Raw genomic sequence first — 108019 nt, 5'->3', positions numbered from 1 at the left:
ATGCCCGGTGCATGATGGTGGACAGCGCATAGGTCAGATAGCGTTCGCCAATCGCGCGGCGCAGCGGTTCAGCTATCTCGCCCCCATTGTCGGGGGCCTCCATATTGGGGTCGTCTATCGTATCGTTCATATATGATGTGATACGCCGCAAGCGCGCGCTGGTAAAGCAATCAGCTTAGATTTTGCTGAGGACAAGTCGCGCTTTTTGCAACAGGGGGAGACAAGTCCCGGAATTCCCCCGGTTTTCGACTCGGACCGCGAAATATGGTAGGCTGTCTTCATTAGACTGCTGCCAATTTCTTGTACCTAACGATTGACCTGGGGGATGCGCCATGACGCGCCTTATTATTTTGACTTTCACCGCACTTGGCTGGTGTTTTTACGTTATGAGCGGCGGACCAGATTTCGAACCGCGCGGCTTGCGGAGCGATCAACCCGTGCGCGTTGCTTCTGTACCCCAACCTGCGGAGGTAGCACCCACCCGGGTAGAAGAACTTGTGACCAGTGTGGCCGTACGGGCTCCGACCGTGCGTGCTCAACCCCAACCTGAACCCGAAGAGATCGTGCAAATCGTGGCCGAACCAGCCAGCCTTCAGTCTCTGTCCGGCATCTCGGTGTTCGATGATCAGAGCGCAAACATCACGCTTGCTTCGCTGGAAGATGGCGTGGCGGGATTGCGTCAGACCGATAATGCGCCCCTGCCGGAAACATCAGAGGCCGCGGCGATTCCCGAACCTGAAAAAGACATCCGCGAAATCTCGGGAACGCGGGTGAACATGCGCGATGGGCCTGGCACCATATACCCAATTGTCGGCAAAGCGGCCATCGGACAAAAGGTCGAAGTACTGAGCGATTCCGGAACCGGCTGGCTGCGCCTGCGCGTGTTGCCCGCGCAACAGGTCGGTTGGATTTCCGCCTCACTGGTTCGAAAAATTCAAAACTGACGCTGCACCGTCATTGTCCTGACCCACACCTCGCAATAGCTTTGGCCTGAATTGAAGGTCAGGAAGATCATGCAGAAAACCATTCTTATCACCGGCTGCTCATCCGGCATCGGTCTGGACGCGGCACACGGTATGCGTGCGCGCGGCTGGCGTGTCTTTGCGTCCTGCCGCCAGCAGCGTGATTGCGACCGGCTGCGCGCGCAAGGCTTTGAAAGCCCGCGCATCGACTATACCGACGCCGCAAGTATCGCCTCGGGCCTGACCGAAGTGCTTGAGGCCACCGGAGGCACGCTGGATGCGCTGTTCAACAACGGAGCGCACGGCTTGCCCGGCGCAGTTGAAGATCTGCCGACCGAAGGACTCCGCGTGATATTCGAGGCCAACTTCTTTGGTTGGCATGAACTCACCCGACTGGTGATTCCGGTCATGCGCGCGCAGGGGCACGGGCGAATCGTTCAGAATTCGTCGGTTCTGGGCCTGGTGGCCTTCCCATGGCGCGGCGCATATGTCGCCACAAAGTATGCCATTGAAGGCCTTACCGACACGCTGCGTCTGGAACTTGCCGGAACGAATATCAAGGCCATCCTGATCGAACCCGGCCCAATCACGTCGAAAATCCGCGAGAATTCGATCCCCTTCTTCGAGCGTTTCATCAACTGGGAGAACTCCGCCCTGCGCGAAAAGTACGAGGCTTCGCTGTTGAAAAGACTGTACGAATCCTCAGGCCCGGACCGTTTCGAACTGCCCGCATCAGCGGTGACCGACAAGCTAGCCCATGCGGTTGAATCAAAGAGACCGCGCGCGCGCTACTATGTCACCACGCCAACCTATATCGCCGGTTATCTGCGCCGCCTTTTGCCCACCCGCACCATCGACCGCATTCTGTCGGACGTCTGAGGCGAAATTACCCGTTCGCTTTTCATGTACATGAGGCTAGATGATAGCCAAACGAAACAAGAAACGCGGACGGTGTGCTTATGGACCTTTTGATGGTCATTTTGCTGTTGGCCATGGCGGCGGTTGTCGTCGTGCTGGCGATCGGCATCTCCAATTTCGGCAAAAGCGGCAAAGCTGCTGCGATGAAAAGCAACAAGATGATGCGTCTTCGCATCCTGTTCCAGTTCATTGCTGTGGTGCTGATCGTGCTCTACGTCTACCTGCGCGGACAAGGAGCTCAATAAATGGTCGTTCTGAACAAGATTTACACCCGCACCGGCGATGATGGAAAAACTGCCCTGGGCAACGGCGAACGTGTCGCCAAGTATTCTGGTCGCGTAGCCGCGTATGGGACCGTTGACGAACTGAACGCATTTGTTGGCGTTGCTCGGATCGAGGCGGAAGGCGACGTCGATGCCGCCCTGGCGCGTATTCAAAACGACCTATTCGATCTGGGCGCAGATTTCTGTCGCCCCGACATGGAAAAAGACGCCGAGGCGGACTACCCGCCCCTACGCATCGTTGCATCTCAGATTGATCGGTTGGAAGCCGAGATTGACGTGATGAACGAAACGCTAGAGCCGCTGCGCAGCTTCATCTTGCCCGGCGGGTCGCGTTTGGCAGCGAATCTGCATGTTTGCAGAACCGTATCCCGCCGCGCCGAGCGTCTGGCGGTCGAGCTGACCAACATGGAGCCCGTGAACGCATTCGCGGTAAAATACCTCAATCGTCTGAGTGACTGGTTTTTTGTTGCCGCCCGCTGCGCCAACGAAAACGGCACTGCGGACGTTTTGTGGGTTCCGGGCGCAAACCGCTGAAGGCGGCGCGGGATCCGGCGGATCCTGCAGCGACCAACAAAGCAAAACCCCAGCCAAACGGGTGGGGCCTAAAGCTCTGGCACCGGCCACCAAAGCAATAAAATTTCACGCCGTTGCGTCAAAATACATGAAACGCGACGTCTCAAGTTCATGACGTGACGATTTTGCCCTGTTGCAGCGTGAACTGAGACGCTATTCAGTCCCCCGAGAGCATTGGTGGAGTCGCTTCGCGGCTTACCGTTTTTTGTGAGGAGCAAGCGCAAAATGAAGGTACTCGTGCCTGTCAAACGCGTGATTGACTATAATGTGAAAGTTCGCGTGAAAGCGGACGGTAGCGGTGTTGATCTCGCCAATGTCAAAATGTCGATGAACCCGTTCGACGAAATCGCTGTGGAAGAAGCGATTCGCCTGAAAGAAGCAGGCAAGGCTGACGAAATCGTTGCGGTTTCGATTGGCGTCAAGCAATCGCAGGAAACCCTGCGCACCGCACTGGCCATGGGCGCTGACCGCGCCATTCTGGTTGTTGCCGCCGATGACGTCCATCAAGACATCGAACCGCTGGCCGTTGCCAAGATCCTGGCCAAAGTGGTCGAGGAAGAGCAACCCGGCATCGTTTTGGCTGGTAAGCAAGCGATCGACAACGACATGAACGCTACCGGTCAGATGCTGTCGGCCCTGCTGGGCTGGTCGCAAGGCACCTTCGCGTCCGAGCTGGACATCGAAGGCGACAGCGCCAAGATCACCCGTGAAGTTGACGGCGGCCTGCAGACCATCAGCGTCAAGATGCCGACCATCGTCACTGTTGACCTGCGCTTGAACGAGCCGCGCTATGCGTCTCTGCCGAACATCATGAAGGCGAAGAAAAAGCCGCTGGACGAGAAAACCGCCGCCGATTACGGCGTCGACGTCACCCCTCGTCTGGAAGTCGTCAAAACCGAAGAGCCGCCGGCACGTGCTGCTGGTATCGTCGTCGGCTCGGTTGATGAGCTGGTTGAGAAACTCAAAGAAGCGGGGGCTGTGTAATGGCTGTTCTTCTTCTCGCAGAAGTCAACAATGGCGAACTGGCGATGGACGCCACCGCCAAGGCTGTCACTGCCGCAAAGGCACTGGGTGACATCACCGTTTTGGCCGCGGGCGGTTCTGCCGCTGCTGCCGGTGAAGCCGCCGCCAAGATCGACGGTGTGTCCAAGGTACTGGTCGCTGAAGACGCATCGCTGGGCCACCGCCTGGCTGAATCGACCGCGGCCCTGATCGTCGGTCTGGCTGATGGTTATGAGCACATCGTTGCTCCTGCCACCACTGACGCCAAGAACGTGATGCCGCGCGTTGCAGCCCTGCTGGACGCGATGGTGATCTCGGATGCATCTGGCGTGGTTGACGGCTCGACTTTTGAGCGTCCGATCTATGCGGGCAACGCGATCCAGACCGTGAAGTCACGCGATGCCAAAAAAGTCGTCACCTTCCGTACGGCGTCCTTTGACGCGGCTGGCGAAGGCGGCTCGGCTGCGGTTGAGACCATCTCGGTCGGTGACAACCCAGGTCTATCGTCATGGGTCGAGGACAAAGTTGCCGCGAGCGATCGTCCGGAACTAACCTCGGCTGGCGTTGTTGTCTCGGGCGGCCGTGGTGTCGGCTCGGAAGAGGACTTCAAACTGATCGAAGGTCTTGCTGACAAGCTGGGTGCCGCAGTTGGCGCATCGCGCGCCGCCGTGGACTCGGGCTATGCACCGAACGACTGGCAGGTCGGTCAGACCGGTAAGGTTGTTGCACCCGACCTGTATGTCGCGATCGGCATCTCGGGCGCGATTCAGCACTTGGCTGGTATGAAAGACTCGAAAGTCATCGTTGCGATCAACAAGGACGAAGAAGCGCCGATCTTCCAGGTTGCGGATTTCGGACTGGTTGCAGATCTGTTCCAGGCCGTACCCGAACTGACCGAGAAACTCGGCTAACCGCTGGCTTAGCTTTTTCATCGCGAAATTTGGAAAGGCCCGCTAATTGGCGGGCCTTTTTTTATTAATGCAGATTGCGTATTGGTCCCATCAAAGCTGCCGCAATCGCCCGATGGGCAGCTGGGCCAATCATGTGCTCTGCCATTGGCTGTTGCAGTGTACCGAACAACATGTCCTCAATCTCGTCAGACTGGCCGCACACATGGGTTTTGACGTCGGCGATATCCGTGCAGGATTTGCCAACGACCTGGATCATCTGATCCGTTACGTCGACATCGGCGAAGTCAATGTGATGCGCGCCCTGCTCTCCTCGAAGGACCTGCAGCCGCAAGAGGATCACCGGGGTTTCGAGGCCTTGCAAAAATTCACCAATCTTCCGAACCCAGTTTCGGCGCAGTTCGTCCAGAACAACTTCGATGCGCGCGTCGCGAACCTTTTGCAGGCAGGTCATCAGGTGGCGCACGAAATGAATCTCGGTGAAGTCGATTTCGGGATACAGGTTGATCAAGTCCTTCGTTGGCGCCAAAAACCGGTCGTTGCGCCTGGAATGAACGCGATAAAAACGATTGGACTGCCCAAGAAGCCCTGGCGCCTGCATGACGCACAGATCTGCGCCCCTTAGCAAATTGCACAACCCCATGTCATCGCACAACGCGTCAACGCCGCTGAACAGGCATCCAAAGTTCAGAACGCGTCTTTCAAGCCGGTCTTCGAGAATAGCTGAGAATGGTCGGTCGACGAATCGCCCAAATGTCTCATCCCCGCCAACGCAAGCTGCGTAGGGTTGATCCAGAACACGCCGAGCACCGCGAAACCACAGCCGCGATCCTTCATATTGGCAAACCTCATGCCCGGGTCCCCCCGAGCCTGTTTGATGATAGCTCATATCACTCACCCATTTTTCACCCGGTTGCCATCTTGCAGCCGCAAGTCTTGAGAAAATCCTAATGTGCGCATTTGAAGCAAAATCGAACGGTCGGATCCCCTTGCCGCCCGCCCCGATCTGTCGATACTGTCGCCGTATCCCGAGACACAAAGGCACCTGAACATGGATGTAAAATCGGTCGGAGTGATTGGCGCAGGTCAGATGGGCAATGGCATTGCTCATGTTCTGGCGCTGGCAGAGTATGACGTTCTGCTGAACGATGTCTCGCAGGACGCGCTGGACAGCGCCGTGGCGACGATTGAAGGCAATCTGGCCCGACAAGCATCAAAAGGCAAAATCTCGGACGAAATGATGCAAGCCACACTGAGCCGGATCAACACGACGTTGGAGCTGCCCCAGTTAGGTCAGACCGATCTGGTGATCGAAGCCGCGACCGAGCGGGAAGCAATCAAACAGGCGATTTTCGAAGACCTGCAGCCGCATCTTCTGCCCCATACGATTCTGACATCCAACACGTCCTCAATCTCGATTACCCGCCTGGCCAGCCGAACGGATCGGCCGGAACGCTTCATGGGGTTCCACTTTATGAACCCGGTGCCCGTGATGCAGCTGGTCGAGCTGATCCGGGGGATTGCCACGGATGAAGAGACGTTCAAATCGTGTAAAGCGGTTGTGGACCGGCTTGGTAAAACCGCAGCAAGCGCGGAAGACTTCCCGGCCTTCATCGTGAATCGCATCCTGATGCCGATGATCAATGAGGCCGTATATACTCTCTACGAAGGGGTCGGCAGCGTGCAGTCGATTGATCAATCGATGCGGCTAGGCGCAAACCATCCAATGGGTCCGCTGGAACTGGCTGATTTCATTGGGCTGGACACATGTCTGGCGATTATGAACGTGTTGCACGACGGGTTGGCAGACACCAAGTATCGGCCCTGCCCACTGCTGACAAAATACGTCGAAGCCGGCTGGCTTGGCCGTAAGACCGAACGCGGGTTTTATGATTACAGAGGTGAAACACCGGTCCCAACGCGCTAACGGGGCCCAGCCCCCTCGCCCGGGATATTATGAGCCAAATGAAGAGCGGATCAGGAATCGCGTGATTTACCAAGCGCCATTGTGCGTTTTCTGAGCCACGCCATGAAACCGCGCGGATCACTTTCCAGCAGCTTCATATCCTCGTCCGAAATCGGCTCGCCAATCACCGGAGATTGCGGTTTGTTGCAAGAGCGAACGATCTCATGCAGCAGCAGCCCCTGTCGTAGGATCGGCGACAGCTTGTTGGCAATCTGATAGGCGCGTGAATTGCTGCCGGGGAAGAAAATCGGAACCACCTGCGCGCCGGATCGGCGGATCATCTTGGCGGTAAACACATTCCATTCCTGCTCTTGCGCAGGACCGAACCAGTCGTCCGAGGACATCACCACACCCGACGGGAACAGCGCAACCACGCCACCTTCCTTCAGGTGTTCCATCGCCTTGCCACGCATCTCAAGCATTTTGGCTTGCGCTTCGGGGTCGTGTGGAAAAGGAACCGGGATCATGAACGAGGTCGCGGCCTCATCCAGTCCGGTCAGGACCGAGCGGGTCAGGATGCGGTAGTCATTCCGAACCTGCCCGATCAATTCGGCCAGTATCATGCCGTCGACCATGCCATGCGGGTGATTGGCCACGACGATCACAGGCCCTTCTTTCGGGATATTTGCATATTGGTCCTGCGGCGTGGTCAAGTTGATTCCCATGACCTCAAGCGCACCGCCCCAGAACCTTTGACCACGATAGTATTCGTTCTTTTTTTCGAACTTATTGACCATCCGCAGAATGGTTAGCTTACCCGTACACCATTCGATGGCGCGGATAGCTGTAGACGTCCAGGCATCGTCGAAGGAATTCGCATAGGTCAGGGTTCTACGATCATAGATTTCGCCCTGATCTTCCGTCCCGTCCACCACCGGGCCTGTCTTGGTCTCGTGCGTCGTTTGCGCCAATTCCTGGTTTTCCCGTTCTTCGTATCGCGACTGGCAGGATTAGAACCCTTCCCCGAACTTTCCGTTCACAAGGGTTTCCAATGCATCCGCCAACGCCTCAGCATCCGGTCCGGACGTCTCGACGTCAATAGTCGTTCCGCGAGACGCTGCCAACATCAAAAGACCCATGATGCTGTCCCCTGATGCAGAAAGTCCGTCTTTGGACACCTCTGCCTGCGCGTCAAACCCCTCAACTACTTCGACCAGCTTAGCCGAGGCGCGGGCGTGCAGGCCTTTTTCATTGATTATTTTCAAGCTTCGGTTGGTCATTCTTAATCAATCCGGTCTTAATCTAACGTCACGTTTTGGGCATTGATATATTTGCGTCCAGCCTCCATCGCCCGCCGAACCGCATCCCCGATCGGCAGGTGGCGACTTTTGGCCAATTTAATCAGCATAGGCAGATTTGCACCGTAAAGAATACGCCGATCCTGCGGCGCACAGGCCTTCAGACTTAGATTCGACGGGCTGCCGCCGAATAGATCCGTGACGACAACCACACCGTCGCCGACATCGACACCGTCAGCGGCGGTGCAGATTTCTGACTGCTTGGCTTCCCGGTCGTGGTCAGCCTCAATCGAGATTGCGGCCAGGCCCGGTTGCTTTCCGACAACATGCTGCATTGCGGCCAGATATTCCTGAGCCAGCCCGCCATGTGCTACGAGTACGATCCCGATCAATCCGGCCTCTCATTCAACGATCGTCGTTCCATTTCGCGGTGCCTAATTGCCACTTGCTGCCCCCCCTGTGCAAGGGCCTTTGCGACCGCTTCTGCAGTTGCGACCGATCTGTGTTGCCCTCCAGTACACCCGAAGGCCACCGAGAGATGCGCTTTGCCTTCGGCGCGGTAGGCCGGAAGCAACAATTTCAGCAGATCGACAACACGGTCAAAAAACGGCGCGTAATTCGCGTCAGACTGTACATAGCGCGCCACGTCCTGGTTTCGACCATCTTCGGCTCGCAATTCCGGACGCCAGTAGGGATTCGCCAGAAACCTGCAATCAAAAACCATGTCCAATCCGTGCGGCAAGCCGCGTTTGTACGAAAAAGATTCGATGGATACCGCCAGATGTCGACCGCCTTCCGGAGCGAACCAATGCTCGACCTCCTTGCGTAGCTGGTGAACGTTAATCTGGCTGGTGTCGATCAGAATGTCCGCAATTTCTCTGATCGGGGCCAACAACTCTTTTTCCTGCAATACACCGGCTTCAGGGCCTGCATTGGCCGCAACCGGATGGCGCCTTCGGGTTTCCGAAAACCGCCGCAACAGCACTTCGTTTCGGCAATCCAAATAGAGAACTGTCAGCTCGACCTGCTCGGTCCGCCGCAGCCGCATAACAAGATCAATGAACCCGATGGTCGAGAAATCGCGATTTCGGGCATCGATGCCCAACGCCATTGGCCGATCGTTTTCCGAACCGTCCAACAAACGCATCAAAAGCCCCATCGGCAAATTGTCGATGGCTTCGAACCCCAAGTCTTCAAGCACACGGATCGCCGTTGTCCGCCCAGCGCCCGAAGGGCCGGTGATCAGAACGATCCGCCGCTGTTGTTTCATTTGCTGGGCCATTCCGGGTTCACGCGCCCCATTTTCATCAGTTGCATCAATGCCGAAGCCAAGTTGGGAACGCCGCGCCCGCGAAGCAAGGGCACAGTTTGCCTAAGGGCTCGAATCGAGATCGGATCTGGCAAACGTGCTTCTTCCCGCTGGTCCAGATCCACCACATAGCGCAAGCCCACTGGTCCTACGGGTGGCGCGCGCAACAATCCGATACCGCGGGCCTCAATAACGCCGCGGATATTTGGGGCCGCATCAGCAGTCACTTCACCGCCGTTATTGCGTAAAGCCACGCGGTCATCGCCGACAAGTTCAGCACCCAGCGCCATCATCTGCAAGACCAGCTCTGATTTTCCCGCTCCTGACGCGCCAACAATCAGCAGACCGCGCCCGCCTACAGCCACGCAGCTGGCGTGGAGTATGGCACTGTCCTGTTTTTCCAGATCATAGATTGACGGGGCGCTCATGATTTACACGGGCAAGCCAACTACAAAGCGCGCGCCTAGTGGGTCCGAGGTGATATCGGCATCGGTTGGCCGGATGTTTTCGGCCCAGATCACACCACCATGTGCTTCGACAATCTGCTTGGAGATTGCCAACCCCAGGCCCGAGTTATTTCCGAAGTGCTCGGCGGGACGCTCGGAATAGAATCTTTTGAAGACCTTGGTCAGGGCCTGCTCCGGAATACCGGGACCGGTGTCTTCGACCACGACCAGCACCCTGTTTTCGCGCCGCCGGACCCAGACACGGATCGCATCGCCTTCCTCGCAAAACGAGGTGGCATTGGTGATCAAGTTGACAAAGACCTGCGCCAGTCGCGCCTCCAGCCCGTTGATTGTGATCGGATTGGACGGCAGATCGGTTATATAGTCGATCCCCTTGGCCCGTGCATCTTCACCCAGATGCTGGCTGATATTTCCAACCAGCTTCACCAGATCAAACGGCTGTTCTTCTTCCTTGACTAGTTCGGCATCCAGACGGGACGCGTTCGAGATATCGCTGACCAGACGGTCCAGGCGGCGAACGTCATGTTCGATCACACCCATCAGTTTTTCACGTTGGTCATCGCGTTTGACCATTCGTAACGTTCCCACAGCAGATTGAAGGCTGGCCAGAGGGTTCTTGATTTCATGCGCGACATCAGCGGCGAACTGTTCGTTCGCGTCAATTCTGTTGTACAGCGCGGTCACCATGCCCCGCAGCGCGCGGCTTAGCAGACCGATTTCATCCGGACGCGCGGTCAGGTCGGGGATGCGGATACGGCCGGGGTTCACTCCGGCGCCCCGATCCTTACCCAGTTCGGCGGCTGCCGCAAGATCCGCCAACGGGTTTGCGATGGTTGAGGCGAGAACAAGGCTAAGTCCGATCGACACAAGAAGCGCGACAACAAACATCTGAAGGATGCGCTCCTGCTCGCGACGGGCGAGGGCGTCAATCTCTCCGGATGGACCGGCCATGGCAACGGCCCCCACGGCGACGCCATCCTGCAGGATCGGAGCGGCTGCAACGATGACCGTTTCGCCAAAGTCATCCTTGACGGCCTGCACCTGCATCTGCCCCTGCAGCGCGCCGGGTACTATGGTCTGAACCCGTTGCGCCAGCGTAGGCGCTTCGCTGGGTTCTGTGGCGGTAAACACTCGCGACAAACCCGTCCACACGGCGTTCAAGGCGTCGCTGATCAAAGTACTGCCGGTCTGAACCTCGGACTCGGACGCCAACAGCGCCTGCTCGGATGCTGCGCCACGCGCCCATCCAATCAGAGTTCCCCGCTCGTCATAGACAAAGACTTCGCCCCCTTGGGGTAGGGCAAGGCCCTCCAGCGTGTCCTTTACATCCAGTGCGCCGGCATCTTGCGACAGGCCGGACGCTGTTTGGCGCAGTTGTGCTTCGAACACGTTGCTGACCAGTTGCGCATCCCCGATCAGGTTACGCGCGGTCTGCTGAACCTGCTCATCGCGGGAATCGTCCAGATACAGCAACCCGGTGACCAGCGTCACCAAGGCGATCAGGTTGAGCGTGATGATCTTGCGCGCAAGCGGCGACCCGCGCATTGCAAACAGGCCGCGGCGGCGGCGCGCGTGCCGAAGTTCGGCTGACTCGGGATCCTGTGGGATGACCCAATCATCCCCCAGAACGACATCACCGTCCCGCAATTCGCTGGCTTGTTCTGTATCGCGCACGAGACCCGGTTACCCCTAGTATATGGCCACGCCTATTCTTCGTTGTACCTGTACCCAATTCCGTACAGTGTTTCGATCGCCGAAAACTCGGGATCTGCGGCGCGCATTTTCTTGCGCAGTCGCTTAATGTGACTGTCGATCGTACGATCGTCCACATAGACCTGATCGTCATAAGCCACATCCATCAGCTGATCGCGGCTTTTGACAAAGCCCGGTCGCTGGGCCAGCGCTTGCAACAGCAGGAACTCGGTCACGGTCAAAGAAACGTCCGAGCCCTTCCAGCTGACCGCGTGGCGCAGTGGATCCATCCGAAGATCGCCGCGCTCCATAACCTTGGCATCACCTGTGTTGGCGGTTGTCACATCGCCAGTCGTCGCCTCTTGCCGGCGCAGCAGTGCGCGGATGCGTTCAACCAATAGACGCTGAGAAAAAGGTTTCTTGACGTAGTCGTCCGCGCCCATCCGCAGGCCGAGAACCTCGTCAATTTCGTCATCCTTGGATGTAAGGAAAATCACCGGCATCTGGGTTTTCTGCCGAAGCCGCTGCAACAGGTCCATCCCGTCCATCCGCGGCATCTTTATGTCCAGAACAGCCATATCGGGCAGTTTCTTGTTGAAAGCGTCCAGCGCTGCCTGCCCATCATTATAAGTCTCAACCTCGAACCCTTCGGCTTCGAGCGTCATGGATACGGACGTCAGAATATTTCTGTCGTCGTCCACCAATGCAATCTTCGACATCGGGTTAACCCCTATTCCTGCTCACTCACGCAATAATTCGCTTATTAGTAGGGCATCTTTGTCGTTTTTATGGCTGCGAATCAATCCGTATCTGCGAATCGTGCGATTGTTGTCACACAGATGCGGCAAAAAAGCCGTTAATACGCGCGTAAAAGCGCCTTGTTTTCTGGCGGGAAATTAGTGGTGGCGCTAAACTTTGACTTGGTTGCGCTAACTGCGCCAAACCGTCCTGTTCATGCCCCAAACGACCATGTTAAGACCCGCGCATCCGCCGGTTTTTCCCGGTATACTGCCCCAAGAGCGCCCCCGGCCCAACTGCCGGCGCGCCGCCACAGGAGAAGAAACGCATGACATCTGGACGGGTTAACCCGCAATTCCGCCTCGAAGATCAGGGCATCGAGGGTCTGGGCAATGTCTATTACAACTTCATGGAACCGGCGCTGATCGAAGAGGCGCTGAAGCGCGGCGAAGGCACTCTTGGCAATGGCGGAGCCTTTCTGGTTACCACCGGCAAATTCACCGGCCGTTCGCCCAAGGACAAACACGTCGTCAAAACCGACAGTGTTGCCGATACCATCTGGTGGGAAAACAACGCCGCGATGACCCCCGAGGGTTTTGACGCGCTGTATACCGATATGCTCGAGCATATGAAGGGCCGTGATTATTTCGTGCAGGATCTCGTCGGCGGCGCTGATCCTGCCTATTCGATCAATGTGCGCATGGTCACCGAACTGGCATGGCACAACCTGTTTATCCGCCACTTGCTGCGCCGTCCGGATCGCGAAGATCTGGAAGAGTTCATTGCAGATTTCACCGTCATCAACTGCCCCAGCTTCCAGGCCGACCCGGCCAAGCATGGCTGCCACAGTGAGACCGTGATTGCGCTGAACTTCGACCGCAAGATGATCCTGATCGGCGGTACGGAATACGCGGGCGAGAACAAGAAATCGGTTTTCACCCTGTTGAACTACATGCTGCCTGAAAAAGGCGTGATGCCGATGCATTGCTCGGCCAATCACGCCGTTGGCAACCCGGTCGACACCGCCGTGTTCTTTGGCCTGTCTGGCACCGGCAAGACCACCCTGTCTGCAGACCCTGCCCGCACGTTGATCGGCGATGACGAACATGGCTGGTCGGATCGCGGCACCTTCAACTTCGAAGGCGGTTGCTATGCCAAGACCATCAATCTGAACGCTGAAGCCGAGCCGGAAATCTATGCGACAACCAGCAAATTCGGCACTGTGATCGAGAACATGGTCTTTGACCCCGAAACCAAGGAGCTGGATTTCGAGGATGACTCGCTGACCGCGAACATGCGCTGCGCCTATCCGCTTGAGTATATCTCGAACGCCTCGAGCAGCGCGCTGGGTGGGCACCCCAAGAACATCATCATGCTGACCTGTGATGCATTTGGTGTTCTGCCTCCGATCGCGCGATTGACACCGGCACAAGCGATGTATCACTTCCTGTCTGGCTTCACGTCGAAAGTTGCAGGAACCGAGCGTGGCGTCACCGAGCCTCAGCCCACCTTCTCAACCTGCTTTGGCGCGCCCTTCATGCCGCGTCGCCCGGAAGAGTATGGCAACCTGTTGCGCGACAAGATCGCCCAGCATGGGGCGACCTGCTGGCTGGTAAACACCGGCTGGACCGGCGGCGCCTATGGCGTTGGCAGCCGGATGCCGATCCGCGCAACCCGCGCGTTACTGACAGCTGCCTTGGAAGGATCGCTGCGCGACGCCGAGTTCCGTAAGGATGCTAATTTCGGCTTTGACGTCCCGGTCTCGGTTCCCGGCGTTGCCGAAGTTCTGCTGGATCCGCGCCGCACTTGGGATGATCAGGCAGCATTTGACAAGCAGGCTGAAAAACTGGTGCAGATGTTTGCCGAGAACTTCGAGCAGTATCTGCCCTTTATTGACGATGACATCAAAGCCGTCGCAATCGGTTGATATCAAAGGGGGCGGTTTTCGCCCCCTTCCTCTTCCCACAGACGAGTAACTTCGCGGTAATCTTCTTGTGGTTGTATAATGCACCTTGCATATACAAATTCATTGCCCGCTGCAGCAGATTGCAGTACTCCACTGTGTCATTATGACGTAAAAGCCCGGCGCTTTCGCACCGGGCAGGAAGTAAAAAGACCTTGGGGACACTCAATGAGCGCGCACTCACATTCGCGATTTGAGCAACCTAATCAGATATCTAGTGTAATCCATCGGGGATGGGTGTCAACATGAGACGTGCTGAAAAAATTCAGTTTCGGCGAGTTTCTAACTTTCGCTTTAGCGCGAAAGGCGACAGGGAAAACGACAGGTAAACAAATGACGGAAATCTCGAAACTGACCGAACTTCGCAAATTGATGCAGAGTATGGAACGGACGCTTGGGCTGGAACAACTCTCTCCGGTTGAGCGTGACATTTACTACGCGGCTGAAGAATTGTCGAAAGCCGATCAGGAAGTCCGTACGTTCGGTTTGATCGAGCATACCCTTGTTCAAAGCGTCTCGCGCCCGACATTTTTCCGTGCGCTGAAGTCGCTGGTCCAAAAAGGCTATCTGTCTCAAAGCGGCAACGCCAACCGGGGGCGGTATATCGTACATGCGCCCAGGTGACACCGCCAACCTGCGTGTTGATGGCTAATCATCGTGCGCAGATGGGCCTCTGACACTTTCTTCGCCTCATTGGCTTACATAGTTGCATCATTCCTCACCTTTGAGGTCTTGATGCCGCTGCAAAACGTGTTCTTTCCGGAATATCCAAGCCGGGCCAGCCTGCTGTTCCTACCTCACGGGGTTCGGGTCCTGGCGGCGTGGCTATTAGGGTGGCGTGCGATTTTCGCATTGTTGCCGGGCGTCTTTGCAGTCTTTGCATTCCTGGGGGGTGCAGATGTCTTTTTGCCCAGCCGCTTGTTGGCAATTGTCATCGCGGTCACAACGGTTCCCACCGTGTTCTACTTGCTCAAGTGGGCAGGTTGGGACTTGTTCCCCAGACCCGATCGCAAACCCTGCTGGTTGTGCGTCATGGGTGTCGGCGTGATCACGTCGTTCCTGGCATCCGCTATGACAAACATGAGTTTTGGCAGCGCAGGGGTAGAGTACATCGCCTTTCTGATCGGCGATATCTCGGGGCTGTTTTTCTTGATGCTGGGGCTTTACTTCGCGTTTCGGTTTATGGACCGCAGAACTTAACCTATCAGACCGCGGCGCAGCAAGTTCAACCCAGCGGCCAACAACACAACCAAAGTCACTTTTCGAAACAGCGCCTGATCGATTCTCGATTGCAACTGCATGCCCACCCACATCCCGATCACCGCCGGAACGATCAGGGCAGCCGAAAACGGCGCGGTGTCGGCCCGCAGGATACCTGATCCCATATGGGCGACCATCAAGGCAATTGCGCCCAGCCCATAAATGACCCCCTGCACCCGCATTTGCACGGCTTTCGGCGTGTTCAGAGCCGTCAGGTACGCCACTGTTGGTGGCCCCCAAATACCAGACATACCACCGACAAATCCTGCGACGGCCCCTATGAGAACCTCAACACGGGCCGATGGTTCTTTCAGCGCCAACTTCACACCCAGGACCTGGATCAAGGCAAAGAACGTGACCGGAACGCCAATCATCAACAGGAAGGTCGATGTCGGTACCAAAGTGACCAGCTTGGCTCCGGCCAGAAGGAACACCAAACCCACGATTAAAAAGATGCGAAACTCCCTGACCGACGACACGGCCGCGGAAACACCCTGTCCCAAAGCCTGAAAGACATTAGTTACCAGTGTCGGAAGGATCAGACCCGCGATGGCCAGCTCGGGCGGTAGAAAGACACTCAACCCTGAAACCATAACCATCGGCATGGCAAAACCGACGATACCTTTGACCCACCCAGCCAGAAACGCAACGCTCAGAGCCAGCAGAAGATCCTGTGGAGGTAGTAAAGAAAACAATGTCATGGCCCCCTGATATCATTCCTGACGGGCGCTGCACTGCAAAAACGCTCGAGAAATATTAGAACTTTTTCGCAACGTAATACGTATTTTTGTTGCGCTGCACGTGCAGCATGATATGACCAGACGACACGAGAAAAGGACACGATTCATGGCCCATGACGGACAGGATATGACCCAGATGACGACACCTGCGATTTTGCCCGATCTTCTGACGCTGACCCGTGCGGCCGCACCCGCCGTTGAAACAGTGTTTGAGCGTGCGCGTGAGTCGGTGCGCGGTATGGTTTCCGCTGATGGCCGTGTATCCGGTGCCTTGATCGAAGCCAATCAAACTGCCGCCCATGGCTTGTCATGGCTGGCCACATATTCTCAGTCCCTAAAACAGATGCAACGCTGGGCCGAGGCGCTGGAGGCCGATGGCAAGTTCGGCGAGATCGAACAATTGCTGCACCAAATCGCCTTTGGCGAATACCTGCACCAGGTTGCGGGCGGCATTCCGATGAACCAGGGCGAAGTCGTGCGCCTGCAGGACATGGGTCTTGGCTGGGACGCGCTTTCCGGATTTCAGATCCCCGAAATTCAAACGCTGATGGCACAGGCCAATTCTCAGGCCGCCCGCACACGGCTGGTGGCTCTGATGGAAGATCAGGCCGGTGCCACTATGTTCGGCGCCTCAGGCCTGGATGAAGAACTCGAGATGATCCGCGACCAGTTCCGCCGCTATGCGGTCGAAAAGGTCGAGCCCCACGCTCATGATTGGCACCTCAAAGACGAACTGATCCCGATGGAAGTCATCGAGGAACTGGCGGAAATGGGTGTTTTTGGCCTGACCATCCCCGAAGAATTTGGCGGCTTCGGCTTGTCCAAAGCCTCGATGTGCGTCGTGTCCGAGGAATTGTCGCGCGGTTATATCGGCGTGGGCTCTCTTGGTACACGCTCCGAGATCGCGGCCGAGCTGATCATCGCGGGCGGCACCGATGAACAAAAAGCCAACTGGCTGCCAAAACTGGCCAGCGCCGAAATTCTGCCGACCGCAGTTTTCACCGAACCAAACACCGGCTCGGATCTGGGCAGCCTGCGTGCACGTGCGGTCAAGAACGCGGACGGTGACTATGAGATCACCGGCAACAAGACCTGGATCACTCACGCGGCACGGACCCATGTGATGACGCTGCTGGCGCGGACCAACCCGGACACCACCGATCACCGCGGTCTGTCCATGTTCCTTGCGGAAAAGACCCCGGGCACGGATGAGAACCCCTTCCCCACACCCGGCATGACCGGCGGTGAGATCGAAGTTCTGGGCTATCGCGGGATGAAGGAATACGAGCTGGGCTTTGACGGCTTCAAGGTCAAGGGCGAGAACCTTTTGGGCGGTGAAGAAGGCAAAGGCTTTAAACAGCTGATGGAAACCTTCGAAAGCGCACGCATTCAAACCGCTGCCCGCGCCATTGGTGTGGCCCAAAGCGCGCTGGATATCGCGATGCAATACGCGCTGGACCGCAAACAGTTTGGCAAGTCGCTGATCAACTTCCCCCGCGTGTCCGGCAAACTGGCCATGATGGCGGTCGAAATCATGATCGCACGTCAGCTGACATATTTCTCAGCCTGGGAAAAAGACCACGGTCATCGCTGCGACCTTGAGGCCGGCATGGCCAAGCTGCTTGGTGCCCGTGTGGCCTGGGCTGCGGCGGATAACGGTCTGCAGATCCATGGCGGAAACGGTTTTGCGCTGGAATACAAGATCAGCCGCGTTCTGTGTGACGCGCGCATTCTAAATATTTTTGAAGGGGCTGCCGAAATTCAGGCACAGGTTATTGCACGGCGTTTGCTGGGCTAACCGGAATTAGGCATCCCGTTTCCCCAACTAGACCCGGTCTTGTGCCGGGTCATTTTCTTTGTTCCGAACCCCAGTTTGAAATTCACGCCGTCTGTTCTGTGACAGGATAGAGACCTTTTCTGATCCTCGAGCGAAAAAACTTCCCCCTTTGCTTTTTGTTGAAACCCCTTTAGGGCACGCTGCGACCCAAACCGGGCCCAAGGATGGTGATGACAGAATGACCCGACTATTTTTTGCGCTTTGGGCGACCGTTGCAGCCCTGATACTGGGCGGATGCGCCACAACCCAGCCTGTGGCGGGCTACACCGAGGTAGACGAGCTGGCACTGGCGATCGAAAACCTTGGACCCCAAGTCGATCCCGCCGAGGCACAAAAGGCCGCCACCATCGCCTACACCTATTCGCAGCAACTGAAGCGGGATTGGAACGTCACAGACCCGGCGATTATCCATAACGCCAAGGTCATCAACGGGTTCCGGGAAAAGGGATTGTGCAACGACTGGGCGCAGGCCATGACCCGCCGCCTGCAGCAGGAAAACTTCCGAACTTTGGACGTGCACTGGGCTACGTCGCCCCCAACCGCCTTTCGGATCATCCACCATTCTGCCGCTATCAGCGCCAAAGGAGACACGATGAAAGATGGCATCATCCTTGATCCATGGCGCAACAGCGGTGCACTGTTTTGGGATCTGGTAACTGACGACACCAGATACAATTGGCGGCCGCGCCTGGACGTTCGCGAAGAACTTATCAGCGGTGAGATCCCCTACTAAGCTGGCTTCGCCGGTTCCCTCGGCACCGGTAAGAAAGTAAGACACCCGTATGATACGCCTGATCCTGACACTGCCCCTGATTGCTCTGTTTCAATGCGACAGGGACGAATCTGTTGCCGCCTACGGCGCCGCGGACCAGACTTGGGTGCTGCAGGAAATCGACGGACAGCCTTTCGAGGCCATCGCCACGTTGCGGTTCCCCGAAGAGGGCAAGATCGCGGGTAACGCCCCTTGCAACAGCTATAGCGGCACCCTGAACGCGCCCTACCCCTGGTTCGAGATTATGGACCTGACCGCAACACGTGCGGCCTGTGCGGGGCTTGAGGCCGAAGGCTTCTATTTCGCTGCGCTGATTGCGATGACGCAGTCCGAAGTATCAGGCGACTTGCTGATACTGCGCAATGATGACGAGCACGAGATGGTGTTTAAAGCCGCCGAGTGAACTGATCCACAAATCTTGCCCGCGCATCCGGCAAGGGGTTATGCCCCAGGGACGGGGCTAGATGGTGTTCCAGAAAGTAACCGGTGGTTTTCAACCCTGCGGCAATCTCAGCGTCCGGCGCTTGCCCCTCACCGCGCAAACAGGGTGGCAGGGGCAACAGCTTATCCGCCCATTCGCCAGCACCATCGGCGCTAACGGCTCGACCAGTCTTGGGGGAGACATAGACCAACCCATCCGCCGCCCCTGTCACAGCACAGGCCGACAGGTCCAGGCCAAAGCCCAGTTCTTCAAGCAACGCCAATTCCCAGCGCAGGTAAGCTAGCGGCCAGATTTCGTCCTGCCCCAGCAGATCCAACAACTGTTCGGTCTGTTTGTAGATCGCTGGATGCGGTTCACGCTCGGGCAGGCAAAAGGACAACAGCGCAACGGACGCGTTCAATCCTGCCAACGCCATCCGACCCGAAAATGCCGCTGCTGCGCGTGAACGCAAAGGTTCAACCTGAAAAGCGCCAAGATGTTCTTCCAACCGCGCCCGCCACAAAACATCAAGCTGCGCACCGGGTTGCAGGATCGGGGCGATCTTGCGGCTGGTGCCGCCGCGTACGACGCCTGCATGACGACCGTGGCCTTCGGTGAAGACCTCGATAATCGCCGCCGTTTCGCCATGCCGACGAGACGTCAGAAGGATGCCGTGATCGCGCCAGTCCAAATCAGGCTCCTTTCGTCTCAGGCTCGCCCCCGGTTTGCAACAGACCGCAAGGCGGAAACATCCGCAAGGGCGCAGGCATCCAACTGGTCTTTGGAATTAGAACCGGGCCCTGAAGGCCACCCCAACCAACGGCGCGGTTTCATAGTTTTGGCGGCTGAGTTCCGTGCCGTTCGCATCATCCAGTGTAAGACGCCCATCCAATTCAGCACCTGCGAAAACGTTCAGCGAAATGCCGGGATTGGGATTGTAGCCAAAGGAAACCACCACTGGAATACTTTTGTCCTCACCTATCCCGTTTGGGGCCAGCCCTTCCTCGTCAAGCCGGAACCGAATGCGCTCAGAGCGAGCAGAAAGGCCGAGGGTCATCGTGTCATTCAGCGCATAGCTGAGTGTCAACCCCGGCCCCTGCGTTGCGCCAATCCCCGAGCCGGTATTCAGGTTCCAACGGTCATTGATATCCCAATCCACCAGAAGCGCCGGAAAAAAATCGATATCATCGTCTTCGAACTGCGAAAACGCTCCAAACGCAGGGCCGATGGTCAGGCTCTCGCTTAACTTCCAGGCAATACCAGCAAAGACACCATAAGTTCTGCCGTCCGCCGCATCAGCGCCGCTCTGGTAGTCCCAGCGGACCTGCGGTGACACGAAAACGCTTGCAGTATTGCCGGCACGAAATCGAAGTGGAACAGAGATTCTGATGTCGCGGATGTCCTCCCACGGTTGGTTCTCCGCCTGACTAAAGTTGTAATCGAACCTGCCGATGCTTGCTGACAGCCCAACCGAGGTTCCACCATTCAGATTGTACAAAGCGGTTGTTCGCAAAAACGCGCGGCTGGCCGAAAACTCCCCGCCTTCACTCAGGTTCGCGTTGCTTTGATAAGCGGCCAACCCATCGATTTGATAAACCCACCCCAACCTCTGCTGCGCAAAGGTGGGCGAAGTCACCATGCCCAAGACAAGGATCGTTGAACAGCAGGCCAAAGTGAAGGTTTTCATCTTTTTTCAACTCGATAGGGGCAAGGACACAACTCAGATAGCATTCTGTCGGACACGATCAAATGATTGAAGGGAACTGAATTGTGGAGTGTGACAGCGAAGTCGAAGACAAACCCTGCGCACTGGTTTTTGCTCACCACCTAAACAATGGCCGCCAGAAAAGACCTGAGATTGCGCTGTAACTCCCATCTATGGTCAATAAGTTACCAATCTCGTTTCCTTGACAACGCGGGGTTGCCACCCTTTATTTAACAACATAGTTAAACAGGAGGTCACGATGCGAGGCATAACCATTACATATTCCTTCGATGGCAACGAAGCCGAATGGCAGGCCACCATCCGCACATTTATCGAGGCAATCAACGCCGACCCTGAGGCGGCCGGAAAATTCACCTATCAGGTTGCGGTCGCTGATGACGGAAAGTCCCGGGTTCACTGGGGCCGCTGGGACAGCGCCGAGACATTGGCTCATGTGCAATCGCAACCCTATTTTCAGGCCTTCGCACCCAAAGTAAAGCAATTCGCCGGTGAAACATTGACCACCACCGGGCACGATATCACGCTTAAAAGCAGCGGCTGGTGACGCCTTGGCACCGGATCGTGGCGGCTGGTCAAAACGTTAAACCGGCGTGGATCAGGATGCCCAGAACCATCAGGACATTCAGCACCATCGAGATACCGTTGCCCACGTAAATAGGCAGCTTGCCGACCACCAGCCCGTAGGCGAACCATAAGAATGACAGCACAGCAAAGAGCGACCAAGACAGCAGAGACTGGCCGGTCGCATGTTGTGAATGCGTGAAGTACAGCTTGATCAACTGCGGCAGCGTGGCAAAAGGGCCGACAATGCCAATGAAGATCATGAAGCCTTCAAACCGATGCATCCAATGACCAAGTTCTGATTTTTCAAGCTTTTCAGCGAGTGTTTCGGCCATACATACACCTATTATCTATTCAAACGGTGCGGCGATCCTCGCCGACAGAGTGCGGGTAAAATAGACGTTTTGGTCCGAGCGACCAAGACCCGTTGAACGGCGGGCTAGTCCAATCCCTCATCACCCAGCAGATGCCGACCCTGCCGGTCCTCGACCTCGATCACCCAAAGATCGGGGTCAAAACTGCGTTGCCGGGAGATGGCATCGTCAACCTCTGCTTCGGCGCCGGAGGAAAGCTCGACCCATTTGCGTTCACCGCTCATCAGATCAAAACTGCGTTGGAACGCCACCGCTTGCCCGTCCAAAGTGTTTAGTTTGACCAACACCGCGCCCGCTGTGTCGTCGCCATGTGCCACGACAAAAGCCGGGATTTCCTGAAACCGTAGCCGTGCCAGGTAGGCGTGGACCCAGAAATCAGCCGTCAGGCGAGTCATGCATTACCGTCTTTGAAATCCAGACCCATTTCCGAGTAACGCTCGGATTCCTCCAGCCAGTTCGGGCGCACTTTGACCTGCAGGAACAGGTGGATCTTGCGGTCCAGGAATTCTTCCAGTTCGGCCCGCGCGGCTTGGCTGACCGCCTTGATCGTCTCGCCCTTTTTGCCCAGCACGATGCCTTTGTGACCGTCGCGCATGACATAGATGATCTGGTCGATCTTGGCAGAGCCGTCTTTGCGCTCTTCCCAGTTTTCGGTCTCGACCGTCAGCTGATAGGGCAACTCCTGATGCAGGCGCAGGGTCAGTTTCTCGCGCGTCATCTCAGCCGCGATCATGCGCAGGGGCAGATCGGCGATCTGATCTTCGGGATACAGCCACGGGCTTTCGGGCAATTCCGCAGCCAGCCATTTGCGCAGATCGTCAACCCCATAGCCCTTTTCGGCGGAAATCATGAAGGTTTCGGAAAACGGGTAGCGTGCGTTCAAGTCACTTGTCAGGGCCAGCAGCACCTCAGACTGGACCTTGTCGATCTTGTTGATCGCCAGCGCAACCTTTCGGCCCTGCCCGATCTCTTCCAGACCTTCGAGGATACGCTCGACCCCTTCGGTGATGCCGCGATGTGCCTCGATCATCAGAACGACGACATCTGCATCCGCCGCTCCGCCCCAGGCCGCGGCAACCATGGCCCGATCCAAACGACGACGCGGTTTGAACAGGCCGGGTGTGTCTACAAAGACCAGCTGCGCATCGCCTTCCATTGCCACACCGCGAATGCGGGTACGGGTCGTCTGAACCTTATGCGTCACGATCGAAACCTTGGCCCCGACCATGCGGTTCAGCAGGGTGGATTTGCCTGCGTTGGGCTCTCCGATCAGGGCGATAAATCCGGCGCGTGTGGTCATGTGTCTGGCGTTCCTGGTTGCAAGTGCGCACCCCTATAGCAGAAAGGCCGCGCGGGCCAGAGGGATTTGTCGCATTGCGGTCATGCAAAATCGGTGGCACGCCTAATCCAAGCCGTGCCAATTCCAGCCAGGCGACCATCGGAAAATGAGGCAAGACATGAAACGTCGCGAGTTTCTTTTGGGCAGCGGGGCCGCTGCCGGCGCGCTGGGTCTGGGCGGTTTCGGGTTGGCGCAGGGGACGCCGGAGTTAACCATTCAACCAGCAAGCTTTGCCCTGCGGGATACGGTGACGACCGGAATGGTCAGCCTGTCCCCTAACGCACCGCCGCCGGTATTGTATGGCAAGCAAGGGGAAGTGATGCGGTTACCCGTGCGCAATACGCTGTCGGAATACACGGCAATGCACTGGCACGGGATGCGGATCGCGAACAATATGGACGGCGTCCCTTACCTGACCCAAATGCCATTGGGTGAAGGAGAGGTCTTTAACTATGAATTCACTCCGCCCGATGCAGGCACCTACTGGTATCATCCACATTGCATGACGATGGAGCAGATGGCCCACGGTTTGACGGGCGTCATGGTGATTACAGAACCCCAAGACTCCGGATTTGACAGCGAACAGGTGATCAACCTGCGCGATTTTCGGTTGGATGAAGATGGCGCGTTCCTGCCCGCCTATACCCAGCGCGGCGCCGCACGGGCCGGGACCTTTGGCAATGTCCACACCGCCAACTGGGTGCAGGGTGCTGTCTACGATCACGCCGCAGGCAGTCTGGTGCGACTGCGAGTCGTAAATACCGACACAACGCGTATCTACAAACTGCATGTTGAGGGCGGCGATGCACGGATTATCGCGTGGGATGGCCATCCGCTTGAGATTAACATCCCGATGCCCAACACTGATGAGCCACTTCTTGTCGGGCCCGGTCAGCGGGTGGATTTTGCGGTAGCAATGCCCGGCGAAGAGGGGCGCAGCGTTGCGCTGATGGCAAAATTGCCCGGTCAACCGCACAGACCTATGGCACAGCTGCGCGCAATCGGATCATCAGCGTCACGGGACCTGCAAGAGTTGCGCCCTCTGCCCGTCAACCCGGTCGCGAAACCCGATCTGACCAATTCCGAGCTGCACGAGTTTGTTTTTGGCTGGACCCCCGAAGGTGGTGAACCCAACAACGGGTTCTGCGGCTCGCTGGGGTATAACTTCTGGTCTATCAACCGCAAACCATGGCCCGGTGACGCGGCGCAGGATGTTGGGCCTTTGGCAACGCTGGAAATGGGCAAAAGCTATGTCCTTCGGCTGCGAAATGAATCTCCTAACTTGCACCCGATCCACCTGCACGGGTTGGCTTTTGTGCCGATACGGTCGAACCTGCGCCAACTGCCGCCTCTGATGACCGACACGATGCTGTTGCTAAAAGACGAGGTCGCGGAGATCGCGCTGGTCGCTGATAACCCGGGCGACTGGGCGTTCCACTGTCATGTCATCGAGCACCAAAAGACCGGGCTGACTGGATTTATCCGCGTGGTCTGAGGGGCGTGCTAGACGCCCCCCAAGGCATTTCATGCGTTCTGGCGCTCAATCAAGCGCAAGACGGCAACCATGACGATCCCGTAAAGAACATGCCCGATTAGTGCGACCCAAGTGATCGCCGAGAAGTTCAAGAAGGTCGGCAGACCGGACAAGGTCGTGATACCACCCAAAGCAAAAACCCAGAGACCAAACCCGTAAATCGCCGAGGCCACAAACATATGAACGGGGCCAAGTACCTTAACCCATACCGGTTTGAAGATCAGAAACCACCCCAGCGGATAGGCTATCAGGCCCACAAGATAGAAATGCACGAAAAAGCCCAGAAACGCATTGCTGGGCAGGCCGAGACTGGACAACAGGCTCTGGGCCAGCCCTTCCGGTGAAAGATTGGCCCAGCCGATGCCGGGGCTGACAACCTGCCCCCAGAAATCGAAGGCGATCGTGGCGATAAAACCGGCGATGAACAAAAAGCCGATATTCACTGTGGTCAGTTTTGCGCTTTGCATTTGAATGCCTCAAATCATTGTATCTGTTTCGCTTTGCTCGCTTGTTCTTAGACATGCGCCAAAGCGGATGATGTTCAGATACGCCCGCGACCCGAGGTCTGCCATAGGCCTCAAGTTAGATTGAGAATTGTGACATGTTCGGGCTGTCGAGGGTTGCTATTTCAACTGATCCAGCAGCGCCTTTGCGGCGGCTTGTTCAGCCTGACGTTTCGACCCTGCCGTTGCTTGCGCTTCGGTTCCGTCCTGCAACCGAGCCGCAATGGTAAACACCGGGGCGTGATCCGGGCCGCTACGTTTGACCTCGACGTAAGCCGGCGGTTTTTGCCCGCGCGCCTGCGCCCATTCCTGCAGCGAGGTTTTGGCGTCGCGCGCATCCGCTTCAACGTTGTGGACGCGATCCCCCCACAGTCGCAGAATGACGTCGCGCGCAGCCTCGAAACCGGCATCGCGATAGATTGCGGCGATCACAGCCTCCATCGCATCACCCAGCAGGGCCTGTTTGCGGCGCCCGCCTGACAGCATCTCGGACCGACCCAGTTTCAGCACCACGCCAAGATCGATTTGCCGAGCCACATCGGCGCAGGCCTCTTTGCGGACCAACGCGTTGAACCGAGGGGCCAACTGTCCTTCGGATGCTTTTTTGTCGGCCTCCAGCAAGGCGGTTGCCATGACAAGGCCCAGAACCCGATCGCCCAGAAACTCCAACCGCTGATTATCAGGTCGTGTCGAGGACGAGACCGATCCATGGGTCAGTGCGCGCACCAGCAGTTCAGGGTTCGAAAATTCGTACCCCAGACGCTGCTGGAACGCCTTTATCTCGGTCGAAAGCTTCAATTGACCGCCTTAAAGAAGCGATCCCCGCGCCATGTCCAGAAGAACAGCATTGACCGGCCAGCGGATGAGAACAGGATGCGATCAGCCCGCCCGATCAGGTCTTCGTAAGGCACATAGCCAACGCCACCTGCGGATTGCGGCACGCGGCTATCGCTGGAGTTGTCGCGGTTGTCCCCCATGAAGAAGTAGTGCCCTTCGGGAACTGTGTAGATGCCGGTATTGTCAGCCGCCTGATTGCCGATGTTCAGCACTTCGTAAGACACACCGTTTGGCAAAGTTTCGATCATACGCGATTTTTCGCAGACACCGCCAAAGCCGACAGGACCGTTTTCGCAGCGTGGGCGCAAACCTTGCGAACCTTGTGGTTCGGCGACTTCGGTGAACACACCATCAGGTTCTTGTTGTACGGGCGCACCGTTCAGAATGATCTGACCGTCCCGCACCTGAATGCGGTCCCCGGGCAGACCAATCAGACGTTTGATATAATCACGACCGCTGACTGGGTGGCGGAAAACAATGACGTCACCGCGTTCGGGGTCACCACCCCAGATACGGGTGTTTTCATCGCTTTGCATCCAGCCGCAGAGGTCTTCGGCGTCAACATTCAGGCCGACGCTTGGGATGATCAGGCTGGGACAGGACGCGTAAGAATAACCGTAAGACATTTTGTTGACGAAAAGGAAATCCCCGATCAACAAGGTGGGCTTCATCGAGCCCGACGGAATCCAGAACGGCTGAAACAGGATCGTGCGGAAGACGCCCGCGATCAGCAGGGCATAGACGATGGTTTTGATCGTCTCCCACACGGCGTTACCTGTTTTGGCTTCCTCGGCCATACTGCTCTCCGGTCGATTATTCGTTGGGGTGCTACATGCGGGTCAGTTAAGGGCAAGTCAAGGCTGCACGGGGCCATCGTGAAGCGGACGCGCCTCGATCACCACGAATGCCTGTGCCCAGGGGTGATCGTCGGTCAGGGTGACGTGGATAATGGCCTCATACCCTTCGGGCGTCATCTCTTTCAGCCGATCCGCCGCCCACCCCGTCACATGCATCACTGGCTGACCGGTGCGCAGATTAGTCACCGACATATCCTTCCAGGCGATGCCCATAGCCAGCCCCGTGCCCAGCGCCTTTGAGCACGCCTCTTTTGCGGCCCAGCGTTTGGCGTAGGTTCCGGCGACATCAGCACGACGTTCCGCTTTGCTCTGTTCGGTTTCGGTGAAGACACGATTGCGAAACCGGTCGCCAAACCGGTCGAGTGTGCCCTGAATGCGGTCGATATTTGCAAGGTCCGTGCCGATGCCGAGGATCATAGGTTCTCACTTAATACATTGAGCTCAGGTCTGCGCATTTCTCGTAACCCGCGGCCCAATAAAGCGCGGCAGGTAATGGTGCAGACTACAATCGCGACTGCCAAATAGTACGCATCCATCGGATCTACTAGTAGTGAGTCGAAAGGGATACTTTCACCAATGGCCACGACAACGAGCGACGATAGTACCAGGGCGATCACCAAACCCATAACCGCCATCGCGGTACTCGCAGTCAAAAGATGAATCCCTTTGGGCCACTCTGATTGCTTCTTTGCGTAGTGGGAACCTTCCACATATGCGGCCAAGCCAAACGCAGCGAGTTCGAACAAATGAAAATAGTCTAGGACGCTGATCCAAATTTTCTCGGATAAATTCGCAATTAAATACAGATACATAAAGATACTTGGAGAAGCCCCCAGCGATCCGTGATCTACCAATAAGACACGCACAACTGCTTCAATGAAGAAAAGAACCAGAATACAGACGAACGCTGCCGAAAATACCCATGTAAATCTGAGTATGTTAAAGTTCACGCGAATGCCTCTTTCACCCCAACCGCACCGTCAAAATCTTGTAACTCGCCACTCCAAAGAACCCAGAAAACGCAAAATCGAACCAGCGGCGGGCGCGGCTGTAGGCGCGCACCATACGCTCGGAAGAGAAGAGAAAGGCGTAGCCGATGAAGATCAGCAAAGATCCTGCATAAAGCATGGCGAAATAGCCCAACAACATCGAAAGGCTGGCATTATTCGGGGCGACGATGGCATAGATCGACCCCCAACTCAGGATCGCCTTGGGGTTGGTCAGGTGAATGGCCGCGCCCTTGGCAAAGATTGTGCGAAAAGAGCCGGTGACAGGGTTGCCCATAGCAACCTCATCAGACGTCATCGCCCGGCGCAGCGCCTTGATCGCCAGCCAGGCCAGATAGGCCACCCCTACATAGCGGATGACCTCGAATACCCAAACATTGGCCAGCATGATCGCCGATAAACCCAGCGCGGCGGCGACGCCCCAAGCGGCAGAACCAGCGCAAATACCCAAGGCAAACACCAGGCCAGCGCGGCGACCTTCGTTCATTGCCGTTCCAGCAATCCCCATTGTTGCAGGCCCCGGAGAGCCACCGGCCATCAGCCAGGCAAACCAGATGACAACAAAACCGGGGGTGATCATTCGCGCGCCTCATCCATTAGGCGCCGCATCTCGGCCATGGCAGGCGTGAGGCCGCGAAAGATCGCCTCGCCAATAAGGAAGTGCCCGATATTCAGCTCGCGCACTTCTGGGAACGCCGCGATCGGTTGTACGGTGTCATAGGTCAGGCCGTGGCCCGCGTGCACCTCAAGGCCCAGTGAATGGGCAAAAGCGGACATTTCACGCAGGGCTTCCAACTCACTGTTGGCTTTGTCGTCGTGGCCTTCGGCCATGGCATCGCAATATGCACCGGTGTGCAGCTCGATCACTTCGGCGCCGATACGATGCGCCGCCTCGATCTGGCGCTGATCAGCAGCAATAAAGATCGACACACGACAACCGGCATCGCGCAGCGGAGCGACAAAATGAGCCAACTTGTTTTCCTCGCGCGCGACTTCCAGCCCGCCTTCGGTGGTGCGTTCTTCGCGCTTTTCAGGGACGATGCAAACGGCATGCGGCTTATGCCGCAAGGCAATTTTCTGCATCTCGGGCGTCGCGGCCATCTCAAAGTTTAACGGCACCGACAGGACCTCCATCAGGCCATCGATATCAGCGTCCGAGATATGGCGACGGTCTTCGCGCAGATGCGCGGTAATGCCGTCAGCCCCGGCCTCTTCCGCCAGCTTGGCGGCACGCAGCGGATCAGGATAGGCCCCGCCCCGCGCGTTGCGAACCGTGGCCACGTGGTCGATATTTACGCCAAGACGCAAGTGGTTGTCAGACATCGCTCGAATCCTTCTTAAGGCCCTGGTCTGAACCTAGGGCATTCATCAATGGAACGGCAGGCTTAGTTTCGGCCAAGCGTTTGATTTCGTCAAACTTTGCCTTGATCTTGTCGCGACGGCGCTGCTGATAGGTGCGGATCAGCGGCAAGCTGAGATAGGAGCAAATTACACCCGCCAAGATGCCCGGAAGAACGCCGCCAATCATGTAGGGAAAGAACACCTCGTTATAGAAGATGCTGAGCCCATGCCAGTCCGCGACACGGTCGGTGAACATGGCAATAAAGTTGTTCTTCAGATCACCCATTGCATCTGTGAACTTGCCCATCAGACCATGCGTGTCGCCTTTGTGGAACTTGGTTCCCAGCAGGAAATGCCCGGTCTGCAGGCAAACCACACCGATCGGCACATAGGTGAGTGGGTTGCCAAAGAATGTTCCACTCAGTGCCGCCAGAATATTGCCGTTCAGCAAGCGTGCCACCACAGCAGCGACCAGAAAATGCAATCCGTAGAACGGAGTGAATGAGGCAAAGACGCCTGCACCGATGCCACGCGCAATGCGCTCGGGGGAATCCGGTAGCCTACGAACACGATGCTTGACGTAGTGAAAGGCCCGCGTCCATCCACCACGGGGATAGACGAATTCAGACGCGATCTGGACAGGCGAGCGTCGGTCTCGGCGCTTAAATACCACTCCTGATCACCCCTTCTCAGCCAGCCGCTACTGCGGTTTTGGTCCTGTCCCTATAGCGTTCGACCGCGGCAACGTCGCTTTCGGCCTCAAGCATCAGCATCAGCGAATGCAACTGTTCCAGGTCACGCAATTCGACACTGACTAGAAGGCGGTAAAAATCCGGTTTGCGGTCGACGAATTCCAGGTTCGAAATATTGGCCTTTTTCTCGCCTATCAACGTACAAATGCGGCCCAGCACCCCAGCATCATTGCCAATCGTGACGTCCAGCGTCGCACCATGAACGGCCGGGTGCGTGCCAGAATGCCAGTGCAGATCAACCCAGCGATCTGGTTCGCTTTCGAACTCGGACAGGCGGTCGCAATCGATTGCGTGCACCACAACGCCCTTGCCACGATAGGTAATGCCGACGATGCGTTCGCCGGGCAAAGGCTGACAACAGGGCGCGCGATCGAATTTCTGGCCGGGTTCAAGACCGATCACCGCGCGGCGCGGAGAAATGGCATCACCGTCATCTTGGGTCAGTTCAGGGTAAACGGCGCTGACCACATCATGCGCCGTCAGCTCGGCGCTGCCGAGACGCGCTAACAATTCGTGACGATCCTTCAGGCGCAGGTGTTTCGCCGCGGTATCCAGCGTCTTGTCGGTTGCCTTTCGACCGACATGTTCGAAACCGGAACGCGCAAGTTCCTTGCCCAGCTTGATGAACCGCTCGCGGTCGACCTCGCGCAGCGCACGCCGAATGGCGGTCCGGGCCTTGCCGGTCACCGCAATCTCAAGCCACGTTACCTGAGGCGTCTGGCCGTCAGCGGTAATTACATCCACCGACTGACCATTCTTGATCCGCGTCCACAGTGGCACACGGATGCCGTCCACCTTGGCGCCAACACAGGCATGTCCAATGCGCGTATGGATCGCATAGGCGAAATCAATCGGCGTAGCCCCGCGCGGCAGCTTGACAACATCGCCCTTGGGCGTGAAGCAAAACACCTGGTCCGAGTACATTTCCAGTTTGACCGCTTCGAGGAAATCTTCGTGATCTTCCTCACTGTCGAACTGTTCAGTCAGGTTCGCAATCCACTTGGCCGGATCAACGGCAAATGGGTTTTCCGAGCGGACACCGTCGCGGTACGACCAATGCGCTGCAACGCCGGTTTCTGCCACATCATGCATCTGACGGGTGCGGATCTGAACCTCGACCCGTTTCCCGTCGCGGCCGGAAACTGTTGTGTGGATCGAGCGATAACCGTTCGATTTCGGCTGCGAAATATAATCCTTGAACCGACCCGGCACCGCGCGCCAGCGCTGGTGGATCGCACCTAGCGTCCGGTAACAATCTTCCTCGGACCGGGTAATGATGCGAAAGCCGTAGATGTCGGACAGGCGCGAAAAGCCCTGATCCTTTTCCTGCATCTTACGCCAGATCGAATAAGGCTTTTTGGCGCGACCAAACACTTCGGCTTCGATGCCCGCCTTTTCCAGCTCGTGCCGCATGTCGCCGGTGATCCGGTGAATCACGTCGCCGGTTTCACGTTGCAAGGTGATAAAGCGGCGAATGATCGACTGACGACCTTCGGAATTCAGAACGCGGAAAGCAAGATCCTCAAGCTCTTCGCGCATCCACTGCATACCCATGCGACCCGCGAGCGGCGCATAAATATCCATCGTCTCGCGTGCCTTCTGCACCTGCTTTTCCGGGCGCATTGCCTTGATAGTGCGCATGTTGTGCAAACGGTCAGCGAGCTTGACCAGAATAACCCGCAGATCCTTGGACATGGCCATGAACAGCTTGCGGAAATTCTCGGCCTGTTTGGTCTCGCGGCTGGACAGCTGCAGGTTGGTCAGCTTGGTGACGCCATCGACCAGCTTAGCAACCTCTTCCCCGAACAGTTCGGACACTTTGCCATAATTGGCCTTGGTGTCTTCGATCGTGTCATGCAGCAACGCCGTAATGATCGTCGCATCATCAAGACGCTGTTCGGTCAGGATGGCGGCCACGGCAACAGGATGCGTGAAATAGGGTTCGCCTGAATGGCGAAACTGACCGTCATGCATCTGCTTTCCGAACTCATATGCTCGGGCGATGCGGTCAGCATTAGTCTTGGGGTTGTAGTTGCGGACCAGCGCAATCAGGTCGTCTGCAGAAATCATCCGGTCCGCACCTTTTTCTTTGGGGATTACCCCTGGCCTTGAGCCTCCATCAGAGCGCGCAGCAGCTTCTCTTCCGACATATCGTCATCGGCAGGTTTGTCCGACTCCGCACCCATCAGCAGAGCCATCTGATCTTCTTCCGGCTCGTCAACCTCAATCTGGGTCTGGTTGGCCTCGATCAGGCGCTCGCGCAGTTCATCCGCGCTTTGAGTTTCGTCCGCAATCTCGCGCAGCGACACGACGGGATTCTTGTCATTGTCACGGTCGACGGTGATAGGGCCGCCAGCAGAAATCTCGCGCGCACGATGGGCGGCAAGCATCACCAGTTCAAACCGGTTAGGAACCTTGTCTACGCAATCTTCAACCGTCACGCGGGCCATGGGGCGCTCTCCGTTACTGAATCCATGTCAGGAAGAGGTTTATCTAAGGGCGAATCCCCGCCTTGACAAGCAAGAAATGCTGCAAATGCACCGTTCACACAGCCGTGACTGCCACAATATCCGCTGCGGGCAGGTCTGCCAGCATTTCGGTTACCGTCCGGCCCAGCACCGGATGCCGCCAATCCGGGGCGACGTCCGCCATCGGAACAAGGACGAAGGCACGATCCTGTAGGCGCGGATGTGGAATAATCAGCCGGTCCGGCGCCTTTTGCGTCTGTTCCTGTGCTGGCAGGGTCAGCCAGCTGTCATATACGGTGCGATCCGGCAGAACCAAATCATCATAGCACACCAGATCAAGATCCAGCGTTCGCATACCCCATCGCTGCACCCTTTCGCGGCCAAACTGATGCTCAATCTGGTGAAGCAGGTGCAACAAATCGGCTGGTGTCCTGTCCGTTTCGATCACTGCAGCCGCGTTAATATAGTCGGGCCCGGCACCTGCCGGGAAGCACGGGGTCTCAAAAAAACGGCTGACGGCACGAATCACCACTCTTTGACGCAACATCGCGTCAAGTGCGCTTTGAAGTGTCACCTTGGGGCCAATACCTCTCAATTTGAGATTTGCGCCCAGCGCAATAACCGCTTTTGACATAGATTTGTACGTTCCATTCACTATATTCGGCGAATTGCATGCTTGCGATACGACCGAAATGGCCTAATTATAGAAGATCAGCGCGCCGCATATTTCCAAATACCCACTCACGTAACACCACGGCGTCCTGTATTGTACCGGAAGGACCTATTTATGTTCTATAAAGACGAACGGCTAGCGCTGTTCATCGACGGCTCGAATCTTTATGCGGCCGCAAAAGCACTGGGGTTTGACATCGACTACAAATTGCTGCGCCAGGAGTTTATGCGCCGCGGCAAGATGCTTCGGGCTTTTTACTATACGGCGCTATTGGAAAACGATGAGTATTCCCCGATCCGCCCCTTGGTTGACTGGCTGCATTACAACGGCTTCACCATGGTGACAAAACCGGCGAAGGAATACACCGACAGCATGGGGCGTCGGAAAGTCAAAGGTAACATGGATATCGAACTGACAGTCGACGCCATGGAACTGGCACCGCGGGTCGATCATATTGTGCTGTTTTCGGGCGATGGGGATTTTCGCCCGCTGATTGCCAGCCTGCAGCGTCAGGGCGTGCGCGTTTCGGTGGTTTCGACCATCCGCAGCCAGCCACCGATGATCTCGGACGAGCTACGCCGCCAGGCTGACAACTTCATCGAACTTGAAGACCTGCGCGACGTGATCGGGCGACCTCCGCGTGAAATGCCCATGGAGCCACGCAGCGTTGCTGCGGGTGGACAGTAAGACCCGGCCACTCACCAAGCCCGGGGGAAGAAATTAGCGCGGTCAGGCTGTACCAACCTGGCCGCGCTTCTTTAACTAAAAGCAGGTACTGAAACACCTGCTGGCTAGCAGTGATTCATGTCAGATCAATGACAATGTCCTGTCTAGACCATAGCCGGGAAAAGACTTACCTGTGGCCTATGGAGACCAAGACATGACCAAGCCGCCCCTTACCCTATACCTCGCCGCGCCGCGCGGGTTCTGCGCCGGTGTCGACCGAGCGATCAAGATCGTTGAAATGGCGCTGCAGAAATGGGGGGCTCCGGTCTATGTGCGGCATGAAATCGTGCACAACAAATTTGTCGTCGATGGTCTGCGCGCCAAGGGGGCCGTTTTTGTCGAAGAGCTGGACGAGTGTCCTAACGACCGACCCGTGATCTTTTCAGCCCACGGCGTCCCAAAATCCGTCCCAGCATCAGCAGCCCAGCGGGAAATGATCTACGTCGATGCCACCTGCCCGCTTGTCTCCAAGGTTCATGTCGAGGCGCAGCGCCATGCTGAAGCCGGATTGCAGATGATCATGATCGGGCACAAGGGCCATCCAGAAACCATCGGCACCATGGGCCAATTGCCTGACGGCGAAGTGCTGCTGGTTGAAACCGTCGATGACGTGGCCTCGGTTCAGGTGCGCAATCCGGAAAAGCTGGCATTTGTCACCCAGACGACGCTTTCGGTGGATGACACCAAGGACATTATCGCGGCCCTCGAAACCCGGTTCCCGGCCATCGTTGGCCCGCATAAAGAAGACATTTGCTACGCCACCACGAACCGGCAAGAGGCCGTTAAGGCCGTGGCTCCGAAGTCGGATGCTTTGCTGGTTGTGGGCGCACCGAACTCGTCGAACTCACGTCGGCTGGTCGAGGTTGCTGCGCGCGCCGGGTGCAACTATGCGCAATTGGTGCAGCGCGCCCACGATATCGACTGGCGGGCGCTGGAAGGCATCTCAACCATCGCCATTACCGCAGGCGCGTCAGCACCCGAAGTGCTGGTGAATGAGGTGATTGACGCTTTCGACACCCACTATGACGTAACGGTTGAACTGGTCGAAACTGCCGTCGAAAATGTCGAATTCAAAGTGCCTCGCGTCCTGAGGCAAACCGCATGAGAGGCGTCCCCAGGGCGCCGTTGGTTCTGGCGCTGGCGGGGCTGATCCCGTTCATTTGGGGCGCGCTGACCTCCTTGAACGGCGATTTGCAGGATTGGGGCAGGCAAGAGCTTGGGTCGCGGTTCGTCGGGCCGTATATTCAACTGTTCTACGGCTCAGTGATCTTAAGTTTTATGTCCGGTGTTCTGTGGGGGTTCGCCACCAAGACCTCGGGCAGTAAGGCAGCGACGTGCTATGTGCTGTCGGTCCTCCCGGCGCTTTGGGCGTTTTTCATGACCGGCGGTGGACCCGTCGAGGCGGGCATCAACCTGATGTACGGCTTCGCCGGTTTGCTGATGCTGGACGCGATATTTGCATATTGGCGACTGACCCCGACATGGTGGCTGAGGCTGCGCGTTCTGCTGACAGCCATCGTCCTGATATGCCTTGCCGTAGGAGTGTACCTGTGACCGATCGCAAGACAATTGACGCCTACACCTCGCGTGTTGCCGAATACCTGAGCGTCCCATTGCCGCCCGAACAGATCGAAGCGCGTATGGCCTTTGCCGAAGCGGTTGCGCCGGGTGGCTATGTGCTGGACCTCGGCTCAGGCCCTGGGGCGGATAGCATGTTTTTCCTGCGTGAGGGGCTGCGGGTTCGGGCATTGGATGCGACGCCGGCCTTTGTGGAACACGCCCGCGAAAATGGCGTAGATGCGCATGTCGGTACATTTGACGATGTGACCGATACGGCCACGTTTGACGGCATCTATGCCAGCTTTTCGCTGCTGCATGCACCGCGCAAGGATTTCCCGCGCCATTTGGCGGCCATCCACCGGGCATTGAAGCCCGAGGGTATCTTTTTCCTTGGTCTGAAACTGGGAACCGGTGAACACCGTGACGACATTGATCGCTATTACACCTATTTCTCACAGACCGAGATCGAAGAGGCGCTGGCCGAGGCAGGGTTCACAATTGACCGGATTACAACCGGAGTCGGCAAAGGTCTGGCCGGGTCTTATGACGGCTTTATTCTGGTGATCGCCCATGCCTGAGTTGTTTGCCTATACCGATGGTGCCTGTTCGGGCAATCCTGGCCCGGGGGGCTGGGGCGTGCTGATGCGCGCGATGGACGGCGAAAAAGTCCTGAAAGAGCGCGAGCTGAACGGCGGCGAGGCTGAAACCACCAACAATCGCATGGAATTGCTGGCAGCGATCAGCGCGCTGGAAACGCTGGAGCGGGCCTCGAAGATCACCGTGGTAACCGACAGCGCCTATGTGAAGAATGGCGTCACCGGCTGGATTTTCGGCTGGAAGCGCAACGGCTGGAAAACCTCGAACAAGAAGCCGGTCAAGAATGTCGATCTGTGGCAGCGACTGGACGAGGCGCAGGCGCGCCATGACGTGACCTGGGAATGGATCAAGGGCCATGCTGGCCATCCCGAAAACGAAAAAGCCGACGAGCTGGCCCGCGCGGGCATGGCCCCGTTCAAACCCAAAAAGGCGCAAACGTGAGCGGTCTGGCACTGCTCGACTATGCCTCAGTTCTGGTTTTTGCCCTGACGGGTGCATTGGTGGCTAGCCGGGCACAGCTGGATTTGGTGGGTTTTGCCTTTATGGCCTGCCTGACTGCTGTGGGCGGCGGAACCGTCCGCGACCTGCTGCTGGACCGGCACCCGGTGTTTTGGGTTGGTCAACCGGACTATATCCTGATCGCCACAGCGGCTGCCGTGGTTGTGTTTTTTACTGCTCATTTGGTGGAAAGCCGATACAACTTGCTGGTCTGGCTGGACAGTTTCGCCCTGTCGATTGCCGCAGCAGCAGGTGCTGGCGCAGCCTTGTCGCTGAACCAATCCGGTGTGATCGTTGTGCTGATGGGCGTCACAACGGGCTGCCTTGGCGGCTTAATGCGGGACGTGGTCTGCAACGAAGTGCCACTGGTCCTGAAACAGGGTGAGCTCTACGTCTCTTGCGCGTTTGCCGGGGCTTTTGCCGCTGTGATTGCGACCCGACTTGGTTTCGACGAGCTGGCCACACTGGCCGCATGTGCGTTGATCTGCTGGGCATTGCGGGCGGGATCATTGGTGTTTGGCTGGCGGCTTCCGGTTTACAAGGCGCGCCCGCCGCGGCAATAAATGGGTGCAAAATGTTCGATCTGCATTTCCTGTGCCACAGAAATGAGAACTGAAATGAAATTCACTTTCCCCATTTTTGTCGCCTCACTAGCTCTTCTGGGTGCGTGTGCAGAGCGATACGACGCGGTCAGCTTCGTTGTACAGGGCGACGAAATCGTTGCTTCGGGGGCTATTGATCACACGACACTCAGCGCTTTTGAAGAAATCACTGCGGCCAATCCCGAGATTAAGACACTTGTACTGCAGAACATCGAAGGCTCGGTCGATGATGATGCAAATGTCGTTTTCAGCCGCGTTGTGCGAGACGAAGGGTTCGATACTGTGGTGCCCTCAAACGGCTTGGTCGCCTCTGGTGGCACCGATCTGTTCCTGGCAGGCAATCGTCGCACTCTGGAACCTGGCGCATGTGTCGGGGTTCATAGCTGGGGCGGCGGCGGATATGTGGCTGCCAACCTGCCCGAAAACCACCCCGAGCACGATCGCTATCTCGACTATTTCAATGATATTGGTGTCGACCCGGCCTTTTATTGGTTCACGCTTGATGCAGCGTCCGAGGACGAAATGCACTGGATGTCAGCAGAGGAAGCCAATCGCTTCAATATGGCGACGCGCAATTCCAAATCGTTGGGATCAACAGTGATTTGCGACGAGCGGTAGCCCCGCTCAACGTCGTAGATAGGTCTGCCAGATCCAGATCACCAGCAGAGCCCCCAGAACGGCACCCACAAAACCGGACAACCATCCTGCCAAGGTGATCAAAGCCCGCAACAGAAATCCGCCAACCAGTGCACCAACGATGCCAATCAACATGGTTGTGGGAATGTTGGCCTCGATCCGCATTAAACGGGTGGCTAGGAACCCTGCGGCGGCTCCGATGACGATCAGGGCGATGACAGGCATGTCACTTCCTCCAATGAGTCGGCACGATGATCAGCGCGCCGACGGATGACACAATAGCGTTCAATCCCGGGGACCCAAAAGCAAGGCTAAACCCGAACATCCTGCCAAACATGATCTGAGCAAAGAAAAACAGAAAGGCACCGCCGATACAAATGATGATAGATTGCAGATAGCCGTTTCGGGTAAACCCGGTTTTCTCCGCGAGGCTTCCAACGACGGCTGCGATTAACACCGTCCCCATCAAAGTCATGTACAAGTCTGTTATTCCTTCTAAATCCGACTTCCCTTGGCCACAGGCCAGCCCCGCAGAAAGGTTTCCTTATCCTGTGCGCCTTTGCCCGCCCGTTGCAGGCGCAACAGATCAACGGCACCCTCGCCGCAAGCTACTGTCAAGGCATCGTCCAGAGCTTCGCCGGGTACGCCCTGCCCCTCGGCCAGACGCGACGCCAGTAGTTTCACGCGGTCTCCGTCAATCTCGGTCCAGGCACCTGGGAACGGGGACAGACCGCGGATCTGCCGGTCCACCTCGGCTGCGGGCCGGGACCAGTCAATCCGTGCCTCTGATTTGTCGATCTTGGCGGCATAGGTCACACCGACCTCGGGCTGCGGCTCGGGCGTCAGATCCGGCAGGTCATGCAAAGCCTCAACGATCAGTTTGGAGCCCATTATCGACAGCCGGTCATGCAACTGGTCGGTGGTTTCCTCGATGCCGATATCGGTTGCTTCGCGCATAAGAACCGGGCCTGTGTCCAGACCGGCCTCCATCTGCATGATGCAGATACCGGTTTGCGCATCACCGGACATGATGGCCCGATGGATCGGGGCCGCCCCGCGCCAACGCGGCAACAGGCTGGCATGGATATTCAGACATCCCTGGGCAGGCGCGTCCAGAATGGGCTGCGGTAGGATCAGGCCATAAGCGACCACCACAGCCACATCTGCGTTCAGTGCAGCAAAGGCATCCTGTTCATCTGACGATTTCAGAGACACCGGATGGCGGACAGTCAGGCCTAACGCTTCGGCCCGTGCGTGAACCGGTGTCGGTCTGTCCTTTTTGCCCCGACCAGCCGGGCGCGGGGGCTGGCAATACACGGCGACGATATCATGCCCAGCTTCGACCAGCGCATCCAGAACCGGAACCGAAAAGTCGGGCGTACCCATGAATACAACGCGCATCTCTACCCCAGCTTTTTGGCTTTGCGCAGCAGCATGTCCCGTTTGACTTTGCTGAGCTGGTCGAAATACATCTTCCCGTTCAGATGGTCGATCTGGTGCTGTACGCTTGTGGCTTCGATCCCGACAAAATCGCGGCGATCCACCATGCCCTGCTCATTCAGAAACTTGACCGTCACTGCGCGCGGGCGCTTCACCTTGGCCGAAACACCAGGCAGGTTCGGGCTGGCCTCATCATGTTCGCGCAATTCGATTGAGCTGTGCAGGATTTCCGGGTTGGCCAGACGCACAGCCTTACCGCGTTCAGCCGAGCCGTCCACCACAGCCAGTCGCAACATCACGCCGATCTGCGGCGCGGCAAGGCCAACACCGGGCATCGCTTCCATCGTGTCGATCATGTCGTCCCAGATGGCACGGATTTCATCGGTGATCTCGGCGACGTCCTCCGCCTTGGTGCGCAGGCGTTTATCGGGCCATGGCAGGCAGGTGCGAGCGGTCATGCGCGGGCCTGCTCGCGCTTTAGTTTCTGCATCTTCCGCGTGATCATCTGCCGTTTCAGCGGCTTGAGATAGTCGATGAACAGCTTGCCGTTCAAATGGTCGATCTCATGCTGAACACAGGTCGCCCACAGGCCGTCGAATGTTTCCTGTTGCAAGTTCCCATCCTGGTCAATCCACGTGACATCAACCACTTTGGGGCGCGTGACTTCGGCGAATTGCTCGGGGATCGACAGGCAACCTTCCTCGTAGACATTGGTCTCATCGGACGAGGCGATAACCTCGGGGTTGAACATGATCAACGGACGCGGGGCTTCGCCCTCTTCCTTAATGCAGTCCAACACGATCAACCGATCCAGCACGCCGATCTGAGGCGCGGCCAGACCAACGCCAGGCGCGTCATACATCGTCTCCAGCATGTCGTCGGCCAGCTTGCGCAGCTCGTCGCTGATATCTGCCACAGGCGCGCAGACCTTTTTCAGGCGGGGGTCGGGATGGATCAGGATATTACGTTTCATGGGGTTGATTTAGGCCATCCCGCACTGCACCGCAACGCCCCCCTTGCACCCGCTGGAATTGTAGCTAGCTTTCGTCCGGACAGATGGAGCAGACATGACTTTCAACGACCTGATCGACCGCCGGGGAACCAACAGTTCAAAATGGGATAAGATGGAGCAAATCTACGGTGTGCCCCCGCAGGACGGGCTGGCCATGTGGACGGCAGATTCCGATTACCCAACAGCGCCTTGCGTAATTGATGCGGTTCGCAAAGCGGCTGACCATGGGGTCTTTGGGTATTCGTGGATTCACCCGGAATATCTGGCATCGATTCAGTGGTGGATGAAGAACCGCCATAGCTGGGACATCGACACCGATTGGGTGCTGACTTCACAGGGGTTAGGCAATGCGATCGCCCTGTCTCTGGATGTCTGGAGCGAACCCGGCGACGGCGTCGTCATCTTCAGCCCCGTCTACCATGAGTTTGCCCACAAGGTGAACAAATCGGGACGTCGCGTTGTCGAGTGCCCGCTAGTTCGCCAAGGCGAAACCTATGGCCTGGATCTGGACGACGCTCAGTCGCGTCTGGACGGGTCGGAAAAGCTGTTGCTGTGGTGCTCGCCGCAAAACCCCTCGGGCCGGGTGTGGACACCGGATGAACTGCGTGCCGTGGCCGCATTCGCCGAACGTAATGGGTTGATTTTGGTCTCGGATGAGATCCACCACGATCTGGTTTATCCTGGCAATACGTTCGTGCCGATGGATGTGGCTGCGCCGGATGCGCGGCCGTGGACCGTGACCCTGACTGCGGCGTCCAAGACATTTAACATCGCCGGTCAACGCACCGGTAACATGATCATTCCGGACCCCAAACTGCGCGCGGCCATGCGGCACCGCATTCAGACGCTGGACTATGACCCCAGCGCGTTGGGCGTGGCGATGATAACTGCCGCCTATTCGCCCGAGGGTGCGGCATGGGTTGACGAGCAGGTCGCGCATCTTGCGGGCAACTGCCAGGTCTTTGACGCAGCAATCGCCGAGATCCCTGGTCTGTGGTCCATGCCATTGCAGGCTACTTATCTGGCTTGGGTAGAATTCTCAGGAACCGGCATGACCCATGAAGAGTTTGTCCGCCGCCTGCGCGAAGATGCCAAAATCGCAACGTCCTCAGGCCCCGGTTTCGGCGCAGGTGGTGAGACCTTCGAACGGTTTAACTTGGCCACTCAGCGTGCACGGGTCGAAGAGGCATGCGCCCGGCTAAAGCATGCATTTGCTGATTTGCAGTGAACGAGGCGGCCAACGGCGATGTCGTTGGCCCTGCCCTCAATCCTTGTGCCCAAGCAACGCAATCGGCGCGTCCGGCGCGCGGTAGAAATCCAGCGGAGCCTTGTCGGCTGCGGCCGTGCTGCGTTTAAACTCGTACCGCATTTCGCCTGCTTCATCCTCATCCGCGATGATTAGGCATTGGTACAAGTGACTGACACCATCATAGATATCCACAAGCCCGCGCAGTTGAGGCGTGGTTTCGGCCTCAACTGTAAATCCGTCTTTCCACAATCGAAGAATCTTGTAGGTATTGTCGCCAATATCGACACGAAGGCGGCTGATCTTTTTCAATCCTGCGATTCGCGCCGCATCCAATTCGGCAGTAATTTCCTTTGAAACATAAGTACTCATAATAATATCTCCCCCGGCAGTGTATTCTATTGTGAGGCGCAAATTGTAAAAATCCAGTGAACCTGATCACAGTCAGCGCCGGGATTTCAATTTGTTGCACAGAAATCCCAATCCTTCCTGTGCGTATGCGCAGGAAGGATGCGCGCGCCCTCGCATAGGAACGCCCCATGTACCCGCCTATGTTTGGCGCAAACGCTTTTCGGAGGGCATGAGCAATGGGCCTGTTGGTCGACGGTAAATGGCACGACACTTGGTATGACACCAAATCCACGGGCGGCGCGTTCAAACGCAGCGCCGCGCAGTTTCGCAATTGGCTGACGGCAGATGGCAGCGCCGGACCATCGGGCAAGGGTGGCTTCAACGCTGAAACCGACCGCTACCACCTCTATGTCAGCCTGGCCTGTCCATGGGCGCACCGCACTCTGATCTTCAGGGAACTGAAAGGTTTGAACAAGCACGTCTCAGTCTCGGTGGTACATCCCGACATGCTGGACAAAGGCTGGACCTTCGAGACTGATGACTACGGCGCAACCGGGGACACACTGTACGGTCTGGGCTTTGCTCACCAGATTTACACCAAGGCCGACCCGACATATTCGGGTCGTGTCACAGTGCCGATCCTGTGGGACAAGAAACAGCAGACGATCGTTTCGAACGAAAGCTCGGAAATCATCCGCATGTTCAACTCGGCCTTTGACGGGATTACCGGCAACGCCGACGATTATTGGCCCGAAGCGATGCGCGATGAGATCGAAGAGGTGAATGCGCGCATCTATTCCAACGTCAACAACGGCGTCTACAAATCCGGCTTTGCCACCAGCCAACAAGCTTATGACGCCGCCGTGGACCCGCTGTTTGAAACGCTGGACTGGTTAGAGGATCGTTTGGCTTCAAAACGTTATCTGATGGGGGATCGCCTGACTGAGGCTGACTGGCGGTTGTTCACGACGCTGATCCGGTTCGATCCCGTCTATCATCTGCATTTCAAATGCAACCGGCGGCGACTGATCGATTACCCCAACCTGTGGGCTCATACGCGCGAGCTGTATCAATGGCCGGGCGTCGCTTCGACGGTGAACATGCACCACATCGTGCGCCACTATCACTATAGCCACGAAAGCATCAATCCGCATCGGATCATCCCGACCAACCCGGTTTTGGACTACATGGAACCGCACGGGCGTGGTCAGCGGCCCGCCGCGTAATGTTCAACCATCGCCGCCAGATCTTCTGGCGGCGTGCCGCTTTGCACATAAGCGCACGCGTTTGGACTGTGGGCAAAGATCGAACCGTCTGAAAAAAAGGTGGTGTTGGTAACAAAGATCACTCGCGCCTCGGGGCGGCGATAGCTGGCGAAATCAGCCACTGCCAACGCACTGCCATTTTCCAGCACCAGATCCAACACGATGATATCGAAATCCGTGCCATACAACGCAAGGATCGCAGCCTCTTGCCCGGCAACAAGCGTCACTTCGGCGCCTTGCCGTTCCAGATGTCTTTTCCAGACCCGACCAAGGTCGGGGTTACTCTCAACAATCAGTACATTCATTTGCAACAACCTCGGCACTTGGTAGAGTGTGCGGTGCCGACCCCCGTGGTTTGTGATCACGCTTATTCCTTAACAAAGTGTTAACGGTGCCGGTCAACCGGGCCGATCACGCGGATTTGCTTGTGTAAGCGGCAAAAATCCGCTTGAAGCACCGGAAACACGCAATTCCGACGAGAACACCGATGGCAAGCCCAAACGCAGATTTGAACCCCCGTGCCGTGCGCGACCATGGCGGCGGGCTGGACGGCGCTATCGCCCGGTTCGGCGGGGCACGCGACAATTGGCTGGACCTGTCCACCGGCATCAACCCACACCCGTATCCGGTGTCGGGACTGACCCCGTCGGATTGGGCCGCGCTGCCGGATCACGGTGCGTTTGAACGGCTGTCTGCCGCAGCACGCCAGTTCTGGTCTGTTCCAGATGGTGCCGCGATTCTGCCCGCGCCCGGAGCATCAGCAGTAATCGCCCGCATGCCTGCGCTTGCTGCGACGGGTCGGGTTCAGATCACAGCACCTACCTACAACGAACACGCGGCAGCTTTCGCCGCGCAGGGTTGGACAGTTGAATCGAACGGTCCAGCCGAGGCGCGCGTCCTTGTGCACCCGAATAATCCGGATGGACGTATCTGGTCCGAACAGAACGCCGATGCCCCGCTAACCGTGATTGATGAGAGTTTTTGTGACGTTTGCCCTGACGCATCCCTAATTCATCTGGCCGAGCAGCCAAGTGTGATCGTGTTGAAAAGTTTCGGCAAGTTCTGGGGTTTGGCCGGGCTACGTCTGGGATTTGCAATTGGCCGCCCTGATTTGATCTCAAAGCTGAACGATTTGACCGGGCCGTGGTCTGTCTCTGGCCCTGCCCTTCGGATCGGGGAACGGGCGCTGCGGGACACGGACTGGGCCAAAGCAACCCGTCAGCAGTTGGCGGCAGCGACAGAACAGCTAGACCGGATCATGACCGGCAAGGGGGCAAAACTGGTCGGCGGCACCACGTTGTTCCGCCTTTATGACGTCGACGATGCCGCCGCTTGGCAGGCCAAGCTGGCCCGCGCCCATATCTGGAGCCGCATATTCCCCTACTCAAACACTTATCTGCGCCTTGGCTTGCCGCCTGCAGACGGATGGCGTCAGCTTGAGGCCGCGTTGTGAGCACGGCTTTTCTGCTGGTTTGCGCCATGTGTCTGGACGCGGCGCTTGGAGAGCCAGATTGGATCTGGTCGCGCATTCGTCATCCGGCAGTGATGATCGGCACTGTCATCGGCTGGTTGGACCTGCGCCTGAACCGCGGAACGAATAGGCGCTTGAAAGGCGTGGCCATCGTGCTGCTGCTGATCTTTGGCGCAGTGATTCTGGGCCGCACGCTGACCTTGTTTGGGCCGGTGATCGAAATCGTCCTTGCCGCAATTCTGCTGGCACAGAAGTCACTGGTGACCCATGTGCGCGATGTCGGTGACGGGCTTCGCTCCTCCTTAACCGAGGGCCGCGCCAAAGTCGCCATGATCGTTTCGCGCGATACGCGGGACATGACCGACGCGCAGGTCGCGCGATCCGCTATTGAAAGCGCTGCAGAAAATCTCAGCGACGGCGTAATTGCGCCCGCGTTTTGGTTTCTGGTCGCGGGCCTGCCGGGGTTGCTGATCTACAAGGCGGTCAACACTGCCGATAGCATGATCGGCTACCGGTCGGAAAAGTACCGCGACTTCGGCTGGGCCGCGGCGCGTCTGGACGATTTGTTGAACCTCATTCCCGCCCGTCTGACCTGCGTGATGATCGTGGCGCTATCCGGTCAATGGGCGCGCTGGCCAGAAATGGTCGCGGATGCACGTCGCCATATCTCACCCAACGCCGGTTGGCCCGAGGCCGCGATGGCGCGCGCCTTAAACGTCGCCCTTGCCGGGCCGCGCAGCTATGACGGACAGGTCTGCGATCTGGCCTGGGTCAACGGTGATGCGCCACGTAACATCGGCGCGCCGGAGATTTTCCGCGCATGTGACATGCTTTGGCGGGTTTGGGGGCTTGCGCTGGGCCTCGTGTCGGTGTGGGTTGGGGTCAGCTTTATTTTCTGACGGACCCTAAAATGCGTTTACTCTCGGGCATCATTGCCGCCACCCTGCTCGCCTCTCCCGCCCTGGCCCAATGTGGCGGCGGGTTCAATTCCTTCGTGAAGGGTCTGAAGGCCGAGGCCGTTCAGCAAGGGTTCGATAAATCCACCGTGAACAGCTTTTTCAAAGGTGTTCAGCAGGACAGCGCGGTTCTAAAGGCAGATCGGGCGCAAGGCGTATTCCAAATACCGTTCATCGATTTTTCCCGCCGCCTGATCTCGCAGAACCGGATAGATCGCGGCAAATCCATGTCTCGCAAATACGATGCGGTGTTTGACCGGATTGAGCGGGAATATGGCGTGTCGCGCGGTGTACTGCTGGCATTCTGGGCGTTCGAGACCGACTATGGCGCGGTACAAGGTGACTTCAACACCCGCAACGCTCTGGTCACTCTGGCGCATGACTGCCGCCGTCCCGAGCTGTTCCGACCACAGGTTTTTGCGGCCATCGAGCTCTATAGCCAAGGGGATTTTGAACCCAACCGCACAACTGGTGCCTGGGCAGGTGAGATCGGCATGGTGCAGATGTTGCCCCGCGACATTCTGGAAAATGGCGTGGACGGGGATGGCGACGGCAAGGTCTCGCTAAAAACCTCAGCCCCGGATGCGCTGATGTCGGGCGGCAAGATGCTGTCGCGTCTGGGCTGGCGTCCGGGTGAACCCTGGCTGCAGGAGGTAACTGTTCCCACCCAGATGGACTGGTCCCTGTCCGGCCCCGGCAAGTCGCGGTCCGTATCCGAATGGCAGGCGATGGGCGTTCAAGCGCGCAGCGGATCTCTGGCCAATCTGCCCGCGTCGCTGATCCTGCCACAGGGTCGCAACGGCCCTGCATTCTTGGCCTACCCAAACTTTGACGTCTATTTCGAATGGAACCAGAGCTTTGTTTACGTCCTGACCGCCGCCTATTTCGGTACGCGGTTGGAGGGCGGCCAAATCTATGACGCAGGTTCCCCGCCACAAGGCCTGTCGGGCGCGCAAATGAAGCAGTTGCAGACCAAGCTACAAGCAAGCGGTTATGATGTTGGCAAGATCGACGGCATTCTGGGCGCGGGTACACGGGCTGCCGTTCAGGCCGAACAGGCACGGCTGGGGTTGCCCGCGGATGCGTGGCCAACAGCTGATTTGCTCAACCAGTTATGAGCCCCGATGCGTCCCGCACAGACGGGACGCATCCGGACGCAACACCACAGAGTTATGCAACCTCGGCGTGGTGATGCGGCGCTTTTGGTTCAAACGCGTGTGAAGTCAACGCCTTTCCCCGCGTTTCAATCGCCGTATTGGCAGGGATTTCAGTCCATTCGCCGCTATTCGCGTCCAAGGGTTCGGACGAAATAATGAACCCATCCTTACACGCCTTGTAGTGGAGGCTTGGGGCAAAGCGGTCCGAGGCATATCGGGCGGCAAAAAGGCGATCGCCGTCCGACCAACAAGCGGCAAAGCGAAGATATGGCATCGTTCCCCGGCGTCGTGACAGGTCTTCGACACGTTGGACTGCCCGCTCCATGGCGCCGATCGGATCGACATCCAGACCTTCGCCATGGGCAATCAGGAAAATCGCTTCGCTTTCGGTTGCGCCAAGCCGGTGGCTGTAGAGGTCAGGTGGGATCATCCCGTCCAGCTCCTGCCGGATACGGTCATGCCCTCCGGCCTGCCCATTATGCATAAAACTCCATTTTCCAACACCAAACGGGTGGCAGTTGTTCCGCGAGGTTGCGGTACCCGTTGATGCCCGCACATGGGCCAGAAAGAGATGCGACCGGGTGTGATGCGTAAGCTGTTTCAGGTTGGCATCCGACCAGGCGGGGTTAGTGTCCTTGTAAAAACAAGGCGTCTCACGTTCGGAATACCAGGCAAGGCCAAATCCGTCTGCATTGATCGGCGTCTTACCGATCAGAGCATTTCGGCTCTGAATTACAAGCGATTGCTCTTGGTTCAGAACCAATTCATCTAGATAACGCTTTGCGCCTGCCCAAGCCAGAAATCGGCACATCTGTTAGCCCCATTGAGTATGAATTTTTCAGAGCATACCACCGGCTCAGATAAGAAAACTCATCATTCTTCGCGGGTATTCGGTATTTTTTCGATCAAATGACAACGTAAAACGCGAATTTTAAATCAGCTAATGCCGTACTTGGATCCAATGCCTGATCGTCGAGGCGGCAACCAAACTCATTCAGGCCGGACCGGGTATCGGTCGCCTTTCTCGTCAATCAAAACTAGGCGCTTACCGCTGCGTACATAGAGATCGCAGCGGCTGAACCCGTTACGATACGCGATGCAGACACTGCCGTCGTCGGCAATGGAATATGTCCCAAACGCGGAATCCCCGCTGGCGTAGGTAAAGGAATAAGCCCCACCAGCCGAAAACTTAGACTGTCCGTCGTCATAGAAGGTCAGCGTTCGCCCCGCGAGGGCGTCCAGCTCGGCAGATGAAAGCGGGACATCTCCGGGTTTTGTTGGCCATTCTGCCGCCACAACCGGGCTGGCAGCCAACAAGGCAAAGATCAGATATCGGGTCATGCTGCCACCTTAACCCGCCACGCGGCGATTGAGGCATAACGTTGCAGTGAACGATCAGGCGACCATCTGTTCGGCCTTTTTCAGATCGACTGAAACCAACTGGCTGACGCCCTGTTCCTGCATAGTCACGCCAAACAGCCGGTCCATCCGCGCCATGGTCACCGCGTGGTGGGTGATGATCAGGAAGCGAGTGTCCGTCTGGCGGCACATTTCGTCCAGCAGGTCGCAGAAACGGGTGACGTTCGCGTCATCCAGTGGCGCGTCGACCTCATCCAGCACACAGATCGGCGCGGGGTTGGCGAGGAAGACGCCAAAGATCAGCGCGGTCGCCGTCAAGGTCTGCTCGCCGCCCGAAAGCAGGCTGAGGGTGGATAGCTTCTTGCCCGGTGGCTGGCACATGATTTCCAGCCCGGCATCCAGCGGATCGTCGCTTTCGACCATGACCAGATTCGCCTCACCGCCACCGAACAGGTGCTTAAACAGCATGGCAAAGTTCGAATTCACCTGCTCAAACGCGGTCAAAAGACGCTCACGGCCTTCCCGGTTAAGGCTGGCAATCCCACTGCGCAGGGCCTTGATCGCTTCTTCCAGATCAGCCTTTTCGGTGTTCAGCGTATCGAACTCTTCCTGAACTTCCTTGGCGTCTTCTTCGGCCCGCAGGTTCACCGCACCCATCGCGTCTCGCTGGCGCTTGTGGCGGTTTACTTCGGCCTCCAGCGCGTCGGCTGCAGGCATCTGGTCAGGGTTCACATCCAGTTGGTTCAGCAACTGGTTCGGCGTCAACTGCTGATCTTCAGCGATCCGCTCAGCAGCTGCCACGACGCTTTCTTTGGCTGCGTCACAGCGCGCCTCGGCCGCTGCACGGGATTCGCGGGCTTCAGACGCCAAACGTTCAGCTTCTCGCTCGGCCAGCACGACTTCGCGCTGCTGCGTCTCAGCCTCGGCAAGCTTGTCGGCGGCCTCGGCACGCCGGGCCTCGGCTGTCTCGATCAACTCGTTCAGTTCTTCGCGGGCTTCGGCGATCTCACCCGGGGCGGCCATCGCCTCAGACAGTTCTTCCTCAGAGCTTTCCTTGCGTTCGACCAATTCCGCGATACGTTTTTCTGCTGAATCCAACCGGTGCCGCCAGCCACTGAGGTCCTTGGTCACTTCCTGGGCCCGCCGGGTTCGTGCCTCGCCTTCACGGCGCAGCTCATCATGGGATGAGCGATGGGTCAGCATGGTGATCCGCGCGGCCTCAACCGTCTGTTTGATATCCTCGACCTGCGCGCGCGCGCTGTCGACGTCACCCAGGCCGGCCAGAGTGCCTTCGGCCTCGCGCAGTTGCGCGCGGGCAGACATGGCATCATCCTTGTGTCTGTCAACGGCAAGGGTAAGCGTTTCCAACCTGCCCTGCGCCAGATTGCGGTCAGCCTCGGCCCGGCTCAGCCCGCGCGCGGATTCTGCCATCCGCTGGTCGGCGGCGCGTCGAGCTTCGCGTGCGCGGCGGTCTGCCTCGGTGACATCCGCCAGTTGCTGCGACAGCGCCTCATGTGCCGCGCGGGCACCATCAGCCTGCGCTTCGGCGCGGGTAAGCTCCTGTTTCAGAGCTTCAAGCTTGTTGAGCTGCTCCAACCGCAAGGCTGCAGCGCTTGGCGCATCTTCGGCCCATGCCCGGAACCCGTCCCAACGCCACAAGTCACCTGAACGGGACACCAGACGCTGCCCCGGCTTTAATGAGGCTTGCAGCCGCGCGCCCTGATCCGCATCAACCAATCCGATCTGAGCGATCCGGCGGCTCAGACGGTCTGGGCCCGAGACATGCAACGCCAATGGTTCTGCCCCATCGGGCAGGGGCTGATCTGCATCGTAGCCTGACACCTGCACCCAGCCGGATGGTCCATCGGCATCGACCAACGGTGTACGCAGGTCGTCAGCCAGTGCCGCCCCCAGCGCCTTTTCATAGCCGGGCTCGACCCGCAGCAGATCCAAGACCTGCCCGCCTTCGGCCGTATCCCGTTCGACCAGCTTGGCCAAGGCGGATGTCTCGGCACGGATTGCGCCCAGTTCACCCTCGGCCTCAGACCGCTGGGCGCGCGCTTCGGCTTCTCTCGCTTGCGTTTCATTGCGCAGTTCGTCCGCTGCGGCCAGCGCTTCGTCGGCGGCCTCAGCGGCCTCGCGCGCTTCTTCCTCACCCTCTTGCGCTTCCTCAAACGCTTCGCTGGCGCGGGTCAAAGCATTGCGGGCTTCGTCTACCGCAGCACGGGCTTTCTCTTCTTCGCCTTCGGACCGGGTCAGCGTCTTGCGGCTGTCTTCGACCAAACGCTGAGCCGACTGGTGACGCGCCACAAGACGCGCCACATCTTCGGTTTCCTGCGACAGGTGATCTTCTCGATCTTGCAGCACGGATGCGGCTTCGCGCGCGATCTCGGCGGCCTCAGCCACTTTGTCGTCATGCCCATCTGCCGCTTTGGCCAGTTCGCGCGCTTCCCATTCCAGACGCTCAATCATCTGGCCCGCGTCCCGGTTCAGGCCGGTTTCGCGTTCGATATCGTTGGCCAATTGCTGAATTCGGTTGGTCAGCGTCTCGATCGTCTGACGCGCGCGGGTTTCCTGATCAGCCAGTTGGTCGCGCTGTACCTGCTGTCGTTGCAAGACGGCGGCGGCGATTGCCTCTTCCTCGCGCAGAGGCGGCAGAATTTCCTCGATTTCAGACCGCTTGGCGCTGGCGGCGCGGGCTTCGGCCTCCGCGCGCGACGCTTCGGTGATCCGCTCGCGCAAGACGTCTTCGGCCTGTTGGCGGGCCATGTCAGCCTCTTTCCAGCGGCGATAGAGCAGCATGCCTTCAGCCTGCCGTAGTTGCTCCCCAATCTCACGGTACCGTGCGGCCTGACGCGCCTGCCGCGCAAGCTGCCCCAATTGGGTGCCAAGCTGTTCAAGAACGTCATCCACACGGGTCAGGTTGGATTCGGTGCCCTTCAGCTTAAGCTCCGCCTCGTGGCGGCGCTGATAAAGGCCCGAGATACCGGCCGCCTCTTCCAGAATGCGGCGACGCGCGCGGGGCTTGGCGTTGATCAGCTCGGCGATGCGGTTCTGCCCCACCAGTGCAGGTGAATGCGCGCCGGTCGAGGCATCGGCAAAAAGCATCTGGACATCGCGCGCCCGAACATCTTTGCCGTTGGTCTTGTAAGCGCTGCCGACATCGCGGGTGATGCGACGCACAATTTCCAACTGATCGCTGTCGTTGAACCCCGAAGGTGCCAAACGTTCCGAGTTATCCATCGTCAGGACAACTTCGGCAAAATTGCGGGCCGGACGCGTTGCGGCCCCGGCAAAGATCACATCCTCCATCGCGCCACCGCGCATGGATTTGGGGCGGTTTTCACCCATTACCCAACGCAACGCTTCCAGAAGATTGGACTTGCCGCAGCCATTTGGGCCCACCACACCGGTCAACCCATCCGCGATAATCAGATCGGTCGGGTCAACAAAGCTTTTGAAGCCGGTGAGTTTAAGTTTGCTGAACCGCAAAGGCCGCTCGTCCCATGATTCCTATATCTGGAAGTCTGCGCAACCCATTGGGGGTGAGTCAACGGAGTAACGCAGGATATGGGATTTCACGCCAAGTTATCCACAATATCTTGCCAAAATACGCAAAAAAGCGCGTATCTCAGTAAGAAGCGCACTCAAAAACCTGATAGCCATAGTCTTCGTAGTAGCCATAGTCGATACATTCATAGGGACCGCGAAGAAGGCTGCCGAGAATCAGCTTTTCCCCCAATTCCCGGTCACAACCTAGAATGCCCACGGTGACCGCAGCGTCGCCCAGAACATCCAACAACGGGCAACCCGACACCTGTGCCATAGCCAGTGCGGCCCGGTCCCGAATGGGGTCAAGACGCGGAGCATATTGAGAGTTGATGCGTACAGCCTCGGCCAGTTGATCGCGGACCCGCACGTCAAACACACTGCCATTCACCGCAACGCGGGTCGCAGGCACATCGCGAAAGTGGGGCGTGCCAGCCGAACAAGCGGCCAGCACTAGGAGGGACAGATACCGGATCATGCCCGCAGCATTGCAGCATCAAGGTTAACAAAACCTTTCCGCCGATCAGGCGCGCAAAACCTCACCCAATCGGCGAATACCTTCGCGGATCGTATCCTCATCCGAGTTCGAGAAACTCAACCGGATCGTGTTGGTCCCGCTGCCGTCCGGGAAAAAGGCCCCACCCGGGACAAAGGCTACTTTGACCGTGTCCAGCGCCCGGGCTAACAGTTCGGCCCCGTTTGTACCGACCGGCAATGTCAACCACACGAACATGCCACCTTCCGGCTTGGTCCACTGCACGCCATCGGGCATATGGTCCTGCAACGCCTGCAACATGGCGTCGCGACGGGCACCGTAGACACGACGCAGCATCGGGATATGCGTGTCGAAACAAACCCGTGCCACCTGGTCAATGGCCATCTGGTTGATGGTTGCCGAATGCAGATCGGCAGCCTGTTTCATCAACACCAATTGAGAAATCACTGGCTTTGCCGCCACGACCCAACCAACCCGCAACCCCGGAGACAAGGTTTTCGAAAAGCTTCCACAATAGATCGTGCGGCAATCCTCAATCGACCCTTTGCACGCCAATTCCAGTGCCAGAACCGGGGGGATGGCATTACCGTCATAACGCAGGGCCTGATAGGCGCCATCCTCGATCACCGCACAGTTCAACTCATCCGCCAGATCCAGCAGCGCTTCCCGCCCCCGCAGATCCACGGTTTCGCCTGTCGGGTTGGCGAAATCGGGCGAGAGATAGGCAAATTTGACCGCGCCTTCGCCCGCTAACGCCGCGTATTCTGCCGCGCCCCGGTTGCCATTGATGCTGAGCCGGTCAAAACGTGGTTCATAAGCATTGAATGCAGCCAATGCGCCCAGGTAGGTCGGCCATCCGACCAGCGCAGTATCGCCCGGCGACAGATAGAGTTTACCCAGATAATCCAATGCCTGCTGCGAGCCTGACGTGATCAGGATGTTCTCAAGCCCGCATTCCACTCCGATTGAACGCATGTGGTCGACGAGCCATTCCCGCAGCGGGACGTAACCTTCGCTGACGGAATATTGTAGCGCCTGAGCCTGCTGGTCAAGCCCCAACGCAGCTTGAAAGGCGGCCGCGAACCCTTCGGCTGGAAACAACGCGGGATCGGGGATGCCGCCTGCAAAAGAGATGATCCCCGGCTGATCCAACAGCTTTAACAATTCGCGTATCTCAGACGCTTTCATCCGGGATGCCCGCGTGGCGAACAATTCGTGCGTAGACATGAGTCTCCTCCGCTCTCAGTCACGGCCAGCGTAGAGAGGAACATCACAAAGTCAACAATACTGACCTAATATTTTAAACCACGTGACCCCGCATTCTTGAACCTCGCCGCCATCCGTGGTCATATCATTTGACCAATTTCCGGAATGACGCCCGCATGCCATTTCAAAAAGTTCAGACCGAAAAGCTTTCAATCGCGGTAGTTCGCCAGATTGAACTGCTGATACTGCGCGGCATACTGCGCCCCGGCGAACGTCTGCCCGCCGAACGCGAATTGGCCGAGCGGCTGGGCGTATCCCGGCCGTCCCTGCGCGACGCGATCGCGGACCTGCAAAGCCAAGGGTTGCTGACAGCAAAAGCAGGATCCGGGATCTATGTGGCCGAGGTTCTGGGCTCAGCCTTCTCCCCGGCGCTGATCCGGCTGTTCGGCAGCCATGACGAGGCGGTGTTCGATTACCTCTCGTTCCGGCGCGACATGGAAGGGTTGGCGGCCGAACGCGCGGCCCGGTTGGGGTCGGACAGCGACCTGAAGGTGGTACAGACGATTTTTGCAAAGATGGAAGCCGCCCATACCAGCAATGCGACCGAAGATGAGGCGCAGCTGGACGCGCAATTCCACATGGCTATCATCGAGGCCAGCCATAATGTGGTCATGTTGCATATGATGCGGTCAATGTTCGATCTGTTGCGGCAAGGCGTGTTCTATAACCGCCAGATGATGTTCCAGCAGCAAACTACGCGCGAGGCCATCCTGGACCAGCACCGCGCCATCAACACCGCGCTTCAGGCACGCGACCCGGCCGCTGCCCGTGCCGCTGTCGACATGCACTTAACCTATGTCGAACAATGCCTTTGGGACGGGAAGAAGGCCGAACGCAACGAAGACATCGCCAAACAAAAATTGATGCACGAGGCCGAAGATTAGGCGGGCGTCAACGCTCTGATATTGCGCCAAATCCATACTCAGTGCTATCAGCGATCTCTTCATAGAGCGCCTGATATTGGCCAGCGACCACAGCCTCTGCAAAGCTGTCCACGGCATGTTGCCGGGCAGTACCTGACATGGCCAACCCGGTTTCATTGTGGCGATTCTGGAGGATCGAGATAACACCTCGTGCGAGGTCTTCTGCCTCGAATGGGCGCGCCAAATACCCCAGGCTTTGATTTGGAACCAGATCCGACAGCCCACTGGTTTTGAAACCTGCGACCGGAACGCCACAGCACATGGCCTCGACACCTGTATATCCCAGCACTTCGCGCCGGGATGGCAACACAAAGACATCTGCAGCCGAATAAATGCGCTTCAGCACCCGGTTGTCGCTAATCCGCCCCATGAAATGGATCGGATAAGGAAATTCGGCATCGATCTTGTCGCTACCAAATACAACTGCCTGAACATCAGGAACGGCGGAATGCACCCGTCGCATAGCTTCGACAAGGTGGGCAAAGCCTTTGTTGGGATCCTGAGTCGCTTGGACGGCACCAAACAATACCAGCGGAGCGTCCTGAGGCAGCGATAGATCAGCGCGCGCCTGGGCTTTTTCGACAGGTGCCCAGAAATCGGTATCGATTGCGTTGGGGATCACGGTGACAGGCCAATCGCGCATCAACGCACTTTGCCGAACACAGTCAGCCAGCCAATTGCTGGGGCAAACGATCTGAAAAGGTTTTTTCCAATGCGCGGCTTTTCTTTTCCAGACCCAGCGGTTCAGGTCAAACCCACTGAATTCGGATGACACGTAACCGTCACGCCATCTGTCCAGCTCGCTCACATGTTCGGCCCCGGAGAACGGCCACATGTCATGAAACGTCCAGACCACGGGATGTTTCACCGCCCCGATCTCGGCAATCGAAATCATGTCGGAATTCACCCAATGCAAATTCAATATTTGCGACGGTTGGCTGTTCAGATACGCGGCCAGACCCGACCTTGCCAGACCAAGAGACGCCAACCCATTCACCTGAGTTCTTGCATATTTCTTTCGCAGATGACGTGCGTATTCACGCTGGCAAAGCCGCTTTAGTGTTTTCCGCGGCGCGAATTTTGTGATCCGATCCTCGTCCGGGCCATCGACGACGGTCATGTGCGAATTCGTCCCTTTGGACAGCAAGGCAAGATGCAGCCTGCGGGCAGCGATGGCGGCACCTCCGCCAGAATAGCTATGGCTAATATGGTTTATGCGCATTGGAACGAATTCCGTGCGGATGACCGACGTCCAATCGTCAGTGCCTTTGGATTGTCGTCGCCAACTGACATCCCCATTTTCAAATGACGCCAATTAACCAAGAAGTTTAGCCCCCAGCCTTCTGATCTTGCGTCTCAAACGGGTCAAACGATCCGGTCTATAGCTGAAATGCGCTCGCAGCGCCTCGAGCGCGACCTTGTCTTCGGTGACATCGTCGGGAAGTGGCAGGTCAAAGTCATGGCAGAGATCTTTTGGCTTAACCTCGTCCACTGGTCCGCAATGGGTACCAGACCCGTCCAGGCCGATATTCTCGGCAAAAGACCTGCAAGGCGACAGACAAAGGCCATCCTGCCCGAAAATCGTTGCGTACCAGAAAATCGCCCAGGTCCGAATGTCACCGCGCAAATTGCCTTGTACCTGACCCCATAAATCCTCGGCCCCGCTCAGGTTGAACCGATGAATGTCATCATCGGAAAACTGCTGAACCAGTTTTTTCGGGTCGCGTTCGAAATGCTGCCAGCGGTCGGCCCAGCTGGCCCATCCCCAACAGCTCATGAAGCGCCAGAAAACCGCACCACGCCGATCCAACAAGGGAGGAAGGTCTTCGTTGAATCCTGCGATATGCCAGACCCGCGGGTCATCTTGGTATCGATCCAGCGCGCGGTTCATGTAGGTGAGAAACGCGGACGAGGTCACAATGTCATCTTCTACAACAATCGCCCTGCCATAAGTTTGCATCGTAGCGGTAACGCCTTCCTGAATCGACTGGGCCAACCCGGCGTTAGCATCACGTGCGCGCAATGTAAGGGTGGCAAAGCCTGTCTGCGCTTCAATCACTTTGCGGGTTTCCGCAACCGGGATAACATCATCTGCCGAACGCGGCCCATCTAGATAAGCAATTACATCGGTGCGCGCAGCCAAAGGCGACGCAGCAAGCGCCCGCAAGGTCCGCTCAGTGTGATCGGGTCGGTTGAAAGCGAACAGACAGACCGGTGCTGGATCGGCAATCGCAGGTGCTGTGTCAATCATAGCAACTCTCCGTCAGGTTTCGCGCAGGGTATTTCACGCCAAAAACATCGCCAAGAGCAGTTCCCTAAGAAAAGAAACCCGAAAGCGATCAGCCTTCGGGTCACTCTTTGTCGAAACGGCGTTGGAAGCTATCAATGCAGCTTGTCACCAACATCCGCGATGGCCGCGTCGATCAGCTTGTTCGCCTGTGCCGCGGTCATTTGCTTGGCCAGAACCGCGTTGGCAGCCGATACCGCAACGGTGATGGCCTGATCGCGGACTTCCTTGACAGCTGACGCCTCAGCCGAAGCGATCTGGTCCTGAGCTGCTGCCAGACGGCGGGCGATGGATTTCTCCAAATCGACCTTTGCCTGTTCTGCCGCCAGAATAGCGTCTTCCTTGGCTGCAGCCACGATGGCATCCGCTTGGGTCTGCACTTCACGCTGCTTGCGCTCGTACGAGGCCAACAGGCTGCGTGCCTCATCATGCAGGGCGCGGGCTTCGTCCAGTTCGGACTTGATGCCGTCGGCGCGATTGTCCAGCGCGCCACCAATCATGCCCGGAACCTTGAAATAGAACAGGACCGCGATGAAAACGATGAAGCCCAGAGTGACCACAAAGTCGGTGTTGCCAAGCGAGAAGAACGGGCCGCTTGCAGCCAGCGCGGGGCTGGCGGCGCCGACGGTCAGGATAAGGGCAAGAGTATTCCGCATGTCACTTATCCTTTCGTCTGCGCGTCAATTGCACTGTCGATGGCTTTGGCATCTGCCTCGCCGCCCAGTGCTGTGACCAGTTCAGCTGCCGTATCCTTGGCAACCACTTGAATGCTTTCCAGCGCACCGGCACGGATATCGGCAATAGCCTTTTCCGATTCAGCCGCCTTTGCAGCGATTTCCAAGTCAGCCTTGGCAATCGCGTCATCCAGACCTGACTGGATTTCCGCGCGGGCTTCCGCTGCGATACGCTGTGCCTCAGAACGGGCATCGGCCAGCGCCTTGTTGTAGGCCTCTTCAGCCTCGACCGCTTTGGCCTTCAGATCTTCGGCCGCAGCCAGGTCATTTGTAATGGTCCCCTGACGTTCCGCCAGGATTGCCGCGATGCGGGGCAAAGCCACGCGAGACAGGACCAGAAAGATGACGACCAGCGTAATGACCAGCCAGAAAATCTGGTTGGGGAACCAATCGAAGCAGAGCTGGGGCATCCCGATCGCCGACCCATGAGAGTCAACGCAGGTACCTGCAATCTCTTCGTATACGGGTTCTGTCGCCATGATGTCCTCCGTCGGAACGTTGTCTTTACAACAGGTGGGCCGCTATGGCTTGGACCCACCTGCGCGTAAGGATCAGGTTCCGCAGATTAGACGGCGAACATCAGCAGCAGCGAGACCAGGAATGCAAAGATCCCCAGGGCTTCTGCGAATGCGATACCGATGAACAGGGTTGCGGTCTGCGAAGCAGCCGCCGAAGGGTTGCGCAGGGCGCCGGCCAAGAAGTTGCCTGCTACGTTGCCCACCCCGATTGCGGCTGCGCCGGAACCGATTGCTGCCAGGCCTGCGCCGATGTGTGCGAGATCGCCTTCCATGATGTTTCTCCTTACGAATTGGAAGTTTCGATGTTTGGGTATCGGACCTTAGTGCGAAGGATGCAGCGCATCTTTCAGGTAAACACAGGTCAGAATGGTGAATACGTAGGCCTGAATAAAGGACACGAGGACCTCGAGGCCGTACATTGCGGTGATCGCCAGAACGGACACCGGTGAGATCACGGCAATCGCGGCAAAGCCTGCGAAAACCTTGATAACCGCGTGGCCTGCCATGACGTTACCGGCAAGACGAATGGAGTGGCTGACCGGACGCACGAAGTACGAGATCAGCTCGATGATCGCCAGGACGGGGCGCAGTGCCAGCGGTGCGCTGGACACCCAGAACAGACCCAGGAAGCTTGCGCCGTTCTTGACGAAACCCAGAACGGTTACGGTCAGGAACACAGCCAGCGCCAGCGGGATGGTCACGGCGAAATGCGACGTGGTGGTGAAAGACATGGGCAACATGCCCAGGAAGTTCGCGCAGACGATGAACATGAACAGGGTCATGACATAGGGGAAGTACTTCACGCCTTCTTTACCGCAAATGTCTTCCAGCATCTTGTAGATGAAGCCATAGGCCAACTCAGCAACAGACTGCATCCGGGTCGGAACAATGGCACGTTTCGAGGTGCTGAGAACCAGCAGGGCAAAGATCGCCGCAATAGCCAGAAACAACCACAGAGTCACGTTGGTCGGCGTGTACCACGCAATCGCACCGTCACCGAAAAGCGGTTTAACGATGAACTGATCCATCGGATGGAAAACCAGGCTGCTGCCTTCTGCTGCGGTGGTCTCAGTTGCCACGTTCAGTCCCTCTCGTCCTTATCGGCCGCCTCAGCAGCCGCTTGTTTCTCCTGAACCTCTTTCGCGCTGCGGAGCATAACCTTCACGCCCGCGACAAGGCCCAGCAATGTGAACAGCACCAGAAAGATCGGGATTGTCCCGAGCAGGCTGTCCAGCCCGTATCCGATGCCAAATCCGATCCCAAGACCGGAAACCATTTCGATGACCATCCTCCAAGCAAGCTCGCCCCCGGACACGTCAGCATCCGCACGAGGCTTTGGCGCTTTGGCCTTTTTCGCCGCTGTGATCTTGGCCTCCAGCTGCGCCATACGCTGCTTTTGGTCATCATCGGTCACGGGCAATTCCCTCGCACAGTCTTGGGTAGGGTGCTAAGGGGCGCAAGGCACAGAGTCAACGGTGTTAAATGTCCGACTTTCCGCAGGTTAAGTAATTGAATTTATGCAATTTATTCATGCAATTGAAGCACCATTAAAATGTCCCGATCCATCGGCGCGCGTAAAAATCACTCAATTCGTATATTCAACCAAATGGTTGACCAAAACCGGGCGCTGTGATTGAGCGATAGCATGTCCAATGACCTCGATACCGTTTTCGCGGCCCTCGCCGACCCGACCCGCCGCGCCATCCTTGCGATGCTGCTTGAGGATGACATGGCCGTCACCGACGTCGCCGACCCGTTCGAGATGTCGCTGGCCGCGATCTCGAAACATCTGATCATCCTGACCAAGGCCGGGTTGATCAGCCAGGAAAAGCGCGGGCGGGTGAAGTGGTGTAAGCTGGAACCGGATGCGCTGCGCGCGGCATCCGTCTGGATGCAGGGGTTCGGTCAGTTCGAACCGGTCAATCTGGATGCGTTTGAACGATTTCTGGAAGTCGAACTGCCCGCAACAGACGATCCCTAGATCTATCTAACTACAAACACCGATACTTTGGCGTGCTTGGCCAGATATCCGGCATGGCTGGAAAAGATGTGGTCCGTGATGCGCGGTGCGTGCGTCCCAACGACGATTAGGTCGGCCCCAATCTCTTCGGCGGCGCGCGTCAGGTCACCGTCTACCTCGGCAGCTACATCTACGGAATGGATATTGCGTGCCGAAACTTCAGAACCGCTCTGCTCAGTAAGTTGATCCACAATGGCTTGCAGCTCGGTGCTGATCTTCGCGTCTGAATGCGTGACGTCGCCCGGCTGGGTTCCGGTCACGCTCACGATCGTGATCCGGGCGTTTTGCCATCTCGCCATTTGCGCAGCGACATCCAGAGCTTTACGAATTTCCGGTGGCAGATGAATATCGACCGGGATCATAATGTGACTAAACATGGCATCTTCCTCCTGCCGCCGATGTTAGCGGGCTCAGGAATAGAGTACTTTGATCTGTCTCATGTAGATGACTCCGACCATTTCATTCGGTTTGGCCGGTTCCCAGCTAGCCTTCCTGACTATACTCGACGCCGATGATCACACCCGTTGCATCCGCAAGACACAACCACGGTGCCTGAGCGCCGGTGACCTCAATTGTTGTAATTGTTCCAGTCGGCACGGACTCGGTCGAAACCGCGTTGACGTCAGCGGCCTGAACACCTGTCTCAGCCGACACGAGAGCCTCACAACTGCCTTGAAGGTCGGTCTCCGACGACCCCTGCCCTCCTCCTTGCGTACAGGCGGATAACATCGCACCGACGACAAATAGAATAGCTTGCTTCATCATTCCCTCCGGGATGGTTCATCAGACCCGAGGGTTGTTGGATTACGGCCAAATGGCAAGGGTCATTCCGAGACCGGCGCAGTGTCTTTCGCAGGTTGCTCTTCGCTTTTGAGCAGCAGAACCAGCGCGATCGCGGTTAAAACGACACCGACCAGCACCATGACGGTTGGCGCAGGCCGCCCAAGCGCGATTTCCCACAAGATCACCCAGCTGGGGATCAGATAAGTATAGGCCATAACCTTGGCCGACGGCAGGCGTAGCGCTGCAAACTGGACCAGAACGAAACTGGAGGCCGTTGCGAAGATAGAAAGATACAGCAGACTGACCCAGACGATCAGCGGCAGGTTCGCCCAATCGGTTGCACGGATGTCTGACCAGCCGACCACCGTCAGGATCACGCAGCCAGCAACCAGTGTTCCAAATGTAAAGACTACTGCGGGCTCACCCCGGTTCAGTTTGCGCACCATCGGCGTGTAGATTGCATGCGCCATGCAGCCCCAGAAAAAGATGATCTCTCCGCCGCCGATCTCGAAGGCGCGAAAGGACTGCCAATCGGCGCGAAAGATAACCCATAAAGCACCGGTTGCCCCCACCGTCAGGGCAAAAGCCATACGCGGAGTGGTGATCTGGCGCAGCAGAACCCATCCGGCGACCGCAGACATGACCGGCGTCAGGGTGAATACCGCAGATGTGCTGACCGGGTCGGCGGTTTTCAAGCCGTAAAACATAAGAACAAAGTAAGTGGCGAACAGCCCGCCCAAAACGGCGTATCGCCACGGCGCTTGCGCAGCGCTGCGCGGCAAACCGGTGGTGGCTAACGCGGCAATGCCGATGATGACGGCCGCAATCAGAAACCGCCCGGCTGTAATCGCCAACGGCGCAATCTGGTTGGCAACAATAGACCCCAACGAGAAACTACCCGCCACCAGCAGAGTGAATGTGATCATTGCCAAATGACCACGCCCCTGCGGTGTCACGAGAGCCAACCTTTGGATTCTTCCTTAAGGAACGATAGGAATGCCTGCACTTTGGTCGTGCGATGCAGGTCGACATGGGTCACCAGCCAAAGTTTGCCGAACCATTCGGGCAACGGCTCAATAACTTCGACCAACTCCGGATCGCGCGATGCCTCCCATCGTGCCATGAAACCGATCCCTGCCCCGGCTAGAACCGCCTCGCGCAAGCAGAAATTGTTGGTACAGCGGAATGCGATGGCCTCGGCCGGGACAGTGGCACGTAACCACTTGGAAAACGGAGCGCGGCTGTTTTCATCGTCCGTGCCGACAAACAAGTGGTCTGCAAATTCGTCAATTCTCGCTGGTTTACCTCGGCGCTCGATATATGACTTGCTGGCAAACAAGCCGACCTCCTGTTCGATAAACGGCTGCACAACATTGTCGGGTTGGTCCGGGGCGGCCCCCGCCCGGATGGCCACATGCGCCTCGCCGTATTCCAGGCGGAACAGGCGGTCCCCGGTGAGGTAACGCACGATCAGGCCCGGATGCATTGATTGGAACTCGGACAGGGCCGGAACGACCAAGGGCGCCAGCGAGGCCAGAGACGTCACAACCAATTCGCCCGACACATCATCGCCACGCCCTTTCATTCGGCCCACCAACTGATTGAACTGATCTTCGGTGGCCTGAGCCACGCGCAGAAGGTCCTCTCCGGCGTCGGTTGGGGTATAGCCACGCGCGTGGCGCTGAAACAGTTTGACGCCCAGCCGCGCCTCGATCGCGTCGATATGGCGGATCACGGTGGCATGGTGCACGCCCAAGATTTCGGCCGCGCCGCTGACAGTGCCCATCCGAGCGACCTGATAGGCGGTTTTGACTTCGTCCCAATTATCCATGCTCAAGCCCACTGTGCAAATTCCAACAATACATGTTGGTATATCCGCGTTTCGTTCGCTGACGCAACACTCATATTGGAACCGGAAACAGTTACCCCGCCAAAAAGGAAACCCTGACATGACCAAGACCATCCTGCATATCGACGCATCGGCCCGCCGCACCGGATCTGCCACCCGCGACCTTTCCGGCCAGATTATCGGGCATCTTGGCGCCGGGCGCATCATCCGCCGCGATCTTGCCAGCCCCCTGCCCCTGCTTACCGAAGACTGGATCAACGCCAACTTCACTCCGGCCGATCAGCGTGACGAGATTCAACGCGATCTGCTGGCCCTGTCCGACGAGTTGGTAAGCGAGCTGCAAAACGCCGACACCATTGTTATCGGGCTGCCGATCTACAATTTCTCGGTGCCTGCGGCCTTCAAGGCCTGGATTGACCTTGTCGCCCGCGTGGGTCTGACCTTTGCCTATTCGGAAACCGGCCCCAAAGGCCTGCTGGAAGGTAAGCGCGCTGTGCTGGCAATCGCGTCCGGCGGCACCGAGGTAGGGTCCGAGATCGACTTTGCCACCAACTATGCCAAGCACGTTCTAGGGTTCATCGGCATCCATGACGTCGACGTGATTGCGGCTGACAAGATGGCGCTGGATGCGGACGCCGCGTTGGCGAATGCCCAAAAAGCGGTAACTCAACTCGCCGCCTGATCCACCTCTGGCCTTTGTCTTGTGAAACGTCCAGTCTGCCTTAAGCGAGATTTGCAGACTGGGCGTTCATCATGAAGAAAATCGGCATTCTGGGCGGTGTGGGCTGGGCCTCGACCGTGGATTATTACCGAGCGATCGCAGAAGGGGCCAGCAGGCACTTTGCCAATCGCGGCCACGGCTCGCCCTTGCCGATCCCGCCTATGACAATCGAATCCGTTACGCAGGCCAAAACCCGCGCCCTGCGGGGAACCGCCGGGGACGAGACCAGTTGGTCCGGGTTTGACGCGGTGTTTCGCGAGGCATTGCTGACGCTTGAAAACGCGGGCTGCGACTTTGGCATCATCGCCTCAAACACTCCGCACGCGCGGCTGCATGCGATCCGGCAAGGCATCACCATGCCTATTCTCAGCATTTTCGATGCGACGGCTGAGGCCACGGCATCTACCAAGGCGTCCACAGCCCTGGTTCTGGGAACGACAGTGACCATGCAGGCCAGCAATTATTCAGACCGATTGGCCGCCGAAGGGATCATTGCAAATGATCGCCTGCCCGAAACGGAAATTGCCGAGATGCAGGCGATGATCGACAGTGACTTCTACGGCGGCGCATCAGCCACGGCGCGCGCTCGTTTACTAACTTTCTGCGACAAGCACGCAAAACCTGGAACTGCGATCTTGCTGGCGTGCACCGAACTGCCGCTGGCCTTTCCCGACCACCTGGATGACCCTGTTTTTGAAGCTGACGGCCACCTGTTCGTCAATCCGTCCGCCGCCCATGTCGCCGCAGCCCTCGAAGAGGCGCTGAACGACTAATCACGGCAGCCAGGTGACTGCGCATCCGACCTGATCGAAGAATGCCATCAGGTCATCGCGCGTCATGGCGACGGTCCGATCGTTTACCAGAGGATGCATATAGATGATGTCCGTCGTTTGCGCGGTGGCGTCCATGAAGAACCGCACATCGTTTTGCACACCGTTTATCATGGCCAACGGGCTCACTGCTCCAGGGCGGATGCCAAGGTTTTGAAACAGCCGGTCCGCCGATCCGAAGGACAGATTACCGATCCCTAGCTCTGTGCCCAGCGCCTTGAGGTCAATCTCGCGGCTTTGTTCGAGCGTCACCAGATAGTTCCGCTTTTTCTTGTCGCGCAGGTACAGGTTCTTGAGGCGCAGGGAGTTTTCGCCCTGTACCAGGAATTGCTCTTCAACGCCTTTGGCATCCTCAACCGTGCGCAGGGGGATATGCGTGTGCAGACGATAGCTCAGCCCCCAGTCATCCAACCGCTGCAACAGCGCGTCTGAACTGATCGGCAACGTGTCCTGAAAAGCGGATGATGCGTCCATGGGAACCTCCTGTTGGATGCGCTCATCGCGCAACACGAGGATGAATTCAAGCCACGACAGTGCCAAAATTCAGTGTTAGCGTGCCGCCATGAAAGTGACGCGCAACACCCCGAACCAACTGATCCTGACCAACACGCCGTGGTTCATCGGCATCACGTTGGTGCTCTTTGTACTCTGTTTTGTTGGGGCTGGTTTATTCATGGTCAGCGACGGTGGCGAGGGCATATTGTTCGGCATCTTCTTTGCTCTGTTCGGTGGCGGGTTGGGTTTTGGCGCATTCTGCGTCTTTGTGCGCCGCGTACAGGTCATAATTGACCGCAGCAGCAATAGCATCTTGATCCGTCGCCAATCGATCTTTGGATATGACGCTGTAGAACATGAGTTGTCGAACCTGTCCCATGCTGAGGTGGAAACGACCACCTCGACCCGCGACAGGACCACGTCCAAGATGCATCGGCCCGTTCTGATCCTTGAAAAAGGCATGAGTGCTGGTCGTCACCCGATCGTCGAAGCCTATGTCAGCGGGCGCGGCGCAAAGCGGATGGTTGATGCGGTCAACAGCTGGCTACCCGCGCGAGAGGTTGACTCGGACAGCCAATCGGCCTAAGTCGCCGTCAAACATCCGGAAGCGTCTGATCTTCCGGTCCCTTGAGTCGTTCAGGGATCGCCCCCCACCAGCGTGTTACGCCCGTGGGGGCGTTTGTGCATTTAACCGGCGCATCCTATCTAGGGCACGCCACGAGATAACCGGCATAGGAGGCCGAAGGCATGTTTGAAAATCTATCCGAACGCCTCTCTGGCGTCTTTGACCGGCTGACCAAACAGGGTGCCCTGTCCGAAGAGGACGTCAAAACCGCTCTGCGTGAGGTTCGGGTTGCGCTGCTTGAGGCTGACGTCTCGTTGCCGGTTGCCCGTGAATTCGTCAAGAAAGTGCAGGATCAGGCCACCGGTCAGGCGGTGACCAAATCAATCACCCCCGGACAGCAGGTCGTCAAGATCGTGCATGACGCGATGGTGGACACCTTGCGCGGCGAGGAAGACCCCGGCGCTCTGAAAATCGATAACCCGCCTGCTCCGATCCTGATGGTCGGCCTGCAGGGTTCAGGCAAAACGACCACGACCGGTAAGCTGGCCAAACGCCTGAAAGAGAAAGAGGGCAAGAAGGTCCTTATGGCCTCGCTGGACGTTTATCGCCCGGCGGCGATGGATCAGCTGGCCGTTCTGGGCACGCAGGTCGGCGTCGATACCCTGCCGATCGTTCCTGGCCAGAAACCCGTCGACATCGCCAAACGTGCCAAGCAACAGGCAACGTTGGGTGGCTATGACGTCTATATGTTGGATACTGCTGGCCGTTTGCACATCGACGAAGTGCTGATGAACGAGGTCGAGCAGGTTCGTAACGTTGTTGATCCGCGCGAGACCCTGCTGGTGGTCGACGGCCTGACCGGTCAGGTCGCCGTTGAAGTGGCCGAGGAATTCGAAGCCAAGGTCGGAATCTCGGGCGTCGTCCTGACCCGAATGGACGGTGACGGGCGCGGCGGCGCGGCGCTGTCTATGCGTGCGGTCACCGGCAAGCCGATCCGCTTTGTCGGTTTGGGCGAGAAGATGGACGCGCTCGAAACCTTTGAGCCGGACCGGATCGCCGGTCGTATTCTGGGCATGGGCGACATCGTTGCCCTGGTCGAAAAAGCCCAGGAAACGATGGAGATGGAACAGACCGAGCGCATGATGAAGCGCATGGTCAAAGGTCAGTTCAACATGAACGACCTGAAGATGCAGCTGGAACAGATGATCCAGATGGGCGGCATGCAGGGCATGATGGGCATGATGCCCGGCATGGGCAAAATGGCCAAGCAGGTCGAAGAGGCGGGCATGGACGACAAGGTGCTCAAGCGCCAGATCGCCCTGATCCAGTCCATGACCAAACGCGAACGTGCCAACCCGCAACTTCTGCAAGCCAGCCGCAAGAAACGCATCGCGGCGGGTTCCGGCATGGAAGTCAGTGACCTCAACAAGCTGCTAAAGATGCACCGGCAGATGTCGGACATGATGAAGAAGATGGGCAAGATGGGCAAAGGCAAGATGCTGAAACAGGCCATGAAAGGCATGTTCGGTAAAGGTGGCCCCTCGCCTGAAGACATGGCCGCAGGCATGGACCCCAAGGCGCTGGAACAGGCGGCCAAAGCGATGGGCGGCAAGATGCCCGGTATGCCTGGAATGGGTGGCGGCATGGCCCTGCCCCCGGGTCTGAGCGGTTTCGGAAAGAAAAAGTGACAACAGCACGCTGCACCCAGCCCCCGTCCGGAAAGGCGGCGATGGCAGCAGCGCAATATCGCGCGGCCCTGCCGGTCATTCAGACCCGGCGGCTGGTTCTGCGTGCACCCACTCTGGATGACTTGCCTGTTTGGTCCACAGTTTGCGGCGAGAGCTTTGGCAGTTCCGAACAGGAGGCTTGGACCGAGTTTTCCTACTATACCTCCGGGTGGCTTCTGCATGGGCATGGCCTGTTCACGGTGACCCTGAAGAACGATGATCAGATCGCTGGTTTCGTTTTTCTGGGGTTGGAATGGGATGATCGCGAACCCGAGCTTGGCTATATGTTCAGCGCCGAGCACCGCAAGCAAGGCTACGCGACTGAGGCCTGCGCGGCCGTACGTGACTTCGGTTTCGACCTGCTCGGATCGGGCCAGTTCGTCAGTTATGTCTCGCGGTCGAACACGCGTTCGAATGCGTTGGCGCAACGCCTTGGCGCATCCAGGGACGCAGCGGCCGAGAGCGCCTTTGACGCAGATCAGCGTGTCTGGCGCTATGGCGAGGTGCAGGCATGACACCGTCGATCCCCAGGTTGGAAACCGAACGCCTGATCATGCGGGCCCCTTGCGAAGCGGACTTCGAGGCCGAGGCCGAGTTCTTTGCCAGCGATGCGTCGAAATTCGTCGGCGGCCCCCTGCGCCCTGATGAAACATGGCGCGCCATTGCCATGCTGCTGGGTCACTGGGCCATGCGCGGTTACGGGTTCTGGGGCGTCGAGGAAAAGGGCACAGGCTCCTATGTCGGCCATGTCGGCCTGTGGTGCCCGCACAGCTGGCCCGAACCTGAAATCGGCTGGACGTTGATGAATAACGCAACTGGTAAAGGTTACGCGACCGAGGCCGCGCTGGCCGCGCGCGCGCATGCCTATGATGTGCTGGGTTGGGAAACGGCAATTTCGCTGATCGACCCGGAGAATCTGGGCAGCAAGGCCGTGGCCGAAAGGCTGGGCGCGCAGTTTGATTATACCTACGAACACCCGGGTTTCGGTACAATGCAGGTCTGGCGGCACCCTGCCCCGGCCGATCTGGTGAATGGCGGGATCGAGGCCTACGCATGACCTCGTACACCATCCCCACCGTAGAAACCAAAAACCTGATCCTGCGGGCTCCGCAAAAGGGTGACCTGCCCGCGATGACAACCTTCTTCGCGTCGGACCGCAGCCGCATGGTCGGTGGCCCCAAAACGCCACTGGAAGCATGGCGGTCCCTTTTGGGCCGGTTCGGGCATTGGGCCATTATGGGTTACGGTGGTTGGCACATCGTCGAAAAGGCCAGCGGCGCCTTTGCAGGCTGGACCGGCATCATCAACGCGCCGGGCTGGGATGAGCCCGAATTGGGCTGGGTCATTTTTGATGGTTTCGAAGGCAAAGGAATTGCGTTCGAGGCCGCGATGGCTGCCCGCGCTTATGCCGCCCAACACCAGGGGGTGAATGGCCCGATTTCGTACATCGCCCATGAAAACAACCGCTCGCGCGCATTGGCCGAACGTCTTGGCGCCACCTATGAACGCGAGGGCGAGGTTGTGGGTCAACGCTGTCAGGTTTGGCGGCACCCGAAATTCGAATTCTCTGACACTGCTTTGACCACCGAAAGGACCGGCCAATGAACAACCCTGTGACTCGGGCTGCGACGTTGCTGAAAGAGCATCGCGAAAGCATCGACCGGCTGGACGCGATCCTCGTCTACACGCTGGGCGAGCGGTTCAAGCACACCCAGGCCGTTGGCAAGCTCAAGGCCGAACACGACCTTCCCCCGTCCGATCCCTCGCGCGAGTCCGCGCAGATCGCACGGTTAGAAGACCTGGCGGACAAGGCCCATCTGGACCCAGATTTCGCCAAGGCTTTCCTGAATTTCATCATTCAGGAAGTCATCCGACACCACAAGAAACACCAGAACTAAACCGGTGAATCACCGGATACGCCATTCAAAGGAGATACCACCATGGCAATGAAAATTCGTCTCGCCCGCGGCGGCTCAAAAAAGCGCCCTTTCTATCGCATCGTAGCGGCTGACAGCCGTATGCCCCGCGATGGCCGCTTCATCGAAAAGCTCGGCACCTACAACCCGCTGCTGCCGAAAGACAGCGAAGAGCGCGTAAAAATGAACATGGAGCGCATTCAGTACTGGCTGGATCAGGGCGCACAACCCACCGACCGTATTGCACGCATGCTGGAAGCTGCCGGCACCCTTAACAAGGCCGAGCGCAACAACCCCAACAAGGGTACCCCGGGCAAGAAAGCTCAGGAACGCGCAGAAGAGAAAGCTGCAAAGGTTGCTGAAGCCGCCGAGGCAGCTGCTGCTCCGGCTGAAGAAGCAGCGGCAGAAGAGTAAGCAGGTCAGCGCGTGCAGGATCAGGATTTCACCGACGATTTTCGCACGCAGTTTGAACTGCTGATGCGGCTCCGGCGCGATGTGCGCCGGTTTCGCACCGATTCCGTGGACGAGGCGGTGCTGACGCGCTGCCTCGACACATTTCATCTGGCCCCTTCCGTGGGGCTGAGCGAACCCTGGCGCGTCATTCGCGTCGAAAGCGTAGCGGCGCGTGCCGCAGCGCTAGAGAATTTCCAACACGCCAATGAAAAGGCCCTTGCAGGCTATTCGGGCGACAAGGCGCTGAAATACAGCCGCCTAAAGCTGTCCGGCATGCAGGAAGCGCCTGTTCAGCTGGCTGTGTTCTCTGATGAGACGACCAACAAAGGTCTGGGGCTGGGCGCGGGCACGATGCCCGAGATGCGCCGCTACTCTGTCGTCGCCGCGATCACCTTGTTCTGGCTCGCCTTGCGGGCCGAGGGATTGGGTCTGGGCTGGGTCTCAATCCTTGATCCAGAACAGATGAAACGCGATCTGGCTGTGCCTGACGATTGGTCTCTGGTCGGCTACTATTGTGTGGGCTGGCCGGAAGAAATGTCTGAAAGACCCGAACTTGAGCGTGCCGGCTGGGAACAGCGCAGCGCCCGGTTGCATATCGAAACGCGGTAAAGCCAGATGTTCGGACTGATACGGCTTCCCATCCTGTTGCTGATCGCTTTTATTGTGGGCGTGTTCTTTGAGCGCAATAACCAACGCGAGGCATGTGCCCCGCTTGGAGACTGGCAGGACGGATTATGTGTAACGACGGAAGTGCCAAATGACTGATCTGATCTGCGTGGGCAGCGTTGCGGGGTCTTACGGCGTGCGCGGCGAAGTGCGGCTGAAAAGTTTTTGCGCCATCCCAGAGGACATCGAGACCTATTCGCCCCTAACTGATGAAGACGGCAAGGAACGCTATCCGCTGGTCCTGACCCGCCCAATCAAAAACGGCTTTGCGGCGCGTTTGGGTGGGATCGAGACCAAAGAACAGGCAGACGCCATCAACGGCCTCCGCCTATTCGCGCGGCGTGATCAGCTGCCGTCCTTGCCTGATGATGAATTCTATCACACCGACCTGATCGAGCTTGAGGTCTACGACACCGGCGGAACGCTGCTGGGTCGTGTGAAGTCGGTACAAAACCACGGCGCCGCAGATCTGCTGGAACTGCACGGGCCGGGGTTGAAAGGCACCGTTTTTCTGCCCTTCACTCTTGAGGTTGTTCCAACTGTGGATCTGGACAAAGGCCGCATCATCGCAGACCCGCCCGAGGGGCTGATCTGATGCGACGCGTTCTGCTGCATCTGGGGCTACACAAGACCGGAACCACTGCAGCACAATCATTTCTGTATGAAAACCGCGAATTGATCTGGCCACATTTTGCGCTGTTGCTGCCTTACAAGACGCGCAAATTGGGGCTGTCAGGTGCCGCGACCCGCCATTCCATCTATGGAACCGTGGGAACGCTGTCCGAATTCAGCTCGCAGACCCGAGAGTATCTGGCCACGCGGAACTTCGGCACGAAACGCGGCCTGATCGTCAGCGAAGAGAATTTCAGCGGCCTGCGTCCCAGCCGCAATATCGAACAGGGATATGCCGCCGCACCGGATCTGGCCGCCTGTCTGGTGGATGCCATCCGCGATCGGTTCGAAGATCAGGAGGTCGATATCACGATCTACCTGTCCCTGCGGCAGCGCGGAGCGTGGTTGCGCAGCCTTTGGGCACACGATCTTCAGAGAACCCGCGAGGTCCAGGATTTCGACATCTTCCGCGCGAACATGGATCACCTGCCCCCGCTAGAGGAAACGGTCTCGGACATTCGCAAGAAACTGCCGTCGGTCACTGTGACCGAAGAGTGGTTGGAAGAGACGCATTTGCGACGCTTTGGTCCCGGTACGCCTTTTGCCGAATTCCTGAACTTGCCTCGGGAAAAAGCGCAGCTTTTGGTGCCGCCCACAAAATCTAACAGCAGGCTACCGGAAAGCGTGTTGGCGGAATTGCTGACGCTGAACCGATCCCATCTGGACGAAGCGGAGTTGACCCGGCAAAAAGCGCTGGTAGTAGAGCGGGCAAAGAACGCGATGGTCGGCACAATATGACAGACAAGCCAAGCAAATCTCACGGACGCAAGGCAATCCGACCCACGCTGAAGCCGCGTGAATTGATGACTCCGACCCCTGATCTGCACGGGGTCTGGAAGGCAAAAATCATCACCCTGTTCCCTTCCGCCTTTCCCGGCGTTCTCGGCGAAAGCTTGACGGGCAAAGCCTTGCAAGAAGGGTTGTGGCAATTAGAGACCGTGGATCTGCGCCAGTTCGGCGTTGGCAAACATCGCAATGTCGATGACACGCCGGCTGGCGGCGGCGCGGGTATGGTGTTGCGCGCAGACGTGCTGGGTGAGGCAATCGAACACACAATGGCTGGCGTGCAGGGCAACTGGCCATTGATCTACCTCAGCCCGCGCGGTCGCCGCATGGATCAACGTATGATGCAAAACCTCGCACGCTGCGACGGCATGACCTTGCTCTGCGGTCGGTTCGAAGGCGTCGATGAACGCGTGTTGGAACATTACGGCGTTCAGGAAGTCAGCCTTGGGGATTTCGTGATGACCGGCGGCGAGATCGCAGCCCAGGCGCTGATTGACTCAACTGTGCGGTTGATTCCCGGCGTATTGGGCAACCAGGCCTCAGCCGAAGACGAAAGCTTTTCCTCGGGTCTTTTAGAGCACCCGCAATACACCCGACCCGCAGATTGGAAAGGCCGCCCGATCCCCGACATTCTGATGTCTGGTCATCACGGGCGCATTGCCGAATGGCGGCACCAGATGTCTGAAGAGATCACCCGCAAGCGACGCCCTGATCTGTGGGAACGCTACGAGGAATCCGGGGACGACACACAGGATTGATACCCCGAGTGTGGCTTGTATGCAGCACGTTCCTGTATTTAGCGAACACCACTTGAAGCTGATGTTCTGAAAAAATACTCATCTTTCAGATATTGCAAAATGCGATTTCAATTCAACGCATAACAGGCTGCTAAATGAAAAAAATCATATGCTTAGCTGTGCTTGCCCTTTCAGCTTGCACAACCAAGCCTCTTGAGATGGCAGTGCCCACTCAGGCGGGCCATAACCTGCACTCCGCAAAGGTCGCCGTGCAATCATGCGCCGCCGAGGAAGATATTGGGGGCAACAGCGCGGTGATTGGTGGATACGCCACGAATATCCTGCTGTGGGGCGTGATCCTGGGCCCCATCGTTACGGCGCCCTTCGACGATAAGCTTCGCTCACAGGGTGAAATTGACCAGGTGCACCGCTGCATGACCGAACTTGGCTTCGAGCGACGCGAACTGACTGATGGAGAGCGGTTCTGGCTGCATCACACATCTGGCCAAGAACGGGTACGCCGTCTGGATCACCTTGTGGCCGGAGGAACCATTGAAACTTATGGGGCACCAAGCGGCTAAGCGCCCCCCGCCTTCCATCTGGCCCATATCTCAGGCGGGCCGTTGAATGTGTTGATGTCCACTTTCCCCTGAACGCCGGGGACCAGCCCCGTACCGGTATACTGCCAAAATCGCCATGCGGCCTTGGGGTAAACGTTGCGCGGGTGCCCGGCGACCGACCGCAGCCAGAATTCCGTCTTCGGCAGGCGGGCGATATCGGTGTCACCGTAGAAATCCACGGTCGTATAGACGATCGGGCGGCGGCCATAGTGGCTTTCCAGAATATCAAGGAACCGCTTCGCCTCGGACCGGACGGTCGCACCATCGGGCCTGATGGTGCAGGTCTTGGAATGTGGCGTCCATTCCATGTCCAGCACATGCGGCAGGTCGGCACCTCTGGGCACGTTCTCGATGAACCATTTCGCCTGCTCATGCGCCGGTCGGCAGAAATAGTAGTAGTGATAAGCCCCCCAGGGAACGCCCGCGGCTTGCGCGCCTCGCCGGTGGTCGTCGAACAAAGGATCGGCCACGTCGCCCCCCTCGGTCGCCTTGATGAATACGAAACTGACACCGGATGACTTTGCCCTGCGCCAATCAATGGGACCCTGCCATCGAGAAACATCGAGCCCGTGAACCGGATAATGCCCCGGATGCCGGCCTTCCCACTCGTGCGGCTTGGCATCCCCAAAGCTTGGAAAAATGACCGAGGGCGACGTGGTGCTCAGAAATGCCTTAGCTTCGACCTGTTGGGGCGGAGGGCTGCTGCGACCGCAGGACAGGGTCGCGAAGGCCAAAACAGCCAGCATCAATGCTGTGCGCATGGTATGTTCCTGTTCTAAATTTCTGCTCTTATAATTCCCTCTAGAATGCCTGATCTGCCTGACAAGGCAACGGTGTTGTTGGCCGGTGGCGAAATCTTACCATCTGGCCCTGACCATTCTTGCGATTCAGGCTTGATCCCTGCCCACAAAGCCCGTAAAGCAGCGCAATCCGGTGCCGCGACATGCGACTCCGGTGTTTTGGTTTGCATCATGGCGTGACGCCCGGCTTTCTTCGGCCACGGCGCGGCAGGGCGAACCGGACCAAAGGAATATTCGATCTGACCTCTGGCGGGCTGTACACAGGACCCGGTGAAGACCAAGAGCTCTCAGGCCGTGCTCAACTTCGTGGACCAACCACGAGCAGATAGGAGAAATGCGATGGACCTGATCGCACAGCTTGAGGCGGAACAGATTGCCGCCCTGGGGAAAGACATCCCCGATTTCAAAGCCGGTGACACCATCCGTGTCGGCTTTAAAGTGACCGAAGGGTCGCGCACCCGTGTACAGAACTACGAAGGCGTCTGCATCGCCCGCAAAGGCGGCAACACCATCGCCGGTGCTTTCACCGTTCGCAAAATTTCGTTTGGCGAAGGCGTGGAGCGTGTGTTTCCGCTGTATTCGACCAACATCGACAGCATCACCGTTGTCCGCCGTGGCCGCGTTCGTCGCGCCAAATTGTACTATCTGCGCTCGCGCCGTGGTAAATCCGCGCGTATCGCAGAAGTCACCAACTACAAGCCCAAGGCTGGCGCCGAAGCGTAAGGAACGGAAAGATGAAAAAAGACATCCATCCCGATTATCACGTCATCGACGTCAAAATGACCGATGGCACCGTAGTTCAGATGAAATCAACCTGGGGCGCCGAAGGCGATCAGCTGGCTCTGGAAATCGACCCCTCTGTGCACCCTGCATGGACCGGTGGTTCGTCGCGCCTGTTGGACGCCGGCGGCCGTGTGTCGAAGTTCAAGAAGAAATACGAAGGTCTGGGCTTCTAAGCCAGACCCGATTGAGATGCGAAAGGCCGCCCACCGGGGCGGCCTTTTTTGTGGGTAGAACGTTGCCAAAAATAAGTGGCTAAGCCAGCCGCATGATCAACTCGACCTCTCCATCGACAAGCCGGCCAGTCGGCGCAAACCCGAACGATTGATAAAGCGATAGCGCACTGCCGGGTTCGTCGACGACGCTGATCACCAGATTAGAGCGACCCTTTTTCAAAGCCACGGATTTTGCAAAATCCAATGCGGCCATTCCATAGCCCCGGCCCTGACGAGATTTGTCGACCATCAGCCGCCAGATATAGACGCCATCCGGGTCATCCCCGTCATCCAAATCTGCGTCGGGATGTGCCATGTCGATAATGGCAAGCAAACCCACCGCATCGCCGCCATCCCAAATGCCATAGATTTCTGACCCCGGTTCGAAAATCGACTGCGCCATCGTCATTAGATTTGTCGCGACAAACCCTGCCTGATCGTCGCGCACAGACAATGCCGCCAAAGGGCGCAAGGTTTTTTGAGAGAGTAACGCAAACTCAACCATGGAGACCTACTATCACAGCCAGATTTCCAGTAGAAGAATTCCGAACGGTTGAAGCGCACTCAACTCTTCGCACGCGTCAGCTCGGCTGCGCTGTGTGCGGGCGGAACCGGGCCCCGAAGCAACATCAGCGCCAAAGCCATCCCGACTAGAGCCCCCACCGCAGCAACAAGCATCGCGCTGTCGAAGGCGTTGTCCTGCAAGTCCCGAAGGGCCTTGGCCAAAGCACTACTAGTTTCAGGATCCATTTTAGCGATCAGTTGCTGGATTTGGCTCGGCGTCCCATGGGTCAGGGCATGGGCCAGATCATCTCGCTGGGCGGACCCGGCGGGCAAAGCACTCATGACCTCGGAAATACCTCTGCGGGTCGTTATCGCTTCGGCCAAACCTCCGACCACGGCTCCTAGTGTCGCGCCAAAATACAGGCAGGCGTTAATCACCCCGGACCCCTGCCCCACATGCTCTTCTGGCAACACGCGCAGACCGAGCCGGGGTAACAGTGAAAAACAGATACCTAATCCAATGCCGACGATCATCAGCTTCCACCAAATCTCAGCATATTGGGTGGAGTTCGAAGTTGTCATCAACAGCAAGAACCCACAGGCCATCGCCCCCAAGCCGATCGCGATAGGCCATTGAAAGCTGTAGGGCGCCAGAAACCGGGGTGCGGTGACCGAGATCACGAACATGCTGAGGCTAAGCGGCATGATCGCCAAACCTGCGCCGATGGGCGAATAACCGAAGGCATCCGGGGTTTGAACGAACGTGTTGAAATACACAAAGAAACAGAACAGCGTGAAGCCGGTGAAGAACATGCCAACGGCGGCCATGAAATAACGCGGATGCTTGAAGTATCGCAGTTCGATCAACGGATCGTCGCTGCGGCGAGACACGATAACAAGGATGATTGTCGCAACCGCCGCAACACCCAGCGGCATCAATGTCATCGGCGTTGCCCACCCGCTGCTTTCCCCATTGCTGAGCGCAAAGGACAGCGGGCCAAGGAACAACAGCAACGCAAAAGCGCCCGGATAATCAAACTTGGCCCCGGCCTGACGCGTGTCCGGCACGTAACCGCGTCGGCTAACATGCAGCCCAATCAGGAAGGCGAACACCAGCAACACCAGATCGGTCGCAAACACCGCACGCCAGCTGATATAGTGGGCAAAGGCACCGCCGACGATCGGGCCGACGCCAATGGCAAGTCCGACAATTGCACCCCATGCGCCGGTAACACCTGCACGCTGTTCTTCGGGTGTGGCGGCGGTGAGCAATGACAGAGATGTTCCAAACAGGGCCGCAGCACCCGCACCCTGCGCCCCACGCCCAAACAGAAGCATCGCGCCGTCTTGCGCAAACAGGACCGAGGCGGACCCAATTCCGAAGACAATCATACCAGCGAAGAACACGCCCATCTTGCCGGTGATATCGCCCAACCGGCTGACTATTGTGACCAGCGTGGCGCTGGCCACGGTATAGGTTGCCATCACCCATTGCAGACCGGATGGCGTCAAATCGAACTCGGCCTTGAGGTTGGGCAGGATGGTCGCAACAGCCGTTGTGTTAAACCCAACAACCATCATACAGATAGCCGTCATCGCCAGCACAACGCGGGCACCCCCCTCGTGCGTTGGGTCAGAAGGCGTCTTGTCGGTCATAATTCCACCCCAAAACTCATTGTTCTTAAATGCAATTCATCAGCAGTTTAGCGTTTTTTGTCGCTGCGCATAGGGTCGGCTTTAGATCCAGTAAGACAGAGCCACCGGCAGGACGATGATCGTGACCAGCGTCGACACAAGAATGAAACCAGCAACATCCGGCCCGTATTCCGGTACGTGCTGGTCAATGAATAGGTAAGTCGCAACCGAGGACGGCATCAGGCAACACAGGATCACCGCGCCGCGCTCAGCCCCGGTGAAACCAAAAACCCATACCAAAGCGCTGGCGATTGCAATCGCCATGACCAGATGCAGAACGGTCAACAGCACCGCCCGGCCCAGGCTTTTGATCCGCAACGTCGCCAGCGTATGGCCCAATGTCAGCAGCATAAGTGGGATCGACAGCCCCCCAAGAATGTCGAAGGATTTTGCCAGCGGTTGAGGCAAGCTTGATCCGCTCGCCATAAGGATCAGGGATAGGATCACTGCATAAATGATCGGGGACGTGACGAGCTTTCTGGGTGAAAACTCCCCCGCCGGGATCCACATGCCGACGGTGAAAATGCTGATCAGCACCACCACGACAAATCCCATTGTATAGGCCATTCCCGCATCACCCAACGCAAGCAAGGCGATAGGCAACCCGATATTGCCCACGTTCCCATGCATCAGCGGCGTCAAAAAGGCCCGAACCGGCAGACGCATGGTTTTCAGTGCCAGGAACCCCAACACTCCGAACCCAGCAATGGCCAGCGCTGCGGCCATCATGACGTCCAGAAAGGTGCCTACCGCGATCTTGGTTGTGGACAGGTGCGAAATGATCAGCGTCGGGTACCCAACGCGCGAAACGATCCCACCGATAACTTTGTTGTCGAACGGTGCCTTGATCGCGGCAAGGGCATAGCCGATTCCGGCGCAGATCAGCACCGGCAGAACCACGTTCAAAACGTTCAAAAACAGATGGTCCAACCGGTTCCCCTATTGCAAAACCCTGATTTGAACTGTGAAACAGCCTATTCGCTTTGGCAAGCGCGGGTCCTAACCGACCCAGCCGGTTGAGTTTTCCAAATTAGAGCCTGATATTGCTCTGCGCGGGCGCTTGGGGTTCTTCCCTTCCCGGCCTCCACAACATATAGTGGTCGGTAACAACGTGTGGTTAAGCACGGCGGGACGTGGGAATACAAGCATGGCACATATTATCGTAGTGGGGAACGAGAAGGGCGGCGCAGGCAAATCGACCGTGTCGATGCATGTAGCGACCGCACTGGCGCGATTGGGTCACAAGGTCAGCACACTGGACCTTGATCTTCGACAGCGCAGCCTTGGTCGGTACTTCGAGAACCGCGGCAATTTTCTGAAAAACGAGGACCTGACCCTGCCCGGCCCCCGCCATCATGACCTGCCCGAGATTGATGCGTCCAAACTGAAGCCCGGCGAGAATATCTATGATCACCGCTTGTCCGCCGCGGTGTCCGAACTGGAAAGCGACAGCGATTTCATCCTGATCGATTGTCCCGGATCGCACACCCGCCTAAGTCAGGTGGCTCATTCGCTGGCCGATACGCTGATCACGCCGCTGAATGACAGCTTTATCGACTTTGACCTGCTGGCACGGATCGACTCGAAGGGTGAAAAAATCCTGGGCCCGTCTGTCTATTCGGAAATGGTGTGGAACGCGCGCCAACTGCGCGCGCAGGCAGGATTAAAGCCCATCGACTGGGTGGTTGTCCGCAACCGCGTCGGCACCCAGCGCATGGTCAACAAAGAAAAGATGCAGCGCGCGATTGAGATGTTGTCCCAGCGCATCGGCTTCCGCGTCGCTTCGGGTTTCTCCGAGCGGGTTATATTCCGCGAGCTTTTCCCACGCGGCCTGACCTTGCTGGACCTCAAGGATATTGGGGTCAAACAGCTGAACATTTCAAACATCGCTGCACGGCAAGAGCTGCGCGACATGATGAAAGAACTGAACCTGCCGGGCGTTGAGATCGACTTCTAACGGCCCCGTTTGGACGTTCCAACCCCAGCGCTACAATACCTCGCTAAAATTGTAGATCGGGTGTGCGCCCTGCCCTTTTGGGCAATGAGTTTTGACAATACCGGCAGCCTGAAGCTTCAGTGTCGCGTTCAGGCTGACTCTGGACCGCCATTGGTTTCTTTAACTAAAATACAACCATCCAAAACACCTTTTTGGTATTTTTGATAATCCCAGCTATCTGCTTGATCTAATAATAGACAACTTTGAATGGATCAGGATGTGAATTCCACACCAGGCTATCAAAGGACAGGACGCCAAAACGCGCGTTGACGGGAGGACAGCCATGACCGATTCATCCATTGGGACGCCGGAGCAACTTCGGGATCCAAACTATTTTCCAGCCATTTATCGGGCCGTACCGCTGGGGATACAGCACGTGCTTGCAATGTTCGTGTCGAACGTTACTCCGGCGATTATCGTTGCCGGCGCGGCGGGTTTTGGTTTTGGTTCAAACAGCCCGGACTTTCCCGAGTTGCTGTATCTGATCCAGATGTCGATGCTTTTTGCTGGCGTTGCCACGCTGTTGCAAACGGTAACACTTGGCCCGGTTGGCGCGGCGCTTCCGATCGTACAGGGTACATCCTTCGCCTTTATTCCGATCATGATCCCTCTGGTTGCCGGAAAAGGCGTGGACGGTCTTGCCGCCCTGTTCGGGGGCGTGATCATCGGCGGATTGTTTCATGCCCTGTTGGGCACGGTAATCGGCAGGATACGCTTTGCACTACCGCCTTTGGTCACCGGATTGGTTGTGACGATGATCGGTCTTGCTCTGGTGAAGGTCGGCATCGAATACGCAGCCGGAGGCGTGCCAGCCAAGGCTTCAGGTGCAGAAAGCTATGGCTCATTGTCCAGCTGGACACCTGCGCTGATCGTTGTGTTTGTCACCTTGGGGCTGAAGTTTTTCGCGCGTGGCATGCTTTCCGTATCGGCTGTCCTGGTCGGTATTTTGGTGGGCTATGTTTATTGCCTCCTGGTTGGGAAGCTGCCCGTTGAAGTGATCTCAGGCTCGTGGGAACGCTCTGCGGCTTTCGCACTGCCGCAGCCTTTCAAATACGGCTTCGAGTTCTCGTTCGCCGCGGTGATCGGTTTCTGCCTCATGGCCTTTGTGTCCGCCGTCGAGACGGTCGGCGATGTCTCGGGGATCACCAAAGGTGGCGCAGGTCGCGAGGCGACCGACAAAGAGATACAGGGCGCCACATATGCTGACGGTTTCGGCTCTGCCATTGCTGGTGTCTTTGGCGGCTTCCCGAACACCTCGTTCAGCCAGAATGTCGGTCTGATCGCTATGACCGGCGTCATGAGCCGCCACGTGGTCACTATTGGTGCCATTTTCCTGATTGTATGCGGTCTGGTGCCCAAGGTCGGCGGGTTGATCCGAACGGTTCCGATCGAAGTGCTGGGCGGCGGCGTCATAGTCATGTTCGGCATGGTTGTCGCCGCAGGCGTATCCATGTTGTCGGATGTTGTGTGGAACCGCCGCAACATGGTGATCTTTGCGGTTTCGCTGTCGATTGGTCTGGGGCTTCAACTCGAGGTCATGAACGTGGCGCCCGGATCAGCAAATGCGCTGCAGCACCTGCCCGACACCCTGCGGGTTCTGGGCGCGTCAGGCATCCTTCCAGCAGCGTTTATCGCTATTGTGCTTAACCTGATCCTGCCAGAGACACTCGCTGATGAGGCGACAGAAGAAGTCTCTGGCGGTATGGCCGGCCACGGGCGCGGCGCGTTGGTTAAGGACGATCACGTCTGAGCCAGAAACCATTGCTTGGGCCTGTTCACAAATGGATAGGCCCAAGCCGCAATTAATTTCGGCCACGAAACGCAAACTCAATCCCGTGCGTCATTCGCCTTGTAAACCGTAAACAGTTCTTTCGGTTCCGGCACTCCACGCAGCATATAGCGACCGACAGAGACCAGCTCTGACGCGGCAGGTCGTGCAGCCTTTGCCACATCGTCCGAGATCAGGATCCGTTGCCCCAGTGACCGGTGCATTCCGGCAATCCGCGCGGTCTGGTTGACGGTCGGGCCGATGACGGTGAAGTCCAGGCGGTTCTCAGAACCAATATTGCCGTACAGAATCTCACCTGCATGCAGCGCCAGCGTATAGTTCGACACAGGCAGGCCTTCGGCAGAACGTTGTGCGTTCAGTTTCGCCATCGATGTCTCCAATTCGGCGACGGCCGCCAATGCCGCACGCGCGTCCGCATCAATCTCGCCTACATCGAACATGGCCATCAACCCGTCGCCCATGAACTTGAGGATGCTTCCATCGCATTTGTGGACCACGTCTATCGCAGCGGCCAGATACTCGTTTAGCATCTCAATAAGCGCATCACCCGGCAGCTCTTCGGACAGGCTGGTGAACCCCTCAAGGTCAAAGTTCCAGATCACTGCGTCGATTTGCTGAAGCGACCCGCGCCTGATCTCGCCGGACAAAACGCGCCGACCGGCATCGCGTCCCAAATAGACGCGCATCAGGTCCTTTGATATCCGCTGGTTGTTTGCAGATTTCAAAGCCAATCCGAGATGCGGCAGGGCTGTATTGATCAACGCCAGATCGCTGTCCTTGAACCCCTCGGGCGCGTTTGAGGTCCAGGACAACAATACACCGTTCACCGCCTTTTTGGCTTCCTTCGGCTGATTGTGAGTCGGAATGTCAAAGGACACACCCGTCGCGTAATATTCAGTGGCGCCATGTTCGCGCAGTTCATTCAGCAAGGGAAATCGGCTTGGTTCGTTCTGATCCACCAACCGTTCGTGCACAACGCTTTCGCCTTCGTTCAGAACAGCAAACAGAGGGCTAGCACGCCATTGATCGCTGGGTTGTTCAGAGTATTCGAACTTTTGATATTCCCCGCCCTGGCCGTAATACCAGCTATAGCCGGTTCCGCCATAAATCGGGTGCAGGGTCGATTGGGCCGCGTGAAATCGCATCAGCGGAACGCCCAGTTCCACCAGGCGATTGCAGTACTCTTCCAGCAGTTCTTCTTTTTCGACACCCTCAAGCCCGCGCGCCACCAGCCAGTTGATCAGATCGCTTGATTTTGCCGTATCGGCATCCAAGGTCGTCATGTTTTGTCCCATTTTTGTTCTGGGCTTCATCTGGGAATTGAGGCAGTAAATTACCAGTGGTCAATTCATATGCGCCAGACGCCGAAGCATTTTGCGCAACAGTTCTGCTTCGTCCCGGGAAAACAGGCCGGCAAGCTTTGAATCATAGGCCTCGGCCACCAGGCGCAAGTCCCTGTAAACCGTCTGACCTGCGGATGTCAGCGTCAATTGTTCAACCCGGCGGTCGGATGTGTCGCGATTACGGGCCAAGTATCGGCGCTGTTCCAATTTCGAAACTGCGCGGCTGACCTTGGTTTTGTGGATTTTGGCGCGCTCACCGATTTCTTTCGCAGTCATCTCGCCGTAATTTCCCAGGTGAAACAAGACGCGCCATTCGGTGCGAAGCATCCCGTAACGGTCCTTATAGACCTGCTGAAACTCCAGCGAACTTTCTTCGGCTGCACGGTTCAGCAGGTACGGCAGGAATTCCTGCAGATCAAAGTCATCTTTTTTGGCAGATTTGTCCTGAGTCATGCTTGTTAGTTACAAAATCAACTATTACTCGACAAGCAGCAATTGGAGGAACACAGGATGAACCATCCGACGGATCCGCACAAAATGACGCAAGCCGGCACGTCCGTTGGCACGCATGCGGGTTATATGCCCGGCTTTGGAAACGACTTTGAAACCGAGGCCCTTCCCGGCGCGCTGCCGCAGGGCATGAACAGCCCGCAGCGTTGCAATTACGGCCTTTATGGTGAACAGCTTAGCGGCACGGCCTTTACAGCCAATCCGCCCGAGCGCACGTGGTGCTATCGCATTCGCCCGTCGGTCAAGCATTCGCACCGTTATGAAAAAATCGAACTGCCACATTGGAAATCCGCGCCCTGCGTTGACCCGGACGTGATCAGCCTTGGCCAATACCGCTGGGACGCAGTGCCTCATTCCGATGACGGGCTGACATGGCTCACCGGTATGCGCACCATGACAACGGCGGGGGATGTGAACACGCAGGTGGGCATGGCCAGCCACATCTATCTGGTCACCGACTCTATGGAGGATGACTATTTCTTCTCGGCCGATTCCGAGATGTTGGTGGTGCCACAGGAAGGTCGCCTGCGGTTCGCGACCGAACTCGGAATCATTGATCTGGAACCCAAGGAAATCGCCATTCTCCCCCGTGGCCTCGTGTACCGTGTCGAGGTGCTGGAAGGCCCGGCGCGCGGATTTGTCTGCGAGAACTACGGCCAGAAGTTCGAATTGCCCGGCCGCGGTCCAATTGGGGCCAATTGCATGGCCAACCCACGCGATTTCAAGGCTCCGGTGGCGGCGTTTGAAGACCGCGAGGTGCCTTCGACCGTGACGGTCAAATGGTGCGGGCAGTTCCATACCACAAAGATCGGCCAAAGCCCGCTGGACGTGGTGGCGTGGCACGGGAACTACGCGCCCTACAAATATGACCTGCGCACCTACTGTCCGGTCGGTGCAATTCTATTCGACCATCCCGATCCGTCGATCTTTACTGTCCTCACCGCGCCCTCAGGGCAACCGGGCACGGCTAACATCGATTTTGTCCTGTTCCGCGAACGCTGGATGGTGGCCGAGGATACGTTCCGCCCGCCCTGGTATCACAAGAACATCATGTCCGAGTTGATGGGCAACATTTACGGCCAGTACGATGCCAAACCGCAGGGGTTTGTTCCGGGCGGCATGAGTCTGCACAACATGATGCTGCCGCATGGCCCGGATCGGGAGGCGTTTGAAAAAGCATCAAACGCGAACCTCGGGCCAGACAAGCTGGACAACACGATGTCCTTCATGTTCGAAACCCGTTTCCCGCAGCATCTGACACCATTTGCAGCCAACGAAGCCCCGCTGCAGGATGATTACATCGACTGCTGGACGTCGCTTGAGAAAAAGTTCGACGGCACACCGGGCAAAAAGTGACACCCAAAAGAGGTTTGAATACATGCCATTAATGAAATCCTGGGTGGCTTCGGCCAATGAGGCCGATCACCCGTTTCCCCTGAACAACCTGCCATACGGCGTTTTCTCAACCGAAGGCGGTGATCCGCGGTGCGGCGTGGCGATTGGCGACATGATTCTGGACGTCACCGCAGCTGAGGCAGGGGGCCTGATCGAACTGGTAGACGAGCCGCTCTTTGACCTGCCCTTCTGGAACCCGCTGATGGAGGAAGGTCCTGCCGTCTGGGCTGCATTGCGCAACCGCCTGACCGCATTGTTGGCCGAAGGCGCCGAGGAACAGGCGCAGGTTGAACCGTTGCTTATTGCTCAGATCGACGCCGAAATGCACATGCCTTTTGCGGTCAGCGAATACACCGATTTCTATGCCGGACGTCACCACGCGCAAAACGTTGGCACCATGTTCCGCGGACCGGAAAATGCCCTTCCGCCGAACTGGTTGCATATCCCCATCGGGTATAACGGCCGGGCTTCTTCCGTTGTCGTGTCGGGCACCGATATCCGTCGGCCTTGGGGTCAGCTCAAGTCGCCCGATCATGACATGCCCGCTTTTCTGCCCAGCCGTCGTTTTGACATCGAACTTGAGATGGGCGCGATTGTCGGTACACCCTCGGACGGACCCATCTCGGTTCAGGAGGCCGACGACAACATCTTTGGCTATGTTCTGCTGAACGATTGGTCCGCACGCGACATTCAGGCCTGGGAATATCAACCCTTGGGGCCGTTTCAGGCCAAAGCCACAGCCACTTCGATCAGCCCGTGGATTGTGACAAAGGCGGCGCTGGAACCCTTCCGCTGCGACACGCCTGTGCGTGAATTCGAGTTATTGGATCACATCAAAGACTGCGGTCCGATGCTGTATGACATTGATCTTGAGGTCACGATGGAGCCCGACGGCAAGGGCGCCACAGTCATTGCCCGGACGAACTACAACGAAATGTACTACTCGGCCGCCCAACAACTGGCACACCATTCGACCTCGGGCTGCCCGATGAACACGGGCGATCTGCTTGGGTCTGGCACGATTTCCGGTCCAACAAAACCAGAGCGGGGTTCGCTGCTGGAACTCAGCTGGGGTGGAAAGGAACCGCTGACGCTGGATACCGGTGAAAACCGCACATTTATCGAGGACGGTGACACACTGACCCTGACAGGTGCTGCCAAAGGCAAAGGTTACACCATCGGGTTTGGCGACTGTGTCGGGACCCTGCTGCCCGCCCTTGAAAACCCATACGCCCGATAAGGAACTCATCATGGCCAAGGCATTCGCGTCCCAGGGGGACATGTCGGAAAAGAAGATCTCTTTCACCGAGGTCGGCGAGGGCCTTTATGCCTTCACCGCCGAAGGCGATCCAAATTCCGGCGTCATCATTGGCGATGACAGCGTCATGATTGTCGAGGCGCAGGCGACCCCGCGTCTGGCCAACAAGGTGATCGAATGTGTGCGATCCGTGACCGACAAACCGATCACGCATGTTGCGCTGACCCACTACCACGCAGTCCGCGTTTTGGGGGCCAGCGCCTTTGGTGCGCAACAGATCCTCATGTCCGACATGGCGCGCGCCATGGTCGTTGAACGCGGGCAAGAGGACTGGGACAGTGAGTTTCAGCGTTTCCCCCGCCTGTTCGAAGGACATGAAAGCATCCCCGGCCTGACCTGGCCCACCACCACATTCAGCGACACGATGACGGTTTATCTGGGCAATCGCCGGGTCGATCTTATGCATTTGGGCCGCGCACACACCGCAGGTGATATCGTCATTCACATACCCGATCAGAATGTCATGTTCACCGGTGACATCGTCGAATACCACTCGGCCTGCTATTGCGGCGACGGGCATTTTAGCGATTGGGGTGATACGCTGGATGAAATCAAGTGGTTCGACGTTGATGCCATCGCACCGGGTCGCGGAGACGCTCTGGTCGGCAAGGACATGGTCAATGCAGCCATCGAGAACACACGCGACTTCGTCGAAAGCACCTACCGACCCGCCGCAAAGGTTGCAGCCCGTGGCGGATCTCTGAAAGAGGCATGGGATGCAGTTCGCTTAGAGTGCGATCCGAAATTCTCCGATTACGCGATCTATGAACACTGCCTGCCCTTCAACGTTGCCCGCGCCTATGACGAAGCACGCGGTATCGACACGCCCCGTATCTGGACCGCGCAGCGCGATCTGGAGATGTGGGAGGCCCTGCAGGGCTGAAGAAGACGGGCAAACTTGATCCAGATCGTTTTGCACAGGGGAAATAGGTGGAAACTTAGGGCAAGGCCTTCTGGCGCACACGTGCCATAGGGCGGGATCTATTGCGCCCACGGCGCCTGAGTATCGGGGGAGAGCCCATGAACAAGATTTTCGAAGTTCCACTCTATGCCTATCAACGCAGCCCGGATCAGGACACGGCAAGCTCGGTACGACACAAGGTTATCGTGATTGGTGCCGGCCCGGTTGGGTTGGCCGCAGCCATTGACCTGGCCCAGAAAGGGGTCCCTGTCGTCGTGCTGGACGACAATGACAAGGTTAGCTTTGGTAGCCGCGCGATCTGCTTTTCACAGCGCTCTCTGGAAATCGCCGACCGTCTGGGCGCCGGGGGTAAGTTGGTCGATAAAGGCGTGCTGTGGGATGCCGGCAAAGTCTTTTTTGACAACCGTCAGGTCTATGAGTTTCACCTGCAACCCGACGCGGGCTATGCGCACCCCGCCTTCATCAATCTGCAACAATACTATTTTGAAAAAGCGCTTGTTGAACGGGTACGGGAATTGCAGGCCGATGGCGCGCCGATTGAAATTCGCGGCCAGAACAAGGTCGAAGCCGTCGGTACGCACAACGATCACGTCAAGCTTGAAGTCGAAACTCCCGAAGGCCCCTATAACGTTGAGGCGGATTGGCTGATTGCCTGTGACGGTGCAAACTCGCCTACCCGCCGCATGCTCGGCCTGGATTTCGAAGGCCGCGTATTCGAAGACAACTTCCTGATCGCTGACGTGGTGATGCAGGCGGACTTCCCGACCGAACGCTGGTTCTGGTTCGACCCGCCGTTCAATCGCGGACAGTCTGCGCTACTGCACAAACAACCCGACAACGTGTGGCGGATCGACCTGCAACTGGGCAGGGACATCGACCCTGTACAGGAAAAACAACCGGAAAACGTGATCCCCCGGCTCAAGGCGATGCTGGGCGAAGAGATCAATTTCGAACTTGAATGGGTCTCGATCTACACGTTCCAATGCCGTCGGATGGAGCGGTTCCGTCATGGTCGCGTTTTGTTTGCTGGCGACAGCGCTCATCAGGTCAGTCCCTTTGGCGCGCGCGGGGCCAACTCTGGTCTGCAGGACACAGACAACCTGTGCTGGAAGCTAAAGATGGTTATAGACGGCGAAGCCCCCGAGCTTTTGCTGGAAAGCTATAACCGCGAGCGGGTCGAAGCAGCGGATGAGAACATTCGCATGTCCACCCTATCGACGGAATTTATCACGCCCAAATCCGATATGTCGCGTCTTTTGCGGGATGCGGTTTTGGACCTCAGCGAGCACTACGCGTTTGCGCGCCCGTTGGTCAATTCCGGTCGTTTGAGCACACCATGCGCATATTCCGGATCATCGCTGAGTTCTGCGGATGCTCTGACCGGGCCAGAGATCACGCGCCCCGGTTCCGCCTGCCCGGACGCGCCATTGGGCGAGGAATTTCTGCTGCCCAAGTTGGCCGGGAAATTCACTTTGTTGACTATAGATGCGGACGCTCCTGACAGTCTAGAAGAAGGCGGCGTTACGGCCACGCGACTGGCTCTCTCGGTCAAGGATGACCTGACTTTGGAGTTGAAGCGCAGGTATCTGGGCGATGCCCCGGGTGCGGTTTATCTGATCCGACCTGACCAGCACGTCGCCGCGCGCCGCGACACGTTCGAAGAAAACGCATTCCGGCAGGCGATCCGCCGGGCAACAGGTAAGGAGTGAGCGAAATGACCGATCTGATCCTTTCCCCCAATCTGGAAAATGCCGACGGTTTCTATGCCGATCTGGTGGCGGCGCATGATGGGCTGGTCAAAGCCGACAGTGACGCCCTGAATGCACGTCTGGTTCTGGTCCTGGCCAATCACATTGGGAACGCAAATGTATTGTCTAGCGCCCTGATAGCCGCCACGCTGAAGGACACCTGACGAACTGAGGAGATCGATGATGAGCGGCGTGGTGCTGTATGACTTTTGGCGGTCTTCGGCCAGTTACAGGGTGCGCATCGCACTGAAACTGGCTGGGATCAGCTATCGCGCCGCTTCAATTGATCTGGCAGCGGGCGAACAAAGGTCCGGCAACCACTTGGCGCGTAATCCACAAGGGTTGGTCCCCGTGCTCGAGATTGACGGGCTGCGGTTGACGCAATCTCTGGCTATTATCGACTATCTTGACCAAACGCGCGGCCTTGGACTGTTGCCTCCGGAACCGGCGGCCCGGGCGCATGCGCTGGCTTTGGCGCAATCCATCGCGGTTGATGTGCATCCGGTCTGCAACTTGTCCGTCGCGCAGTATGCGGCCGCGCTGAGTGATGGTGCTGACGGGATGCCCGGCAACTGGATGCGCCATTTCATTCGCCCTGGCCTACTGGCTTTTGAGGCGCTTCTCGAGGGTTTCGAACAAGCGCCCTATTGCACCGGGACCAAGCCCGGACTGGCCGATGTTTGTCTGGTCCCGCAAATGTATAATGCGCGCCGTTGGGACGTGGAGCTATCGGACTTGCCGCGGAGTCTAGGCGTCGAGGCCGCTTGTGCCGAAAATCCCGCCTTTGCCGCAGCCCACCCAGATCTCCACGCACCCGATTGACCTGGCGCACAGAGCCTGTGTGACGGCGCAAGTGGCAATATCAATTGCAGCGCCGTACCTTGTTCGAAACGTATGCAAGAGGTCCCAATGTCAGAGATCACCGGCTATCACGCCCATGTCTATTACGACGCAAATACGCAAGCCATTGCCCAGCAGGTCTGTGAAGAGGTCGCCGGCCTGTTTCCTGTTCAGATGGGGCGCATGCATGCCAAAAATGTAGGCCCCCACCCGCGATGGAGCTGCCAGCTGGGCTTTGTCGATCAAGTCATGCCTTGGCTAATGCTGAACCGACAGGGCCTGACCATCTTCACCCACCCAGAAACCGGAGATCACCTGGCGGACCACCGGGACCGGGCGATCTGGATGGGCGAAATGTTGGATCTGGACCTGTCGATCTTTGACAGGATCGGCGTTTAGGTCAGCGCCCGCGCCTGATCCCGCAGTTTGAATTTTTGTATCTTTCCGGTCGAGGTTTTGGGCAAAGGTCCGAACACTACCGTCTTTGGTGCTTTGAAATGGGCCATATTATCGCGGCAGAATGCGATGATATCAGCCTCATTCGCCTGCGCGTTTGGCTTAAGTTCGATGAACGCACAGGGTGTTTCACCCCACTTGTCGTCCGGGCGCGCGACCACGGCTGCCTCCATAACGGCCGGGTGTTTGTAAAGGATATCCTCAACCTCGACCGACGAAATATTCTCGCCACCTGAAATGATGATGTCCTTGGACCGGTCCTTAAGCGCGATGTAGCCGTCCGGATGCATCACCCCCAGATCACCCGAGGCAAACCATCCACCCCGGAACGCCTTGTCCGTGGCGTCGGCGTTCTTCAGATAGCCTTTCATGACGACGTTGCCCTGCATGAAAATCTCACCCATCGTCTCGCCATCAGAGGGCACAGGTTCCAGCGTGTCCGGATCCGCAACCATCAGCCCCGACAGAGCCGTATAGCGCACACCCTGACGGATCTTCAGCGCGGCGCGGTCTTCGGCCCCCTTGTCGTTCCACTCGTCTTTCCAGGCGCAGACAACTGACGGACCATAAGTCTCAGTCAATCCATAGACATGGGTAACCTCGACGCCCATGTTTTCCATACTTTCGATCACCGCGGCGGGCGGCGGCGCGCCAGCGGTCATCACCTTGATCTCATGATCGAAATCCTTGAGGTGGTCGGGCGCATTGGCCAGCATGTTAAGAACAATCGGTGCTCCGCAGAAATGTGTTACTTTCTCATCCCGGAATGCGGCATAAATCGGTTCGTCCCGCACGGCCCGCAGACAGACCGAAACACCCGCATTCGCGGCCATCGCCCAAGGAAAACACCAGCCGTTGCAGTGGAACATTGGCAGGGTCCACAAATAGACCGAATGCTTTGGCATGTTCCAGTCCAGCAGGTCCGACTGCGCGTTCAGCGCAGCGCCCCGGTGGTGATACACGACGCCCTTGGGATTGCCTGTTGTCCCCGAGGTATAGTTCAACGTGATCGCGTCCCACTCATCTTTGGGTAAGGACCAGTTGAATTCAGGGTCGCCCTCGGCCAGTAAGGCGTCATAGGTCAGGCCGCCGAGCTTCTCACCACCGTCAAAGCTCGGGTCCTCGATATCGACGATCAGTACATCGTGATCCACCTGTTTCAGCGCCTCTTTGACCACGCCTGAGAACTCGGGATCGACCAGAAGGACTTTGGATTCCGCGTGATTCAAAATGAAGGCAATGATCGGTGCGTCCAATCGAGTGTTGATGGCATTCAGAACAGCACCTGCCATCGGCACGCCAAAATGCGCCTCATACATTTCCGGAATGTTGGCCGCGATGACTGAAACCGTGTCGCCCGTGCTGATTCCGCGGGCGGACAATGCGCCTGCCAGCCGGCGGCAGCGGGCATAGGTTTCAGCCCATGTATAGCGACGCGCGCCGTAAACCACGGAAGGATAATCCGGGTAAATGTGCGCTGTCCGCTCGATAAAACTCAGCGGTGACAACGGCGTATAGTTTGCCCGGCATTTGTCCAAATGACGCTCGTAGATGCTGGCTTGTGTCATTTGCTGACCCTCCCTCTGCGGTTCTGGCGAATTGAGCACAAAGTCGTTCCTCTGACAAACCCGTAATAATACGCCGTGGCCATGGACTGGATTTACGGGATGGTGCAATCTGGCCCTATCTCCGACAGAGCTTTCGCGGTGATCTGAGCCATCGAAAACACAAAGCCGGGACGGCCCTTTTCGCCGCCCGCGCCCCAGCCATTCTGAAAGGACATGTCATGGACGGCACGTTCAACGAAAACGATCTCTCGCACGTGGTCGAAGCCGACCGCGCCCATATCTGGCACCACCTGCTGCAGCATAAGCCATTGGAAAGCAACGATCCGAAGATCATTGTCGAAGGCAAAGGCATGCGTGTCTGGGACCAGAACGGCAAAGAGCATCTGGATGCCGTGTCCGGTGGCGTCTGGACCGTTAACGTCGGCTATGGCCGCGAATCGATCTGTAAGGCGGTTCACGACCAGCTGATGAAGCTGTGCTATTTCGCCAATACCGCAGGGTCTATCCCCGGTTCGATCTTTGCTGAAAAGCTGATCAGCAAAATGCCGGGCATGAGCCGCGTTTATTACACCAACTCCGGCTCCGAAGCGAACGAGAAGGCGTTCAAGATGGTTCGCCAGATCGCGCACAAGCGCTATGGCGGCAAAAAAACCAAGATCCTGTACCGTGACCGCGACTACCACGGCTCGACCCTGGCTACCATGTCTGCAGGCGGTCAGGACGAGCGTACGGCGCAGTACGGCCCGTTCGCACCAGACTTTGTCCGCGTTCCGCATTGCATGGAATACCGCAAGCACGAGCTGGGCTTGGAAGAGCTGTCCGGCGAGGCATTCGGCAAAGCAGCCGCGGACGCCATCGAAGAGGTGATCCTGCGCGAAGGCCCCGAAACCGTTGGTGCGCTGTGCCTTGAGCCTGTGACCGCCGGTGGTGGCGTCATCGAAGCGCCCGAAGGTTACTGGGAACGCGTGCAGGAAATCTGCAAAAAGTACGACATCCTGCTGCATATTGACGAAGTTGTCTGCGGCGTGGGCCGTACCGGCACCTGGTTCGGTTATCAGCAGTACGGGATCAAGCCGGACTTCGTGACCATGGCCAAAGGCGTTGCCTCGGGCTATGCGGCGATTGCCGTGATGGTCACCACCGAGGAAGTCTTTGACATGTTCAAAGACGACATGTCGGACCCGATGAGCTATTTCCGCGACATCTCGACTTTTGGTGGCTGCACCGCCGGTCCAGCTGCGGCAATCGAAAACATGCGCATTATCGAAGACGAGAACCTGCTGCGGAATTGCATTGATATGGGCGACCGGATGTTGGGCAACCTGCAGGCGCTGATGGATAAGCACGAAGTTATCGGCGACGTGCGCGGCAAGGGTCTGTTCCTGGGTGCCGAACTGGTTTCCGACCGGGCCACCAAAGAGCCCATGGACGAGAAAAAGGTTCAGGCGGTTGTTGCCGACTGTATGGCGCAGGGCGTCATCATCGGGGCCACCAACCGTTCGATCCCCAGTCGCAACAACACGCTGTGCTTCTCGCCTGCACTGATTGCAACCGCAGACGACATCGACCAGATCACTGATGCGGTCGACGGCGCACTGGGTCGTGTATTCGGCTGAACCTAACTGGAATATATCTGCCATCACTCATGCAATCACGGCAGATGAACTTAGACCGGCGCGACCACCGCGCCGGTTTTTTTGTGTTTACACACGCGGGTTTGTCAAATGCGCCAACTCAAGTACCCTGTGGTTATCACACCCCATGCAGGAGACGTGTCCAATGGTACTCAAGCTCATCCGAAGCCTCGCCGCCGTGGCCATCCTTGCGGTCGCCACCCCTTCCAGCGCCGATGAAGGCAGCGGCTTTCCCCAGATCGTCGGCACCTGGCACGGCACCTATCTGGTGGGCTTTGCCAAATCGAACCCGAACCACGCAAAAGGCTTGCTGAAGACCGAGATGGAGCTGGAGATCACCAAGCTGGACGGCAACCTAATCACCGCCACCAATCGCTGGCGTCGGATCGGCGACACCGATTGGATCGTAGAAGAGGCTATGGGCACCTTTTCTTTGGACGAGCCCACCCGCTTTGTTCTGGCCGAGGCCGGGATTTCGGGCGACGATGTGTCAGCCGGGATATTCAACGGAGTCTATTTGGATGACGTGATCATGGTCACCTATGCCGGGCCGGGAACGGGCGTGTCCTTTGCGGCGCAGTTGGTGAAGAAAAACGAAGATAAGTAGTGTTTATCGTGTCTTAATTGGGCCGTGATATTTCGACTTCTTCAAAGCGGAATGTACCGGTCCCAAAAGCTGCCAGACCAATGCCTGTACCGCCATCCGAGTTGCGGGAGCTTACCGCCCTTTTCGAAAAGGGAACCTGGATAACCTTTGCGCCATTGGCAAAAAACAAGACATGCGCACCGCGCACCTGAAAACTAAGTTGATTTGGGCCATCCGTTTTGATCGCCTCATGCTTTGCACTATGCACAGTCCGTAGTTGGCGGCCGTCTTTTTTGAGGACATGAAAACGCCCCTGCCCATCAACAGTGAACGCCAGATAAAGGCCTGACTTACCACTGCCAACAAGAATACCCGCGCCACCATGCGCGTCGTTCTGACTTTCAACAACTGCAGAAATCAGAAGGTTCTGAGTTGCTTCAACGGATTCCGCGTCTGGAAACTTGGCCCAGGCGATATCGTTGTAATGAAGGCTTTGTGGGTTCTTTCGGTTCTCCAGCACAAGATCGCCATCAGAGACATAGATCACCCACTGCGATTTCGTCGGATTAAAGAAAATCTGACCGCCCAACATCAGAGATTGATCCTCTCCATCAAAGGATTCGTTGATGGTGGCAGGTGCAACGGCATCAATTTCCTGAACCTGTGATTTTCCCTCCGTGGAAAAACTGACGAACACCGTCGAAACCGCGAAGGCAATCTTTGCTAACTCTTTGATAAAGGCCATTTGTCTAAATCCCAAACTCAACCATTAAGAGTTATTTTGGAAACCTTGCATCTATAAGCTGTTTTGGCCAGACCGGTTTCCCTTACCTCGGTTTTTTTGAACTGCCTCGAACTAATTCTTTTTCAATCAAAAAAAGGCCGCCCCAAACGGGACGGCCCTTCATTCACTGTCTCTGCTAAGAGAGGATCAGGCAGCCAGAGCGGCCTGAGCTTTGGCGACGATCGTGCCGAACGCTTCCGGTTCGTGCACGGCCAGGTCGGCCAGAACTTTACGATCCACTTCGATACCGGCCAGGGTCAGGCCGTTGATGAAGCGGGAATATGTCAGTGCTTCGTCATGCGAACGGACAGCAGCGTTGATACGCTGGATCCACAGTGCGCGGAAGTTGCGCTTGCGGTTCTTACGGTCGCGGGTTGCATACTGGTTGGCCTTGTCGACGGCCTGACGGGCAACCTTGAAGGTGCTCTTGCGGCGGCCATAGTAACCTTTGGCGGCCTTGATAACCTTCTTGTGACGGGCGTGAGTTACGGTTCCACCTTTAACGCGGGACATCTCTTAATCTCCTCTTAGCGGTCGTAGGGCATGTAGCCCTTGACGATCTTGGCGTCGGGGGCGGACAGGGTGGTGTTGCCACGGGCGTCGCGGATGAATTTCTTGGTCCGCTTGATCATGCCGTGACGTTTGCCGGCCTGGCCAGCAAGGACCTTACCGGTCGCAGTCACCTTAAAGCGCTTTTTGGCGCTCGACTTTGTCTTCATCTTAGGCATTTCCGTCTCCTTTCGGGGTTCGGTTTCAGACGCGACTCGGCATGCCATCTCGGCCGGTCACGCGATCAGAAGCGCCGTTTACGCAAGTTCGACTATACTGGCAAGGGGGTTTGGACCAGAATCTGCGCTTTTTACAGGCTGATCAGGCACCGGGGCGACAAAGGCCGCCCCGGTGGTTTGATTTAGTGTTCGAATTTGCGGATTTCGCCAGTCTTTAGTCGACTCGCATAGCTGGCCAGTTCTTCACGCACCACCTTCATCAGGAAGTAGAGCGCAAACACGTTCACGACCGCCATCGCAAAGATTGCCGCATCCGAGAAGTCGATGACAGGGCCAAGATTGGCCGCCGCGCCGATAACAACGAAGATGCAGAAGATGACCTTGAACACCAGCTCCTTGGCGTGGCCTTCCCCGAACAGATAAGTCCAGGCCTTGAGGCCATAGTAGGACCAGCTGATCATGGTTGAGAAGGCAAACAAGACCACCGCAATCGCCAGTACATATGGGAACCAGCTGAAGGCACTTCCAAAGGCCGCCGAGGTCAGGCTGACGCCCGAGTTGCCATCAACAGTCGCAATGGCATTACCCGCTTCGTTCAGCATGTAATTGCCGGTTTCCGGATCGACGATCAGCTGCTGGGTGATGATGATCACCAGCGCAGTCATCGTACAGATCACAACCGTGTCGATGAACGGCTCAAGCAACGAGACGAACCCTTCGGTGATCGGCTCTTTGGTCCGAACCGCCGAGTGTGCGATCGCTGCAGAACCCACGCCCGCTTCGTTCGAGAACGCAGCACGACGGAAGCCTTGGATCAGCGCCCCGACCATACCACCAGCAACGCCGAGGCCGGTGAAGGCACCTGCGAAAATCTGGCCGAACGCCCAGCCGATTTGATCAGCATTCATGATGATGATCACCAACGCAGCAGCCACATACAGGATGCCCATGAATGGAACGACCTTTTCGGTCACCCGTGCGATGGACTTCAGTCCACCCACAATGACAAGGAACACGATGATTGCAAAGACAACCCCTGTGATCCATCCGGGATAGTCGCCCGTGATACCCGCGATCTGTTGATGCGCCTGATTGGCCTGGAACATATTGCCCCCGCCCAGCGCGCCCAGAATACAGAAGATCGAGAACAGGACGGCCAGAATCTTGCCTCCAGGCAAGCCAAGCTCGTCAAAGCCCTTGGACATATAATACATCGGGCCACCGGAAACGGTGCCATCCTCGTATTCGTTGCGGTATTTCACGCCCAACGTACATTCGGTGAATTTCGACGCCATGCCCAGAAGGCCCGCGACAATCATCCAGAAGGTGGCACCCGGTCCGCCAATTCCGACAGCAACCGCCACACCGGCGATGTTTCCTAGGCCAACCGTACCCGACAGCGCCGTGGCCAGAGCCTGAAAGTGGCTGACCTCACCCGCATCGTTGGGGTCGGAGTAGTCACCTTTGACAAGGCTGATCGCATGGCCAAAGAACCTGAGCTGTACAAAGGCAAAGTACAGCGTAAAGACAGTCGCCGCGACGACCAACCAACCCACGATCCACGGGAAACTGGTTCCCGGGAACGGAGCAAAGATAAAGCTGACAAATGGCCCGGTGAAATCGGCAAATGCCTGATTGATCTTGTCGTCCAGTCCAGGCGCGTCTTGCGCCATTGCCGGTGCGGCGATCAAGGCGGCAATTACAGCCAGCCAGAGATGTTTCAACATAGTCATTCTCATCCCTCCCGTCAGTTCACAACAGTGACTGGCACATCGGCGTGCATGACCAGATTTTGGGTCGAGCTGCCAAACAAGCGTTTCTTGAACCCATCGGCCGAGGCGCGCCCGACGATGATCTGCGAACCGCCATTCTCGACGGTGATTGCGTTCAGAGTTTCAGCCACGTCGCCATGACGCACGATGCCCTGCACTGTGTAACCATCTGCGGTCAGGGCTTCGACAGCCGGGGTAACAATCCGGTTCGTCGCAAGTTCGATTTCTTCTTCTCGCCGCTTGTGCCGCAATGCGTTCTCTTCAGGGGTTTGAAAAGTAAATGGGGACCATTCGATGACATAAACAACCAGCAATTCACACGTACCAATTCGGCCAGCCAGATCTTTGGCAAAGGCGATGGCGTGTTCTCCGGTTTCTGTCCCGTCCAGTCCAATGACAATTTTCGTTGTCATAACGTTCCTCCAATAATTTTGGTTATGCCGGGACCCGTGCCCCCGGCAGGGCAGCCGGAACCTGGAACTTATTAAGTGGACCGCCCATGCGCCCGAGTATCCCGGAAAAACCCTCAAAAACAGAGAGTTATCTTCCAAATACACCCGTTATTTCGGCATGTCATTGAAATTTATATACTTTTTCCGCCTAAAATTTAGGCGTATCGGTTTGATACCAGCCTTTCAAGGCCCTGCATCGCAACTGTCACCCGGGATCAGTGTTGTAGATCAGCCGTTCATCGCAAGGCGCGATACGCAAAATATTGGTCGTTCCCGGGACGTTGAAAGGCACACCGGCAGTCACTACGATCTGATCGGCTTCGGATGCGAACCCACCGGCACGGGCCGCACGGGCCGCGTTGACCACAGCGCCTTTGAACCGCTCAAGCTCGGGCGTCATCACGCAATGACAGCCCCAGCTCAGACACAGACGTCGCGCGGTTCCGGTGGCTGGCGTCATCGCGATGATCGGAACGCCTGGACGTTCGCGGGCGGTCAGCAGCGCGGTGGTGCCGCTTTGGGTAAAACAGCAAATCGCCTTGATATCTGTTTTTTCTGCAATCTCACGCGCGGCGGCAACGATACCATCGGCAATAGTGGTCCCCTTTGCCGTCCGGGACGCTGCGATAATCTGCGTGTAGGTCGGGTCCGCTTCGACCTCGATCGCAACCTTGTTCATGGTTTGCACGGCCTCGATTGGGTACGTACCCGCAGCGGATTCCGCGCTGAGCATGATCGCATCCGTGCCTTCGTAGATTGCTGTCGCCACGTCCGAAACTTCGGCCCGGGTTGGCATCGGGCTTTCGATCATGCTTTCCAGCATCTGAGTGGCCACGATCACAGGCTTAGCCGCCCCACGGCATTTGCGCACCAATCGCTTCTGGATCGGCGGCACCGCCGACACAGGAAGCTCAACACCCAGATCGCCGCGCGCGACCATAATCCCGTCAGAGGCATCCAGAATGTCGTCGAATGCCTCGACCGCTGCAGGCTTTTCGATCTTGGACAGGATCGAGGCGCGACCGTCGGCCAGCGCGCGCGCTTCAAACACATCCTTGGCACGCTGCACAAAGCTCAGTGCCAGCCAATCCACACCCAGTTGGCAGACAAATTCCAGGTCGTCGCGATCCTTGGCAGACAGAGCTGCCAGTGGCAGCACCACATCAGGAACGTTCACACCTTTGCGGTTCGAGATCGTACCGCCGACCTCAACGGTGCAATTGGCAAAATCCTGGCCACAGTCCTGCACGGTCAGACGGATTTTGCCGTCGTTGACCAGAAGCCGCGCACCCTGCTCCAACGCGGCAAAAATCTCGGGATGCGGCAGGCAAACGCGGTTGATATCTCCGGGCGCAGGGTCCAGATCCAGACGGAAGGCCGCGCCTTCTTCAAGTTCTTCTGCGTCGTTGGCGAACACCCCGACACGCAACTTGGGTCCTTGAAGGTCGGCCAGAATTGCGATTGGCCGGTCCAAGTCTTTTTCGATCTGTCGGATGATCCGGTGGCGTTCGCGGATCTCATCATGGCTGCCGTGGCTCATATTCAGGCGGAAGACGTCTGCGCCTGCCTCGTACAGCGCGCGGATCATGTCATAGTCATTTGACGCCGGTCCCAGCGTCGCCACGATTTTCACATTTCTCAGGCGTCGCATTGGTCTGGCTCTCCTAACGTCTTCTCTTGATTCTGCGCAAATGTTACCGCAAACATTGCTCCGCCTGCTTATTGCGCAATTCCCTTTTCAAAGCAACTGCCCTAAACCTGCGACAAACTAGATGACAGGCTTATGACGTATTCCCCGTTTTTTATCCACGGCGCGGATCGGCCCTCGCGTTGGCTGATCACATGCGACCACGCATCCAACTTGGTTCCGCCCGACATCCACGGTGGCGACCTTGGCCTGCCTCGTGAAGATATGGAACGCCACATCGCTTATGATGTAGGTGCCTACGAGGTGTCAAAGCATCTGGGTGAGCTTTTGAATGCGCCCGTGATCGCAGCCAATTTTTCCCGCCTCGTGATTGATCCGAACCGCGGCGAGGATGATCCGACCTTGTTGATGAAGCTTTATGACGGGTCGATCATTCCCGGCAACCGGCACGCCGATGCGGCAGAACGAGAGCGGCGTTTGAACATGTGCTATCGCCCGTATCATGACGCGCTGGCGCAGATGGCCGCGTTGCCGCATGCAGTGATCGTGTCGATGCACTCGTTCACGCGGCAATTAAGGGGTCGTGATCCCCGCCCGTGGCATATTGGGGTTTTGCATACTCCGGACGAACGTTTCTCGGGCCCGTTGATCAGCCGTCTAGAGGCCGAGGGTGACCTTTGCGTGGGCGTTAATGAACCCTATACCGGCGTGCTGCCCGGTGATGCCATTGACAAACACTGTACCAGTTTTGGCCGCCCCAACGCACTGATCGAACTGCGCAATGACCTGATTGCCGAACACGCGGGACAGCGAGAATGGGCCGAGCGGCTAGCCCCTATCCTGCAGGACGCACTGGGCGAAAGCGGCTTGTGACAAAAGCCCTCACGTCATTGTGAGTACCAGCCCCAGACCCCATATTATTGGGAAAGGAGGCCACAATGACTCAGGAGTTTCTAACGTCCGTCTTTGGCTGGATGGCTGTGCTTAACATCGCGGTTCTGCTGTTCACCACGGTGATGATCTTGCTCTTGCAGGATTGGATCGCAGGCATTCATGGCAAGATGTTCCAGATGGAGCGCCCCGCAGTGAAACGGGCATATTTCCGGTATCTGGCCAACTACAAGGTTTTGACACTGATCTTCTGCATCACTCCTTGGCTGGCATTGAAACTGGCCTGATACGCTGATCGTTGAAACATCGCCCTTTGGCCGCTAGGTCATTTACAGCACGTATTTCTGTCATCCGGAGCCAGACCATGGACAAGCAAACCGAAATAGAACTTCAGGCCGCCGCATTCCGTCGCTTGCAACAGCATCTGATGGAGGATCGCACCGATGTGCAGAACATCGATATGATGAATCTCGCCGGATTCTGCCGCAACTGCCTGTCGCGGTGGTATCAGGAAGCAGCCAACGAAAAAGGTATTCAGATGGGCAAGGACGAAGCCCGTCAAATTTTCTACGGCATGACCATGGATGAGTGGAAAGCCAAATACCAGACCGACGCCAGCGCGGAAAAACAGGCCGCCTTCAAAGTCGCGTTCGAAGAGAATGTAACGAACAAGGGCTGACGCCCAAAACGAAAGAGGCCCGCCAATCTGGCGGGCCTTATCTTTAGATTGCGACCTTGCGGCTTTCGTCCAAATAGATTTCCCGCAAACGCTTGGCGATTGGTCCCGGTGTACCGTCGCCCAGCGCAACCCCGTCAATCTCAACCACGGGCATGACAAACGCGCTGGCCGAAGTGGTGAAAGCCTCATCCGCTTCCTTCGCCTCATCAATGGTGAACAGGCGTTCTTCGACTTCCATCTGTGCCTCGGCCGCCATGCGTAGCACGGCCTTGCGGGTGATGCCGTGCAGAATGTCATTCGACAGTGGGCGGGTGACGATCTTGCCGTCCTTGACGTAGTAGGCGTTGTTGCTGGTGCCTTCGGTCACATAACCGTCCTCTATCAACCACGCATCGTCACAGCCAGCCTTCTTGGCCATCATCTTACCCATGGACGGGTACAGCAGCTGAACGGTCTTGATGTCGCGGCGGCCCCAGCGGATGTCTTCGATCGAGATGATCTTAGCACCCTTCTTGGCGGCTGGGCTATCGGCCAGGCCAGGCTTGTTCTGGGTGAACAGCACGAGGCTCGGCTTGGTGTCCACAGAAGGGAATACAAAATCGCGATCGCCATCCGATCCACGGCTGACCTGCAGGTAGATAAGCCCTTCTTCGATGCCGTTCAGCTCTACCAACTTGCGATGAATTTCAAGCAGCTCATCCTTGGTGCAGGGCTCAGCCATCTCCAGCTCATCCAGAGACCGCTTCAGACGCACGGCGTGACCTTCGAAATCGATCAGCTTGCCATCCAGAACGCTGGTGACTTCGTAAACGGCGTCTGCGAACAGAAAACCACGGTCAAAGATCGACACTTTGGCCTCGGTCTCGGGCAGGTATTCGCCATTTACAAAAACGGTGCGGGTCATGTCTTGTCTCCTCAGCCCCAGAGGTCCGCTTTGGGCGGGTGCACTCCGGCATCATCAAAAATCAGCGGGTTGTCGCGGTCTTCGGCCAGCAGAAGCGGGCCGTCAAGGTCTGTCACCATCACACCTTGTGCCAACAGTGTCGCAGGTGCCATAGCCAGAGAGCTGCCAACCATGCAGCCGACCATCACGCTATAACCTTCAGCCAGCGCCTGCCGGCGTAGGGCCAGCGCCTCAGTCAGACCGCCCGTTTTGTCGAGCTTGATGTTGACTACATCGTACTTGCCCTTGAGGCCCGGAAGGCTTGTGCGATCATGACAGGACTCATCAGCGCACACCGGCACGGGGCGCTCCATTCCAATCAGGGCGTCATCTTCCCCGGCGGGCAAAGGCTGCTCGACCAGGGCCACACCCAAACGCACCAGATGCGGGGCAAGGTCGGCGTAGACCGCAGCTGACCAGCCTTCGTTTGCATCGACGATGATCGTGGCATCTGGTGCACCTGCGCGCACAGCCTCCAGCCGGGGCATGTCATCCGGTGTGCCCAATTTGATCTTCAGCAAGGGGCGATGCGCATTGGCTGCGGCCTGCGCCTGCATCTTTTCCGGGGTGTCCAGCGACAGCGTATACGCTGTGATTTCTGGCCCCGGAACCGGCAGCCCGGCCAGATCCCAGGCCCGCTTTCCTGCGCGCTTGGCCTCAAGGTCCCAAAGGGCGCAATCAACCGCATTCCGCGCCGCCCCGGCAGGTAAAAAGTCCATTAGGCTGTCGCGGGTAAACTCGGCAGGCAAAGCTGCGATCTCGGCCTCGACCGAGTCCAGCGTTTCATCATACCTGGCATAGGGCACGCATTCGCCCCACCCCTGATGGGTACCGTCAGAAATCCGAACCGTCAGCACCTTGGCCTCGGTCCGAGACCCGCGCGAGATCGTAAAGACCTGCGCCAGCCGAAACACGTCACGAGAGACTTCTACCTGCACGCGCCAGCTCCTTCATCTTTTTCAAAATACTTTCGCCGAAGGCGGACAAGCCCGCCTCCGACGCGCCGCTTAGATCACAGTGCGGCCAGCGCATCCACCAGCTTGCCCGAACCAAAGCGGAACGGGTCAGTCGCGGGCAGGCCCATATCGGCCTCAACCTTGGCCAGATATGCGGTGGCGTCCTCTTCGGACATGTGCTGCGTGTTGACCGAAATACCAACGACCTGGCAATCCGGGTTGGCAACCTTGGCCAGACCCAATGCCGTGTCGCGCAGCGCTTCCAGGGTCGGCAACTGATAGGTCGGCAGACCACGCATATGGTCGCGGGTCGGCTCGTGGCTCAGGATCAGCGCATCCGGCTGGCCGCCGTGGATCAGCGCCATGGTCACACCGGAATAAGACACGTGGAACAGCGACCCCTGCCCTTCGATCAGATCCCAGTGATCGTCATCGTTGTCAGGCGTCAGCCATTCGACCGAACCGGCCATGAAATCGGCAATGACCGCATCCAGCGGCACACCGTCCCCGGTGATCAGAATGCCTGTCTGACCGGTTGCGCGGAAGGTCGACTTCATGCCGCGCTCGCGCATCTCGGCATCCATCGCCATCGCCGTGTACATTTTGCCGACAGAGCAATCGGTGCCAACAGCCAGACAGCGCTTGCCCTTGCGCTTGATGCCGTTTGCAATCGGGTATTCCACCGAAGGTACGCGAACATCGTGCAGCTTGCGGCCGGTGGCTTCAGCAACAGCCACCAGATCGGGTTCGTCGCATAGCAGGTTGTGCAGACCAGAGGCCAGGTCAAAGCCTTCCTCCAACGCCATGACCAGAACCTTTTTCCATTCCTGGCTGATCACGCCACCACGGTTGGCAACGCCGATAACCAGCGTCTTGGCGCCGGCTTCTTTCGCCTCGGTCAGGGACATGTCGGTCAGGCCCAGATCGGCCTTGCAACCTTCCATACGGTACTGGCCAACGGCATTCTCAGGACGCCAGTCCTTGATGCCGATTGCAACTTTGGCCGCCAATTGGTCGGGCGCATCGCCCAAAAACAGCAGGTACGGTGTCTCGATCATTGCGGTTTACTCCTTTGATTCTGGCGCAATCTAGGGGACGATTTCCACGAGTGTTTCGCGTTTTCGTCTGACAACGCCCCGTCAGGTGGGAAATTTTTGCGCCTTCTTCCTAAATGGCGCACAAATCTTTCAAGTTTCCAAAGCGATTAAACTTTAATCACTGTTTTGACCCTGTATTGCGGCAATTGCTGCGATTGCATTGCCGCACCTGCACAAAGATGCTTGCTATGGCTTGCGCAATTTAATACCCCATGAGGCAAGAAAATCGTAATTTCCTTTCTCGCACGAGGTCCAGATGAGCTTTCGCATCCAACCCGCCGCCCCCGCGCGCCCCAACCGTTGCCAGTTGTTCGGACCGGGATCAAACACCAAGCTGTTCCCGAAAATGGCCGCGTCGGCCGCAGACGTAATCAACCTCGACCTTGAGGACTCGGTCGCGCCGTCGGACAAGGACGCCGCGCGCGCAAATGTGATCGAAGCGCTGAAGACCGTCGATTGGGGCAACAAATACATGTCCGTGCGCATCAACGGACTGGACACACCCTATTGGTACCGCGATGTGGTGGACCTGCTGGAACAAGCCGGCGACCGGCTGGATCAGATCATGATCCCCAAGGTCGGCTGCGCGGCAGATGTCTACGCCGTAGACGCGCTGGTCACCGCCATCGAGCGCGCCAAGGGCCGTACAAAGCCCGTAAGCTTTGAGGTCATCATCGAATCCGCAGCTGGCGTTGCCCATGTCGAAGAGATCGCGGCCTCGTCTCCGCGCATGCAAGCGATGAGCCTGGGTGCAGCAGATTTTGCAGCCTCGATGGGGATGCAGACCACCGGTATCGGCGGCACGCAAGAAAACTATTACATGCTGCGCGAAGGCGAAAAACACTGGTCCGACCCGTGGCATTGGGCGCAGGCTGCCATTGTTGCTGCATGCCGGACACATGGCGTTCTGCCCGTGGACGGACCCTTTGGCGACTTCTCAGACGACGAAGGTTACATCGCCCAGGCAAAACGTTCGGCTACCCTGGGCATGGTCGGAAAATGGGCCATTCACCCCAAGCAGATCGCGTTGGCCAACCAGGTCTTCACCCCGTCGGATGAAGCCGTGTCCGAGGCACGCGAAATCCTGGCTGCGATGGAGCAGGCCAAAGCCAATGGCGAAGGCGCAACCGTTTACAAAGGCCGTCTGGTCGACATCGCCTCGATCAAACAGGCCGAGGTGATCGTGGCGCAGGCCGAATTGATTGCCGCGAACTGATCTAATTGAATAAGGCGCCCTTAGGGGCGCCTTATTTGGGCCTAACGGCCAAAGACGTCGTTAGGCGTCCATGTAAAACGCTCACCTTTCTTTCCTGATTTCATCATCAGGCAAGATGTACCGAGCTTCTGAAAATAGATTATCTTCAGCGGATACCAACCCGCCTTCGGCACCTCTACTTCGGTTCGTTGATTGGCCTCACACCCCTGAATACTATTGACTTTGCCGATCTGCTGCCCGCCAACCCAGGCATCGATTCCATCGTTTGACCATGTCTCCAACTCGTAAACCCCCGGTGAGTCAAAGCGCATGTAACCGGTGATTTCTGCAGCGACGTTATAGTGGTGGTCGAATGTCAAAACATCCTCGCCCTCGTTTGTATCCCTATAATCCAAACCGATCAGCGGCTGCCCCGGCTGAGCCTTAGGCAACAACTGCTTGGCATGAGTGAGGTTGCGGATTTTGCGCTGCGTACCAGTTCCCACATATTTTACATTCAATCCCGCTTTTGGATTGGGTTGCGGACTGGCGGGCTGCAATTTGAGCGGCGCGGCCACTGCTGAACTGGCGATAAACGCCGCAGCTGCTATCAGCGCTCCAATGCGAACAAATTTCATTATCTTCTCCCTGTGTGTGGCCTGTTGGGGTTGTTCCCCTTCGATCAGGTCCTTGAGAAGACACTAGGCTGTGAAAATTCACCCGGCAAGCCGGTTGAAGATCACAATTCCAACGTCAGGCGCGCATATCTTTGGGTGAATCCATCACCACATAAGACGTGATCGACGTCACATGCGGCAGTGTTCCCAGAACTTCGGTGTGGAATGTCTTGTACGAAGGTAAGTCCGCGCATTCCACGCGCAACAGGTATTCGATGGTCCCCGTGATATTGTGGCATTCGACCACTTCCGGCACACGTTGAAGGGCGCGTTCGAACCCTTCCTGTGCGGCTTTGGTGTGTTCACCCAGCCCAACGCCGATATAGGCGACGAATCCGACACCAATCTCGGATGGGTTCAGGACTGCGCGGTAGCCCGAGATTACACCCGAACGCTCAAGCTCCTGCACGCGGCGCAGGCAGGCAGAAGGAGACAACCCCACCCGGTCCGCCAGATCCAGATTACTGATGCGGCCGTCTTGCGAAAGTTCTCGCAATATTTGCTGATTTATGTGGTCAATTTTCGCCATTGATTGTGATATTAACGAGATCGCGCATTAAAACGCAATTTCATTTGTTCGGTTTGCAGCAATTATCCAACTTATGACCTACGATATCCTTCTGGCCCTGATCGCCTTTGCTTTTGTCTCGTCCATTACACCTGGACCCAACAACCTGATGCTGATGGCGTCTGGGGCCAATTTCGGATTTCGCAAGAGCATCCCGCACATGCTGGGGATCGGGCTTGGGTTTACCTTCATGGTACTATTGGTCGGCACCGGGCTGGTGCAGCTATTCGACAGATATCCGATCAGCTACACGGTGCTGAAATTCGCCTCTGTTGCATATCTTCTGTTCCTTGCTTGGAAAATCGCACATGCCGCCCCGGCGAAGGGGCAAAACACGACAGGCACGCCGATGACGTTCCTGCAGGCAGCAGCCTTTCAGTGGGTCAACCCAAAGGCCTGGGCCATGGCCCTGACAGCCACAACCGCCTACACACCTGATCAGACCCTTCAGGCGATCATTGTGGTGGCCCTTGTTTTCGGAGCAGTCAATCTGCCCTCGGTCAGCACATGGACCGTTCTGGGCCAGCAAATGGCGCGCATCCTGACGAACCCGCGCCGGTTGATGGTGTTCAACTGGACAATGGCGGCTTTGCTCGTCGGCTCGCTCTACCCGGTTCTATACCCGAACTGAGCAATTTCAGCGGCAGGTCTTCAGCCTGATTTCCATGACTGTGGGCCAAAACACTCAGAACGCGGTCTTCATCGGCATCCTTTCTATTTGCCTACCTGCGGATTCATATTCCGCAGCTACAAATCTTACTGAATTCACATCGGACCACACACGTAAGAATGTTACACTGGGCGTATAACTCACGAGACCAACAGACTTTCTAACATGGTAAATGAGGACCGATATGAACAATCCATCTCGCCCGCTCCGCCAAGTCCTGTTTGCCGCCATCCTTGCCACAATTCCGGCTATTGCGCAGGCCGATGACGTCCAGACACAAACCATGATTTCTGAACGTGTCAGCCAGCATAACCCGGCGCCCGAAGCCTATATCAAGGATCGCCCAATCCTGGGTTGGCAGCTGACCAGCGATGACTTCGACGCCATCCCCGACGCGATCCGCGAAAACCTCGGTTCGGTTGATGGCACCAGTTACGATCAGGCTTACCTGACCGAGAACGTCGGCTCGATCATTGCGCTGCAGTTCCGCAAGGATGGCCCGGACTTCTACATCATCGGCAAGAGCACTTATGATGCCGCATACGAGCTTGTTTCGTTGGACGATGTCGCAGCCAAAAACACACGCTTGATCGAGCGGCTGGATATGGCCCCTGCGGTCAAGGCGATGTTCGAAGACCAAACTCCAGGCATAGTCGGAGCGCTCAAAACGACCCCGGTGGAAATGCTGCGCATGTCTGATCTGGGTTATGCAACAGGTGAAGCCCTGACTATCCAAGCGCCATGGGGTGAACAGACTAAACCGGAAGGCGCGGACGCATTTCTGGTCTGGGACGGCGGCGAAAACCAGTACTACATGGTGAACGCAGACGATGACGGCCTGCCGTCCAGCTATGTACCCGTCCAGTGACCTAAACCGGCGTGACCCCGAACCACGCCCCGCTTTACCTTGTGTTGCATTCCTCTGACAGCAAGTTCATATAGCAATGAACTTCCGCGTTGAGAGGCGTCATGACCCAGTATCTGGATTTCGAAAAACCCCTGGCCGAGATCGAAGGCAAGGCCGAGGAATTGCGCGCGCTGGCCCGCGCCAACGAAGAGATGGACGTGGCCGAAGAAGCCGCCGCGCTGGATGCCAAGGCCGCCAAGTTGCTGGATGAGCTTTATGGCGATCTGACCCCATGGCGGAAATGTCAGGTCGCACGTCACCCCGAACGCCCCCATTGCCAGGATTACGTAGCCGAGCTGTTTACTGAATTCACGCCACTGGCTGGTGATCGCAACTTTGCTGACGATCTGGCTGTGATCGGCGGTCTGGCGCGTTTCGATGATCAGCCTGTCATGGTGATCGGACACGAAAAAGGCTCGGATACCAAATCGCGGATTGAACGAAATTTCGGCATGGCCCGACCCGAGGGGTATCGCAAGGCTGTGCGCCTGATGGAAATGGCCGGACGTTTCGGTCTGCCTGTCATCACCCTGATCGACACGGCCGGCGCATATCCAGGCAAAGGTGCCGAGGAACGCGGCCAGTCCGAGGCCATCGCACGGTCGACCGAGATGTGCCTGAAGATCGGCGTGCCCTTGGTGTCTGTGATCATCGGCGAAGGTGGTTCAGGCGGCGCAGTAGCGTTTGCCACGGCAAACCGCGTCGCAATGCTGGAACATTCGGTCTATTCGGTGATCTCGCCCGAAGGCTGCGCGTCGATCTTGTGGAAAGACTCGGAGAAAATGCGTGAGGCCGCCGAAGCCCTGCGCCTGACCGCACAAGACCTGCAAAAGCTGGGCGTCTGCGATCACATCATCACCGAACCCAAGGGCGGCGCGCATCGCGACCGCGCCGCAACGGTCGACTCTGTACGCGGCGCTATTGCTGCTATGCTGAAAGAGCTGGATGGCAAGGATGCGGCAGCCCTTATCAAGGACCGCCGTCAAAAATTCCTGGATATCGGCTCGAAGGGGTTGGCGGCCTAAAGCGTCAGCCACCGAGCTGGCGCAACAAAGCCGCCGAAGGTTCCCCGGTTACGGCCAAGCCACTGGCGCGTTGATACGCGCTGATGGCAGATTTCGTGTTGTTGCCGATAACCCCATCCGCGCCCTGCGTGTCGTACCCTGCGGATGTCAGGCGGCGCTGCAGCTCTTTGCGATCCTCAAGCGTCAACCCGGTCTCATCGGGCCCGAACGAGGCCTGAAATGGCGCACCACCAGCGATCCGGTCAGACAAATGTCCAACGCCGATCGCGTAGCTGTCCGAGTTATTATAGCGCTTGATCACCTGGAAATTGCGGAACACCGCAATGCGCGGCCCCGGCGTTTGCGGCTGTAACACCGCGACAGGTGTTCCCGAAACAGTGCCAGCTTCGCCACCCCATGGCTGTCCGCGCACCCAGC

Annotated in this window: 133 protein-coding genes (2 of these 133 cut by a window edge); 64 read left to right on the top strand and 69 right to left on the bottom strand. The window is 57.5% G+C overall.

The window, feature by feature from the left end:
- Nucleotides 1-130: the start of a DNA topoisomerase IV subunit A gene (locus AC2FJE_RS10440; RefSeq protein ID WP_282120875.1), read on the bottom strand. It extends 2219 nt beyond the left edge of the window; 130 of the gene's 2349 nt are visible here — the first part of the coding sequence; the start codon lies at nucleotides 128-130; its stop codon lies beyond the left edge, outside the window.
- Nucleotides 131-332: 202 nt separating this feature from the next.
- On the opposite strand from AC2FJE_RS10440, the gene AC2FJE_RS10435 reads away from it, so the two are divergent.
- The 6 genes from AC2FJE_RS10435 to AC2FJE_RS10410 all read left to right on the top strand — a co-directional run bounded on the left by AC2FJE_RS10435 (nucleotide 333) and on the right by AC2FJE_RS10410 (nucleotide 4650).
- Nucleotides 333-944: an SH3 domain-containing protein gene (locus AC2FJE_RS10435; RefSeq protein WP_496698586.1), complete on the top strand. Its 612-nt coding sequence runs from the start codon at nucleotides 333-335 to the stop codon at nucleotides 942-944.
- A gap of 69 nt (nucleotides 945-1013) precedes the next feature.
- Nucleotides 1014-1841: an SDR family NAD(P)-dependent oxidoreductase gene (locus AC2FJE_RS10430; protein ID WP_113791295.1), complete on the top strand. Its 828-nt coding sequence runs from the start codon at nucleotides 1014-1016 to the stop codon at nucleotides 1839-1841.
- A gap of 80 nt (nucleotides 1842-1921) precedes the next feature.
- On the top strand, nucleotides 1922-2125 hold the full coding sequence (locus AC2FJE_RS10425; RefSeq protein WP_058273252.1) for a twin transmembrane helix small protein: 204 nt from the start codon (nucleotides 1922-1924) through the stop codon (nucleotides 2123-2125).
- Nucleotides 2126-2698: a cob(I)yrinic acid a,c-diamide adenosyltransferase gene (locus tag AC2FJE_RS10420; RefSeq protein WP_496698583.1), complete on the top strand. Its 573-nt coding sequence runs from the start codon at nucleotides 2126-2128 to the stop codon at nucleotides 2696-2698.
- Nucleotides 2699-2962: 264 nt separating this feature from the next.
- The gene (locus tag AC2FJE_RS10415; protein WP_058278923.1) at nucleotides 2963-3721 is read left to right on the top strand and encodes an electron transfer flavoprotein subunit beta/FixA family protein; all 759 of its coding nucleotides are present in this window, start codon (nucleotides 2963-2965) and stop codon (nucleotides 3719-3721) included.
- Nucleotides 3721-4650, top strand: a complete 930-nt coding sequence (locus AC2FJE_RS10410; RefSeq protein ID WP_496755538.1) for an electron transfer flavoprotein subunit alpha/FixB family protein — start codon at nucleotides 3721-3723, stop codon at nucleotides 4648-4650. Before AC2FJE_RS10415 ends, AC2FJE_RS10410 begins: the two co-directional genes overlap by 1 nt.
- 64 nt (nucleotides 4651-4714) lie before the next feature.
- Here AC2FJE_RS10410 and AC2FJE_RS10405 read toward each other — a convergent pair whose 3' ends face one another.
- Nucleotides 4715-5536: a DUF6473 family protein gene (locus AC2FJE_RS10405; RefSeq protein WP_496755539.1), complete on the bottom strand. Its 822-nt coding sequence runs from the start codon at nucleotides 5534-5536 to the stop codon at nucleotides 4715-4717.
- 162 nt (nucleotides 5537-5698) lie between these two features.
- On the opposite strand from AC2FJE_RS10405, the gene AC2FJE_RS10400 reads away from it, so the two are divergent.
- On the top strand, nucleotides 5699-6574 hold the full coding sequence (locus AC2FJE_RS10400) for a 3-hydroxybutyryl-CoA dehydrogenase (protein WP_058273257.1): 876 nt from the start codon (nucleotides 5699-5701) through the stop codon (nucleotides 6572-6574).
- A 50-nt stretch (nucleotides 6575-6624) separates the two neighbouring features.
- Here AC2FJE_RS10400 and AC2FJE_RS10395 read toward each other — a convergent pair whose 3' ends face one another.
- The 7 genes from AC2FJE_RS10395 to AC2FJE_RS10365 are packed head-to-tail and all read right to left on the bottom strand — an operon-like array spanning nucleotide 6625 to nucleotide 12038.
- Complete coding sequence (locus tag AC2FJE_RS10395; RefSeq protein WP_109312295.1) at nucleotides 6625-7524, bottom strand: lysophospholipid acyltransferase family protein; 900 nt, start codon at nucleotides 7522-7524, stop codon at nucleotides 6625-6627.
- A 39-nt stretch (nucleotides 7525-7563) separates the two neighbouring features.
- The gene (locus AC2FJE_RS10390) at nucleotides 7564-7833 is read right to left on the bottom strand and encodes an HPr family phosphocarrier protein (RefSeq protein ID WP_058273259.1); all 270 of its coding nucleotides are present in this window, start codon (nucleotides 7831-7833) and stop codon (nucleotides 7564-7566) included.
- A gap of 17 nt (nucleotides 7834-7850) precedes the next feature.
- On the bottom strand, nucleotides 7851-8243 hold the full coding sequence (locus AC2FJE_RS10385) for a PTS sugar transporter subunit IIA (protein ID WP_058273260.1): 393 nt from the start codon (nucleotides 8241-8243) through the stop codon (nucleotides 7851-7853).
- Nucleotides 8240-9121, bottom strand: a complete 882-nt coding sequence (gene rapZ, locus AC2FJE_RS10380) for an RNase adapter RapZ (RefSeq protein WP_282169898.1) — start codon at nucleotides 9119-9121, stop codon at nucleotides 8240-8242. The genes AC2FJE_RS10385 and rapZ overlap by 4 nt, the downstream gene beginning before the upstream one ends.
- The gene (locus AC2FJE_RS10375; protein WP_496755540.1) at nucleotides 9118-9588 is read right to left on the bottom strand and encodes an HPr kinase/phosphorylase; all 471 of its coding nucleotides are present in this window, start codon (nucleotides 9586-9588) and stop codon (nucleotides 9118-9120) included. Before AC2FJE_RS10375 ends, rapZ begins: the two co-directional genes overlap by 4 nt.
- 3 nt (nucleotides 9589-9591) lie before the next feature.
- Nucleotides 9592-11301, bottom strand: coding sequence for a sensor histidine kinase (locus AC2FJE_RS10370; RefSeq protein WP_496755541.1), 1710 nt, complete (start codon nucleotides 11299-11301; stop codon nucleotides 9592-9594).
- Between the two features lie 32 nt (nucleotides 11302-11333).
- The gene (locus AC2FJE_RS10365) at nucleotides 11334-12038 is read right to left on the bottom strand and encodes a response regulator transcription factor (protein ID WP_170561191.1); all 705 of its coding nucleotides are present in this window, start codon (nucleotides 12036-12038) and stop codon (nucleotides 11334-11336) included.
- A gap of 347 nt (nucleotides 12039-12385) precedes the next feature.
- Between AC2FJE_RS10365 and AC2FJE_RS10360 the strand changes: the two genes are divergently transcribed.
- The 3 genes from AC2FJE_RS10360 (at nucleotide 12386) to AC2FJE_RS10350 (ending at nucleotide 15220) form a co-directional block, all read left to right on the top strand.
- Nucleotides 12386-13984 carry a phosphoenolpyruvate carboxykinase gene (locus AC2FJE_RS10360; protein WP_058273265.1) on the top strand — a complete coding sequence of 533 codons (1599 nt, stop codon included), beginning with the start codon at nucleotides 12386-12388 and terminating at the stop codon, nucleotides 13982-13984.
- Between the two features lie 369 nt (nucleotides 13985-14353).
- Entirely contained in the window at nucleotides 14354-14644 is a 291-nt protein-coding gene (locus AC2FJE_RS10355) for a hypothetical protein (protein ID WP_058273655.1), read from the top strand.
- 111 nt (nucleotides 14645-14755) lie between these two features.
- Nucleotides 14756-15220 (top strand): hypothetical protein, encoded by a 465-nt coding sequence (locus AC2FJE_RS10350; RefSeq protein ID WP_496698571.1) that lies wholly within the window; start codon nucleotides 14756-14758, stop codon nucleotides 15218-15220.
- On the opposite strand, the gene AC2FJE_RS10345 is transcribed toward AC2FJE_RS10350, so the two are convergent.
- Nucleotides 15217-15981, bottom strand: a complete 765-nt coding sequence (locus AC2FJE_RS10345) for a sulfite exporter TauE/SafE family protein (protein ID WP_496755542.1) — start codon at nucleotides 15979-15981, stop codon at nucleotides 15217-15219. The genes AC2FJE_RS10350 and AC2FJE_RS10345 overlap by 4 nt on opposite strands.
- 145 nt (nucleotides 15982-16126) lie before the next feature.
- Here AC2FJE_RS10345 and AC2FJE_RS10340 point away from each other — a divergent pair, with 145 nt between their 5' ends.
- From AC2FJE_RS10340 to AC2FJE_RS10330, 3 genes are all read left to right on the top strand, one after another.
- Nucleotides 16127-17818 carry an acyl-CoA dehydrogenase family protein gene (locus AC2FJE_RS10340; RefSeq protein WP_496760922.1) on the top strand — a complete coding sequence of 564 codons (1692 nt, stop codon included), beginning with the start codon at nucleotides 16127-16129 and terminating at the stop codon, nucleotides 17816-17818.
- 217 nt (nucleotides 17819-18035) lie between these two features.
- A complete protein-coding gene (locus AC2FJE_RS10335; protein WP_496760921.1) occupies nucleotides 18036-18590 on the top strand; it encodes a hypothetical protein in 555 nt (184 codons plus the stop codon).
- 49 nt (nucleotides 18591-18639) lie between these two features.
- Complete coding sequence (locus tag AC2FJE_RS10330; RefSeq protein WP_496760920.1) at nucleotides 18640-19032, top strand: META domain-containing protein; 393 nt, start codon at nucleotides 18640-18642, stop codon at nucleotides 19030-19032.
- Here AC2FJE_RS10330 and recO read toward each other — a convergent pair.
- Together recO and AC2FJE_RS10320 are read right to left on the bottom strand one after the other, a co-directional pair.
- The gene (recO, locus tag AC2FJE_RS10325; protein ID WP_058273270.1) at nucleotides 19016-19741 is read right to left on the bottom strand and encodes a DNA repair protein RecO; all 726 of its coding nucleotides are present in this window, start codon (nucleotides 19739-19741) and stop codon (nucleotides 19016-19018) included. The two genes, AC2FJE_RS10330 and recO, sit on opposite strands and share 17 nt — an antisense overlap.
- A gap of 96 nt (nucleotides 19742-19837) precedes the next feature.
- A complete protein-coding gene (locus AC2FJE_RS10320; RefSeq protein WP_496760919.1) occupies nucleotides 19838-20737 on the bottom strand; it encodes a hypothetical protein in 900 nt (299 codons plus the stop codon).
- Between the two features lie 277 nt (nucleotides 20738-21014).
- On the opposite strand from AC2FJE_RS10320, the gene AC2FJE_RS10315 reads away from it, so the two are divergent.
- Nucleotides 21015-21320, top strand: coding sequence for an NIPSNAP family protein (locus tag AC2FJE_RS10315; RefSeq protein WP_058278938.1), 306 nt, complete (start codon nucleotides 21015-21017; stop codon nucleotides 21318-21320).
- 28 nt (nucleotides 21321-21348) lie between these two features.
- Here AC2FJE_RS10315 and AC2FJE_RS10310 read toward each other — a convergent pair whose 3' ends face one another.
- The 3 genes from AC2FJE_RS10310 to era all read right to left on the bottom strand — a co-directional run bounded on the left by AC2FJE_RS10310 (nucleotide 21349) and on the right by era (nucleotide 23011).
- The gene (locus tag AC2FJE_RS10310) at nucleotides 21349-21672 is read right to left on the bottom strand and encodes a SemiSWEET transporter (protein WP_472724352.1); all 324 of its coding nucleotides are present in this window, start codon (nucleotides 21670-21672) and stop codon (nucleotides 21349-21351) included.
- A gap of 104 nt (nucleotides 21673-21776) precedes the next feature.
- Entirely contained in the window at nucleotides 21777-22106 is a 330-nt protein-coding gene (locus AC2FJE_RS10305; RefSeq protein ID WP_058278940.1) for a DUF1491 family protein, read from the bottom strand.
- Complete coding sequence (gene era / locus AC2FJE_RS10300; protein WP_108861276.1) at nucleotides 22103-23011, bottom strand: GTPase Era; 909 nt, start codon at nucleotides 23009-23011, stop codon at nucleotides 22103-22105. The genes AC2FJE_RS10305 and era overlap by 4 nt, the downstream gene beginning before the upstream one ends.
- A 157-nt stretch (nucleotides 23012-23168) precedes the next feature.
- Between era and AC2FJE_RS10295 the strand changes: the two genes are divergently transcribed.
- Nucleotides 23169-24545 carry a multicopper oxidase family protein gene (locus AC2FJE_RS10295; RefSeq protein ID WP_496760918.1) on the top strand — a complete coding sequence of 459 codons (1377 nt, stop codon included), beginning with the start codon at nucleotides 23169-23171 and terminating at the stop codon, nucleotides 24543-24545.
- Between the two features lie 29 nt (nucleotides 24546-24574).
- Here the strand turns inward: AC2FJE_RS10295 and AC2FJE_RS10290 are convergent, their stop codons facing one another.
- The 11 genes from AC2FJE_RS10290 to folK all read right to left on the bottom strand — a co-directional run bounded on the left by AC2FJE_RS10290 (nucleotide 24575) and on the right by folK (nucleotide 32983).
- Entirely contained in the window at nucleotides 24575-25051 is a 477-nt protein-coding gene (locus AC2FJE_RS10290; RefSeq protein WP_282169908.1) for a hypothetical protein, read from the bottom strand.
- A gap of 156 nt (nucleotides 25052-25207) precedes the next feature.
- Nucleotides 25208-25885: a ribonuclease III gene (rnc, locus tag AC2FJE_RS10285; RefSeq protein ID WP_058273658.1), complete on the bottom strand. Its 678-nt coding sequence runs from the start codon at nucleotides 25883-25885 to the stop codon at nucleotides 25208-25210.
- Nucleotides 25882-26721: a signal peptidase I gene (gene lepB / locus AC2FJE_RS10280; RefSeq protein ID WP_109312281.1), complete on the bottom strand. Its 840-nt coding sequence runs from the start codon at nucleotides 26719-26721 to the stop codon at nucleotides 25882-25884. Before lepB ends, rnc begins: the two co-directional genes overlap by 4 nt.
- A gap of 57 nt (nucleotides 26722-26778) precedes the next feature.
- Entirely contained in the window at nucleotides 26779-27198 is a 420-nt protein-coding gene (gene acpS / locus AC2FJE_RS10275) for a holo-ACP synthase (protein ID WP_472724355.1), read from the bottom strand.
- Entirely contained in the window at nucleotides 27195-27731 is a 537-nt protein-coding gene (locus AC2FJE_RS10270) for a hypothetical protein (RefSeq protein WP_472724356.1), read from the bottom strand. The genes acpS and AC2FJE_RS10270 overlap by 4 nt, the downstream gene beginning before the upstream one ends.
- A 13-nt stretch (nucleotides 27732-27744) precedes the next feature.
- The gene (locus AC2FJE_RS10265; protein ID WP_496755548.1) at nucleotides 27745-28368 is read right to left on the bottom strand and encodes a LysE family translocator; all 624 of its coding nucleotides are present in this window, start codon (nucleotides 28366-28368) and stop codon (nucleotides 27745-27747) included.
- Nucleotides 28365-29111, bottom strand: coding sequence for a pyridoxine 5'-phosphate synthase (locus tag AC2FJE_RS10260; protein ID WP_496760917.1), 747 nt, complete (start codon nucleotides 29109-29111; stop codon nucleotides 28365-28367). The genes AC2FJE_RS10265 and AC2FJE_RS10260 overlap by 4 nt, the downstream gene beginning before the upstream one ends.
- The gene (locus AC2FJE_RS10255; protein ID WP_058273282.1) at nucleotides 29104-29802 is read right to left on the bottom strand and encodes a DUF2062 domain-containing protein; all 699 of its coding nucleotides are present in this window, start codon (nucleotides 29800-29802) and stop codon (nucleotides 29104-29106) included. Before AC2FJE_RS10255 ends, AC2FJE_RS10260 begins: the two co-directional genes overlap by 8 nt.
- Nucleotides 29803-29818: 16 nt before the next feature.
- Nucleotides 29819-31951 (bottom strand): RelA/SpoT family protein, encoded by a 2133-nt coding sequence (locus tag AC2FJE_RS10250; RefSeq protein WP_496755550.1) that lies wholly within the window; start codon nucleotides 31949-31951, stop codon nucleotides 29819-29821.
- 26 nt (nucleotides 31952-31977) lie between these two features.
- Nucleotides 31978-32331, bottom strand: coding sequence for a DNA-directed RNA polymerase subunit omega (gene rpoZ / locus AC2FJE_RS10245; protein ID WP_010437681.1), 354 nt, complete (start codon nucleotides 32329-32331; stop codon nucleotides 31978-31980).
- A 94-nt stretch (nucleotides 32332-32425) separates the two neighbouring features.
- A complete protein-coding gene (gene folK, locus AC2FJE_RS10240) occupies nucleotides 32426-32983 on the bottom strand; it encodes a 2-amino-4-hydroxy-6-hydroxymethyldihydropteridine diphosphokinase (protein WP_496760916.1) in 558 nt (185 codons plus the stop codon).
- 153 nt (nucleotides 32984-33136) lie between these two features.
- On the opposite strand from folK, the gene AC2FJE_RS10235 reads away from it, so the two are divergent.
- The 7 genes from AC2FJE_RS10235 (at nucleotide 33137) to AC2FJE_RS10205 (ending at nucleotide 37623) form a co-directional block, all read left to right on the top strand.
- On the top strand, nucleotides 33137-33709 hold the full coding sequence (locus tag AC2FJE_RS10235; protein WP_058278950.1) for a LabA-like NYN domain-containing protein: 573 nt from the start codon (nucleotides 33137-33139) through the stop codon (nucleotides 33707-33709).
- Between the two features lie 193 nt (nucleotides 33710-33902).
- On the top strand, nucleotides 33903-34853 hold the full coding sequence (gene ispH / locus AC2FJE_RS10230) for a 4-hydroxy-3-methylbut-2-enyl diphosphate reductase (protein WP_496755551.1): 951 nt from the start codon (nucleotides 33903-33905) through the stop codon (nucleotides 34851-34853).
- Nucleotides 34850-35302, top strand: a complete 453-nt coding sequence (locus AC2FJE_RS10225) for a DUF3429 domain-containing protein (protein ID WP_496723284.1) — start codon at nucleotides 34850-34852, stop codon at nucleotides 35300-35302. The genes ispH and AC2FJE_RS10225 overlap by 4 nt, the downstream gene beginning before the upstream one ends.
- Complete coding sequence (locus tag AC2FJE_RS10220) at nucleotides 35299-35886, top strand: class I SAM-dependent methyltransferase (RefSeq protein ID WP_496755552.1); 588 nt, start codon at nucleotides 35299-35301, stop codon at nucleotides 35884-35886. The genes AC2FJE_RS10225 and AC2FJE_RS10220 overlap by 4 nt, the downstream gene beginning before the upstream one ends.
- Nucleotides 35879-36346, top strand: a complete 468-nt coding sequence (gene rnhA / locus AC2FJE_RS10215; RefSeq protein ID WP_496760915.1) for a ribonuclease HI — start codon at nucleotides 35879-35881, stop codon at nucleotides 36344-36346. The genes AC2FJE_RS10220 and rnhA overlap by 8 nt, the downstream gene beginning before the upstream one ends.
- Complete coding sequence (locus AC2FJE_RS10210) at nucleotides 36343-36966, top strand: trimeric intracellular cation channel family protein (protein WP_058273289.1); 624 nt, start codon at nucleotides 36343-36345, stop codon at nucleotides 36964-36966. Before rnhA ends, AC2FJE_RS10210 begins: the two co-directional genes overlap by 4 nt.
- Nucleotides 36967-37020: 54 nt before the next feature.
- Nucleotides 37021-37623, top strand: coding sequence for a COG3904 family protein (locus tag AC2FJE_RS10205; RefSeq protein ID WP_472724362.1), 603 nt, complete (start codon nucleotides 37021-37023; stop codon nucleotides 37621-37623).
- A 6-nt stretch (nucleotides 37624-37629) separates the two neighbouring features.
- Here the strand turns inward: AC2FJE_RS10205 and AC2FJE_RS10200 are convergent, their stop codons facing one another.
- Genes AC2FJE_RS10200 through def (AC2FJE_RS10180) form a run of 5 tightly spaced genes read right to left on the bottom strand, consistent with a single transcriptional unit; the run spans nucleotide 37630 to nucleotide 40054 of the window.
- Nucleotides 37630-37866: a GlsB/YeaQ/YmgE family stress response membrane protein gene (locus AC2FJE_RS10200; protein ID WP_496755553.1), complete on the bottom strand. Its 237-nt coding sequence runs from the start codon at nucleotides 37864-37866 to the stop codon at nucleotides 37630-37632.
- A gap of 1 nt (nucleotide 37867) precedes the next feature.
- Nucleotides 37868-38122, bottom strand: a complete 255-nt coding sequence (locus tag AC2FJE_RS10195; protein ID WP_282120846.1) for a hypothetical protein — start codon at nucleotides 38120-38122, stop codon at nucleotides 37868-37870.
- A 14-nt stretch (nucleotides 38123-38136) separates the two neighbouring features.
- Nucleotides 38137-39042, bottom strand: coding sequence for a methionyl-tRNA formyltransferase (gene fmt, locus AC2FJE_RS10190; RefSeq protein ID WP_282120845.1), 906 nt, complete (start codon nucleotides 39040-39042; stop codon nucleotides 38137-38139).
- A 2-nt stretch (nucleotides 39043-39044) separates the two neighbouring features.
- Nucleotides 39045-39539 (bottom strand): peptide deformylase, encoded by a 495-nt coding sequence (def, locus tag AC2FJE_RS10185; RefSeq protein WP_496755554.1) that lies wholly within the window; start codon nucleotides 39537-39539, stop codon nucleotides 39045-39047.
- On the bottom strand, nucleotides 39536-40054 hold the full coding sequence (def, locus tag AC2FJE_RS10180) for a peptide deformylase (protein WP_058278958.1): 519 nt from the start codon (nucleotides 40052-40054) through the stop codon (nucleotides 39536-39538). The genes def (AC2FJE_RS10185) and def (AC2FJE_RS10180) overlap by 4 nt, the downstream gene beginning before the upstream one ends.
- 94 nt (nucleotides 40055-40148) lie before the next feature.
- Between def (AC2FJE_RS10180) and AC2FJE_RS10175 the strand changes: the two genes are divergently transcribed.
- A complete protein-coding gene (locus AC2FJE_RS10175; protein WP_108861293.1) occupies nucleotides 40149-41321 on the top strand; it encodes a MalY/PatB family protein in 1173 nt (390 codons plus the stop codon).
- Between the two features lie 36 nt (nucleotides 41322-41357).
- Here AC2FJE_RS10175 and AC2FJE_RS10170 read toward each other — a convergent pair whose 3' ends face one another.
- Nucleotides 41358-41711, bottom strand: a complete 354-nt coding sequence (locus AC2FJE_RS10170; RefSeq protein ID WP_109312266.1) for a hypothetical protein — start codon at nucleotides 41709-41711, stop codon at nucleotides 41358-41360.
- Between the two features lie 215 nt (nucleotides 41712-41926).
- Here AC2FJE_RS10170 and AC2FJE_RS10165 point away from each other — a divergent pair, with 215 nt between their 5' ends.
- On the top strand, nucleotides 41927-42916 hold the full coding sequence (locus AC2FJE_RS10165) for a glutathione S-transferase family protein (RefSeq protein WP_496755555.1): 990 nt from the start codon (nucleotides 41927-41929) through the stop codon (nucleotides 42914-42916).
- Here AC2FJE_RS10165 and AC2FJE_RS10160 read toward each other — a convergent pair.
- Nucleotides 42898-43260, bottom strand: a complete 363-nt coding sequence (locus AC2FJE_RS10160) for a response regulator transcription factor (protein WP_108861296.1) — start codon at nucleotides 43258-43260, stop codon at nucleotides 42898-42900. The two genes, AC2FJE_RS10165 and AC2FJE_RS10160, sit on opposite strands and share 19 nt — an antisense overlap.
- 182 nt (nucleotides 43261-43442) lie before the next feature.
- On the opposite strand from AC2FJE_RS10160, the gene cobD reads away from it, so the two are divergent.
- From cobD to AC2FJE_RS10145, 3 genes are read left to right on the top strand one after another with little or no spacing between them, the layout of a single operon-like run.
- Nucleotides 43443-44408, top strand: coding sequence for a threonine-phosphate decarboxylase CobD (gene cobD / locus AC2FJE_RS10155; protein WP_496723306.1), 966 nt, complete (start codon nucleotides 43443-43445; stop codon nucleotides 44406-44408).
- Nucleotides 44405-45325: an adenosylcobinamide-phosphate synthase CbiB gene (cbiB, locus tag AC2FJE_RS10150; RefSeq protein WP_282169920.1), complete on the top strand. Its 921-nt coding sequence runs from the start codon at nucleotides 44405-44407 to the stop codon at nucleotides 45323-45325. The genes cobD and cbiB overlap by 4 nt, the downstream gene beginning before the upstream one ends.
- Nucleotides 45326-45336: 11 nt before the next feature.
- On the top strand, nucleotides 45337-46500 hold the full coding sequence (locus tag AC2FJE_RS10145) for a lytic murein transglycosylase (RefSeq protein ID WP_496760914.1): 1164 nt from the start codon (nucleotides 45337-45339) through the stop codon (nucleotides 46498-46500).
- A 52-nt stretch (nucleotides 46501-46552) separates the two neighbouring features.
- Here the strand turns inward: AC2FJE_RS10145 and AC2FJE_RS10140 are convergent, their stop codons facing one another.
- The 5 genes from AC2FJE_RS10140 to AC2FJE_RS10120 form a co-directional block, all read right to left on the bottom strand.
- The gene (locus AC2FJE_RS10140; protein ID WP_496755557.1) at nucleotides 46553-47350 is read right to left on the bottom strand and encodes a class II glutamine amidotransferase; all 798 of its coding nucleotides are present in this window, start codon (nucleotides 47348-47350) and stop codon (nucleotides 46553-46555) included.
- Between the two features lie 179 nt (nucleotides 47351-47529).
- Complete coding sequence (locus AC2FJE_RS10135) at nucleotides 47530-47880, bottom strand: hypothetical protein (protein ID WP_058273303.1); 351 nt, start codon at nucleotides 47878-47880, stop codon at nucleotides 47530-47532.
- A gap of 54 nt (nucleotides 47881-47934) precedes the next feature.
- The gene (locus AC2FJE_RS10130) at nucleotides 47935-51390 is read right to left on the bottom strand and encodes a chromosome segregation SMC family protein (protein ID WP_496755558.1); all 3456 of its coding nucleotides are present in this window, start codon (nucleotides 51388-51390) and stop codon (nucleotides 47935-47937) included.
- 139 nt (nucleotides 51391-51529) lie between these two features.
- Nucleotides 51530-51925, bottom strand: a complete 396-nt coding sequence (locus AC2FJE_RS10125; RefSeq protein ID WP_282153166.1) for a hypothetical protein — start codon at nucleotides 51923-51925, stop codon at nucleotides 51530-51532.
- Nucleotides 51926-51970: 45 nt separating this feature from the next.
- Nucleotides 51971-53170 carry an aminotransferase-like domain-containing protein gene (locus AC2FJE_RS10120; RefSeq protein ID WP_496755559.1) on the bottom strand — a complete coding sequence of 400 codons (1200 nt, stop codon included), beginning with the start codon at nucleotides 53168-53170 and terminating at the stop codon, nucleotides 51971-51973.
- Nucleotides 53171-53325: 155 nt separating this feature from the next.
- On the opposite strand from AC2FJE_RS10120, the gene AC2FJE_RS10115 reads away from it, so the two are divergent.
- Nucleotides 53326-54093, top strand: a complete 768-nt coding sequence (locus AC2FJE_RS10115; RefSeq protein ID WP_058278970.1) for an FCD domain-containing protein — start codon at nucleotides 53326-53328, stop codon at nucleotides 54091-54093.
- A 7-nt stretch (nucleotides 54094-54100) separates the two neighbouring features.
- Here the strand turns inward: AC2FJE_RS10115 and AC2FJE_RS10110 are convergent, their stop codons facing one another.
- From AC2FJE_RS10110 to AC2FJE_RS10080, 7 genes are all read right to left on the bottom strand, one after another.
- Nucleotides 54101-55354, bottom strand: coding sequence for a glycosyltransferase (locus AC2FJE_RS10110; protein WP_496755560.1), 1254 nt, complete (start codon nucleotides 55352-55354; stop codon nucleotides 54101-54103).
- Between the two features lie 93 nt (nucleotides 55355-55447).
- Nucleotides 55448-56383: a hypothetical protein gene (locus tag AC2FJE_RS10105; protein ID WP_058278972.1), complete on the bottom strand. Its 936-nt coding sequence runs from the start codon at nucleotides 56381-56383 to the stop codon at nucleotides 55448-55450.
- A gap of 131 nt (nucleotides 56384-56514) precedes the next feature.
- Nucleotides 56515-57075 (bottom strand): F0F1 ATP synthase subunit B, encoded by a 561-nt coding sequence (locus AC2FJE_RS10100; protein WP_282169926.1) that lies wholly within the window; start codon nucleotides 57073-57075, stop codon nucleotides 56515-56517.
- 5 nt (nucleotides 57076-57080) lie between these two features.
- Nucleotides 57081-57632 (bottom strand): F0F1 ATP synthase subunit B', encoded by a 552-nt coding sequence (locus AC2FJE_RS10095; RefSeq protein ID WP_058273311.1) that lies wholly within the window; start codon nucleotides 57630-57632, stop codon nucleotides 57081-57083.
- 86 nt (nucleotides 57633-57718) lie between these two features.
- Nucleotides 57719-57943: a F0F1 ATP synthase subunit C gene (locus tag AC2FJE_RS10090; RefSeq protein WP_005981269.1), complete on the bottom strand. Its 225-nt coding sequence runs from the start codon at nucleotides 57941-57943 to the stop codon at nucleotides 57719-57721.
- Between the two features lie 48 nt (nucleotides 57944-57991).
- Complete coding sequence (locus tag AC2FJE_RS10085; RefSeq protein WP_058278975.1) at nucleotides 57992-58750, bottom strand: F0F1 ATP synthase subunit A; 759 nt, start codon at nucleotides 58748-58750, stop codon at nucleotides 57992-57994.
- A gap of 2 nt (nucleotides 58751-58752) precedes the next feature.
- On the bottom strand, nucleotides 58753-59085 hold the full coding sequence (locus tag AC2FJE_RS10080; RefSeq protein WP_058273313.1) for an AtpZ/AtpI family protein: 333 nt from the start codon (nucleotides 59083-59085) through the stop codon (nucleotides 58753-58755).
- 231 nt (nucleotides 59086-59316) lie between these two features.
- Here AC2FJE_RS10080 and AC2FJE_RS10075 point away from each other — a divergent pair, with 231 nt between their 5' ends.
- Nucleotides 59317-59652, top strand: coding sequence for an ArsR/SmtB family transcription factor (locus AC2FJE_RS10075; protein ID WP_058273314.1), 336 nt, complete (start codon nucleotides 59317-59319; stop codon nucleotides 59650-59652).
- Nucleotides 59653-59654: 2 nt separating this feature from the next.
- Here the strand turns inward: AC2FJE_RS10075 and AC2FJE_RS10070 are convergent, their stop codons facing one another.
- From AC2FJE_RS10070 to AC2FJE_RS10055, 4 genes are all read right to left on the bottom strand, one after another.
- Nucleotides 59655-60068 carry a universal stress protein gene (locus AC2FJE_RS10070; protein WP_058278976.1) on the bottom strand — a complete coding sequence of 138 codons (414 nt, stop codon included), beginning with the start codon at nucleotides 60066-60068 and terminating at the stop codon, nucleotides 59655-59657.
- A gap of 106 nt (nucleotides 60069-60174) precedes the next feature.
- Entirely contained in the window at nucleotides 60175-60453 is a 279-nt protein-coding gene (locus AC2FJE_RS10065) for a hypothetical protein (protein ID WP_058278977.1), read from the bottom strand.
- A 62-nt stretch (nucleotides 60454-60515) separates the two neighbouring features.
- Complete coding sequence (locus AC2FJE_RS10060; RefSeq protein WP_282170082.1) at nucleotides 60516-61430, bottom strand: DMT family transporter; 915 nt, start codon at nucleotides 61428-61430, stop codon at nucleotides 60516-60518.
- On the bottom strand, nucleotides 61427-62305 hold the full coding sequence (locus AC2FJE_RS10055) for a LysR family transcriptional regulator (RefSeq protein WP_496755562.1): 879 nt from the start codon (nucleotides 62303-62305) through the stop codon (nucleotides 61427-61429). The genes AC2FJE_RS10060 and AC2FJE_RS10055 overlap by 4 nt, the downstream gene beginning before the upstream one ends.
- Before the next feature lie 118 nt (nucleotides 62306-62423).
- Here AC2FJE_RS10055 and AC2FJE_RS10050 point away from each other — a divergent pair, with 118 nt between their 5' ends.
- Nucleotides 62424-63005, top strand: a complete 582-nt coding sequence (locus AC2FJE_RS10050) for an FMN-dependent NADH-azoreductase (RefSeq protein ID WP_496755563.1) — start codon at nucleotides 62424-62426, stop codon at nucleotides 63003-63005.
- Nucleotides 63006-63076: 71 nt separating this feature from the next.
- Nucleotides 63077-63817, top strand: a complete 741-nt coding sequence (locus AC2FJE_RS10045) for an aspartate/glutamate racemase family protein (RefSeq protein ID WP_472724380.1) — start codon at nucleotides 63077-63079, stop codon at nucleotides 63815-63817.
- On the opposite strand, the gene AC2FJE_RS10040 is transcribed toward AC2FJE_RS10045, so the two are convergent.
- On the bottom strand, nucleotides 63818-64348 hold the full coding sequence (locus tag AC2FJE_RS10040; protein WP_496755564.1) for a prolyl-tRNA synthetase associated domain-containing protein: 531 nt from the start codon (nucleotides 64346-64348) through the stop codon (nucleotides 63818-63820). It abuts the gene before it with no gap.
- An 88-nt stretch (nucleotides 64349-64436) separates the two neighbouring features.
- Between AC2FJE_RS10040 and AC2FJE_RS10035 the strand changes: the two genes are divergently transcribed.
- The 13 genes from AC2FJE_RS10035 (at nucleotide 64437) to AC2FJE_RS09975 (ending at nucleotide 72472) form a co-directional block, all read left to right on the top strand.
- Complete coding sequence (locus AC2FJE_RS10035) at nucleotides 64437-64955, top strand: hypothetical protein (RefSeq protein WP_109312248.1); 519 nt, start codon at nucleotides 64437-64439, stop codon at nucleotides 64953-64955.
- 161 nt (nucleotides 64956-65116) lie between these two features.
- The gene (gene ffh, locus AC2FJE_RS10030; protein ID WP_109312247.1) at nucleotides 65117-66622 is read left to right on the top strand and encodes a signal recognition particle protein; all 1506 of its coding nucleotides are present in this window, start codon (nucleotides 65117-65119) and stop codon (nucleotides 66620-66622) included.
- Nucleotides 66619-67176 (top strand): GNAT family N-acetyltransferase, encoded by a 558-nt coding sequence (locus AC2FJE_RS10025; RefSeq protein ID WP_496755565.1) that lies wholly within the window; start codon nucleotides 66619-66621, stop codon nucleotides 67174-67176. The genes ffh and AC2FJE_RS10025 overlap by 4 nt, the downstream gene beginning before the upstream one ends.
- On the top strand, nucleotides 67173-67718 hold the full coding sequence (locus tag AC2FJE_RS10020) for a GNAT family N-acetyltransferase (protein WP_496755566.1): 546 nt from the start codon (nucleotides 67173-67175) through the stop codon (nucleotides 67716-67718). The genes AC2FJE_RS10025 and AC2FJE_RS10020 overlap by 4 nt, the downstream gene beginning before the upstream one ends.
- Nucleotides 67715-68266: a GNAT family N-acetyltransferase gene (locus AC2FJE_RS10015; protein WP_282169935.1), complete on the top strand. Its 552-nt coding sequence runs from the start codon at nucleotides 67715-67717 to the stop codon at nucleotides 68264-68266. Before AC2FJE_RS10020 ends, AC2FJE_RS10015 begins: the two co-directional genes overlap by 4 nt.
- Entirely contained in the window at nucleotides 68263-68559 is a 297-nt protein-coding gene (locus AC2FJE_RS10010) for a chorismate mutase (RefSeq protein ID WP_058273325.1), read from the top strand. The genes AC2FJE_RS10015 and AC2FJE_RS10010 overlap by 4 nt, the downstream gene beginning before the upstream one ends.
- A 42-nt stretch (nucleotides 68560-68601) precedes the next feature.
- Nucleotides 68602-68991, top strand: coding sequence for a 30S ribosomal protein S16 (gene rpsP, locus AC2FJE_RS10005; RefSeq protein ID WP_058273326.1), 390 nt, complete (start codon nucleotides 68602-68604; stop codon nucleotides 68989-68991).
- Nucleotides 68992-69003: 12 nt separating this feature from the next.
- The gene (bluB, locus tag AC2FJE_RS10000; RefSeq protein ID WP_496760913.1) at nucleotides 69004-69639 is read left to right on the top strand and encodes a 5,6-dimethylbenzimidazole synthase; all 636 of its coding nucleotides are present in this window, start codon (nucleotides 69004-69006) and stop codon (nucleotides 69637-69639) included.
- Between the two features lie 6 nt (nucleotides 69640-69645).
- The gene (locus tag AC2FJE_RS09995; RefSeq protein ID WP_496755568.1) at nucleotides 69646-69795 is read left to right on the top strand and encodes a hypothetical protein; all 150 of its coding nucleotides are present in this window, start codon (nucleotides 69646-69648) and stop codon (nucleotides 69793-69795) included.
- The gene (rimM, locus tag AC2FJE_RS09990) at nucleotides 69788-70291 is read left to right on the top strand and encodes a ribosome maturation factor RimM (protein ID WP_058278985.1); all 504 of its coding nucleotides are present in this window, start codon (nucleotides 69788-69790) and stop codon (nucleotides 70289-70291) included. Before AC2FJE_RS09995 ends, rimM begins: the two co-directional genes overlap by 8 nt.
- Entirely contained in the window at nucleotides 70291-71106 is an 816-nt protein-coding gene (locus AC2FJE_RS09985; RefSeq protein WP_282120819.1) for a hypothetical protein, read from the top strand. Before rimM ends, AC2FJE_RS09985 begins: the two co-directional genes overlap by 1 nt.
- On the top strand, nucleotides 71103-71912 hold the full coding sequence (trmD, locus tag AC2FJE_RS09980; protein ID WP_113791359.1) for a tRNA (guanosine(37)-N1)-methyltransferase TrmD: 810 nt from the start codon (nucleotides 71103-71105) through the stop codon (nucleotides 71910-71912). Before AC2FJE_RS09985 ends, trmD begins: the two co-directional genes overlap by 4 nt.
- 134 nt (nucleotides 71913-72046) lie before the next feature.
- Entirely contained in the window at nucleotides 72047-72472 is a 426-nt protein-coding gene (locus AC2FJE_RS09975; RefSeq protein WP_282120817.1) for a hypothetical protein, read from the top strand.
- On the opposite strand, the gene AC2FJE_RS09970 is transcribed toward AC2FJE_RS09975, so the two are convergent.
- Nucleotides 72469-73272 (bottom strand): glycoside hydrolase family 25 protein, encoded by an 804-nt coding sequence (locus AC2FJE_RS09970; RefSeq protein WP_109312239.1) that lies wholly within the window; start codon nucleotides 73270-73272, stop codon nucleotides 72469-72471. The genes AC2FJE_RS09975 and AC2FJE_RS09970 overlap by 4 nt on opposite strands.
- Before the next feature lie 378 nt (nucleotides 73273-73650).
- Between AC2FJE_RS09970 and rplS the strand changes: the two genes are divergently transcribed.
- Together rplS and rpmE are read left to right on the top strand one after the other, a co-directional pair.
- Nucleotides 73651-74034: a 50S ribosomal protein L19 gene (gene rplS / locus AC2FJE_RS09965; RefSeq protein WP_058273331.1), complete on the top strand. Its 384-nt coding sequence runs from the start codon at nucleotides 73651-73653 to the stop codon at nucleotides 74032-74034.
- Between the two features lie 11 nt (nucleotides 74035-74045).
- The gene (gene rpmE / locus AC2FJE_RS09960; protein ID WP_010437577.1) at nucleotides 74046-74267 is read left to right on the top strand and encodes a 50S ribosomal protein L31; all 222 of its coding nucleotides are present in this window, start codon (nucleotides 74046-74048) and stop codon (nucleotides 74265-74267) included.
- A gap of 79 nt (nucleotides 74268-74346) precedes the next feature.
- Here rpmE and AC2FJE_RS09955 read toward each other — a convergent pair whose 3' ends face one another.
- From AC2FJE_RS09955 to AC2FJE_RS09945, 3 genes are all read right to left on the bottom strand, one after another.
- The gene (locus AC2FJE_RS09955; protein WP_496760912.1) at nucleotides 74347-74811 is read right to left on the bottom strand and encodes a GNAT family N-acetyltransferase; all 465 of its coding nucleotides are present in this window, start codon (nucleotides 74809-74811) and stop codon (nucleotides 74347-74349) included.
- Between the two features lie 59 nt (nucleotides 74812-74870).
- Nucleotides 74871-76466, bottom strand: coding sequence for an MFS transporter (locus AC2FJE_RS09950; RefSeq protein WP_496760911.1), 1596 nt, complete (start codon nucleotides 76464-76466; stop codon nucleotides 74871-74873).
- An 81-nt stretch (nucleotides 76467-76547) separates the two neighbouring features.
- Complete coding sequence (locus tag AC2FJE_RS09945; RefSeq protein WP_282169940.1) at nucleotides 76548-77435, bottom strand: AEC family transporter; 888 nt, start codon at nucleotides 77433-77435, stop codon at nucleotides 76548-76550.
- Nucleotides 77436-77652: 217 nt separating this feature from the next.
- Here AC2FJE_RS09945 and AC2FJE_RS09940 point away from each other — a divergent pair, with 217 nt between their 5' ends.
- Both AC2FJE_RS09940 and AC2FJE_RS09935 read left to right on the top strand, forming a co-directional pair.
- Nucleotides 77653-78462, top strand: coding sequence for a division plane positioning ATPase MipZ (locus AC2FJE_RS09940; RefSeq protein WP_496755571.1), 810 nt, complete (start codon nucleotides 77653-77655; stop codon nucleotides 78460-78462).
- 322 nt (nucleotides 78463-78784) lie between these two features.
- Nucleotides 78785-80251 carry a uracil-xanthine permease family protein gene (locus AC2FJE_RS09935; RefSeq protein WP_108861328.1) on the top strand — a complete coding sequence of 489 codons (1467 nt, stop codon included), beginning with the start codon at nucleotides 78785-78787 and terminating at the stop codon, nucleotides 80249-80251.
- Between the two features lie 77 nt (nucleotides 80252-80328).
- Here AC2FJE_RS09935 and AC2FJE_RS09930 read toward each other — a convergent pair whose 3' ends face one another.
- Together AC2FJE_RS09930 and AC2FJE_RS09925 are read right to left on the bottom strand one after the other, a co-directional pair.
- Nucleotides 80329-81573: an adenylate/guanylate cyclase domain-containing protein gene (locus AC2FJE_RS09930; RefSeq protein WP_496755573.1), complete on the bottom strand. Its 1245-nt coding sequence runs from the start codon at nucleotides 81571-81573 to the stop codon at nucleotides 80329-80331.
- Between the two features lie 60 nt (nucleotides 81574-81633).
- Complete coding sequence (locus tag AC2FJE_RS09925; RefSeq protein ID WP_108861329.1) at nucleotides 81634-82086, bottom strand: MarR family winged helix-turn-helix transcriptional regulator; 453 nt, start codon at nucleotides 82084-82086, stop codon at nucleotides 81634-81636.
- Between the two features lie 57 nt (nucleotides 82087-82143).
- Here AC2FJE_RS09925 and hmgA point away from each other — a divergent pair, with 57 nt between their 5' ends.
- From hmgA to AC2FJE_RS09890, 7 genes are all read left to right on the top strand, one after another.
- On the top strand, nucleotides 82144-83499 hold the full coding sequence (gene hmgA / locus AC2FJE_RS09920; protein ID WP_496755574.1) for a homogentisate 1,2-dioxygenase: 1356 nt from the start codon (nucleotides 82144-82146) through the stop codon (nucleotides 83497-83499).
- 22 nt (nucleotides 83500-83521) lie between these two features.
- On the top strand, nucleotides 83522-84778 hold the full coding sequence (fahA, locus tag AC2FJE_RS09915) for a fumarylacetoacetase (RefSeq protein WP_496755575.1): 1257 nt from the start codon (nucleotides 83522-83524) through the stop codon (nucleotides 84776-84778).
- A 10-nt stretch (nucleotides 84779-84788) separates the two neighbouring features.
- On the top strand, nucleotides 84789-85739 hold the full coding sequence (locus AC2FJE_RS09910) for an MBL fold metallo-hydrolase (protein WP_496755576.1): 951 nt from the start codon (nucleotides 84789-84791) through the stop codon (nucleotides 85737-85739).
- A 137-nt stretch (nucleotides 85740-85876) separates the two neighbouring features.
- Nucleotides 85877-87487 (top strand): FAD-dependent oxidoreductase, encoded by a 1611-nt coding sequence (locus tag AC2FJE_RS09905; RefSeq protein ID WP_496755577.1) that lies wholly within the window; start codon nucleotides 85877-85879, stop codon nucleotides 87485-87487.
- Between the two features lie 5 nt (nucleotides 87488-87492).
- Complete coding sequence (locus tag AC2FJE_RS09900; RefSeq protein WP_199913527.1) at nucleotides 87493-87690, top strand: DUF2783 domain-containing protein; 198 nt, start codon at nucleotides 87493-87495, stop codon at nucleotides 87688-87690.
- Nucleotides 87691-87709: 19 nt separating this feature from the next.
- Nucleotides 87710-88348 (top strand): maleylacetoacetate isomerase, encoded by a 639-nt coding sequence (gene maiA / locus AC2FJE_RS09895; protein WP_496760910.1) that lies wholly within the window; start codon nucleotides 87710-87712, stop codon nucleotides 88346-88348.
- Nucleotides 88349-88435: 87 nt separating this feature from the next.
- Nucleotides 88436-88765: a DOPA 4,5-dioxygenase family protein gene (locus AC2FJE_RS09890; protein WP_496760909.1), complete on the top strand. Its 330-nt coding sequence runs from the start codon at nucleotides 88436-88438 to the stop codon at nucleotides 88763-88765.
- Here the strand turns inward: AC2FJE_RS09890 and AC2FJE_RS09885 are convergent.
- On the bottom strand, nucleotides 88762-90390 hold the full coding sequence (locus tag AC2FJE_RS09885; RefSeq protein ID WP_496755579.1) for an acyl-CoA synthetase: 1629 nt from the start codon (nucleotides 90388-90390) through the stop codon (nucleotides 88762-88764). The genes AC2FJE_RS09890 and AC2FJE_RS09885 overlap by 4 nt on opposite strands.
- Before the next feature lie 218 nt (nucleotides 90391-90608).
- Between AC2FJE_RS09885 and AC2FJE_RS09880 the strand changes: the two genes are divergently transcribed.
- Together AC2FJE_RS09880 and AC2FJE_RS09875 are read left to right on the top strand one after the other, a co-directional pair.
- Nucleotides 90609-92006 carry an aminotransferase family protein gene (locus AC2FJE_RS09880; protein ID WP_496755580.1) on the top strand — a complete coding sequence of 466 codons (1398 nt, stop codon included), beginning with the start codon at nucleotides 90609-90611 and terminating at the stop codon, nucleotides 92004-92006.
- Nucleotides 92007-92169: 163 nt separating this feature from the next.
- Entirely contained in the window at nucleotides 92170-92631 is a 462-nt protein-coding gene (locus AC2FJE_RS09875) for a hypothetical protein (RefSeq protein WP_282169952.1), read from the top strand.
- Nucleotides 92632-92644: 13 nt separating this feature from the next.
- Here AC2FJE_RS09875 and AC2FJE_RS09870 read toward each other — a convergent pair whose 3' ends face one another.
- The 6 genes from AC2FJE_RS09870 to pyk form a co-directional block, all read right to left on the bottom strand.
- Nucleotides 92645-93355 (bottom strand): hypothetical protein, encoded by a 711-nt coding sequence (locus tag AC2FJE_RS09870; RefSeq protein ID WP_496760908.1) that lies wholly within the window; start codon nucleotides 93353-93355, stop codon nucleotides 92645-92647.
- Between the two features lie 186 nt (nucleotides 93356-93541).
- Nucleotides 93542-93907, bottom strand: coding sequence for a 50S ribosomal protein L20 (rplT, locus tag AC2FJE_RS09865; protein ID WP_058273348.1), 366 nt, complete (start codon nucleotides 93905-93907; stop codon nucleotides 93542-93544).
- 14 nt (nucleotides 93908-93921) lie between these two features.
- Complete coding sequence (rpmI, locus tag AC2FJE_RS09860; protein WP_010443552.1) at nucleotides 93922-94122, bottom strand: 50S ribosomal protein L35; 201 nt, start codon at nucleotides 94120-94122, stop codon at nucleotides 93922-93924.
- Nucleotides 94123-94304: 182 nt separating this feature from the next.
- The gene (locus tag AC2FJE_RS09855) at nucleotides 94305-95855 is read right to left on the bottom strand and encodes an alanine/glycine:cation symporter family protein (protein ID WP_058279006.1); all 1551 of its coding nucleotides are present in this window, start codon (nucleotides 95853-95855) and stop codon (nucleotides 94305-94307) included.
- 14 nt (nucleotides 95856-95869) lie between these two features.
- Entirely contained in the window at nucleotides 95870-96307 is a 438-nt protein-coding gene (locus tag AC2FJE_RS09850) for a universal stress protein (protein ID WP_058279007.1), read from the bottom strand.
- Between the two features lie 244 nt (nucleotides 96308-96551).
- Nucleotides 96552-97997: a pyruvate kinase gene (gene pyk / locus AC2FJE_RS09845; protein ID WP_058273351.1), complete on the bottom strand. Its 1446-nt coding sequence runs from the start codon at nucleotides 97995-97997 to the stop codon at nucleotides 96552-96554.
- Between the two features lie 132 nt (nucleotides 97998-98129).
- Between pyk and AC2FJE_RS09840 the strand changes: the two genes are divergently transcribed.
- From AC2FJE_RS09840 to AC2FJE_RS09830, 3 genes are all read left to right on the top strand, one after another.
- Complete coding sequence (locus tag AC2FJE_RS09840; protein ID WP_496760907.1) at nucleotides 98130-98867, top strand: N-formylglutamate amidohydrolase; 738 nt, start codon at nucleotides 98130-98132, stop codon at nucleotides 98865-98867.
- 65 nt (nucleotides 98868-98932) lie between these two features.
- Nucleotides 98933-99172 carry a DUF6868 family protein gene (locus AC2FJE_RS09835; protein WP_282120800.1) on the top strand — a complete coding sequence of 80 codons (240 nt, stop codon included), beginning with the start codon at nucleotides 98933-98935 and terminating at the stop codon, nucleotides 99170-99172.
- A 77-nt stretch (nucleotides 99173-99249) separates the two neighbouring features.
- Nucleotides 99250-99564, top strand: coding sequence for a DUF1244 domain-containing protein (locus AC2FJE_RS09830; protein WP_282120799.1), 315 nt, complete (start codon nucleotides 99250-99252; stop codon nucleotides 99562-99564).
- 43 nt (nucleotides 99565-99607) lie between these two features.
- On the opposite strand, the gene AC2FJE_RS09825 is transcribed toward AC2FJE_RS09830, so the two are convergent.
- The 3 genes from AC2FJE_RS09825 to dgcN form a co-directional block, all read right to left on the bottom strand.
- Nucleotides 99608-100468, bottom strand: coding sequence for a D-amino-acid transaminase (locus AC2FJE_RS09825; RefSeq protein ID WP_496698448.1), 861 nt, complete (start codon nucleotides 100466-100468; stop codon nucleotides 99608-99610).
- A gap of 11 nt (nucleotides 100469-100479) precedes the next feature.
- Nucleotides 100480-101445, bottom strand: coding sequence for an N-acetyl-D-Glu racemase DgcA (dgcA, locus tag AC2FJE_RS09820; RefSeq protein ID WP_496755582.1), 966 nt, complete (start codon nucleotides 101443-101445; stop codon nucleotides 100480-100482).
- Between the two features lie 74 nt (nucleotides 101446-101519).
- Nucleotides 101520-102521 carry an N-acetyltransferase DgcN gene (dgcN, locus tag AC2FJE_RS09815; RefSeq protein WP_058279014.1) on the bottom strand — a complete coding sequence of 334 codons (1002 nt, stop codon included), beginning with the start codon at nucleotides 102519-102521 and terminating at the stop codon, nucleotides 101520-101522.
- 295 nt (nucleotides 102522-102816) lie between these two features.
- Here dgcN and AC2FJE_RS09810 point away from each other — a divergent pair, with 295 nt between their 5' ends.
- The gene (locus AC2FJE_RS09810; RefSeq protein ID WP_496760906.1) at nucleotides 102817-103776 is read left to right on the top strand and encodes an L-malyl-CoA/beta-methylmalyl-CoA lyase; all 960 of its coding nucleotides are present in this window, start codon (nucleotides 102817-102819) and stop codon (nucleotides 103774-103776) included.
- 41 nt (nucleotides 103777-103817) lie between these two features.
- Here AC2FJE_RS09810 and AC2FJE_RS09805 read toward each other — a convergent pair whose 3' ends face one another.
- Nucleotides 103818-104393 (bottom strand): PA14 domain-containing protein, encoded by a 576-nt coding sequence (locus AC2FJE_RS09805; RefSeq protein ID WP_282169958.1) that lies wholly within the window; start codon nucleotides 104391-104393, stop codon nucleotides 103818-103820.
- 115 nt (nucleotides 104394-104508) lie between these two features.
- Complete coding sequence (locus tag AC2FJE_RS09800) at nucleotides 104509-104961, bottom strand: Lrp/AsnC family transcriptional regulator (protein WP_058273360.1); 453 nt, start codon at nucleotides 104959-104961, stop codon at nucleotides 104509-104511.
- 73 nt (nucleotides 104962-105034) lie between these two features.
- On the opposite strand from AC2FJE_RS09800, the gene AC2FJE_RS09795 reads away from it, so the two are divergent.
- The 3 genes from AC2FJE_RS09795 (at nucleotide 105035) to AC2FJE_RS09785 (ending at nucleotide 107602) form a co-directional block, all read left to right on the top strand.
- Entirely contained in the window at nucleotides 105035-105631 is a 597-nt protein-coding gene (locus tag AC2FJE_RS09795; RefSeq protein ID WP_109312213.1) for a LysE family translocator, read from the top strand.
- Between the two features lie 223 nt (nucleotides 105632-105854).
- Nucleotides 105855-106538 (top strand): hypothetical protein, encoded by a 684-nt coding sequence (locus AC2FJE_RS09790; RefSeq protein WP_282169959.1) that lies wholly within the window; start codon nucleotides 105855-105857, stop codon nucleotides 106536-106538.
- A gap of 101 nt (nucleotides 106539-106639) precedes the next feature.
- Entirely contained in the window at nucleotides 106640-107602 is a 963-nt protein-coding gene (locus AC2FJE_RS09785; protein WP_108861352.1) for an acetyl-CoA carboxylase carboxyltransferase subunit alpha, read from the top strand.
- A 4-nt stretch (nucleotides 107603-107606) separates the two neighbouring features.
- Here the strand turns inward: AC2FJE_RS09785 and AC2FJE_RS09780 are convergent, their stop codons facing one another.
- Nucleotides 107607-108019, bottom strand: the end of a protein-coding gene (locus AC2FJE_RS09780) for a lytic murein transglycosylase (RefSeq protein ID WP_282169960.1). The gene runs 715 nt beyond the window's last position; the window shows 413 of its 1128 coding nt (coding positions 716-1128); its start codon lies off the right edge, out of view; it ends in the stop codon at nucleotides 107607-107609.

The sequence above is a fragment of the Ruegeria sp. CDSC002 genome (assembly GCF_059610905.1).
This window is presented reverse-complemented; position numbering and strand designations above follow the sequence as displayed.

Excerpts from the sequence above, each read along its gene's own strand:
- AC2FJE_RS09910 (WP_496755576.1), top strand. The coding sequence starts at position 84,789 with ATGGCCAAGGCATTCGCGTCCCAGGGGGACATGTCGGAAAAGAAGATC.
- AC2FJE_RS10425 (WP_058273252.1), top strand. The coding sequence starts at position 1,922 with ATGGACCTTTTGATGGTCATTTTGCTGTTGGCCATGGCGGCGGTTGTC.
- def (WP_496755554.1), bottom strand. The coding sequence starts at position 39,539 with ATGACCGCTCGCACCTGCCTGCCATGGCCCGATAAACGCCTGCGCACC.
- AC2FJE_RS09900 (WP_199913527.1), top strand. The coding sequence starts at position 87,493 with ATGACCGATCTGATCCTTTCCCCCAATCTGGAAAATGCCGACGGTTTC.
- AC2FJE_RS09885 (WP_496755579.1), bottom strand. The coding sequence starts at position 90,390 with ATGACACAAGCCAGCATCTACGAGCGTCATTTGGACAAATGCCGGGCA.
- AC2FJE_RS09800 (WP_058273360.1), bottom strand. The coding sequence starts at position 104,961 with ATGGCGAAAATTGACCACATAAATCAGCAAATATTGCGAGAACTTTCG.
- AC2FJE_RS10335 (WP_496760921.1), top strand. The coding sequence starts at position 18,036 with ATGACCCGACTATTTTTTGCGCTTTGGGCGACCGTTGCAGCCCTGATA.
- fmt (WP_282120845.1), bottom strand. The coding sequence starts at position 39,042 with ATGCGCGTTGTATTCATGGGTACGCCCGACTTTTCGGTTCCGGTTCTG.
- AC2FJE_RS10265 (WP_496755548.1), bottom strand. The coding sequence starts at position 28,368 with ATGATCACCCCCGGTTTTGTTGTCATCTGGTTTGCCTGGCTGATGGCC.
- AC2FJE_RS09810 (WP_496760906.1), top strand. The coding sequence starts at position 102,817 with ATGAGCTTTCGCATCCAACCCGCCGCCCCCGCGCGCCCCAACCGTTGC.
- AC2FJE_RS10360 (WP_058273265.1), top strand. The coding sequence starts at position 12,386 with ATGACATCTGGACGGGTTAACCCGCAATTCCGCCTCGAAGATCAGGGC.
- AC2FJE_RS10145 (WP_496760914.1), top strand. The coding sequence starts at position 45,337 with ATGCGTTTACTCTCGGGCATCATTGCCGCCACCCTGCTCGCCTCTCCC.
- AC2FJE_RS09995 (WP_496755568.1), top strand. The coding sequence starts at position 69,646 with ATGTTCGGACTGATACGGCTTCCCATCCTGTTGCTGATCGCTTTTATT.
- AC2FJE_RS09975 (WP_282120817.1), top strand. The coding sequence starts at position 72,047 with ATGAAAAAAATCATATGCTTAGCTGTGCTTGCCCTTTCAGCTTGCACA.
- AC2FJE_RS10110 (WP_496755560.1), bottom strand. The coding sequence starts at position 55,354 with ATGCGCATAAACCATATTAGCCATAGCTATTCTGGCGGAGGTGCCGCC.
- AC2FJE_RS10340 (WP_496760922.1), top strand. The coding sequence starts at position 16,127 with ATGGCCCATGACGGACAGGATATGACCCAGATGACGACACCTGCGATT.
- AC2FJE_RS10105 (WP_058278972.1), bottom strand. The coding sequence starts at position 56,383 with ATGATTGACACAGCACCTGCGATTGCCGATCCAGCACCGGTCTGTCTG.
- AC2FJE_RS09940 (WP_496755571.1), top strand. The coding sequence starts at position 77,653 with ATGGCACATATTATCGTAGTGGGGAACGAGAAGGGCGGCGCAGGCAAA.
- AC2FJE_RS09880 (WP_496755580.1), top strand. The coding sequence starts at position 90,609 with ATGGACGGCACGTTCAACGAAAACGATCTCTCGCACGTGGTCGAAGCC.
- AC2FJE_RS09950 (WP_496760911.1), bottom strand. The coding sequence starts at position 76,466 with ATGACCGACAAGACGCCTTCTGACCCAACGCACGAGGGGGGTGCCCGC.
- AC2FJE_RS10120 (WP_496755559.1), bottom strand. The coding sequence starts at position 53,170 with ATGTCTACGCACGAATTGTTCGCCACGCGGGCATCCCGGATGAAAGCG.
- AC2FJE_RS10410 (WP_496755538.1), top strand. The coding sequence starts at position 3,721 with ATGGCTGTTCTTCTTCTCGCAGAAGTCAACAATGGCGAACTGGCGATG.
- AC2FJE_RS09890 (WP_496760909.1), top strand. The coding sequence starts at position 88,436 with ATGTCAGAGATCACCGGCTATCACGCCCATGTCTATTACGACGCAAAT.
- AC2FJE_RS10075 (WP_058273314.1), top strand. The coding sequence starts at position 59,317 with ATGTCCAATGACCTCGATACCGTTTTCGCGGCCCTCGCCGACCCGACC.
- rnhA (WP_496760915.1), top strand. The coding sequence starts at position 35,879 with ATGCCTGAGTTGTTTGCCTATACCGATGGTGCCTGTTCGGGCAATCCT.
- AC2FJE_RS10070 (WP_058278976.1), bottom strand. The coding sequence starts at position 60,068 with ATGTTTAGTCACATTATGATCCCGGTCGATATTCATCTGCCACCGGAA.
- rpsP (WP_058273326.1), top strand. The coding sequence starts at position 68,602 with ATGGCAATGAAAATTCGTCTCGCCCGCGGCGGCTCAAAAAAGCGCCCT.
- AC2FJE_RS10320 (WP_496760919.1), bottom strand. The coding sequence starts at position 20,737 with ATGAAAACCTTCACTTTGGCCTGCTGTTCAACGATCCTTGTCTTGGGC.
- AC2FJE_RS10235 (WP_058278950.1), top strand. The coding sequence starts at position 33,137 with ATGTTCTATAAAGACGAACGGCTAGCGCTGTTCATCGACGGCTCGAAT.
- AC2FJE_RS10405 (WP_496755539.1), bottom strand. The coding sequence starts at position 5,536 with ATGAGCTATCATCAAACAGGCTCGGGGGGACCCGGGCATGAGGTTTGC.
- dgcN (WP_058279014.1), bottom strand. The coding sequence starts at position 102,521 with ATGATCGAGACACCGTACCTGCTGTTTTTGGGCGATGCGCCCGACCAA.
- AC2FJE_RS10350 (WP_496698571.1), top strand. The coding sequence starts at position 14,756 with ATGCCGCTGCAAAACGTGTTCTTTCCGGAATATCCAAGCCGGGCCAGC.
- AC2FJE_RS10250 (WP_496755550.1), bottom strand. The coding sequence starts at position 31,951 with ATGATTTCTGCAGACGACCTGATTGCGCTGGTCCGCAACTACAACCCC.
- AC2FJE_RS10435 (WP_496698586.1), top strand. The coding sequence starts at position 333 with ATGACGCGCCTTATTATTTTGACTTTCACCGCACTTGGCTGGTGTTTT.
- AC2FJE_RS10010 (WP_058273325.1), top strand. The coding sequence starts at position 68,263 with ATGAACAACCCTGTGACTCGGGCTGCGACGTTGCTGAAAGAGCATCGC.
- AC2FJE_RS09875 (WP_282169952.1), top strand. The coding sequence starts at position 92,170 with ATGGTACTCAAGCTCATCCGAAGCCTCGCCGCCGTGGCCATCCTTGCG.
- AC2FJE_RS10345 (WP_496755542.1), bottom strand. The coding sequence starts at position 15,981 with ATGACATTGTTTTCTTTACTACCTCCACAGGATCTTCTGCTGGCTCTG.
- ffh (WP_109312247.1), top strand. The coding sequence starts at position 65,117 with ATGTTTGAAAATCTATCCGAACGCCTCTCTGGCGTCTTTGACCGGCTG.
- AC2FJE_RS10400 (WP_058273257.1), top strand. The coding sequence starts at position 5,699 with ATGGATGTAAAATCGGTCGGAGTGATTGGCGCAGGTCAGATGGGCAAT.
- AC2FJE_RS10100 (WP_282169926.1), bottom strand. The coding sequence starts at position 57,075 with ATGCGGAATACTCTTGCCCTTATCCTGACCGTCGGCGCCGCCAGCCCC.
- AC2FJE_RS10065 (WP_058278977.1), bottom strand. The coding sequence starts at position 60,453 with ATGAAGCAAGCTATTCTATTTGTCGTCGGTGCGATGTTATCCGCCTGT.
- rimM (WP_058278985.1), top strand. The coding sequence starts at position 69,788 with ATGACTGATCTGATCTGCGTGGGCAGCGTTGCGGGGTCTTACGGCGTG.
- AC2FJE_RS10330 (WP_496760920.1), top strand. The coding sequence starts at position 18,640 with ATGATACGCCTGATCCTGACACTGCCCCTGATTGCTCTGTTTCAATGC.
- AC2FJE_RS09870 (WP_496760908.1), bottom strand. The coding sequence starts at position 93,355 with ATGGCCTTTATCAAAGAGTTAGCAAAGATTGCCTTCGCGGTTTCGACG.
- AC2FJE_RS10045 (WP_472724380.1), top strand. The coding sequence starts at position 63,077 with ATGAAGAAAATCGGCATTCTGGGCGGTGTGGGCTGGGCCTCGACCGTG.
- AC2FJE_RS09955 (WP_496760912.1), bottom strand. The coding sequence starts at position 74,811 with ATGGTTGAGTTTGCGTTACTCTCTCAAAAAACCTTGCGCCCTTTGGCG.
- AC2FJE_RS10315 (WP_058278938.1), top strand. The coding sequence starts at position 21,015 with ATGCGAGGCATAACCATTACATATTCCTTCGATGGCAACGAAGCCGAA.
- AC2FJE_RS10175 (WP_108861293.1), top strand. The coding sequence starts at position 40,149 with ATGACTTTCAACGACCTGATCGACCGCCGGGGAACCAACAGTTCAAAA.
- AC2FJE_RS10365 (WP_170561191.1), bottom strand. The coding sequence starts at position 12,038 with ATGTCGAAGATTGCATTGGTGGACGACGACAGAAATATTCTGACGTCC.
- AC2FJE_RS10375 (WP_496755540.1), bottom strand. The coding sequence starts at position 9,588 with ATGAGCGCCCCGTCAATCTATGATCTGGAAAAACAGGACAGTGCCATA.
- cobD (WP_496723306.1), top strand. The coding sequence starts at position 43,443 with ATGGCAAGCCCAAACGCAGATTTGAACCCCCGTGCCGTGCGCGACCAT.
- era (WP_108861276.1), bottom strand. The coding sequence starts at position 23,011 with ATGACCACACGCGCCGGATTTATCGCCCTGATCGGAGAGCCCAACGCA.
- AC2FJE_RS10205 (WP_472724362.1), top strand. The coding sequence starts at position 37,021 with ATGAAATTCACTTTCCCCATTTTTGTCGCCTCACTAGCTCTTCTGGGT.
- trmD (WP_113791359.1), top strand. The coding sequence starts at position 71,103 with ATGACAGACAAGCCAAGCAAATCTCACGGACGCAAGGCAATCCGACCC.
- rpoZ (WP_010437681.1), bottom strand. The coding sequence starts at position 32,331 with ATGGCCCGCGTGACGGTTGAAGATTGCGTAGACAAGGTTCCTAACCGG.
- AC2FJE_RS09935 (WP_108861328.1), top strand. The coding sequence starts at position 78,785 with ATGACCGATTCATCCATTGGGACGCCGGAGCAACTTCGGGATCCAAAC.
- lepB (WP_109312281.1), bottom strand. The coding sequence starts at position 26,721 with ATGGCCGAGGAAGCCAAAACAGGTAACGCCGTGTGGGAGACGATCAAA.
- AC2FJE_RS10015 (WP_282169935.1), top strand. The coding sequence starts at position 67,715 with ATGACCTCGTACACCATCCCCACCGTAGAAACCAAAAACCTGATCCTG.
- ispH (WP_496755551.1), top strand. The coding sequence starts at position 33,903 with ATGACCAAGCCGCCCCTTACCCTATACCTCGCCGCGCCGCGCGGGTTC.
- AC2FJE_RS09930 (WP_496755573.1), bottom strand. The coding sequence starts at position 81,573 with ATGACGACCTTGGATGCCGATACGGCAAAATCAAGCGATCTGATCAAC.
- AC2FJE_RS09905 (WP_496755577.1), top strand. The coding sequence starts at position 85,877 with ATGAACAAGATTTTCGAAGTTCCACTCTATGCCTATCAACGCAGCCCG.
- AC2FJE_RS10165 (WP_496755555.1), top strand. The coding sequence starts at position 41,927 with ATGGGCCTGTTGGTCGACGGTAAATGGCACGACACTTGGTATGACACC.
- AC2FJE_RS10305 (WP_058278940.1), bottom strand. The coding sequence starts at position 22,106 with ATGACTCGCCTGACGGCTGATTTCTGGGTCCACGCCTACCTGGCACGG.
- AC2FJE_RS10055 (WP_496755562.1), bottom strand. The coding sequence starts at position 62,305 with ATGGATAATTGGGACGAAGTCAAAACCGCCTATCAGGTCGCTCGGATG.
- AC2FJE_RS10115 (WP_058278970.1), top strand. The coding sequence starts at position 53,326 with ATGCCATTTCAAAAAGTTCAGACCGAAAAGCTTTCAATCGCGGTAGTT.
- AC2FJE_RS09795 (WP_109312213.1), top strand. The coding sequence starts at position 105,035 with ATGACCTACGATATCCTTCTGGCCCTGATCGCCTTTGCTTTTGTCTCG.
- AC2FJE_RS10035 (WP_109312248.1), top strand. The coding sequence starts at position 64,437 with ATGAAAGTGACGCGCAACACCCCGAACCAACTGATCCTGACCAACACG.
- AC2FJE_RS10020 (WP_496755566.1), top strand. The coding sequence starts at position 67,173 with ATGACACCGTCGATCCCCAGGTTGGAAACCGAACGCCTGATCATGCGG.
- AC2FJE_RS09840 (WP_496760907.1), top strand. The coding sequence starts at position 98,130 with ATGACGTATTCCCCGTTTTTTATCCACGGCGCGGATCGGCCCTCGCGT.
- AC2FJE_RS10170 (WP_109312266.1), bottom strand. The coding sequence starts at position 41,711 with ATGAGTACTTATGTTTCAAAGGAAATTACTGCCGAATTGGATGCGGCG.
- AC2FJE_RS10040 (WP_496755564.1), bottom strand. The coding sequence starts at position 64,348 with ATGGACGCATCATCCGCTTTTCAGGACACGTTGCCGATCAGTTCAGAC.
- AC2FJE_RS10415 (WP_058278923.1), top strand. The coding sequence starts at position 2,963 with ATGAAGGTACTCGTGCCTGTCAAACGCGTGATTGACTATAATGTGAAA.
- AC2FJE_RS09970 (WP_109312239.1), bottom strand. The coding sequence starts at position 73,272 with ATGCGCACAGCATTGATGCTGGCTGTTTTGGCCTTCGCGACCCTGTCC.
- AC2FJE_RS10125 (WP_282153166.1), bottom strand. The coding sequence starts at position 51,925 with ATGATCCGGTATCTGTCCCTCCTAGTGCTGGCCGCTTGTTCGGCTGGC.
- AC2FJE_RS09805 (WP_282169958.1), bottom strand. The coding sequence starts at position 104,393 with ATGAAATTTGTTCGCATTGGAGCGCTGATAGCAGCTGCGGCGTTTATC.
- maiA (WP_496760910.1), top strand. The coding sequence starts at position 87,710 with ATGAGCGGCGTGGTGCTGTATGACTTTTGGCGGTCTTCGGCCAGTTAC.
- rpmE (WP_010437577.1), top strand. The coding sequence starts at position 74,046 with ATGAAAAAAGACATCCATCCCGATTATCACGTCATCGACGTCAAAATG.
- AC2FJE_RS10295 (WP_496760918.1), top strand. The coding sequence starts at position 23,169 with ATGAAACGTCGCGAGTTTCTTTTGGGCAGCGGGGCCGCTGCCGGCGCG.
- def (WP_058278958.1), bottom strand. The coding sequence starts at position 40,054 with ATGAAACGTAATATCCTGATCCATCCCGACCCCCGCCTGAAAAAGGTC.
- rapZ (WP_282169898.1), bottom strand. The coding sequence starts at position 9,121 with ATGAAACAACAGCGGCGGATCGTTCTGATCACCGGCCCTTCGGGCGCT.
- AC2FJE_RS09825 (WP_496698448.1), bottom strand. The coding sequence starts at position 100,468 with ATGACCCGCACCGTTTTTGTAAATGGCGAATACCTGCCCGAGACCGAG.
- AC2FJE_RS09790 (WP_282169959.1), top strand. The coding sequence starts at position 105,855 with ATGAACAATCCATCTCGCCCGCTCCGCCAAGTCCTGTTTGCCGCCATC.
- AC2FJE_RS09850 (WP_058279007.1), bottom strand. The coding sequence starts at position 96,307 with ATGACAACGAAAATTGTCATTGGACTGGACGGGACAGAAACCGGAGAA.
- AC2FJE_RS10135 (WP_058273303.1), bottom strand. The coding sequence starts at position 47,880 with ATGACCCGATATCTGATCTTTGCCTTGTTGGCTGCCAGCCCGGTTGTG.
- AC2FJE_RS10200 (WP_496755553.1), bottom strand. The coding sequence starts at position 37,866 with ATGCCTGTCATCGCCCTGATCGTCATCGGAGCCGCCGCAGGGTTCCTA.
- AC2FJE_RS09830 (WP_282120799.1), top strand. The coding sequence starts at position 99,250 with ATGGACAAGCAAACCGAAATAGAACTTCAGGCCGCCGCATTCCGTCGC.
- rplS (WP_058273331.1), top strand. The coding sequence starts at position 73,651 with ATGGACCTGATCGCACAGCTTGAGGCGGAACAGATTGCCGCCCTGGGG.
- rpmI (WP_010443552.1), bottom strand. The coding sequence starts at position 94,122 with ATGCCTAAGATGAAGACAAAGTCGAGCGCCAAAAAGCGCTTTAAGGTG.
- AC2FJE_RS10260 (WP_496760917.1), bottom strand. The coding sequence starts at position 29,111 with ATGTCTGACAACCACTTGCGTCTTGGCGTAAATATCGACCACGTGGCC.
- AC2FJE_RS10225 (WP_496723284.1), top strand. The coding sequence starts at position 34,850 with ATGAGAGGCGTCCCCAGGGCGCCGTTGGTTCTGGCGCTGGCGGGGCTG.
- hmgA (WP_496755574.1), top strand. The coding sequence starts at position 82,144 with ATGAACCATCCGACGGATCCGCACAAAATGACGCAAGCCGGCACGTCC.
- pyk (WP_058273351.1), bottom strand. The coding sequence starts at position 97,997 with ATGCGACGCCTGAGAAATGTGAAAATCGTGGCGACGCTGGGACCGGCG.
- folK (WP_496760916.1), bottom strand. The coding sequence starts at position 32,983 with ATGTCAAAAGCGGTTATTGCGCTGGGCGCAAATCTCAAATTGAGAGGT.
- AC2FJE_RS10095 (WP_058273311.1), bottom strand. The coding sequence starts at position 57,632 with ATGGCGACAGAACCCGTATACGAAGAGATTGCAGGTACCTGCGTTGAC.
- AC2FJE_RS10090 (WP_005981269.1), bottom strand. The coding sequence starts at position 57,943 with ATGGAAGGCGATCTCGCACACATCGGCGCAGGCCTGGCAGCAATCGGT.
- AC2FJE_RS10420 (WP_496698583.1), top strand. The coding sequence starts at position 2,126 with ATGGTCGTTCTGAACAAGATTTACACCCGCACCGGCGATGATGGAAAA.
- AC2FJE_RS10160 (WP_108861296.1), bottom strand. The coding sequence starts at position 43,260 with ATGAATGTACTGATTGTTGAGAGTAACCCCGACCTTGGTCGGGTCTGG.
- acpS (WP_472724355.1), bottom strand. The coding sequence starts at position 27,198 with ATGATCCTCGGCATCGGCACGGACCTTGCAAATATCGACCGCATTCAG.
- fahA (WP_496755575.1), top strand. The coding sequence starts at position 83,522 with ATGCCATTAATGAAATCCTGGGTGGCTTCGGCCAATGAGGCCGATCAC.
- AC2FJE_RS09785 (WP_108861352.1), top strand. The coding sequence starts at position 106,640 with ATGACCCAGTATCTGGATTTCGAAAAACCCCTGGCCGAGATCGAAGGC.
- AC2FJE_RS10390 (WP_058273259.1), bottom strand. The coding sequence starts at position 7,833 with ATGACCAACCGAAGCTTGAAAATAATCAATGAAAAAGGCCTGCACGCC.
- rplT (WP_058273348.1), bottom strand. The coding sequence starts at position 93,907 with ATGTCCCGCGTTAAAGGTGGAACCGTAACTCACGCCCGTCACAAGAAG.
- AC2FJE_RS10140 (WP_496755557.1), bottom strand. The coding sequence starts at position 47,350 with ATGTGCCGATTTCTGGCTTGGGCAGGCGCAAAGCGTTATCTAGATGAA.
- AC2FJE_RS09925 (WP_108861329.1), bottom strand. The coding sequence starts at position 82,086 with ATGACTCAGGACAAATCTGCCAAAAAAGATGACTTTGATCTGCAGGAA.
- AC2FJE_RS09855 (WP_058279006.1), bottom strand. The coding sequence starts at position 95,855 with ATGACTATGTTGAAACATCTCTGGCTGGCTGTAATTGCCGCCTTGATC.
- AC2FJE_RS10430 (WP_113791295.1), top strand. The coding sequence starts at position 1,014 with ATGCAGAAAACCATTCTTATCACCGGCTGCTCATCCGGCATCGGTCTG.
- AC2FJE_RS10310 (WP_472724352.1), bottom strand. The coding sequence starts at position 21,672 with ATGGCCGAAACACTCGCTGAAAAGCTTGAAAAATCAGAACTTGGTCAT.
- AC2FJE_RS09985 (WP_282120819.1), top strand. The coding sequence starts at position 70,291 with ATGCGACGCGTTCTGCTGCATCTGGGGCTACACAAGACCGGAACCACT.
- AC2FJE_RS10050 (WP_496755563.1), top strand. The coding sequence starts at position 62,424 with ATGACCAAGACCATCCTGCATATCGACGCATCGGCCCGCCGCACCGGA.
- AC2FJE_RS10290 (WP_282169908.1), bottom strand. The coding sequence starts at position 25,051 with ATGCAAAGCGCAAAACTGACCACAGTGAATATCGGCTTTTTGTTCATC.
- AC2FJE_RS09835 (WP_282120800.1), top strand. The coding sequence starts at position 98,933 with ATGACTCAGGAGTTTCTAACGTCCGTCTTTGGCTGGATGGCTGTGCTT.
- AC2FJE_RS10355 (WP_058273655.1), top strand. The coding sequence starts at position 14,354 with ATGACGGAAATCTCGAAACTGACCGAACTTCGCAAATTGATGCAGAGT.